Below are 113,451 nucleotides of genomic sequence, written 5' to 3'. Positions count from 1 at the left end.
CATCGCCCGCGCCACCCGCGACGAGGCCCGCCGCCTCGCGCAGATCGCCGCCGGAGCCTGACGGCTTCCCGTCCCCGGCACCCCCCGATACCGGCCGGCCGAGGGGGACGGCCCTCGGCCGGCCGCCGTGGACCCGAGCGGGGTCCACGGCAACGGTAGGGGAGGCGCGTGCCCAGACGTACGCGCCTCCCGTACCGGTGACACCACCTCCCGTACCAGTGAAACCAGCTGCCCGCACCAGCTGCACGACCTGCCCCACCTGCATCAACGCACCACACGGGGTCCGGTCCTCCCGACCGGCTCCGGCACCACCTCCCTGACACCCACGTCGCCGCAGACGTGTACCCGACCGGAGGAACCGCCGTGGCAGCTACGCCCAGGTTTCGCAACGACGCAAGTGCAGCCCCCGACCCGGAATCGCTTCGCTCCGACCGGAAGCATCCGGTCGACGAGACGCTTCCCCCGCTGAAGATGTTCACCAGCGGCCTCCAGCACGTGGCCGCGATGTACGCGGGCGTGGTGGCCCCGCCCATGATCGTGGGACCCGCCGTGGGCCTCACCCCCAAGGAGACCGCCTTCCTGATGGGGGCGAGCCTGTTCACCGCGGGCATAGCCACCCTGCTCCAGACGCTCGGCTTCTGGCGCATAGGCGCCCGGCTCCCGTTCGTCAACGGCGTCTCGTTCGCCGGCGTGACGCCGATGGTGGCGATCGGCAAGGACCGGGGACACGACGGGATCGCCGTCATCTTCGGCGCGATCATCGTCGCCAGCCTCCTCGGCTTCGTCCTCGCCCCCTACTTCTGCAAACTGGTCCGCTTCTTCCCGCCCGTCGTCACCGGCACGGTCATCACCCTGATCGGCGTCTCCCTGCTGCCGGTCGCCTTCAACTGGTCCCAGGGCGGCAACGCCACGGCCGACGACTACGGATCGACCACCAACATCACGATGGCGGCGGTCACCCTGGTGATCGTCCTCGCCCTGCGGAAACTGCTGCGCGGCTTCCTCCAGCAGATCGCGATCCTGCTCGGACTCGTCGTCGGCACACTCATCGCGATTCCGGTCGGCATCACGGACTTCGGCGCGATCAAGGACGCCGATGTCGTCGGCTTCCCCACCCCGTTCCACTTCGGGGCGCCACAGTTCGAGATCGCCGCGATCGTTTCCATGTGCATCGTCATGCTGGTCTGCATGACCGAGTCGACCGCGGACATGCTGGCCCTCGGCAAGATCGTCGACCGGCCGGCCGACGAACGGACCATCGAGGGCGGTCTGCGCGCCGACACCCTGGGCAGCGCCATCAGCCCGCTGTTCAACGGCTTCATGTGCAGCGCGTTCGCACAGAACATCGGCCTGGTCGCGATGACGAAGGTCCGCAGCCGCTTCGTCGTCGCCGCCGGCGGCGGCATCCTCATCCTGCTCGGCCTGTGTCCGGTGGCCGCCTCCGTCATCGCGCTCGTGCCGCTTCCGGTGCTGGGCGGCGCGGGCATCGTGCTCTTCGGCTCGGTCGCGGCGAGCGGCATCCAGACGCTGGCCACCGCCGCGCTGGAGAAGGGCGAGAACGCGCTGATCGTGGCGGCCGCCGTGGGGGTCGGGCTGATCCCCATCGCCGCGCCCGAGTTCTACCACGCCTTCCCGAAGGACCTGCTCGTCGTCCTCGACTCGGGGATCTCGACCGGGTGCGTCGTGGCGATCGTGCTCAACCTGGCCTTCAACCACCTGGGCCGGAAGCCGGACGCCGAAACGGAGACAGCGGACCACGAGCCGGTCAAGCCGCCGCCGGTAGCCGTCCACTGACGTGCCGGCGGGGAAGCTGTGGCGCGTACGACTCGTACGCGCCACAGCTCTCTCCTGTCCGGAGAGTGTCAGCCGATGTGGTAGCTGTCCCCGTACACCTTCCAGTCGAGCGGCGGGTCCAGGTTCAGATTGCCCGCGTCCAGGAAGACCCGCTGGGCGGTGTCCACGCGGCTGGTGTCCGAGTGCGCCTCCTCCTGCCTCATGGCCCACACCCGCGCGTCCAGGAAGGCGTTGAGGTAGACGACCTCGTCGCCGCCCCGGGCCGGCGGCTCCGCCCTCGCGAGCGCCCGCTCGCGGATGGCGCCGAAGCTCGCGCTGTCGTCACCGCCGCCGTGCATCACGAGGGCGTCGTAGTACGCGAACTGGCCGAGTGTGCCCAGCCCGTCGCCCTTGCCCGCGTCGACCGCCGGATCGAAGTACACCCGGTCGCGCTCGTCGTCCTGGGCCCGCTGGAACGCCGGATCGCGGGCGGCCTCCTGCCAGGCATCGCCGAAACCGGGGTCGAGGCCGTCGTGCGAGTCGGTGCCGTCAACGTCGCGCAGGGCCGGCAGGTACGCCGCGAGGACGTTGTCCGGCTTCCGCTCGCTGTACAGCTCCACCAGGTCGAGCATGTCGCCGGTGCCGGAGCAGAACCCGATGATGCCCGCCGTGTACCCGCGGCCGTCACCGATGTCCTCGATGTAGCCGTACTGGCCCCGCCAGTCCAGTGAGGAGTTCTCCGCACTGCAGACCAGTCGCATGGCGATGTCCTTCTTCGCCGGTTCGTCGAGCCCGGTCACAGCTGCCTCCTGCTGGTGAACCGCCGTGGTGGCGGTGGGTGGTCCCGGCCAAGGGCGTGGTGGACGAGAAGTGCCACCTATTGGTCTACCCGCCTTCCGGACCCTTGATCACGTAGCTGTCGTCATACACCCTCCACCGCAGCGGTGTCTCCAGACCGAGCTTCCCCTCGCGCAGGAAGACGCGCTGCTCGGTCTCGACCCGGCCGGTGTCGGTGTGCGAGGGCTCCTTGCGGATCGCCGCGACCCGGGCGTCGAGGAACGCGTCGAGGTAGACCGCCTCGTCGCCGCCCTGCGCCGGGGAGCGCTCCGCGTCGAGCGCCTGGCGGCGCATCGTACGGAAACCGACGTTCCCGTCCGCGTCGCCCGCCCCGTGCATCACATAGGCGTCGTAGTAGATGAACTGGCCCAGGGCGCCCAGCCCGTCCTTCTTCCCCTGCCCGACCGCGGGATCGAAGTACGACCGGTCCCGCTCGGTGTCCTGGGCGCGCCGGAACGCCGCGTCATCCTCCGCCTTCCGCCACGCCTCGGTGAACGGGCGGCCGAGTCCGGTGTGCGCGTCGGTCCCCTTCACCGCGCGCAGCGCGGGCAGGAACCGCTCCAGAGCGTTGCCGGGCCGGGCCTTCGCGTACCGCTCGACCACACGCAGCATGTCGCCGGTGCCGGAGCAGAATCCGATGATGCCCGCCGTGTAGCCGCGGCCGTCACCGATGTCCTCGATGTAGTCGTACTGGCCCTTCCAGTCGAGGGTCGAGTTCTCCGCGCTGGAGACCAGTTGCATGGCGATGTCCTTCTTCACCGGATCATCCAGCCCGGCACCGGCGCCGCCCTTGCCGGCGGAGCCGCCGCCCGCCCCCGCACAGCCGGACAGCACGGCGAGGGCCAGGGCGAGGGCGGCGAGAGCGGCGGCCGGGGAGCGCGGGGTGGGCTTCACCCCGCCAGCCTGCCAGGCGGTGGGAGTGATCTTCGTTCATTCGGCTGTAGCGTCTGGGGTATGGATGATCAGTCTGTTGTGGATGTCGGCGACGTACGTCTGGCGTACCGGACCTGGGGCGACCCGTTCGGCTCGCCCGTCGTGCTGCTGCACGGCCTCGGCGATTCCGCCACGAGCTGGGAGGCGGCCGGGAGCCTGCTCGGTCAGGAGTGGCGGGTGTACGCGCTCGATCTGCGGGGTCACGGCGAGAGCGACTGGCCCGACGAGTACGACTTCGAGCTGATGCGGGACGACGTCCTCGGCTTCCTGGACGCGTGCGAGCTCGACCGCGTCGGCCTGGTCGGCCACGGCATGGGCGGCGTCGTCGCCCACCTCCTGGCGCAGGAGCACGCGGACCGGGTGGAGCGGCTGGTGCTGGTGGAGACCCCGCCGCCGTTCCCCGGCGCGGCGGGCCCCGCCGTACCGCCCGAAGGGCCGGTCGACTACGACGAGGCCGTGCTCGCGGCCGTACGCACCCAGCTCGACGACCCCGACCCGGCGTGGGCGGAGGGCCTCGGCGAGATCGTCGCCCCGACACTGATGCTGACCGGCGGTCCGGCCAGCACCATGCCCCAGGGGCGGCTCCAGGACATGGCGTCCCTGATCCCGGACTGCCACCTCATGACGATCGGCGGCGGTCACCGGCCGCACCAGGTCCACGCCGACCAGGTCGCGCACCAGATCACGGAGTTCTTCACCAGCTGACCGGAGCGGCGGCCGGCGGGCTCACCCCTCCGGCTTCCAGTCCGGGCGCCGCCCGCCGCGGGCGACCGCCCGGTCCAGCAGCGGCGCGTCGTCCGGGACCGGGACGGGCGGTCCGAACGGGGAGCCCGGCGGCGGGTTGTCGCCCAGGCCGGCCAGCAGCGCCATCGTGGAGCGCAGATGGGCGTCCTCGGCCCGGTACGGCTGCCCGGTCGCCCTCGCCAGGTCCCAGCCGTGCAGCACCAACTCGTTGAGCGCGACCATGCCTGCCACCTTGCCCGGCAGCTCCACGCTCCCCGCCCGGGTCATGCCCTGCCACGCCTCGGGGGAGCGCCAGGCGGCCGCCATCTCGTCGAGCGCCACGGGCAGCGTGCTGCGCCACCCGTCCGTCAGCACCGCCGACTCCACCGAGGGCGCGGCGTCGGTCGTCGCCCCCAGGTCCTTGCGCGCGGCATCCCGGAAGGCCACGGCCAGCCCCTGGACGTGGGCCAGCATCGCGGCCACCGTGACATCGGGGCACGGTGTCGGCCCGGCCAGCCGGGAATCGTCGATGGCATCGAGCATCCCGGCGATCTGCCGGGCGGCGGGTCCGAGGTCGAGGAGAGGGGCGGAATCGGAGTTCGTCTGTGTATCCATACCTGTGCAGACTGCCCGGCTCCCCGGAAATCATCGCTCAGCGCACCACGTGTCCCCGCAGAACGATCCTGCCGGGCCGCACAGGCGGTGGTCGTCGCCTCGGTCCGCAGAGTGAGCGGAGCGCGGGCTTGTCCGCGCTCAGTCGGCGACCGCAGTCCGCGACGCACACCGGCACATTGCGGATGGTTCCTCTCCGCCCCTTGTCGGCGGCCCCCGCACCATGCGATACAGGTCTGGACCATTGCTGTCGGACGGAAGGCACCACCGTGCAACGCCCCCACGCAACCGCCGCGTTGGCCTGCGCCGCCGCTCTGCTCCTCGCCACGCTCACCGCCTGCGGCTCCGACGCCGAGGCGGACACCCGGGAACCGGCCGCGCCCCGCGGGGTGACCGCCCAGGCGAGCAGCGCCACCTCCGCGCACGTCATGTGGGAACCCGCCACCGACGACACGGCCGTCACCGGGTACGAGGTCTACCGGCAGGGCAGGAAGGTCAAGTCCGTCCCCGCGGCCAAGGTGATGACCGACATCGACGGGCTCACCGCCTCGACCGCGTACACCTTCACCGTGCGGGCGCTGGACGCCGCCGGCAACCTCTCCGCACCGAGCGCCACCGCGGCCGTCACCACTCCCGCGCCCACCCCCGCCGACCACGAGGCCCCCACCCGGCCGGTGAAGCTGCGCGGCAAAGCGGACGGCGGCCGGGCCGCGACACTGTCCTGGGGCGGCTCCACGGACGACGTCGGCGTCACCTCGTACGACATCTACCAGGAGGGCAACCGCATCCACAGCGTGCCCGGCACGCGGACCACGGCCCGCCTGACCGGGCTGCGCCCCGGCACCGTCTACACCTTCACCGTCCGCGCCCGGGACGCGGCCGACACCTCGTCACCCGACAGCAACGCCGTCGACCTCACGACCGCGTCCGCCCCCGGCGCACCCGCCAGTACCGCCCCCACCGATCTGCGGATCACGAGCAGCGCCCAGGGCAAGGAGTACGTCGTCGACCTGGACTGGAAGCAGCCGGAGACCGGCGGGAAGATTCCGGCGTACGAGCTGTACGTGGACGGCCGGCCGACCACCACGATCGTCTGGGGCGGCGAGCCGCCCGTCGGCCGGGCGAGCTACCGGCTCACCATGAGCGAGCCGCGCGGCACCAGCCACTCGATGAAGATCCGCGCCAAGCTCCCGGACGGGAAGTGGGGCGACTTCTCGGCGGCGCGCATGGTCGTGCTCGGCCGCTGAGCCGTTTCCCGGCAAGGGCCGCCGATCCGGAGGCGGGGAGGGGAGCCGCCGGCCTCACGGAAGGGTGAGCCGGAGGGGCGGCGATACCTCAATTGGTCTGTACCTATTGACGGCTTGGTCCAGACCAATTACTTTCCGCTGTGCTCCATGGAACGACATGCATCCGCACCTCCCGAGGGCCGCCTCACCGGCCCCAGCCGTAAGGGAGAACCATGTTCGAGCACATGCCCCTCAGACGGAGGACGGCGACCGCACTGCTCGCCGTCCTCGCCCTCCTTCTCGCCCTGGTGGCCCTCCAGGCCGGCCCCGCGCACGCGGCGGGCAAACTCACGGCGACCTTCACCTCGGCCGACAACGGCCCGTGGTGGAAGGGCACCTACATCCTGCGCAACGACTCCGACACGGCCGTCACCGGCTGGAGCCTGGAGTTCGACCTGCCCGCCGGGGTCGCGATCAGCTCCTCGTACAACGGCGCCGTCACCACCCAGGGTAGCCACATCACCGCGGTCAACGCCCACTACAACGGCACGGTCGCCGCGCACAGCACCACCGAGCCGTACAGCTTCTGGTTCGTCGCCACCGGCCCGATCACCGCGCCGACCGGCTGCCGGATCAACGGCGACAAGTGCGACGGATCCGCCGACGCGCCGCCCGGCGTGCCCGGCGGGCTCAAGCAGACCGACGTGACCGCCCGCACCGCCTCCCTGTCCTGGACCGCCGCCACCGCGGGGGACTTCCCCGTGGCTTCGTACGACATCCTGGCTGGCGGCAAGGTCCTGGGATCAGCCACGGCGACGACCTCCGCCACGGTCACCGGCCTCACCCCCGCCACCGCCTACTCCTTCACCGTCCGGGCCAAGGACACCCGGGGGAACACCTCCGCCGCGAGCGCCCCGCTGGCGGTCACCACCGTCGACCCGGCCACCGACACCTCTCCCCCGACGGCCCCGGCCGCCCTGCACGCCACGGCGACCGACTCCTCGTCCGTCACGCTGGCCTGGACCGCCGCGACGGACAACCAGCGAGTCGCCGCCTACGACGTCTACCGCGGCCCGACCCTGGCCACCACGGTGTCCGGCGCCACGAAACAGGCCACCATCGGCGGCCTCTCTCCCTCGACCTCGTACACCTTCACCGTCAAGGCGCGTGACGCGGCCGACAATGCCTCGCCCGCGAGCAACACCCTCACCGTGAAGACCGCCGACATCGTTGGCGCGGGCCACTACGCCAAGGTCGGCTACTTCGTCCAGTGGGGGATCTACGGCCGCCAGTACTTCGTCAAGAACCTCCACGACTCCGGTGCCGCCGGGAAGCTCGACATCGTCAACTACGCCTTCGCCAACATCGACCCGAACAACCTCACCTGCCTCAACGGCGTCACGAAGGGCACCACGGCCGACCCCCAGGACCCCGAGCAGGGCACCGGCGCCGGTGACGCGGACGCCGACTACGCCCGCCCGTTCAGCGCCGCCCAGTCCGTGGACGGCGTCGCGGACGACGGCTGGGGCAAACTGCGCGGCAACTTCAACCAGTTGAAGAAGCTGAAGAAACTCCACCCGAACCTCAAGATCGTGGTCTCGCTCGGCGGTTGGACCTACTCGAAGTACTTCTCCGACGTCGCCGCCACCGACGCCGCGCGCAAGAAGTTCGTCTCCTCCTGCGTCGACATGTACATCAAGGGCAACCTGCCCGCGTACAACGGAGCGGGCGGCCCCGGCACCGCGGCCGGCATCTTCGACGGCTTCGACCTCGACTGGGAGTGGCCGGGCACCGGCACCGGACACCCCGGCAACCACTACTCGCCGAACGACAAGAACAACCTCCCCCTGCTGCTCGCCGAGTTCCGCAGGCAGCTGGACGCGCTGGGCGGCGGCCACCGCCTCCTCACCGCGTTCACACCCGCCGACCCGCAGAAGATTGCCGAGGGCTGGGACCTGTCGAAGGTCTTCGACTCCCTCGACGTGGCCAACGTCCAGGGCTACGACTTCCACGGTTCCGGCAGCGACAACTCCTGGGAGCCGAACCGCACCGGTCACCAGGCCAACCTCTACACCGATGCCCAGGACCCGTACGGCTTCCACTTCAGCGCGGACGCCGCGATCAAGGCGTACACCGACGCGGGCGTCGAACCGCGCAAACTGACCCTGGGCATCCCGTTCTACGGCCGTGGCTGGCAGAACGTCACCGACGGGGGAGCGGCGGGCGAATGGCAGCCCGCGGGCGGCGCGGCCCCCGGTCAGTTCGCCGAGGAGGCCGGCACCCGAGGCTACTCCAACCTCATCGGCGCGTACCCCTCGATGACGGTCCGTCACGACGAACAGTCCATATCGACTTACGGATATACCGGCAATCAGTGGTGGTCGTTCGACGACACCTGGTCCCTCGGCAAGAAGACGGCCTACGTGAAGGACAAGGGCCTGCTGGGCGTCATGGTCTGGGAGATGTCCGGCGACACCCCGCAGGGCACGCTGATGAACGCGCTCGACACCGGGCTCCGGTAGGCGGCGCGCACGGCACCCGTCCGGCCCGCGGAGTTCCGGCGGACTCCGCGGGCCGGTCACCCGCCGTCGGCCGGCGGGCGGTTCCGGACCCCGGGCGATCGGCCGAACGCGTCGGGGGCGGGTCTCGCCCGGACTTCGTCACGCCGAGGCAGTCGGTTCGTGCGAGGGCGGTAACAAAGCCCGGCCGCCGGTGACTTGAAGACACGCCCACGGTCAGAATCGGCAGTGACGCCAGTCGGCAGCCGGCCCCGGGGCCGGTCACGGGGGAAGAGGAACGCAGCATGAAGACGAAGACTGTGGGATCCGGTTCAGTACGCCAGGCCGTGCGCGGCACCCTCCTGGGGGCGGTGGTGGTCGCGGCCCTGCTGGCGACCACGGCCTGCCAGCCCGCCGGGGAGGACGACAACGCCGCCGCCCCGACGGGTACCGCCTCGGCGGGAAAGAACCCGGCGAAGAGCACCGCGCCGTCCAGCGACACCGGCACCGGCGCGAGCAGCACGCCCGGCGACGCCACCGGGGACAGTGGCGAAACCGGCGGCGGCAACGGCACCGACCAGCCCGACTGCGAGGCCGCCGACCTCACCACCGCCGTCGAGCTCCAGGACGCGTCCGGGGAGACCCCCCGCCACTTCCTGCTGACGGTCACCAACGGCGGCAAGTCGCCGTGCGTCCTCAACGAGGCACCGCAGGTGCGGCTCGGAGCGGGCGACGACGCCCCGACCGTCGAGTCGCTCGAAGAGCCGGACACCGAGCCCGTCGTCGTCGAAGGAGGCGGTAAGGGGTACGCCGGCCTGTACGTCTTCGGCAACGACGAGGGGGGAGAGGCGGAGTACGACCAGGCCGACCGGTTCACCGCCACCCTGGTCGCCGGCGAGGGCACCGAGCTCAGCGGCACGCTCGTCTTCCACCTGCCCCGCGGTCTGCGCTCCGTCTCCTACGACGACGCGGCGCGGGTGAACGGCTGGGCCGGCACCGAGGGCCTGGCGATGCGACCGGTCAATCAGCTCTGAGGGTCTCTCCTCGCGACATACGCCGCCCCCGGCGCCGAGCGGCACCGGGGGCGGTTTGCGTATCCCCGCCGGGTCAGCGCAGCTGCTCGTACGCCGGCAGGGTCAGGAAGTCCGCGTAGTCCTGGTCCAGGGAGACCTGGAGCAGGAGGTCGTGGGCCTGCTGCCACTTGCCGGTGGCGAAGGCCTCGTCGCCGATCTCGGCGCGGATCGCGGCCAGTTCCTCGGCCGCGACCTTGCGGGCCAGCTCCGCCGTGGCGTGCTCGCCGTTCTCGAAGACCACGTCCGCGTTGATCCACTGCCAGATCTGCGAGCGCGAGATCTCGGCGGTGGCCGCGTCCTCCATCAGGTTGAAGATGGCGACCGCGCCCATGCCGCGCAGCCACGCCTCGATGTAGCGGATGCCGACCGCGACCGCGTTGCGCAGACCGTCGTACGTGGGCTTGGCGTGCAGGGTGTCGATGGCGATCAGGTCGCCCGGGGCCACCGAGACGTCCTCGCGGAGGCGCTCCTTCTGGTTCGGCTTGTCGCCGAGGACCGCGTCGAAGGAGGCCATGGCGATCGGGACCAGGTCGGGGTGGGCGACCCACGAGCCGTCGAAGCCGTCGTGCGCCTCGCGGTCCTTGTCCGCCTTGACCTTCTCGAAGGCGACCTTGTTGACCTCGGCGTCCCGGCGGGACGGGATGAAGGCCGCCATGCCGCCGATCGCGTGGGCGCCGCGCTTGTGGCAGGTGCGGACGAGGAGTTCGGTGTACGCCCGCATGAACGGGGCGGTCATCGTCACCGCGTTGCGGTCCGGGAGGACGAACTTCGAGCCGCCGTCACGGAAGTTCTTCACGATGGAGAAGAGGTAGTCCCAGCGGCCGGCGTTCAGCCCGGAGGCGTGATCGCGGAGCTCGTAGAGGATCTCCTCCATCTCGTACGCGGCGGTGATCGTCTCGATCAGGACCGTGGCGCGGACCGTGCCCTGCGGGATGCCGGCGTAGTCCTGGGCGAAGACGAAGATGTCGTTCCAGAGGCGGGCCTCCAGGTGCGACTCCGTCTTGGGGAGGTAGAAGTAGGGACCCTTGCCCAGGTCGATCAAGCGCTGCGCGTTGTGGAAGAAGTAGAGGCCGAAGTCGACCAGCGCGCCGGGCACCGGGGTGCCGTCGAGCTGGAGGTGGCGCTCGTCCAGGTGCCAGCCGCGGGGGCGGGTGACGACGGTCGCGAGCTCGTCGGCCGGCTTCAGCGCGTACGACTTGCCGGACTTCGGGTCGGTGAAGTCGATGGCACGGGCGTATGCGTCCATCAGGTTGAGCTGGCCGGTGACGACGTTCTCCCACGTGGGGGCGGAGGCGTCCTCGAAGTCGGCGAGCCAGACCTTCGCGCCCGAGTTCAGGGCGTTGATGGTCATCTTGCGGTCGGTCGGACCGGTGATCTCCACCCGGCGGTCGTTCAGCGCGGCGGGTGCGGGTGCGACCTTCCAGGAGTCGTCCGCGCGGATCGCCGCCGTCCCCGGCAGGAAGTCCAGCGTGGAGGTGCGGGCGATCTCGGCGCGGCGCTCGCCGCGCCGGGCCAGCAGCTCGTTCCGCCGGGGCGTGAACCGGCGGTGCAGCTCGGCCACGAACGCGAGGGCCGCGGGGGTGAGGACCTCGTCCTGCCGGGGCAGGGGCTCGGCATCGACGATGGCCAGCGAGGACGGCGCTGGTGCGGACATGAGCTGTCACTCCTTCAGCGGGCGGTGCGGGGACGTCTCACGGCCGCCGGGTCGCCTGAAATGGCACGGCGTGCCAGGGCTCCGGGATACGGCCGTGGTCGCCGTCTGAGGTGCAGAGGGCTTCTGACCAGTGGATAGTAGTTTCCTCATGGTGGAAGTTCAATGGTTTGTTGATGTCGAGATTCTCCGGGTCGACAGAAGTGCGGCCATGTCGGCGCAGCGTGCCAGTGCGTTTACTCAAGGTGCGCCAGGTCCTCCGCCGTGTCGATGTCGTACGCCTCGGCCACATCCGAACACTCGACGAGCGTGATCGCATCGCGATGCGCCCGCAGATAGGCGCGGGCCCCCTGATCGCCCACCGCGCCCGCCGCGATGTCCCCCCACAGCGCGGCCCCGAAGAGCACCGGATGGCCGCGCTCCCCGCCGTACGAGGCCGCCGCCAGGCTCGTCCGGGAGCGGTACGCCGCCCGCAGCCGGGCCACGGCCTCGGCGCCGATGCCGGGCTGGTCGACCAGGAGTACGACGACCGCGTCCACGTCCGTACCGCTACCGGCGAGCGCGGCGAGGCCGGCCCGCAGCGAGGACCCCATCCCCGCGGTCCACTCCGGGTTGACGCTCACCGTGCAGCCGGAGAGCCCGGCGCGCGCCCGCACCTCGTCGGCCGCCGCACCGAGCACCACATGGACCGGGCCGCAGCCGCCCTCCCGCAAGGTGTCCACCGCATGGTCGGCCAGCAGGCGGCCGCGGTGTTCCAGCAGGGCCTTGGGGCGCCCGCCGAGCCTGCGCCCGCCGCCCGCCGCGAGCAGCAGCCCGGCAATGACGGGAGGGGTGGAGGGATGGAGGGGGGAGGGGGGCTGCGGTGTGCTTGTCATTCCGCCTGGATACACCGGACGGGCCGTTCCCGCACGGACCGGGCCGCCTCGCCGGACCGTGTCCATGTGCGGAACCTCCCGACTTCCGTCGGCGGAGTGGCGCCCGGCACCTGCCATGGCGTTAACTTGCCCGCACCCCCGGACACTTGACCACCGTGCGGGGCTTGGTCGACACACCGGCACAAAGACGTGCGAGGGGCAGTGCTTTGTTGAAGAGCGTGGGGCAGACGCGGGTGACCAGCAGGGGCGAGGACCCGAGAGTGACGGAGTTGCGTACGGCCGTCTCCCGGCTCCGCAGGGAGCTGGCCGCACATCCCGCGGAGTTCCCGGACCGCGCGATCGCCGAGGACGAACTGGCGGCGCTGGACGCGATAGCGGCCGGCGGCGCGCCCGGGATTCCCCGGCTCCGCCGGTCGCTGCTGCTGATCGCCGGGGCGGTCGGCTCGGTCAGCGCGCTGGCTTCGGCGCTCAGGGACGTCCGGATCGCCGTCGATCTGTTCGGCGAGCCCCCGCGGGGCTGAACCTCCGGCAGGCGTCTCAGCGGCGGATGAGCCTGCGGGCCGTAGCCGCCGCCACGGCAGCGGTGCGCGAGTCCACGCCCAGCTTGGCGTAGATGTGCACCAGGTGGGACTTCACCGTCGCCTGGCTGAGAAACAGCTTCTTGCTGATCTGCAGGTTCGACAGTCCCTCGCCGACCAGCTGCAGGACCTCCAGCTCGCGCTTGGTGAGGGCCTGGGCCGGCATCCGCATGCGGTCCATCAGCCGGTGCGCGACAGCCGGCGCCAGGGCGGAGCGGCCGGCCGCCGCCGTGCGGACCGCGGCGGCCAGCTCCTCCGGCGGGGCGTCCTTGAGCAGATAACCCGCCGCGCCCGCCTCCACCGCCGCCAGGATGTCGGCGTCGCTGTCGTACGTCGTCAGGATCAGCACCCGGGGCGCGCCGGGCGCCGCGGTGATCGCGGCGGTCGCCTCCGAACCGTGCAGCCCCGCACCGAACTGCAGGTCCATCAGGACGACATCGAACGCGCCGGTCGCGGCCAGGGCCACCGCTCGCTCGGCGGTGTCGGCCTCGGCGACGACGCGGAAGTCGGGCTCGGTGTCCAGGACGGCCCGCAGGCCCGCCCGTACCACCGGGTGGTCGTCGGCGAGCAGCAACCGGACCGGAGTGGTCACGTTCATGCGGCATCCTGTCCGGTCCGGCCGTCGGGGAGAGGCAGCGGCAGCGTCAGGGCGACGGCCGCGCCCTGGCCCGGCGCCGATTCGACGCTCAGGGTGCCGCCCAGCGAACGGGCCCGGGACCGCATGGCCGGCAGGCCGAAGCCGCCCGTACCGGTACCCGCGCCCGCGGCGGAACCGTCCGTGAAGCCGCGGCCGTCGTCGACCACGTCCAGCGCCACCGAGGTGTCCATGAAGCTCAGCGTGATCTCCGCCCGTCGTGCACTGGAATGCTGGACCGTGTTGGCCAGCGCCGACTGGGCGGTACGCAGCAGCGCCACCTCGTAAGGGGTGGGCAGCTTTACCGGGGACCCGCTCACGGCGAACTGGACCGTCAGCCCGGGCGTGGTGGTGCGGGCCGAGAGCCGCTCCAGGGCGGCCGCGAGGGAGCCGTTCTCCAGATCCGGCGGGGTCAGGGCGCGTACGAAGCGACGGGCCTCGGCGAGATTGTCCTGGGCGGCCTCGCGGGCCCGGCGGACATGGGCGGCGGCGGGAGCGTCCACGGGAAGGGTGCGTTCGGCGGCGCGGAGCAGCAGCTGGATGCTGGACAGGCCCTGCGCGAGGGTGTCGTGGATCTCGCGGGCCAGCCGTTCGCGTTCGGCGAGCGTCCCGGCGGTGCGTTCCGCCTCGGCCAGCTCCGCGCGGGTCGAGACGAGCTCCTCGATGAGCTCGCGGCGCCGCTCGCTCTCGCGGAACAGCGCGTCGTATCCGAGGACCGTGGCGACCGCGACCGCCGCCCCGAGGAGCGGGCCGATGAACGTGCCGGGGGTCACCTCCTCGCCGTGCAGCAGGAAGCCGGCGATGGCGGCTCCCGCCGTCACCACCACGGCGGGCAGGCTCCAGCGCGTCGGCAGCAGGTGCAGTTGGAGGAAGTACAGCGGGAAAGCGAGCCACAGCGCGTCCGGCGACAGGACCAGCAGCACCAGCCAGAGCACCCACAGCAGCGCGAGCCAGAGCGCTCCCGCCCGGGTCCGGGGCCGGACCGGCGGGGCCAGTGCGCCCGCCGCGTACACCGCGGCCAGCACCGCCGCGACCACGACGACGGCCCCGGAGTGCGGGGAATCGTGGCTGACGGCCTGGACGGCGGCGAGTGCCAGCAGCCCCAGCAGCAGGGCGTGCAGACACAGCCGCAGCGCGGCGGCGACCGGGGGATGGACACGCTTTTCCATGATTCGTCCAGCGTAGACGCGGGGTCCGCGGGGCCGGTCAATCGAAAGGTTGATGTCTCGACCGGCCCGCGGGCGATGTTTCAGCGGCCGGGGACGCCGAGGCTGGAGTCATGTTCGTCGCATGGAGAGATCTTCGGTTCGCCAAGGGCCGGTTCGCGCTCATGGGCACGGTCGTGGTGCTGATCACGCTGCTCGTGGGCCTGCTGTCCGGACTCACCGCCGGGCTGGCCCGGGAGAACACCTCGGCCGTCACGGGGCTGAACGCCGACCACATCGCGTTCGCCGCCCCGCCCGACGGTCAGTCGGTGTCCTTCACCGATTCGACCGTCCGGGACACCGCCTGGCACGTCTGGGGCAAGGAGCCCGGGATCACCTCGGCGCAGCCCCTCGGCATCCGCACGCTGAACGCCTCCGCGGTGGCGGGGGAGCGGACCGCGGCAGTCTCGGCGTTCGGCGTGGAGCCGGGGAGCGGCCTGGCACCGTCGGGCGCCCCGGTCGGCCCGGGCGAGGTCGTGCTCTCCGAGCAGGCCGCCGAGGACCTGGCGGCCGGCGCCCGCGACCGGTTGCGGCTCGGCGGCGAGGAGGTCACCGTCGCGGCGGTCGCCGGCGACGCCTCGTACAGCCATACGCCCGTCGTGTGGACGGCGCTCGCCGACTGGCAGCGGTTCGGGGCGGAGGGTGGCGGTACGGAGCACGCCACGGTGATCGCGCTCACCACCACCGACGGCGCCGATCTCGCGGCCGGCGACCGGGCGGCGGGCACCAGCACGCTCACGCTCGACGCCTCGCTCACCGCGATCGGCTCCTACCAGGCCGAGAACGGCTCCCTCCAGCTGATGCGCGGCTTCCTCTTCGCCATCTCCGCCCTGGTCATCGGCGCCTTCTTCACCGTCTGGACGATCCAGCGCAGCGGTGATGTCGCCGTCCTCAAGGCACTGGGCGCCTCCACGCCGTATCTGCTGCGGGACGCACTCGGACAGGCCGTGGTGATGCTCGCGATCGGTACGGGAGTGGGCACCGCGCTCGCCTCCGGCATCGGCGCGCTGGTCAGCGGCGGGGCCGTGCCCTTCGTTCTGGAGGCGTCCACCGTCCTGTTCCCGGCCGCCGTCATGATCGCCCTCGGCGCGGCCGGGGCGGCCCTGTCCATCCGGCGGATCACCGCCGTCGACCCGCTCACCGCACTGGGGAGTGCCCGATGACCACCCTCACCCTCACCGATGTCACGCTCACCTACCCGGACGGCGACGGCCGGCTCACCGCGCTGGACCGCGTCGCACTCGACGTGCCCGCGGGGACGCTCACCGCCGTCGTCGGCCCCTCGGGCTCCGGCAAGTCGAGCCTGCTCGCCGTGGCGGCCACGCTGGTCACTCCGGACGAGGGCGCCGTCGTCGTCGCCGGTACGGACACGGCCGGGCTCGGCCGCGCGGACAAGGCGGCGCTGCGCCGCGAGCGGATCGGCATCGTCTTCCAGCAGCCGAATCTGCTGCCGTCGCTGACCGCCGCCGAACAGCTCCAGGTCATGACCCGCCTGTCGGGCGGCGCGGCGCGGACCGCGCGGGCCCGCGCCCTGGAGCTCCTGGACGCGGTCGGTCTCGCGGACAAGGCGGACCGCCGGCCCCATCAGCTCTCGGGGGGCCAACGCCAGCGGATCAACATCGCACGGGCCCTGATGAACGACCCGGCGGTCCTGCTCGTCGACGAACCGACCAGCGCCCTGGACCACGAACGTGGGGCGGCGGTGCTCGATCTCCTCGTCTCGCTGACCCGGCAGCGGTCCACGGCAACCGTCATGGTCACGCACGACCGGACCCATCTGGACCGGATGGATCTGACGGTCACGATGCAGGACGGCAGATTGACCGCCCCGGCACTGGCCTGACCGCTCCGGCACTGGCCTGAGCGCCCTGGGGGCGGATACGCCGAAGGGGCGGCCGGAGCCGAGGGCCCCGGCCGCCCCTTCTCCCGCGTCTCAGCCGACCGACCCGCTGCTGGCCAGCGCCTCGGACAGCTCCTTCGCGGCCTGCTGGAGGATCGGCACGATCCGTTCGGTGGCCGCCTCGGTCACCCGGCCCGCCGGACCGGAGATCGAAATCGCCGCGGAGGTGGGGGAGTTGGGGACCGAGACCGCCAGGCAGCGGACCCCTATCTCCTGCTCGTTGTCGTCCACCGCGTAACCCACTCTGCGGACCTGCTCCAGGGCGTCCAGGAAGCCGTCCGCAGTGGTGATCGTCTTCTCGGTGGCGGCCGGCATTCCGGTGCGCGCGAGCAGGGCCCGTACCTCGTCCGCCGGGGTGTGGGCCAGCAGTGCCTTGCCGACGCCGGTGGAGTGCGGCAGCACGCGGCGGCCGACCTCGGTGAACATGCGCATCGAGTGCTTGGAGGGCACCTGCGCCACGTACACGATCTCGTCGCCGTCGAGGAGCGCCATGTTGGCCGTCTCGCCGGTCTCCTCGACCAGCCGGGCCAGATACGGGCGGGCCCAGGTGCCGAGCAGGCGCGCGGCGGATTCGCCGAGCCGGATCAGGCGCGGGCCCAGCGCGTAGCGCCGGTTGGGCTGCTGGCGTACATAGCCGCACACCACGAGCGTGCGCATCAGCCGGTGGATGGTGGGCAGCGGAAGACCGCTGCTCGCGGAGAGCTCGCTCAGGCCGACCTCGCCCCCCGCATCGGCCATCCGCTCCAGCAGATCGAAGGCGCGCTCAAGGGACTGCACACCGCCGCTGGAACCGGCGGGCTTGGAGTCGGAAGTGCTGGCGTGGGACGGCGGCACGTCAACGGTCCTTTCGAAGCGGAAGGGCAAGGCAGCAGCCTACCGGCCACTTCCTGATCGGCCCACTGTCGCAGGGGCGCCGTCCTGACCGGTCAGGGCTCGTTTGTCCGGGTCTCCGGGGGCGGTCGGGCGGTCCGTACGGTGCCGCCTGGGTCCATTCTACATTCCGTAATCCGAAATAAGCCTTTTACTTTGTGGAAACCTACAGCCGGGGGCGCGGCTGGTCGGCTGGGCGGCCCGAGCGGAGGATGAGGTCTTGACGGGTCGCACTCCCGAGTGAAGACTCCTTCAACAGTTCGTTGAATTCATGAGTGGGGAGCACGGGTGTCCGCTAGGGACGTGAAGCTGGTACTGCGCTCGACGCGCGTCGTCACCCCGGAGGGCACACGGCCCGCCGCGGTCCACGTCGCCGGCGGGACGATCGACGCCGTCCTGCCGTACGACGCCGAGGTGCCGGAGGGGGCCCGGCTCGAGGACTTCGGCGACGACGTCCTGCTGCCCGGGCTCGTGGACACGCACGTCCATGTGAACGACCCCGGCCGCACCGAGTGGGAGGGCTTCTACACGGCGACCCGCGCCGCCGCGGCAGGCGGGATCACCACGCTGCTCGACATGCCGCTCAACTCCCTCCCGCCGACCACCACCGTCGAGCACCTGCGCGTCAAGCAGCAGGTGGCGGCCCCCAAGGTGCACGTCGACACCGGTTTCTGGGGCGGCGCCATCCCCTCGAACGTCAAGGATCTGCGCCCGCTGTACGAGGCCGGGGTCTTTGGCTTCAAGTGCTTCCTCTCGCCCTCCGGAGTCGAGGAGTTCCCCGAACTCGACCAGGAGCAGCTGGCCCGCTCGATGGCCGAGATCGCGGGCTTCGGCGGCCTCCTGATCGTGCACGCCGAGGACCCGCACCACCTGGCGGCAGCCCCGCAGCACGGCGGCCCCGCCTACGCCGACTTCCTCGCCTCCCGGCCGCGCGACGCCGAGAACACCGCGATCGAAGGGCTCATCGCCCACGCCAAGCGGCTCAACGCCCGGGTGCACGTCCTGCACCTCTCCTCCAGCGACGCCCTGCCGCTGATCGCCGCCGCCAAGCGCGAGGGCGTCCGGGTCACCGTCGAGTCCTGCCCGCACTTCCTCACCCTCACCGCCGAGGAAGTCCCCGACGGGGCCACCGAGTTCAAGTGCTGCCCGCCCATCCGCGAGGCCGCCAACCAGGACGCGCTGTGGCAGGGTCTCGCCGACGGCACCATCGACTGCATCGTCTCCGACCACTCGCCCTGCACCACCGACCTCAAGACGCCGGACTTCGCCTCCGCCTGGGGCGGCATCTCCTCCCTCCAGCTCGGACTCCCCGCCATCTGGACCGAGGCCCGCAGGCGCGGCCACGGTCTGGACGACGTCGCCCGCTGGATGTCGGCCGCCCCCGCCGAACTCGCCGGACTGCACCACAAGGGTGCGATCGCGCCCGGGCGCGACGCCGACTTCGCGGTCCTCGCGCCCGACGCGACCTTCACCGTCGACCCGGCCGAACTCTTCCACCGCAACCAGGTCACCGCCTACGCCGGCCGGACCCTGCACGGCGTCGTGCGGTCGACCTGGCTGCGCGGCGTGCGCATCGCCGCCGAAGGCATCCTCGCCGAGCCCACCGGCCGCCTCCAGACAAGGAACAACTGACCATGACGGCGACACCGCACTTCACCGGCGACGCGAACCCGTACGGCGGCGGCGACCCGTACGCCGACTACCGCACCGCCGACTTCCCCTTCACCCACCTCGTCGACCTCGCCGACCGGCGGCTCGGCGCGGGCGTGATCGCCGCCAACGACGAGTTCTTCGCGGAGCGCGAGAACCTCCTGAAGCCGGAGCCCGCCCACTTCGACCCCGAGCACTTCGGGCACAAGGGCAAGATCATGGACGGCTGGGAGACCCGCCGCCGCCGTGGCGTGAGCGCCGCACAGCCCCACCCGGCGGACGAGGACCACGACTGGGCGCTGGTCCGCCTCGGCGCACCCGGCATCGTGCGCGGGATCGTCGTCGACACCGCCCACTTCCGCGGCAACTACCCGCAGGCGGTCTCCGTCGAAGCCGTCTCCCTGCCCGGATCGCCGTCCCCCGAGGACCTCTGCGCGCCCGACGTGAAGTGGACCACCCTCGTGCCCCGTACGGCAGTCGGCGGCCACGCCGCCAACGGGTTCACCGTCGACGCGGCGCAGCGCTTCACCCACCTGCGGGTCGGCCAGCACCCCGACGGGGGCATAGCCCGGCTCCGGGTGTACGGCGAAGTGGCCCCGGACCCCGCCTGGCTGACGGCGCTCGGCACCTTCGACCTGGTCGCTCTGGAGAACGGCGGCCGCGTCGAGGACGCGTCCGACCGCTTCTACTCCCCGGCGACGAACACCATCCAGCCCGGCCGCTCCCACAAGATGGACGACGGCTGGGAGACCCGGCGCCGGCGCGACCGGGGCAACGACTGGATCCACTACCACCTGGTCGAGGAGGCGGAGATCCGCGCCGTCGAGATCGACACCGCGTATCTGAAGGGCAACTCGGCGGGCTGGGCGAGTCTTTCGGCCCGTGGCGCGGGGAGCGGCGACTGGGCCGAGATGCTGCCCAGGACCCGGCTGCAACCCGACACCAACCACCGCTTCGTCCTGCCGGAGGCCGTACGGGCCGCCGAGGTCCGCATCGACATCTACCCGGACGGCGGCATCTCGCGGCTGCGCCTCTTCGGCTCGCTGACCGGCGAGGGCGCCGCGCGGCTGGCTGCCCGCCACGTCGAGCTGGGCGGCTGAGCCGCACCCTGCCGGAGACTGTCCGTATTCGGGCGATACCGTAGGGATACGGGGACTGTCCGGGTTCCCGCATCCCCCCGCAGGAGTCGCCATGATCTTCATCGCCGTCAGGTTCACCGTGCGCACCGCCGAGCGCGACAACTGGCTGCCCGCCGTCGAGGACTTCACCCTCGCCACCCGGCAGGAGCCCGGCAACGTGTTCTTCGACTGGTCGTACAGCGTCGAGAACCCGGACCAGTTCGTCCTGCTGGAGGCGTTCGCGTCGCCCGAGGCCGGTGCGGCCCACGTACAGTCGGCGCACTTCGCCGCGGCGATGGAGACGATGGCGGACCTGGTGGCGGAGGTGCCCGAGATCATCAACGTCGAGGTGCCGGGCGAGGGCTGGTCCCGCATGGCGGAACTGCAGCCGCGCTCGTAAGGCGCGAGGGGCGGCTTGCCGCTCGCTCAGAACTCCTCGTGCACCTCGGGATCCCCGCCGAACCGCTCCTGCGGACCGGCCGAGATGCGGGCCAGCTCGTCCCGCGTCAGCTCGAAGCCGAACACGTCGAGGTTCTCGCGCTGCCGCCCCGGATCGGCCGACTTCGGGATCGGGACGGCGCCCAACTGGGTGTGCCAGCGCAGCACGGCCTGGCCCGGCGTCACCCCGTGGGCCCGGGCGACGGCGGCCAGGTCCGGGTCGTCCAGCAGATCGCGGCCACGCCCCAGCGGGCTCCAGCTCTCCGTGAGGATGCCCTTCGCGGCGTGCACGGCCCGCAGATCCTCCTGCGGCAGCCGCGGGTGCATCTCGATCTGGTTGACGGCCGGCAGCACCCCCGTCTCCTCCTCGAGGCGCGTCAGATGCTCCGCCGTGAAGTTGGAGACCCCGATCGACCGCACGAGCCCGTCCTCGCGCAGCCGGATCAGCGCCCGCCAGGTGTCCACGTACAGACCGACGCGGGGCAGCGGCCAGTGGATGAGATAGAGGTCCACGTAGTCCAGGCCGAGGTTGCGGCGGGATTCCTCGAACGACGCCAGGGTCTTGTCGTATCCGTGGTGCCGGCCCGGCACCTTGGTGGTGACGAAGACGTCCTCGCGCGGTACGCCGCTGCGGGCGATGCCGCGCCCCGTGCCGGTCTCGTTGCCGTAGTTCAGCGCTGTGTCGACGAGCCGGTAGCCGAGGCCGAGCGCCCCGGCCACCGCTTCCCCGGCCGCGTCGTCGTCCAGTGGCCAGGTGCCGAGTCCGACCGCGGGGATCGCGCGGCCGTCGTTGAGGGTGTGCGCCGGGGTGGCGGGCATGGTCGTCCCTTCTCGCTGGATCGTTGCCCGCCACCCTAAGACCGACCGGCACGTGGGGGGCGGCGTCGCGGGGCCGGGTACGCCCATCTGCGGCGTTGTCGTCAATGCGGCGCACCCGGCCGATGCCCCCGTCAGGCCGCGTGGCCGCCGTCCACGACCAGCTCCGCACCGGTGACGTACGCCGCCTCGTCACTGGCCAAGTACGCGATCAGCGCGGCCACTTCGCCCGTCGTCCCGAACCGGTCCAGCGCGTTCGCCGCCCGCTGCCCGGCGGCGTACGGGCCGTCGGCCGGGTTCATGTCGGTGTCGACCGCACCGGGCTGGACCAGGTTGACCGTGATGCCGCGCGGGCCGAGCTCGCGGGCGAGCGGCTTGGTCAGTCCGGACAGCGCCGACTTGCTCATCGCGTAGAGCGTGGCGCCGGGCCCTCCCGCGTACCGGCTCAGGGCCGTACCGACCGAGATGATCCGGCCGCCCTGCTCCAGGACGCCGGCCGCCGCCCGGCAGGCGAGGAACACCGCCCGCACGTTGACGGCGAGCACCCGGTCGACATCGGCGTCCGTGAGATCGCCGATCGGGCCGAGGACGCCGATGCCCGCGTTGTTGACCAGGATGTCGAGCCGGCCGAAGGTCTCCGCCGCCCGGTGGACCGCCGCGGGGAGGGCCCCGGGGTCGGCCGAGTCCGCGCGCAGGGCGATCGCGCGGCGGCCGCCCGCCTCGATCTTCCGTACGACCTCCTGCGCGGCCTCCTCGTCCCGCACGTAGGTCAGGGCCACATCGGCGCCGTCCTGGGCGAGCCGCAGGGCGGTCGCGGCGCCGATGCCGCGGCTGCCGCCGGTGACGAGCGCGGTGCGGTTCGTGCTGCTGGTGCTGCTGTTCATGAGGGGATCCTGTCCGTCGCCGTTCGTGCTGACAGGTCCCAGATAAGTTCTTCGGCGCGCGGGACACCGGCGGGAAACGGACGCCCACTCCGCTACGGTGGTGGCGCCGGGAGCAGCACGTCGTCCGTACGTTGTCCCCGACCCGCCCGCCCGGTAGCGTGACCGTTCCGCGTGCGAGCCAGTGAGGTCTCCGCATCACCCCTGTGGAGAACCAGGAGATCCCGGTGTCCTCTGTCGCCGTGCCCGCCCTCGCCCCGCCGCGCCGGGCCTGGCTGACCGATCTGCCCGTCCTGCTCGTCGCGGTGGTGTGGGGATCCAGCTATCTGGCCGCCAAGGGCATCACCACGACGCAGACCGTCATCGCCGTCCTCGTGCTGCGGTTCGCCGTCGTGCTGCCCGTCCTGGTGATCGCCGGATGGTCCCGGCTGCGGACGCTGACCGCCGCCCAGTGGCGGGGCGCGGGGCTGCTGGGACTCGTACTCAGCGGGATCTTCCTGGTGGAGACGTACGGCATCGTGCACACCTCGGCGACCAACGCCGGGCTCATCATCAGCCTCACCATGATCTTCACTCCGCTCGCCGAGGCCGCCGTGACCCGGACCCGGCCGACCGGTGCGTTTCTCTCCGCCGCCGGGCTCTCCGTCGCGGGCGTCGTGCTCCTCACCCAGGGCGGCGGATTCACCAGCCCCTCGGCGGGCGATCTCCTGATGCTGGCCGCCGCACTCGCCCGTACCCTCCACGTGCTCCTGATGGCGCGCATCAAGTCCGTGCAGTCGGCGGACTCGCTCTCGCTCACGACGGTTCAGCTCGGCAGCTCCGTCGCCGTCTTCGCCCTGCTGGCCGCCGCCCCCGGGACCGGGCAGTCGCCGTGGACGGTCGCCGCCGGGTTCGGCGCGCGGGAGTGGGGCGGGCTGCTGTTCCTCTCGGTCTTCTGCACGCTCTTCGCGTTCTTCGTGCAGATGTGGTCCGTACGCCGCACCTCGCCGTCCCGGGTCAGCCTGCTGCTCGGTACGGAACCGCTGTGGGCCGCCGCTGCCGGCATCGCGATCGGAGGCGAACGCCTGGGCGTCCTCGGAGTCGCGGGCGCGGTGCTGGTGCTGGCCGGAACGGCATGGGGCCGGCGCAGCGCGGACCCCGTCACTCCTTGACGCCGGTCACTTCCCGACCTCTCCCTGCCCTGCCTCCTTTCCCTCCTTGACCGAGTCCGAGGCGATCATGACCGCGATCCCCGCCACCACAAGCACGATGTTGGCGAACAACGCGTAGTCACGGATGAACGGCAGCCGCCGCACCACGCCGAGAAACCGGAACCAGTCGAACCACTCGTGGAGCAGTCCGGCGGTCCCCTGGACGAAGAGCAGGAAGCCGACCGTCTCGCAGAGTTTCTTCATGGCAGTGAGCCTGGCGGGCCGCGCTCGGATGCCGCGTCGGCCGGTGGTCTGCCCGGCCGGTCCGAAAGTCTCCGCTTCCGCGACTTTGGTCGCTTCGCCGCCCGGAACGCCCGGAAGCCCCGCCCCGGCTGCGTAGCTTTGTCGATATGACGCGCACCGAATACCCGTGGCTGCTGCCCTCGGCGATGGCCGACCCCGAGCTGCCGGGCGACCGGGGCGGCCGGCAGCGCCGCACCGTGCGGGACTGGGCCGTCGACATCACGGCGTTCCTCTGCGCGGCGGGCATCGGGATGGCGGTCCTCGCCGCGATCGACGCGGACCGGACCACCCCCGACGCCTTCGTCTTCATCGACTCGCTCGTCGGGGGCGCGGCCTGCTGCGCGCTGTGGGTGAGGCGGCGGTGGCCGGTCGGCCTCGCCGTGGTCCTCATCCTCCTGTCCATGGTGGAGCCGGTCGCGGCCGGAGCCCTGCTGGTGGCGCTGTTCAGCGTCGCGGTCCACCGGCCGTTCCGCCCCGTCGCCCTGGTCGGCGCGGGGGCCCTGATCTCCGCCCCCGTACAGCCGTATCTGCGCCCGGACCCGTCCACCTCGTTCCTCGCGTCCACCGTCATCGGGGTGCTGCTGGTCCTGCTCGTGCTGAGCTGGGGCATGGTCGTACGGTCCCGGCGCCAGCTCGTCGTCACGCTGCGCGAGCGCGCCCGGCGGGCCGAGACCGAGGCGGGTCTGCGGGCCGAGCAGGCGCAGCGGCTGGCCCGCGAGGACATCGCCCGCGAGATGCACGACGTCCTCGCTCACCGGCTGACCCTGCTCAGTGTCCACGCCGGAGCCCTCGAATTCCGCCCCGACGCACCCCCGGCCGAGGTCGCCCGCGCCGCCGGGGTCATCCGGGAGAGCGCGCACGAGGCGCTCCAGGACCTCCGCGAGATCATCGGCGTCCTGCGGAGCCCCCGCGACGGCGACGGCAACCGCCCGCAGCCCACCCTCGCCACCCTCGACGCACTCGTCGCCGAATCCCGGTCGGCCGGCATGAAAGTCACCCTCGACAACGCGATCGACGACCCGGCCGCCGCCCCCGCCGCCGTCGGCCGCACCGTCTACCGCATCGCCCAGGAGGGCCTGACCAACGCCCGCAAGCACGCGCCGGGCGCCGAGGTCACCGTCACGGTCACCGGCGGACCCGGCCGGGGGATCACCGTCGAGGTGCGCAACCCGGCCCCCGGCGAACCCTTCGAGCGGGTACCCGGATCCGGCCAGGGCCTCATCGGCCTGACCGAGCGGGCCACCCTCGCCGGGGGCCGCCTCGACCACGGACCGGAACCGGCCGGCGGGTTCGGTGTACGGGCCTGGCTACCGTGGTCCGCATGACGACCCCCGCCACCTCCCCGCCCCGCCCCGTCCGGCTGCTGATCGTCGACGACGACCCGCTCGTCCGGGCCGGGCTCACCCTCATGCTCGGGGGTGCCGACGACATCGAGATCGTGGGGGAGGCGGCGGACGGCAGCGAGGCGGTCGAACTCGTCGACCGGCTGCGGCCGGACGTCGTCCTGATGGACATCCGGATGCCCGTCATGGACGGGCTGGCCGCCACCGAGGCGCTCCGCGGCCGCCCGGACGCACCCGAGATCGTCGTCCTGACGACGTTCCACGCCGACGAGCAGGTGCTCCGTGCCATCCGTGCCGGGGCCGCCGGCTTCGTCCTCAAGGACACCCCGCCCGCGCAGATCGTCGACTCCGTGCGCCGCGTGGCCGCCGGCGACCCCGTCCTGTCGCCCGCCGTCACCCGTCAGCTGATGGCCCGCGCCACGGGCTCGGGCCAGGAGGAGCGCGCCGGCCGGGCCGAACGGGCGCGGCAGCGGATCGCGTTGCTGGCCGACCGCGAGCGCGAGGTGGCGGTCGCCGTCGGACACGGCCGCTCCAACGCGGAGATCGCCGCCGCCCTCTATCTGAGCGTGGCCACGGTGAAGACCCAGGTGTCACGGATTCTCGCCAAGTTCGGCTTCAACAACCGCGTCCAGATCGCGCTGCTGGTCCACGACGCGGGTCTCCTCGACGAGGAGGGCGACACGGGCCTGTCCTGAACCCGTCGTCCCCGCCGGAGGGCTCCGCTTAGTCTGACCGGACCGACCGGGAGGGTGGGCCCATGTCCGATGTCGACGCGGATCTGCGCGGAGCAGCCGGCTTCACCGCGCATCCGTACCCGTACTACGCCAAGCTGCGCGCCGAGGGTCCGGTGCACACCGTCCGTACCGACGAATTCGACCGGGTCTGGCTCGTCGTCGGCTACGACGAGGCACGCACCGTCCTCGCCGACCAGCGATTCGGCAAGGACTGGCGGACGCTTCCCGGCCAGACGGGCGTCGGTGACCCGATCAACGCCAACATGCTGGAGATGGACGCACCGGACCACACCCGCCTGCGCAAGCTGGTGTCCCGGGAGTTCACCCCGCGCCGGATCGAGGCGCTGCGCCCCCGCGTCCAGCAGATCACCGACGGACTGCTCGACACGATGCTGCCCGCCGGGCGGGCGGACCTTCTCGACGTGCTCGCCTTCCCTTTGCCGATGACCGTCATCTGCGAACTCATCGGCGTGCCCGACCTGGACCGGGCGGCCTTCCGCGTGATGTCCAACGCCGTGGTCTCCCCGGCCGGCGCGCAGGAGGAGGGCGACGCGGTCCGGGAGATGGGCACCTACCTCGCCGAACTGATCGAGGACAAACGCTGTTCGCCCGGCGAGGACCTGCTGAGCGCGCTGATCGCCGCGCGGTACGACGACGAGGACACGCTGTCGCCCGACGAACTGGTGGGCATGGCCTTCCTGTTGCTCGTCGCCGGTCACGAGACGACGGTGAACCTGATCTCCAACGGTGTACGGGCGCTGCTGACCCACCCGCATGAACTGGCGGCCCTGCGCGCCGACTTCGGGCTGCTCGACGGGGCCGTGGAGGAGATGCTCCGCTACGAGGGACCGGTGGAGACCGCCACCTTCCGGTTCGCCCGGGAGAGCGTCACCATCGGCTCGCGGACCATCGCGGCAGGCGACCCGGTCCTCGTCTCCCTGGCCGGCGCCGACCGCGATCCCGGACGGTATCCCGGTCCCGACCGCTTCGACATCCGCCGCGAGGCGCAGGGGCACCTCGCCTTCGGCCACGGGATCCACTTCTGCCTGGGCGCCCCGCTGGCCCGGATGGAGGGCCGCATCGCGATCCGTACACTGCTGGAACGCTGCCCGGAGCTCGTACTCGACCCGGACGCCGGGGAGCCGGACTGGCTGCCGGGCATGCTGATCCGCGGGGTGCGCCGGCTCCCCGTGCGCTGGTGACACGGAAGGGACCCGCCATGACCGGACTCGACCTGCGGATGGCGCAGAAGGTGCTGGACAGCCAGCCGTTCAGCGCCCTCGTGGGCGCGCGGATCACCGCCTTCGGCGAGGGTGCGGCCACGCTGGAGATCGACAGCCGCGAGGAACTGAGGCAGCAGAACGGATTCCTGCACGGCGGGGTGCTCGCCTACGCCGCCGACAACGCCCTCACCTTCGCCGCCGGAACGACGCTCGGCCCGGCCGTGCTGACGGGCGGCTTCTCTATCCAGTACCTCCGCCCCGCCACCGGCACCACGCTCGTCGCGCGCGCGGAGGTCGTGCACACCGGCCGCCGGCAGGCCGTGGCGCGCTGCGATCTGTCCGTCGTGGGCCAGGACGGAGCCGAGACGCTCTGCGCCGTCGCCCAGGGAACCGTGCTGAGCGCCACCTCGTCCTGAAGGAGTCCCGTATGACGACCGAAGCGATATTCGACCTCGGGGCGCTCGGCGAGCGGTTCACCCGCGATCCGTTCCCCGTGTACGCCGACTTACGCGCCCGGGGCCCCGTGCACCGGGTCCGCATCCCGGAGGGCACCGACGCCTGGCTCGTCGTCGGGTACGAGGAGGGCAGGGCGGCCCTCGCGGATCAGCGGTTCTCCAAGTCATGGCGCAATGCCTCGCCCGCCCTCGGCGTCAGCCAGATCTCCGCCGGGACCTCCATGCTCAGCTCGGACGCACCGGCGCACACCCGGTTGCGCAAACTCGTGACCCGGGAGTTCACCGCCCGCCGGATGCAGCAACTCGTGCCGCGCGTCCAGCAGATGACGGATGAACTGCTCGACACCATGCTGGCGCGGCCGGACCGCAGGACCGACCTCGTCGAGTCCCTCTCCTTCCCGCTGCCCATGTCCGTCATCTGTGAACTGCTCGGAGTGCCGTTCCTGGACCGCCGGGCCTTTCGCGACTGGTCCAACACCGTGGTGTCCTCCATCGACGGTGAGGCGCGGCGCGTCGCGACCGCCGAGATGTCCGGCTATCTCGCCGGACTGCTCGACGACAAGCGCAAACAGCCCGGCGACGACCTGATGAGCGCGCTCATCCACACCGCCGACGAGGACGGCGACCGGCTCTCCGCCGGTGAACTGATGGGAATGGCCTGGCTGCTGCTCGTCGCCGGTCACGAGACCACGGTCAACCTGATCACCGGCGGCGTGCTGGCCCTGCTGACGCACCCTGAGCAACTGGCTGCCCTGCGCGCGGACTCCGGTCTCGTCGACAACGCCGTGGAGGAGATGCTCCGCTACGCGGGCCCGGTCGAGACGCCCACATACCGGTTCACCACCGAAGCGGTCGACATCGGCGGCACGGTGATCCCGGGCGGCGGCGAGCTCGTCCTGGTCGCGATGTCCGACGCCAACCGCGACCCGGACCGCTACCCGGACGCGGACCGTTTCGACATCACCCGGGACGCCCGCGGGCACCTGGCCTTCGGTCACGGCATCCACTACTGCCTGGGTGCGCCGCTGGCCCGCATCGAGGCGGCGGTGGCCGTGAGATCGTTGCTGGAGCGCTGCCCGGAGCTGGCGCTGGACGGGGACCCGGCCGGGCTGTGCTGGCGTACGGGCATGCTGATCCGGGGGCCGGAGGGGCTGCCGGTCAGGTGGTGAGCCGGCGGTGGAGCGCCCGGGGTTCACGGGACCGGAGTCAGGCCGACGGGATCTCCGTCAGTTCCACCGGGCGCCCTTCCCGCCGCGAGACCTCGCACGCCTCCGCGATCCGCAGCGCGCGCAGGGCCTCCCGGCCGTCGCACGGATTGGCCGCCTCGCCGCGCACCAGGCGGACGAACGCGTCCAGTTCGGCCTCGTACGCGGGGGCGAAACGCTCCAGGAACCCGGGCCAGGGCCTGTCCGGGGCGCCGGGGCCGTCCGGTTCGGCGGAGGTCAGCGGGGTGCGGTCGTCGAGCCCGGCCGTGATCTGGCCGAGCTCGCCCGCGAGCTCCATCCGCACGTCGTACCCGGCGCCGTTGCAGCGGGTCGACGTAGCGGTGACCAGGGTGCCGTCGTCGAGCGTCAGCAATGCCGCCGCCGTGTCCACGTCCCCGGCCGCGCGGAACATCGGGTCCCCGGCGTCCGACCCGGTGGCGTACACCCGCGCCACCTCACGGCCCGTCACCCAGCGCACCATGTCGAAGTCGTGGATCAGGCAGTCCCGGAACAGCCCGCCGGAGAGCGGCAGATACGCGGCGGGCGGCGGCGCCGGATCGGAGGTCACCGTGCGCACGGTGTGCAGCCGGCCGAGCGCCCCCGCGCGCACCGCGGCGCGCGCCGCCGCGTATCCGGCGTCGAACCGGCGCATGAAGCCGAGCTGGAGGACGCTGTGCGCGCGCTCCGCCTCCCGCAGCGCGCCCAGGGTTCCCGCCAGATCCAGTGCGACGGGCTTCTCGCAGAAGGCGGGCAGCCCGGCGCGGGCGGCCCGGCCGATCAGCTCGGCGTGGGAGGAGGTGGCGGACGCGATCACCACGGCGTCCACCCCGGCGTCGAACACCTCCGCCGCCGTGGCCACCGCGCGCGCCCCGGTCCGGCCGGCGACCGCGGCCGCGCGGGCCGGGTCGGCGTCCGCCACCACCAGCGCCCGGACCGCGGGATGGCGGGCGAGGACGCCCGCGTGGAAGGAGCCGATCCGGCCGGTGCCGAGGAGTCCGATGCGCATGGTCCCAACGTGCCGTCCACCCGTAACGGTGTCAATCGAATGTCCTGACAAACTGGGGCTGGTATTCACCGGATCGGCAGGTACGGGGGATGGCGCTGTCCGGACAACAGGACGATCGGACTACCGGCGATGCGGACGCGGGGGTTACGCTTCCGGCGTGCCGAAATCCGCCGCCGACGCCACGGCCCTCGACCTGAACGTGGACCGCTCCAGCCCTGTCCCGCTGTACTACCAGCTCGCCCAGCAGCTGGAGGCGGCGATCGCGGACGGCAGGCTCGCCGCCGGCGGACTCCTCGGCAACGAGATCGAGCTCGCGGCCCGGCTGGGCCTGTCCCGGCCCACCGTCCGCCAGGCCATCCAGTCACTCGTCGACAAGGGCCTGCTGGTCCGACGCCGCGGCGTCGGCACCCAGGTCCTGCACACCAAGGTCAGGCGTCCCCTCGAACTCAGCAGCCTGTACGAGGACCTGGAGACGGCGGGCCGGCGCCCCTCGACCCTCGTCCTGACCAACGCCCTGCGGCCCGCGACGGCTGCCGTCGCCGAGGCGCTGGGCGTCCCGGAGGGCGCCGAGGTGCAGTACATCGAGCGGCTGCGGGAGGCGGACGGCGAGCCCCTCGCCCTCCTGCGCAACCACCTGCCCGCCGGACTCGTCGACCTCTCCGGCGACCGGGCGGCCTCCACAGGCCTCTACCGGATGTTGCGCGGTGCGGGAATCACCCTGCACAGCGCCCGCCAGACCGTCGGCGCCCGCCTCGCCACCGCCGAGGAGGCCGTCCCGCTCGGGGAGAGCGAGGGCGCCGCCCTGCTCACGATGGAGCGCCTCACCTTCGACGAGACCGGCCGGGCGGTCGAATTCGGCTCCCACCTCTACCGCGCCTCGCGCTACGCCTTCGATTTCCAGCTCCTCGTACGGTGACACGGGCTCCAGGCTCTCGTACGGTGTCACAGGCTTCCCGGCTACCCGTACGGTGACGACGGCCGCACCCGGCCGCCCCGGCGCCGTACACGTCCCTGTCCGGCACACGCGCCGCGCCCCTGCCGGGCGGGCGCGATCCGGGCTCGGGGATACTTGCCCAGCCGGGCCGGGACCGTATGGCCCCGGCTCCACCAGCAGCACAGCGAGCAGCACAAGAAGGGCACGGCGTCGTGGCAAGGGTTCGGACAGGGGTACGTGCGATGGGCGCGGTGCTTGCGGCGGTGCTGGGGGTGTCCCTCATGGGATGCAGCAGCACCGGCGGCAAGCGGGCGGAGGAGCGTGCGGCCGAGGCCGCGGCCGAGGGCCGGTCCGCGGTGAACACGCCCCGCTGGACCTTCGCCATGGTCACCCACTCGGGCGACGGCGACACCTTCTGGGACATCGTCCAGAAGGGCGCCAAGATGGCGGCCGACAAGGACAACATCAACTTCCTGTACTCGCACAACGACGAGGGGCAGCAGCAGGCCCAGCTCGTCCAGGCGGCGATCGACAAGAAGGTCGACGGGCTGATCGTCTCGCTCGCCAAGCCCGACGCCATGAAGGCCGTCGTCGCCAAGGCGGTCAAGGCCGGCATCCCGGTGATCACGGTGAACTCGGGCTCCGCCGAGTCCAAGAGCTACGGCGCGCTCACCCACATCGGCCAGGACGAGTCGATCGCGGGCGAGGCCGTCGGCGACGAGCTCAACGCGCGCGGCCGCAAGAAGGCCCTGTGCATCCTGCACGAGCAGGGCAACGTCGGCCATGAGCAGCGCTGCGCCGGGGCGAAGAAGACCTTCGACGGCCAGATGCAGAACCTGTACGTCGAAGGCACCAACATGCCGGACGTCCAGGCGTCCATCGAGGCGAAGCTCCAGGCGGACAAGGACATCGACGCGGTCGTCACCCTCGGGGCGCCGTTCGCGGACGCCGCAGTCAAGGCGAAGGAGACCGCGGGCAGCAAGGCCGAGATCGACACCTTCGACCTGAACGCCAAGGTCGCCGCCGGGCTCCAGGACAAGAGCCTCGGCTTCGCCGTCGACCAGCAGCCCTACCTCCAGGGGTACGAGGCCGTCGACCTGCTCTGGCTCTACCGCTACAACCGCAACGTCCTCGGCGGCGGCCTGCCGGTCCTGACCGGTCCGCAGGTCATCACCTCCGACGACGCCGCGCAGCTCGCCGAGTACGCGACCCGGGGAACCCGATGACGGCGGGGCCCGGTACATCCTCGGCCGTGGTGGACGAGCGACTGCTGCGCACCTCGCCGCTGCGGAGGCTCCTCGGCCGCCCCGAGCTGGGCTCGGTCGTCGGCGCCCTGGCGGTCTTCCTGTTCTTCGCGGTCGTCGCCGACAGCTTCCTGCGCGCCACCAGCTTCGGCACGGTGCTGTACGCGGCCTCCACCATCGGGATCATGGCGGCGCCGGTGGCGCTGCTGATGATCGGCGGGGAGTTCGACCTCTCCGCCGGCGTGATGGTCACCAGCTCCGCGCTGATCTCGTCGATGTTCAGCTACCAGATGACGGCCAACGTCTGGGTCGGCGTCTTCGTGTCCCTGCTGGTCACGCTCGCCATCGGCGCGTTCAACGGCTTCATGCTCACCCGCACCAAACTGCCGAGCTTCATCATCACGCTCGGCACGTTCCTGATGCTGACCGGTCTCAATCTGGGCTTCACGAAGCTGATCAGCGGGACCGTCTCGACGAAGACCATCGGCAACATGGAGGGCTTCGACTCGGCCCGCGCACTGTTCGCCTCGCACTGGACGGTCGGCGGCGTCGAGCTGAAGGTGACCATCCTGTGGTGGGCCGTCCTCGTCGCGGTCGCCACCTGGATCCTGCTCCGCACCCGCTTCGGCAACTGGATCTTCGCCGTCGGCGGCGGGGCCGACGCGGCCCGCGCGGTCGGCGTCCCCGTGATCCGGACCAAGATCGGTCTCTATCTCGGGGTGGCGTTCGCGGCCTGGGTCTCCGGACAGCACCTGCTGTTCAGCTACGACGTGGTGCAGTCCGGCGAGGGTGTCGGCAACGAGCTGATCTACATCATCGCGGCCGTCATCGGCGGCTGCCTGATCACCGGCGGGTACGGCTCCGCGATCGGCTCGGCGGTCGGCGCCTTCATCTTCGGCATGACCAGCAAGGGCATCGTGTACGCGGAGTGGAACCCCGACTGGTTCAAGTTCTTCCTCGGAGCGATGCTGCTCCTGGCCACCCTGCTCAACGCATGGGTACGCAAGCGCGCGGAGGCGACGAAGTGACGGCTCCCCAGGAATCGAGCGGGCCGGCGCACACCGGCCGGCAGGCGCTGATCGTGCTGGACCACGTCAGCAAGTACTACGGCAACATCAAGGCGCTCCAGGACGTCTCGCTGGAGGTCCACGCGGGGGAGATCTCCTGCGTCCTCGGCGACAACGGCGCCGGCAAGTCCACCCTGATCAAGATCATCGCCGGGCTGCACCGGCACGACGGGGGGAGCTTCCTCGTCGACGGCGAGGAGACCACCCTCGCCAACCCGCGCGACGCCCTGGACCGGGGCATCGCCACGGTGTACCAGGACCTCGCCGTCGTCCCGCTGATGCCGGTCTGGCGCAACTTCTTCCTCGGCTCCGAGCCGACGACCGGTGCCGGGCCCTTCAAGCGGCTCGACGTCGCTCTGATGCGCGAGACGACCCGCTCCGCGCTGCTGCGGATGGGCATCGACCTGCGCGACGTCGACCAGCCCATCGGCACCCTGTCCGGCGGCGAGCGCCAGTGCGTCGCCATCGCCCGGGCCGTCCACTTCGGCGCCAAGGTCCTCGTCCTGGACGAGCCGACCGCGGCGCTCGGCGTGAAGCAGTCCGGGGTGGTGCTCAAGTACGTCGCCGCCGCCCGTGACGCGGGACTCGGCGTGGTCCTCATCACGCACAACCCGCACCACGCCTACCTCGTCGGTGACCGCTTCGTGCTGCTCAAGCGGGGTGCCATGGCGGGCAGCCACACCAAGGCCGACGTGACGCTGGACGAGCTGACGCGCCAGATGGCGGGCGGCAGCGAGCTGGAGGAGCTCAGCCACGAGCTGGAGCGGACCCCCGGTCCGGACCCGCTGGGCGGCCGCCGGGACGAGGACGGCCCCACCGGGTGACCGCGCCCGCAGCCGTTCCCGTCCGCCCCGCGCGCCCGGTCACCGGGACCGCGGGGCGGACCGCGGCAGGCCCGTTGCGGCACGCGCTCCGTCCGGCAATGGCAGAATCGTCACCGGTGGGCACCGTCCGCCGCCGGAAGCGCTTCCAACCGGCCCCCCAGACCCCTCAGGGACGATGAGCACGTACCGCGACTTCACCCACCGCGGCTCCGCCCGCGCCACCGTCCTGCGGACCGTCGGCACCAGGGAGCGGCGCTCGCACCTCACCGCGCCGCGGGTGCCCACGGTCGGCATCGACATCGGGGGGACGAAGGTGATGGCCGGCGTCGTCGACGCCGACGGCAACATCCTGGAGACCCTGCGCACCGAGACGCCCGACAAGTCCAAGAGCCCCAAGGTCGTCGAGGACACCATCGTCGAGCTGGTGCTGGACCTCTCGGACCGCCACGACGTCCACGCGGTGGGCATCGGGGCGGCGGGCTGGGTCGACGCGGACCGCTCCAAGGTGCTGTTCGCCCCGCACCTGGCCTGGCGCGACGAGCCCCTGCGCGACGCCCTCGCCTCCCGGCTCGTCGTCCCGGTCATGGTGGACAACGACGCCAACACCGCCGCCTGGGCCGAATGGCGCTTCGGCGCCGGCCGCGGCGAGGACCACCTCGTCATGATCACCCTCGGCACCGGCATCGGCGGCGCGATCCTGGAGGACGGTCAGGTCAAGCGCGGCAAGTACGGCGTCGCCGGTGAGTTCGGCCACATGCAGGTGGTGCCCGGCGGCCACCGCTGCCCCTGCGGCAACCGCGGCTGCTGGGAGCAGTACAGCTCCGGTAACGCACTCGTCCGGGAGGCCAGGGAACTGGCCGCCGCCGACTCCCCGGTCGCCCACGGAATCATCGAGCGGGTCAAGGGCAACGTCTCCGACATCACCGGGCCCCTCATCACCGAACTGGCCCGCGAGGGCGATGCGATGTGCATCGAGCTCCTCCAGGACATCGGCCAGTGGCTCGGCGTAGGCATCGCCAATCTCGCCGCCGCGCTCGACCCCTCCTGCTTCGTCATCGGAGGCGGTGTCAGCGCCGCCGACGACCTGCTGATCGGACCGGCCAGGGACGCCTTCAAACGGCAGCTCACCGGCCGCGGCTACCGCCCCGAGGCCCGCATCGCGAAGGCGCAGCTCGGCCCCGAGGCAGGTATGGTCGGCGCGGCCGACCTCGCCCGGCTGGTGGCCCGCCGCTTCCGGCGTGCCAACCGCCGGCGCGTGGAGCGGTACGAGCGGTACGCCCAGATCTACGACCAGGCCGCCAGCACCATCCGTAACACCCGCAACACCCGCACTTCCTAGGGACCCCACGCCCATGACCACAGCCGAGCACCCCGTCGTGCCGCGCCAGGCCCCGCCGCCCGGCGAGGGCCCGACGCCCGAGGAGCGGCGCCGGACGATCCGCCGGCGCCTGATCACGGCGACCATCATCGTGCTGCTCATCGGTGTCCCGGCCGGCTATCTGCTGATCTCGGCGGGCCAGAGCCGCCGCTCCGGCCAGGACAAGGCCGCCGAGGCGGCAGCGCAGGGACTCCGTGAGGGCTGGCCGTCCCGGATGCTCCGCCGGATCTTCGAGGTGCCGATCCCCGGGGACGCCGAAGAGGTCCAGTACTACGAGACCAACAACTGGAAGGCCAGCCGGATGTACGTGCAGTTCCGCACGACGTCCAACGGCCTCGACCGGTTCCTGACCCAGGTGGGCACGGGCCGGGCCGCCCTGGAGACCGGCGAGGTCACCGTCGGCGAGCGCGACACGAAGATCGCGGACTGGCACTTCGGCGACGGCGTCTCCTGGGCGGGCACCACCCACACCAACGAGGACCCGCGCCCCACGCAGGACATCACGGTCGACATGACAGACCCGATGTCCCCTGTGGTGTACGTCGTCTCCGCGTCGACTCCCTGACCGGCTAGCCGGGACGCGTGTGCCGGGACGCGCGCTGCGAGTCCGCCGGATGGCGCGGGCCACGGCAGGAGATGCTCTTGGCGCCCGGGAGAGCCGCCCGCCTCCATCCGTGATCGGCGCCGGCCCGGCAGGGCGCCTGTCCGACACACGGTTTCCGCAGTGGGCCGGGCTGCCTCTCGGACTGCTCGACCCGGGCCGACGGCTGGAGACTGTGGCGGCGGGCGACGGGACCTCCGCCCGGGTCAGGCCCTCCCGAGCCCTGCCCCCGCACGGATCGCCGCCACCGGTTCGAGCCGCAGCCGCCGGGCCGGCCACGGTGGCGGCTGCGCCGGGCCGAACCAGACCCGGACGTCCTCCCCGGTGCGGACGGGCAGGAGGGGATAGTCGTTCTCGGCGTGCTCGGTGCGGTGCAGCGCATGGGCCGGGCCCAGGTGCCGGGCGGCGTAGGCCTCGAAGGACGCCGCGTCGGGAGCGTGGCAGACGGTCGCGACCACCTCACGGGCGCCCGGCTCCACCGTGAAGCCAGGGCCGCGCAGCAGCAGGACGTCGTTACTGTCGATCATGGTGGCGTTGGCCGCGTCGCGGTGCTTCCGCCAGACCGGGCCGGTGTAGAAGGCCTCCAGCGAGCGCCGGCGGTGCGTCATGTCGGGGAACGCGCGCACCCAGACGAAGCGGTCCGGGTCGTCCAGGTCGCGGAACCGGCCGCCGACGGTGATGCCTGCGGACTGCTGGCCGGTCACGAACTCGCGCTCGAACAGCTCGATCAGCGTCTCCCGGGCTCCGGGACGCAAGGTGTACTGCCGGAGTTCCACGATGCTCATACGCCGGCATCCCCGGTGCGGGAGAGGTCCATCGTCCAGTTGAGCTCCCAGGTGCGGCCGTCGTCGGCGGAGAACTCCTGCTCCCAGCGGGCGGTGTCCGGGCCGAGGCGGTACCAGGTGAAGTGCACCCGGATCGGGCGGCCGTCGTAGGTGTCCTCGCCGTGGAAGTCACCGCGCTCGCCGGTGAATCCGCCGAGCACCGGCGGATCCAGCCGGCCCGTCCGGCTGTCGGACCAGTAGATCGACCAGCGTTCCGTCTCGCGGTCGTACAGGCGCAGGGTCGCTCCCCGGCGGCCGAGTGTGGGGAACGTGATCTCGTCGATGTTGCCGGCCCCCTCGAACAGCGGCCGGACCACCGAGTGGCCCGGGAATTCCGTCCAGGTGCCGGGGCCCGGTGCGAGCGGTGCGGTGAGACGTCGGTTGGCCACGTCCCAGGAGCCGTGCAGGAAGTCGAAGTCGTTCATGCGCCCAAGCTATGGGTGCTTCACTGACATCCAGTGTCAGTGAATACTGAGCGGCATGCGCGCGAGCCGGCTGGTCACCCTGCTTCTCCTGCTCCAGAACCGGGGCCGGATGACGGCCCAGCAGCTAGCCGGGGAACTGGAGGTCTCGGTACGGACGGTCTACCGGGACACCGAGGCGCTCGCCGCCGCCGGTATCCCGCTGTACGGTGCCGCGGGACACGCGGGTGGCTACCGGCTGGTCGACGGCTACCGGACCCGGCTCACCGGACTGACCACGGACGAGGCGCAGGCGGCGTTCCTCGCCGCGCTCCCCGGCGCCGCCGCAGAGCTCGGCCTCGGCGAGGCGCTCGCCACCGCCCAGCTCAAGTTGCGGGCCGCCCTTCCGGCGGAGCTGCGCGAGCACGCCGGGCGCGTCCAGGAACGTTTCCTGCTCGACGCCCCCGGCTGGTACGGCGACGCGGACCTCACGCCCCACCTGGCCCCGGTCGCCGCCGCCGTGTGGGGGCGGCGGGCGGCGGTGCTGACGTATCGGCGCTGGCGGGCGCCGGAGGAGATCGAGCGGCGGGTGGAGCCGTACGGCCTCGTACTCAAGGCCGGCCGCTGGTACCTGGTCGCGCACGGGCAGTCCGGGATCCGCACCTACCGGGTCGACCAGATCCTCGGCTTCCGGCCGCTGGAGGAGTTCGTCATGCCGGACGGGTTCGACCTGGCCGCGTACTGGAACGGCTATCTGACCGAATTCCGGGCCCGGCTCCACAGCGGCGAGGCCCTGGTGCGGCTCACTCCGGAGGGTGCACGCCGTCTCGGTGTGAGGCCCGCGAGTGACGGATGGACGCAGGCCCGGGTGCCCATCGAGTCGCTCGACCACGCCCACGGGGAGTTCCTGCGACTGGGCGCCGACATCGAGGTCCTGGAGCCGGCCGGACTCCGCGACCGCATCGCCGCGACCGCACGCACCCTGGCCGCACGCTACGGGGCCTGACTCCCGGCCGCAGCGCGCTCCGTTGCCGTTCGAGGGCGTCGGCAGTCGCTCCGCACAGGGCGAAACGCCCGGTAATCATGCCTGTCGTCGTGTTTACCGGAGGCCGCGAAGGGCACCCGGGACGGGTCAGGGAACGCGGCAGGGCCGGGAACGGGCGGGGGCGGCCCTTGATCGGACCCAAGGAGTGCCATGCGCGCCGAACAACTCACCGAGCTTGCCCAGCAGCTGAGGGTCGACTCCGTCCGGGCCACCGACACGGCGGGGTCGGGGCACGCGACCTCGTCGATGTCCGCCGCCGACCTCGTCGCGGTCCTGTTCGCCCAGCACCTGCGCTACGACTTCGACGAACCGGACCACCCGGGCAACGACCACCTCATCCTGTCCAAGGGACACGCCTCCCCGGTGCTGTACGCCGCCTATCTCATGGCCGGTGCCATCACCGACGACGAGCTGATGACCTTCCGCGAGAAGGACAGCAGGCTGGAGGGCCACCCCACGCCCCGGCTGCCCTGGGTGGACTCCGCGACCGGCTCGCTGGGCCAGGGGCTCCCCGTCGGCGTGGGCATGGCCCTGGCCGGCAAGCGGCTGGAACACGGGCCGTCCCGTGTCTGGGTGATCAGCGGGGACAGCGAGATGGCCGAGGGTTCCGTCTGGGAGGCCGCCGAGGCGGCGGGCGCCGAGCACCTCGACAACCTCACCCTGATCGTCGACGTCAACCGGCTCGGCCAGCGCGGCCCGACCCGGCACGGCCGTGACCTGGCCGCCTACCGCCGCCGGCTGCGCGCCTTCGACTGGCACACCGTCGAGGTCGACGGCCACGACCCGCACGCCATCGACCTGGCCTACGACGAGGCCCGCTCCACCATCAACAAACCGACCGCGATCCTGGCGGCCACCGTCAAGGGCCGGGGAGTGGCAGCCGTCGCCGACAAGGAGGGCTTCCACGGCAAGCCCCTCAAGGACGCGGACGAGGCCGTCGAGGAGCTCGGTGGCCGGCGGTTCCTGCGCATCAAGGTCCACAAGCCCGAGGCGGTCCCCGCGGCACAGCCCCCGCGCACGGCACGGCCCGAACTTCCGGTGTTCGACGAGGGCGACGAGGTCGCCACCCGTGACGCGTTCGGCAAGGCGCTCGCGGCCCTCGGCGACGCCCGCGGCGACATCGTGGCCCTCGACGGCGAGGTCGGCGACTCCACGCGGGCCGAGCTGTTCTCCGAGCACCATCCCGAGCGCTACTTCGAGTGCTACATCGCCGAGCAGCAGCTCGTCGCCGGCGCGGTCGGCATGCAGGCACGCGGGTACGTCCCCTTCGCCACCACCTTCGCGGCGTTCCTGACCCGCGCGCACGACTTCATCCGGATGGCGGCGATCAGCCGCGCCGGCATCAACCTCGTCGGCTCCCACGCCGGTGTGGCCATCGGCCAGGACGGGCCGTCCCAGATGGGCGTCGAGGACTTCGCCATGATGCGCGCCATCCACGGCAGCACCGTGCTGTGCCCGTGCGACGCGAACCAGACCGCCAAACTGGTCGCGGCCATGGCCGGCCTCAAGGGCATCCGCTACCTGCGCACCAACCGGGGCGGCACCGAGGTGATCTACGGACCGGACGAGGAATTCCCGGTCGGCGGGAGCAAGACCCTGCGCGCCGGTGACAACGACCGGCTGACCCTCGTCGCGGCGGGCACCACCGTGCCCGAGGCACTGGGGGCCGCCGATCTGCTGGCCGAGGAGGGCATCGGCGTCCGGGTGATCGACCTGTACTCGGTGAAGCCGGTGGACGCCGAGACGCTCCAGCAGGCCGCCGAGGAGACCCGCTGCCTGATGACCGTCGAGGACCACCACCCCGAGGGCGGACTGGGCGACGCGGTCGCCGAGGCGTTCGCCGACGGCCGGCCCGTTCCCCGTCTGGTGCGCCTCGCCGTGCGCGACATGCCCGGCTCCGCGAGCCCCGCGGAGCAGCTGCACGCCTCCGGCATCGATGCCGAGAGCATCGCGGCCGGCGCGCGCCTGCTGGTCGAGGAAGGCGTCGTGCGGTGACGGCCGAGGGACCGCATCCCTTACGGTCCCGTGACGTGCCGACGCGGAAGCGGAAGACTCAGCTCGTGGCGGCCTACCGTGGGCGCCATGCGTGTACTGGTCACCGGCGGCGCCGGGTTCATCGGTTCGGAGATCGTACGGACCCTCGGGTCGGCCGGGCACGAAGCGGTGGTGTTCGACGCCCTGCTGCCCTCGGCGCACGGCGGTTCCCCGGCCCCGCACGGCCGTCCCCCGGCCCCGCCCGGCGGAAGCGGCCCACTCGTCGTGGCGGACGTGCGCGACCGGGAGGCCGTGGACCGTGCGCTGCGCGGCATCGACGTGGTGTGTCACCAGGCGGCGATGGTCGGCCTCGGCAAGGACTTCGCGGACGCCCCGGACTACGTCGGATGCAACGACCTCGGGACGGCCGTCCTGCTCGCGGCGATGGCCGGGGCGGGGGTGCGGAGTCTGGTGCTCGCCGGATCGATGGTCGTGTACGGGGAGGGCCGGTACGACTGCCTGCGGCACGGCCGGGTCCGGCCGGGACCGCGCGCCGAGGCCGATCTTTCCGCGGGCAGGTTCGAGCCCCGCTGCCCCGCCTGCGGTACGGAACTGGTCCCCGGGCTCGTCGGCGAGGACGCGCCGGTGGACCCGCGCAATGTGTACGCGACGACCAAGCTCACCCAGGAACACCTCGCCGCCTCCTGGGCGCGGGCGACGGGCGGGCGCGCGGTGGCGCTGCGCTACCACAACGTGTACGGACCGGGGATGCCGCGCGACACTCCGTACGCCGGTGTCGCCTCCTTCTTCCGTTCGGCCCTGGCCCGGGGCGAGTCGCCCCGTGTCTTCGAGGACGGAGGCCAGCGCCGCGACTTCATCCACGTACGGGACGTCGCCGCCGCGAACGCCGTGGCGCTGGAGGCGGTCGCGGAACGTGCGCCGGGCAGCTTCGCCGCGTACAACACCGGGAGCGGGCAGCCGCACACGATCGGCGAGATGGCCGAGGCCCTGGCCCTCGCCCATGGCGGCCCGGCCCCGGTGGTCACCGGTGAGTACCGGCTCGGGGACGTACGCCATGTCACGGCGGACTCGCGGCGGCTGCGCGACGAACTGGGCTGGCGGCCGGAGGTGGGCTTCGCCGACGGCATGGCGCGGTTCGCGGCGGCACCGCTTCGGGCGGCGCCGGCCGTTTGACGACACTGCCGAGGCTCACGCCACCGGCAGGATCACCTCGAAGCAGCAGCCGCCGGTGACGTTGCGGACCTCCGCCCGCCCGGCGTGTGCCTCGACGATCCCGCGCACGATGGCGAGACCGAGGCCCGCTCCGGCCGGGGGCGTACGGGCATGGGTGCCCCGCCAGCCGGTGTCGAAGACCCGGGGCAGGTCCTCTTCCGGGATGCCGCCGCAGCCGTCCGTCACCGAGAGCACCACCCCGTCGTCCGCGCGGTGCGCGGCGACGGCGACGGTGCCGTCGGCGGGAGTGCGGCGGATGGCGTTGATCAGGAGGTTGCCCAGGACCCGGCTCATCTCCTTGCCGTCGACCTCGACGGGGACCGCCTCGATCCGGTCGCCGACCAGCCGCACCCCATGCTCGCGGGCCAGCGGGTCCGCGCCGGCGAGGGCGTCGCCCACCAGGTCGTAGACGGAGATCCGGGTGGGGGACAGGGTGAGCGAGCCCGCATGGATGCGGGACAGCTCGAAGAGGTCGCCGACCATGTCGTTCATCCGCTCCACCTCGGTGCGTATCTGCCGCAGATAACGCCGGGAGTCGACGGCCATGCCGTCCTCAAGCGCCTCGGACATGGCACGCAGTCCCGCGAGCGGGGTGCGCAGGTCGTGCGAGATCCAGGCGACGAGCTCACGCCGCGAGGTCTCCAGGGCGCGCTCCCGCGCGCGGGAGTCGTCGAGCTTGGCGCTGGTGGCGGCCAGTTCCCGGCTGAGCGCGGCGAGTTCGGCGGTGGCCGGGGCCTCGGGGGCCGCGAAGACACCGCCGTCGCCGAAGGACCGGGCGGCCAGGGTCAGGTCGCGGCTCCTGGCCGCCACCCAGCGGCCGAGCAGCATCGCGGTGACGAGCGACACGACGGCGGCCATGGCGACCACGGTGGTGACCACGGTGAGGTCGTGCGGGGACAGGAACATCGCCCAGGCGACGGCAAGGGTGCCGGCGAGCATCGCGGTGACGGCCACGGCGGCCACGACCGTCAGCGAGACGACGAGGGAGCGGCGGCGGGAGAACCGCAGCACGAGTGCGCCGAGCAGCCCGGCCGCCGCGGCGCCGAGGAAGGCGAAGAGCGCGATGAGGAGGATGTCGGTCACGACCGCGGTCCGGTGTCGGAGGAGGTGTCGGGGGAGGTCCCGACCGTGGGCAGGTCCAGTCGGTAGCCGACGCCCCAGACCGTACGGATCAGCTCCGGGCGGGCCGGATCGGCCTCCACCTTCCCCCGCAGGCGGCGGACGTGGACGGTCACGGTCGACAGATCACCGAAGTCCCAGCCCCAGACGCCACGCATCAGCTCCTCCCGGGTGAAGGCCCGGGCGGGGTGGCGCAGCAGGAAGGCGAGCAGGTCGAACTCCCGCAGGGTGAGGGCCAGCGGACGGCCCTTCGACGTCGCGCTCCTGGCCGCGGGGTCGAGCACCAGGCCCGCGCCTTCGAGCAGGGCCGAGGGGGCTGAGGGCGTCGCCGCCGCCCGGGCGCGGCGCAGTACGGAGTCGACGCGCAGGACGAGTTCGCGGGGACTGAACGGCTTGGTGACGTAGTCGTCCGCACCCGTCTCCAGGCCGAGGATGCGGTCCTCCTCGTCACCGCGCGCGGTGAGCATGATGACCGGCACCGGTCCGTGTGCCCGCATGCGGCGGCAGACCTCGAACCCGTCCATGCCCGGCAGCATCAGGTCCAGGACGGCCAGATCCGGGCGTCCGGCGGCGAACTGCTCCAGCGCCGCCGGGCCGTTCGACGCGCGGGCCACCTCGTAGCCGGCCCCCGCCAGGTATCCCTCGACCACTTCGGCGACCGTGGGGTCGTCGTCCACGACGAGTACCCGGCCGCGGGCGGGGGCGCAGGAGGCCGGCCCGCCGCCCCGCGTCGCCGGGGCCACCGCTGATGACAGGACTCCACCCACCGGGCGCGTGGAAGGCTCCCTGCCGGCGGGGCAGGGCGGTGACGGATCGGGGATCGGCTGCATGCCACCACCTTGGCACCCGCCGTCGTGGCGCGCGGACCCTCCTGCGCCACCGGGCGGCGACGTCCGGATTCCGTAAGACTTCGGAACCCGATTTGTCGCTTTCCGCTCCGTAGGGTGAGCCGCGTGATCCCTTCCCCCGATACTTCCGGTCCCCGTGCCGACCTCGTCCTGCCCTGTCTCGACGAGGCCGCCGCCCTGCCCGCGGTGCTGGCCCGGGTCCCTCGCGGCTGGCGGGCGATCGTCGTGGACAACGGCTCGGCCGACGGCTCGGCGGAGCTGGCCCGGTCCCTCGGCGCGACGGTCGTGCGTGAACCGCGGCGCGGTTTTGGTGCGGCCTGTCACGCCGGACTTCTCGCCTCCGACGCGGAGTTCGTCTGCTTCTGCGACTGCGACGGTTCGCTGGATCCCGGACTGCTGCCCGACTTCGTCCGCCGGGTCGCCGACGGCGAGAGCGATCTGGTGCTCGGCCGTCGCCGTCCCCAGGGGCGCGGAGCGTGGCCGCTGCACGCGCGGGCGGGCAACGCGGCCCTCGCCCGGATGCTGCGCCGCCGCACCGGGCTGCGCCTGCACGACCTCGGGCCGATGCGGGCCGCGCGCCGGGCCGATCTGCTGGGACTCGGCCTCACCGACCGGCGCAGCGGCTACCCGCTCCAGATGGTGGTGCGGGCGGCCGACGCGGGACTGCGCGTCACCGAGACGGACGTCCCCTACCTCGCCCGGACCGGGAAGTCGAAGGTCACCGGCACCTGGCTGGGCACCTGGCACGCGGTGCGCGACATGCGCGCCGTGCTGGGCGAGCCCCCGGTCCGGGTCGGGGCCTCCCGATGAGCGCGCCGGCCCCCGGCCCCGTTCGTACGGCTCCGACCGGGCCGACGACCCTGCTCGTCATCGCGAAGGAGCCGCTGCCCGGCCGGGTCAAAACGCGGCTCACCCCGCCCTTCTCTCCAACCGAGGCGGCGCGTCTGGCCGAAGCGGCGCTCGCCGACACCCTGCACACCATCCGCGCGCTGCCCGCCGCGCGGCGGGTCGTCGTCCTGGAGGGAAGGCCCGGACCGTGGCTGCCGCCCGGCATCGAGGTGGTGGCGCAGGGCGCGGGAGGGCTCGACGAACGGCTCGCCGCAGCGTTCGCGGCCTGCACCGGCCCGGCCCTGCTGATCGGGATGGACACACCGCAGGTCGGGGCGGCCGATCTGGCCCCCGCCCTCTCACCGACCGCGTGGGACGGCTGCGACGCCTGGTTCGGCCCGGCGGTCGACGGTGGGTTCTGGGCGCTGGGCCTGGCCGAACCCGACCCCGGCCTCCTGCGCGGCGTACCGATGTCCGTCCCCGAGACCGGTGCCGTGCAGCGACGCCGGCTGGTCGACGCCGGACTGTGCGTCCGCGATCTTCCCCGGCTGCGGGACGTGGACACGGCAGCCGATGCCGCGCACGTCGCCTCCCTCGCACCGCACGGGCGCTTCGCCGCCGCATTCTGCGGGCTGACCCGGGCGGCGGCCCGATGAACCCCACGGGCCGGGAACGCGGCGTGATGAGCCCACCGCAGCCGGACGTCCCCCCGAGGGCCACCGGCTCATGGAGCGCCGGCGCCTACGCCACCGCGCTGCGCAACGGCCACGGCCCGCTCTTCCTCCGCCGTACGGACGGCTGGCTGCTGCCGCTGGACGTCGAGCGCTGGTGCGCCGGGGCGGACGCGGCGGACCTGTCGGCGCTGCGCCGCTGCGAGGGTCCCGTCCTGGACATCGGGTGCGGGCCCGGGAGGCTGGTCGCCGCCCTGGCGGCCCGCGGCCACCGCGCACTCGGGATCGACGTCAGCGACGTCGCGGTCGACCGCACGCTGCGGCTGGGCGGAACCGCGCTGCGCCGCTCCGTCTTCGAACCGCTGCCGGGGGAAGGGCGCTGGGGCACCGTCCTCCTCGTCGACGGCAACATCGGCATCGGTGGCGACCCCTCGCGCCTTCTGCGACGCACCACGGACCTGCTCGCCCCGGGCGGGCTCCTCATCGTCGAGACCGCACCGCAGGACATCGACGAACGGGTCCAGGTGCAGCTGGACGACGGACGAGCCCCCACCACCGGACCGGCACCCGCCGACCCCTTTCCGTGGGCCCGGCTCGGCACATCGGCGCTGCTGGGATACGCCTGCCCGCACGGCCTGGACTCCGTCGATCAGTGGGACTCCGACGGCCGTGCCTTCGTCGCCCTGCGACGCAGCAGGGCCGTCCGGACCACCAGCCACACGCCCGACACCAGGAACAGCGCGGCCGTGATCAGCAGCCAGTTCCCCAGGAACACCTCGGGGGACAGCCCGCTCGCCGGCTCGTAGCGCCGGGTCTGCCGGGTGATCAGCGGGAACCACACGAGGAGCAGCAGCCCGGAGAGGAGGGCCGGCACCCGGACGAAGTTCACCAGGCCCGAGCGCCGTCCGGCCGACCGGCACAGCAGCCGGTCCGCGGCCGCGTAGACCGGAACCAGCACCAGGTCGTGCACGAGGGCGGCGCCGACGAACCACACGGCCACCCCGAAGGCGTCCCCGGCCAGCAGCCGTACCCCCGCGTAGCCCGCCAGGGCGAAGGAGGCGGCCATCAGCAGGAGATGCAACGGCCCCTCCCCGTACAGGCGCCGCACGACGGCCCGCGGATTCACCCTGTTCACAGCGATCCAAAGGTCAGCCGGGACACCCATTTGGTGTTGAGCACGCCGGGGGCGGCCGGCACGATGATCCGTGCCGGATAGCCGTGATCGGGTGTCAGAGGCTCGCCGTTGACCGACAGGGCCAGGAGGGAGCGCGGGTCGCGCACCTGGTTGTCGCGCAGCGCGGCCCTGCGGAACGGCCCGCTGCGCTGGACGGACTCCACCAGTACCCCCGGTGGGCTGTGCGGGTATCCGGCGAGCGCTGCCAGGTCCTCGAGCCGCACCCCGCGCCACCACTGGTCCGAGGTCGACCAGCCCTCCACACACGCGATCGGGAGCGCCGCGCTGTGCTGGTCCATGGCCAGCAACTGTTCCCGGGTGAAGCGGAGATCCCCGTCCGGCCCGCTGACGGTGAGCCACCAGCCCTCACCCGTATCGGCCGGGGTGATCCCCACAGCGGCGGCCGTCTTGTTGATCTGGAAGCCGTTCGGCCCGGAGCCCGGCTCGGCGGCGCCGTGCGGAGTGAGCGCGGCCAGTCGCCGCAGCGGTCCGTCGAAGCTCCGTCCGCCCGAGGTGATCAGCAGGACCAGGGAACCGGCGCCCACCATGGCCAGCGCCCCCCGGCGGGACAGCGTCGGCGGCAATGGTGCCGGTGACTCCAGCGGGTCGCCCCGCACGCTCCCGCGCAGCCCTCCCGACCGCAGCACCCGTGCGGCCTGCGGCACGCGGAGCCCCGCATGGGCGAGGAACGCGGCGAAGAACACCCAGCCTCCGTAGAAGTGCAACGGGTAGAAGGAGCCCGGGAACAGGTACTCCAGCTGGATGTTGAGAAGCCCTGTGACGAACTCGAACAGCGCCCCGCCCACCAGGAGAAGCAGCGAGATCCGCTCCAGCGCGTGCCCGACGGAGCGGGCCGGCGGCAGCGCGAACAGCCGGGGCACGACCGACCAGAGCTTGGCCAGCAGGACCGGGACGAGCACGATGCCCAGAGTGACGTGGAGCCCCTGCGTCAGCCGGTACAGCCAGTGCGGGCCGGTCGGCCAGGCGAAGAGGTAGAAGCCCAGCAGCCCTTTGTCCGGCGTCTTGTCGTTGACCGGATTCAGGTCTGGGTTGTAGGCGGCGTACGACAACAGACCCGTCACGAACAGCACCGTGATCCCGACGAGCAGGACGAGGCCGAGCACGGCGGTGAACGGCACTCCGCGCACCGGGCTGCGCCAGAAGGCCGGCGCGGAGGGAAGGCGTCCGAGGATCGTCGTCGCACGTCCGCCGAGGAGACGGGAGAGGAACGCGGGTGGGGTCGGACTCTGCCGACGGCTGTCGCCCATGGCCCGACGCTATCCCCGGAGTGGAGGGGTGAGGCGGTTGCGACTCCTGACGAAACCATGACGTCCCCCGCCCCCCGACGCCTATGGGACCGGTGGACGACCGGCGAATCTGACGGTTCGGTGACGCGCCCCGCCGCCGGACGTCTCCAGCGTCCGGCCGTGCGTACGGTGCCTGGGTGAAGACCGTGGACCGCACCGAACAGGCCGCCGAACCGATCTCCGTGCAGCGCCCAGGACGCCTACGCGACCTGGCAGCCGTCGGTGCCGGCGTCGTGCTGGTCGCCGCCGCCGTGCTCGTCGGCCGCGCCTTCGACGACTCCGCCCGCGTCCTCGTGGTCCACTGGCCACCGCTGCTCGCGCACTGGTACCCGCATACCGGGCCCGGCACCTGGGCCGCGCCCGTGGTCGCCGCGGCCGTCATCGCCTACGGCCCCGCCCTCGCCGACCGGCTGCGCTGGCGAGCCCTCCTCCTCGGCTGCTACCTCACCGCACTCGCCTGGGTCTTCTCGCTCGCGCTGATCGACGGCTGGGACCGCGGGATCGCCGAGCGGCTCACCACCAAACACGAGTACCTGAGGGTCATCGGACGCTTCGACGACATCGGCGCGGCCCTGCGCGGCTTCAACGACCACATCCTGATCGGCCCGCCCGGCAACTGGCCCGCTCACGTCGCCGGACACCCGCCGGGCTCCACCCTCACCTTCGTCCTGCTGGACCGCATCGGACTCGGCGGCGGCGCCTGGGCCGGCGTGTGGTGCATCCTGACCGGGGCCCTCGCCGCGGTAGCCGTCCTGATCACCGTCCGCGCCCTGGCGGACGAGGACACCGCCCGCCGCGCGGCGCCGTTCGTCGTCCTCGCCCCGGTCGCTGTCTGGGCCGGCACCTCGGCCGACGGCTACTTCACCGCGGTCGCCGCCTGGTCCGTGGCGCTGCTGGCCCTGGCCGCGACACGCACGGTCCGCAGCCCCGCAGCCGCCGCACTGGGCGCCGGCCTCCTCTACGGGCTGACCTGCTACCTCAGTTACGGACTGACGCTCATCGCGCTCCCGCTGCTGGCCGTTCTCCTGCTCACCCGGACCACCCGGCCGCTCCCCCTCTTCCTACTGGGAGCTCTGGTGGTGCCGGTGGCCTTCACCCTCGCGGGCTTCAACTGGTGGGAGGCGTACCGTCTGCTCGTCGACCGCTACTACCAGGGGGCCGGCGGTGTCCGCCCGTACTCCTACTGGGTCTGGGCCAACCTCGCCTGCACCGCGATCGCCGTCGGACCGGCCGTGCTCGCGGGCCTGGGCCGGACGCTTGCGGGCGCCCTGGGAACGGCACGCGCCCTGCGGACCGGGCCGGCGGCTCCGCCGCAGCGCCTGATCCTGCTCGTGTCGGCGGCACTCCTGGCATTGCTGGCGGCGGACCTGTCGGGGATGAGCAAGGCGGAGACGGAACGCATCTGGCAGCCCTTCATGCTCTGGCTGCTTCCCGCGGCCGCACTCCTGCCCTCGAAGGGCCGACGCGGCTGGGTGGCCGCTCAGGCGGTCGTGGCTCTCGCGGTCAACCATCTGCTCTGGACCGGGTGGTAGCCGCAGACGGAAGAACGGCCCCGCGCCGGCGATGCCGGTGCGGGGCCGTTCTTCCGTCCTGTACGCCGGATCAGAAGCCGAGCGCCAGCCGGTGGTAGGCCTGGTTCCACCGGAGGTCGCGCCGGAACTGCCTCGGCGTGGTGCTCTGCTCGATGAGAGCCAGCTCCATCTGCAGCATCTCCGCCAGATCGTCCAGGTGCTCCGAAGTGAGAGCGGTGCTCAGGACGGTGTGGTGCGGTCCTCCGGCCGTGAGCCAGGACTCCGTCGACGTACGCAGGTCGGGGTGCGGACGCCACACGGCACGGGCGACCGGCAGGGCGGGCAGCGGCTCCACCGGGGGCACCACGTCGATGTCGTTGGCGACCAGGCGGAACCGGTCGCCGAGGTCGGCGAGGCCGACGACGACGGCGGGGCCCGGGGCGGCGTCGAACACGAGGCGCACCGGGTCTTCGCGGTTGCCGATGCCGAGCGGGTGGATCTGGCAGCTCGGCGTCTGGGACGCGATGGTCGGGCAGACCTCCAGCATGTGCGCCCCGAGGATGAGTTCGCCGCCCGGCGTGAGGTCGTAGGTGTAGTCCTCCATGAAGGAGGTCCCGCCGGGCAGGCCGTCGGCGGCGACCTTGAGGGCGCGCAGCAGCACCGAGGTCTTCCAGTCGCCCTCGCCGCCGAACCCGTACCCCTGCGCCATCAGGCGCTGGACGGCGAGGCCCGGCAGCTGGCGCAGACCGCCCAGGTCCTCGAAGTTGGTGGTGAAGGCGCCGAATCCGCCCTCCGTGAGGAAGGTCCGCAGTCCGGCCTCGATCCGGGCCGCGTAGCGCAGCGAATCGTGCCGGTCGCCGCCGTTCCTGAGCTCGGGTGCGAGCCGGTAGACGTCCTCGTACTCCTTGACGAGGGTCCTCACCTCGGTCTCGTCGGCCGCGTCGACGTACGCGACCAGGTCGTTGACTCCGTACGTGTTGACGGAGGCGCCCAGGCGGAGCTGGGCTTCGACCTTGTCGCCCTCGGTGACGGCCACATCGCGCATGTTGTCGCCGAAGCGGGCGACCTTGAGGGTGGCGAGCTCGGCGCGCGCCGCCGCGGCACGGGCCCACGTCGCCACGCGCCCGACCGTCACCGGGTCGGTGACATGGCCGGCGACCGTCTTGCGGGCCACACCGAGGCGTGACTGGATGTGCCCGAACTCGCGGTCGCCGTGGGCGGCCTGGTTCAGGTTCATGAAGTCCATGTCGATGGTGGCCCAGGGCAGCGCCACGTTCGCCTGGGTGTGCAGGTGCAGCAGGGGCTTGCGCAGGGCGTCCAGGCCGGCGATCCACATCTTCGCGGGGGAGAAGGTGTGCATCCAGGCGATGAGACCGACGCACCGGTCGTCGCTGTTGGCTTCCAGACAGACGCGCCGGATGGCGGAGGCGTCGGTCAGCACCGGCTTCCAGACGACGCGCGCCGGGAGGCCGGGGGTGCCCGCGAGGACGGCGGCAATCTCCCCCGACTGTTCGGCGACCTGGCGCAGGGTGTCCTCGCCGTACAGGCCCTGGCTTCCGGTGAGGAACCAGATCTCGCGGTCGGAGGAATTCAAGCTGGACACATGGGCTCCTGGGATGACGTGATGACTTCGGTGGAGACGCGCGAGGCGACGGAGGCGGTCAGCCGGCGGTGACGGCTCGGTTGCGGATGTCCCGCAGCCGGTGAAGCAGTTCCCCGCCGCCGAAGTGGTCGTGCAGCGACCGGTACGCGGCGAACAGCTCGTCGTAGGCGTCCGCCCGTGCGGTGTCCGGGGTGTAGACATCGCGCTGCAGGCGTCCCATGGCGGCGGTCGCCGTGCGCACGTCCGGGTGGGCTCCGGCCGCGACCGCGGCGTGGATGGCCGAACCGAGAGCGGGGCCCTGCTGCGAAGCGGCCAGGGAGACCGGGCGGCGGAGCACGTCGGAGTAGATCTGCATGAGCAGTTCGTTCTTGGCCAGGCCGCCGGCGACGATGAACTCGTGCACCGGGACGCCTCCGAGCTCCAGGGCCTCGACGATGATCCTCGTACCGAAGGCCGTGGCTTCCAGCAGTGCCCGGTAGACGTCCTCGGGCCGGGTGGCGAGGGTGAGGCCGACCATGACGCCGGAGAGGTGGTGGTCCACCAGCACGGAGCGGTTGCCGTTCAGCCAGTCCAGCGCCACCAGTCCATGACCGCCGACCGGCTGGCCCGCGGCCTTGCGGGTCAGCAGGGTGTGCAGGTCCTCCCCGCGCTCGGCGGCCTCGTCGAAGTACTCCTGCGGAACGCCCTGGCTCAGAACCCAGGCGAAGATGTCGCCCACGGCGCTCTGTCCCGCCTCGTAGCCGTAGGTTCCCTCGACGATGCCGCCGTCGACGACCCCGCAGATGCCCGGGATGTCCGCGAGGACCGGGGAGTTGATGACATGACAGGTGGAGGTGCCCATGATGGCGAGCAGGCGGCCGTCCTCCACGGCCTGGGCGGCCGCGGCGGTGACGTGGGCGTCGACGTTGCCCGCCGCGACGGCCGTGCCCGCGTTCAGCCCGGTCCAGCGGGCGGCCGTCGCGGTCAGCGACCCGACCCGTGAACCGAGGTCGGACAGCGGGAATTCGAGCCGGGTCCGGGCGAAGTCGGTGAACCCCGGGTGCAGGGCCGTCAGATAGTCCTCAGTGGGGTAGGCGCCGTCCTGATGGATGCCCTTGTAGCCGGCGGTGCAGGCGTTGCGGGACTCCGTGCCGGTGAGCTGCCACACGATCCAGTCGGCCGCCTCGATCCAGCGCGCACAGGCGTCGTAGACCTCGGGGTCCTCCTCCAGCACCTGCAGGGCCTTCGCGAACTGCCACTCGGCGGAGATCTTGCCGCCGTACCGCTTGATCCACTTCTCGCCCCGGGCGTGCGCGAGTTCATTGATCCGGTCGGCCTGTCCCTGGGCCGCGTGGTGCTTCCAGAGCTTCGGCCAGGCGTGGGGCCGGTCGGCGAGCGACGTCTGGGCGAGGGCCGTCCCGTCGGCCAGCGTGGGCAGGACCGTGCAGGCCGTGAAGTCGGTCGCGATGCCGATGACGGATGCCGGATCGACGCCCGCGGCGGCGACGGCCTCCGGTACGGCGTGGCGCAGGACGTCCAGCCAGTCCTGGGGATGCTGGAGGGCCCAGTCCGGAGGCAGCGCGGCGCCCGTGCCGGGGAGGTGCCGGTCGATCACGCCGTGCGTGTAGGCGTGCACCGCCGATGCCAGCTCCTCTCCGTCCCGTACGCGTACGACGACGGCGCGGCCCGACAGAGTGCCGAAGTCCACGCCTACGGTGTACCGCTCGGAGTCGTCCGCGCGTTGAGGGGCTGAGGGGGTGTAGGGGTGGGCTGATGTCACCGGGCCGGCCTTTCGGGAAGTGATGTCGGAGAAGTGGACCGGGGGGCGGGCGCGGAGGCGCGGCGCTGGTGAGCGGGCCGGTCGACTTCCAGCAGTGTGAGCGCTAACAAACGGGGAATCAAGAGGTGCGGGCACTTGAGGTGAGGTGCGCGGTCGCATCCGGGCCGGGCGACGGGCCGCTCGCCCCCTTCCGCCGCCGTGTTCGCGCGCCCCCGGATTCGAGGCCTGGCGCGGCCCGGTGGACCGACGGGTGCCCGACGGTGGACGCGCCGTTCACCGCCCGGGCGGCGGTCGCGGCGAGGGCCCGCGTGACCGCACCGAGCGGATAACGGAAAAATAACGCACACCTGGGGATTGAGAACCAGTGGTGTTAGCGCTCACAATGCAGCGGCGCCCTTCTTCGGAAGGCCGTTCGCTCCTGTCGGACCCCGGCACCGGTTCCCCCGGTGATCGCGGGACCTCCGTGCAGGAAGAGCCTCACCCCGCCGGCCGGATGCTCCCTCATCGTGCCGGGGGCACCCTCCGTGTACTCCGAAAGGACACCCCACCATGGCCCGCATGGCCCGTAGAGCTGTCGTCTTCGCCGGCATCGCCCTCCTCGCGTCCACCACGCTGACCGCCTGTTCCACCGAGAACCCCGAAGCCGGCAGCGACGGGGGCTCCGGTTCGAAGCCCAAGGGCAAGATCGTGCTCGGCTTCGCCCAGGTCGGCGCGGAGAGCGGATGGCGCACCGCCAACACCAAGTCCGTCCAGGAAGCGGCGAAGAAGGCCGGCATCACCCTGAAGTTCTCCGATGCTCAGCAGAAGCAGGAGAACCAGATCAAGGCGATCCGCACCTTCATCCAGCAGAAGGTCGACGTCATCGCCTTCTCGCCGGTCGTGGAGTCCGGCTGGGACACGGTTCTCAAGGAGGCCAAGGACGCGGGCATCCCCGTGATCCTCACCGACCGTGCCGTGGACAGCAAGGACAAGTCGCTCTACAAGACCTTCCTCGGTTCGGACTTCGTCAAGGAGGGCACGTCCGCCGGTCAGTGGCTGACCGACGAGTACGCGAACTCCAAGGACACCGTCAACATCGTCGAGCTCCAGGGCACCACCGGCTCCGCCCCCGCCAACGACCGCAAGGCCGGCTTCGCCGAAGTCATCAAGGGTGACCACAAGTTCAAGATCATCGCCTCGCAGACGGGTGACTTCACCCGCGCCAAGGGCAAGGAGGTCATGCAGGCGTTCCTGAAGTCCCACAAGGACATCGACGTCCTGTACGCCCACAACGACGACATGGCCCTCGGTGCGATCCAGGCGATCGAGGAAGCCGGCAAGCAGCCGGGCAAGGACATCAAGGTCATCTCGGTCGACGGGATCAAGGACGCCTTCGTGGCGATGACCGAGGGCAAGATCAACGTCGTCGTGGAGTGCAACCCGCTGCTCGGTGACCAGCTGATGGAGCTGACCAAGAGCGTCGCCGCCGGAGAGGTCGTCCCGGAGCGCGTGGAGACCGAGGAAGGCGTCTTCCCGCAGGACAAGGCGAAGGCCGCGCTGCCGAGCCGCAAGTACTGACGCCGGCCGCTCGACGCGGGAGGAGGCACGCCCACGTGCCTCCTCCGCCCACTCAGGAAGGAGGGCGGATGACAGCCCCATCCGACCCCCACAACCGGACCGCCGACGAGCGGCGGCCGGTGCTGGAAGCGCAGGACATTCGCAAGGAGTTCCCGGGTGTGCTCGCCCTGGACGGGGTCGGCCTCCGGCTCTTTCCCGGTGAGGTGCACGCCCTCATGGGGGAGAACGGCGCGGGGAAATCCACCCTGATCAAGGTGCTCACCGGCGCTCACCCCGCCGACGGCGGCACCATCCTGGTCGACGGCAGGCCGCACGCGTTCGGTGACCCCCTCCAGGCTCAGCAGGCGGGCATCAGCACCGTCTACCAGGAGGTCAACCTCTGCCAGAACATCTCGGTCGCCGAGAACATCCTCATCGGGCGCGAGCCCCGGCGGTTCGGTCTCATCCACTGGTCCGCGCTGCGCAAGCGGGCCGCGGACCTGCTGAAGGAACTGGACCTCGGCCTGGACGTCACCAGCCCGCTCGGCGCGCACTCCCTGGCCGTGCAGCAGCTGATCGCCATCGTCCGCGCCGTGGACGTGTCGGCCAAGGTCCTCGTCCTGGACGAGCCCACCTCCAGCCTGGACCGCGACGAGGTCGCCGAGCTGTTCACCCTGGTGCGCCGGCTCCGCGACCGCGGTGTGGCCATCCTGTTCGTCACCCACTTCCTGGACCAGGTCTTCGAGATCTGCGACCGCGTGACGGTCCTTCGCAACGGCCGCCTGGAGGGTGAGTACACGATCGGGGAGCTCACCCCCGTCTCCCTCGTACAGCGCATGATCGGCGGAGAGCTCGCCACCCTCGACCAGCTCTCGGACCGTGCCCAGCGCGAGGCGAGCGAGCGATCCGAGGGCGAACCCTTCCTCAGCGCACGGCAGTTGACCCGGACGGGATACATCGAGCCGTACGACCTGGACATCCACCCCGGAGAGGTCATCGGCCTGGCCGGCCTCCTCGGATCGGGCCGCACCGAAGCCGCACGTCTGCTGTTCGGCGCGGACAGTGCGGACTCCGGCGAGGTCCGTGTGGCGGGCGAGGCGGTGTCCCTGCGCACCCCGCGGCACGCCATCGCCCACCGCATCGCCTTCTGCTCGGAGAACCGCAAGGCCGAGGGCCTCGTCGGCGAGCTGACCATCCGCGAGAACATCGTGCTCGCCCTGCAGGCCTCCCGCGGCTGGACCCGGCCGCTCCCGCGCGCCAAGCAGGACGAGCTGACCCGGCACTGGATCGAGGCGCTGGACATCCGTCCCGCGAACCCCGAGGCCCAGGTGCGCCACCTCAGCGGCGGCAACCAGCAGAAGGTCCTGCTGGCACGCTGGCTGCTCACGGACCCCCGCCTCCTGATCCTCGACGAACCCACCCGGGGCATCGACATCGGGGCCAAGGCCGAGATCCAGAAGCTCGTCGCACGACTCGCGGCGGACGGCACCTCGGTGCTGTTCATCTCCGCGGAGCTCGAAGAGGTCCTGCGGCTGAGCCACCGCATCGGCGTGCTCAGGGACCACCGGATGGTCGCCACCCTCACCAACGACGACACCGTCACCCCCGAACGCATACTCGCCACCATCGCCACCGGAGCGAACTCATGAACTCCCAGCCTGCCCGGGTCGCCCCGGTGGGCGGCCTCGGGAAGCGTCTGGCCCGCCACCGGCTGCTGTGGCCGTCGCTCATCCTGCTCGCCCTGCTGCTCGGCAACCTGGCCTTCACCCACGACTTCTTCTCGGTGCGGGTCCGCAACGGCCATCTGTACGGCAGCCTCATCGACATCATGCAGTTCGGCGCCCCGCTCATCCTGGTGGCGCTCGGCATGACGCTCGTCATCGCCACCCGCGGCATCGACCTGTCGGTGGGTTCGACCGTCGCGATCGCGGGAGCGCTGGCCTGCCAGCACATAGCGAGCTCGTCGAGTCCCGGCAGCGTCGGCACCATGCTCACGGCCGTCGTCATCGCCCTGTGCGTGGCCCTGGTCCTCGGCCTCGCCAACGGTCTGCTGGTCTCCCGGCTGGGCGTCCAGCCCATCGTGGCGACCCTGATCCTGATGGTGGCGGGCCGCGGCGTCGCGCAGCTGATCACCGACGGCCAGATCATCACCGTGACCAGCGCCCCGTACAAGATGATCGGCGGCGGCTACTGGCTGATGTTCCCCTTCGCCGTGATCCTGGCGGCCGTCGTGGTGGCGCTCACCTCCCTCGTCACCCGTCGCAGCGCGCTGGGCATGCTGATCGAGGCCGTCGGCGGCAACCCGACGGCCAGCCGCCTGGTCGGCATCCGCGCGGCCGGCCTGCTGACCCTCGTCTACGTGTTCAGCGCGGTGTGCGCCACCGTCGCCGGACTGATGATCAGCTCCAACGTCTCCAGCGCCGACGGCAACAACGCCGGACTCTGGATCGAGCTCGACGCGATCCTCGCGGTCGTCATCGGAGGCACCGCCCTGACCGGCGGACGCTTCTCCCTGGGCGGCACCGTCCTGGGCGCGCTCATCATCCAGACGCTCTCGACGACGGTCTACACCCTCGGGGTGCCGCCGGAGACCACGCTCGTCTTCAAGGCCGTGGTCGTCATCGTGGTCTGCCTCGTGCAGTCCCCGGTCTTCCGGGCCAAGGCGCTGCAGCGGCGCAGAACCACCCCACCCCGCCCCACCACCACGGCGGGCGAGGCTCCGCTGAAGCAGGAGGCCCGCGCATGAGCACCGGCATCGCGAACACCGCCGCGACCCTCGCGCGGCCCTTCCGGGCGGCGTCGCCGCACAGCCGCACCCGTATCCCCCTGATGGTCACCGCCGTCCTGCTGGTGGCCATGTTCACCGTAGGATCGGTGCGCTACGAGGGCTTCTTCTCCACCCAGGTGCTGCTGAACCTCCTCATCGACAACGGCTTCCTCCTCGTCGTCGCCGTCGGCGTCACCTTCGTCATCCTCACGGGCGGCATCGACCTGTCGGTCGGCTCCATGGTGGCCCTGTCCACCATGCTCACCGCATGGCTGGTGGAACAGCACAACTGGCCGCTCGCCACCGTCATCCCGCTGGTCCTCGTCGTCGGTGGCGCCGGCGGGGCGCTGATGGGCTGGATCATCCACACTTTCGAGATCCAGCCGTTCATCGTGACGCTCGCCGGGATGTTCCTGGCCCGGGGACTCTGCTACTCCATCAGCACCGAGTCCATCTCGATCAACGACCCGACGACGGTCAAGATGGCGCAGACGCGGCTGTACGGCCCCGAGGGCCTCTTCGTCTCCATCTCCGTGGTGATCGCCCTGGTCGCCGTGGCGATCGCCTTCGTCGTCCTGCACCACACCCGGTTCGGCCGGAACGTGTACGCGCTGGGCGGCAACGAGACCTCGGCACGGCTGATGGGCCTCCCGGTGGGAAGGACGAAGATCGCCGTCTACGCGATCAGCGGCCTGTGTTCGGCACTCGGAGGGGTGCTGCTCACCTTCTACATGCTCTCCGGGTACGCGCTGCACGCCATGGGCATGGAACTCGACGCGATCGCGGCCACCGTCATCGGCGGCACCCTGCTGACCGGCGGATCCGGCTTCGTGCTGGGCACCGCTCTGGGCGTCCTGGTGCTCGGCATGATCCAGACCGTCATCAACTTCCAGGGAACGCTGAGTTCCTGGTGGACCCGCATCGTCATCGGGGCCCTCCTGCTGGTCTTCATCGTCCTGCAGCGCGTGATGGGCGGCCGCCGGCCCGTCGGCGAATGACCACGGCCACACGACCGGCATCCGGCACGGACACCGTACGTGTCCGGGCCTCCTGCGCCCGGCGCGGTTTCCGGGCGGCGCGACAGCCAAGGAACACAGAACATGCGACATACACAGAATCCGGCCGCTGACCCGGCCGGGCCCGGGCCGGCCTCGCACCAGCGGACCAGCCCCCCGGTGTGCCTGCCGGACACGGGGACGGGGGAGCGGTGGGTGTTCGGCTTCGCCGGCCAGGCGCGCGCGGAGGTGCACACTCTCGGCGCCCGCCTGCACTCCCTGCTGCTGCCCGACCGGCGGGGTCACTTCGCCGACGTGGTCCTGGGGGCGCGGGACGCGGCCCAGGTCCGGGGACCGGCGGGCTACTTCGGCGCGACGGTGGGCCGCTACGCGAACCGCATCGCCGGCGGCCGGATCGCGGTGGACGGCGCCGTCCACCAGCTGGCCGCACAGTCCACCGGCCACACACTCCATGGCGGACCCGACGGATTCGACCAGCGGCTCTGGAGGTGCGAACCGTTCCACTCCGCCGACCGCACCGGTGTCCATCTCCATCTCCACAGCCCCGACGGCGATCAGGGCTTCCCCGGAGCGCTGAACGTGCGCGTCACCTACACGCTCGACCGCGACGGCGATCTCACCCTGGACTACCACGCCGTGTCCGACGCCCCCACCGTCGTCAACCTCACCAACCACGCGTACTGGAACCTGGAGGGGGAGGGGCGCGGCAATGTGCTCGCCCACCAGCTGCAGGTCGACGCGTCGCTCTACACGCCGGTCGACGCCGAACTCATCCCGCGGGGCGAACACCGGTCCGTCGGCGATTCCCCGTTCGACCTGCGCAGTCCGCGGCGCCTGTCGGATGTCCTCACGCACCCGGACCCGCAACTCGCCGTAGCCGGCGGAGGGTTCGACCACAACTGGGTGCTGGACGGCGGCTGGCCGGAGCTGCCGCGAAGAGCGGCCGTTCTCTACGCCCCCGATTCGGGCCGGCGCCTCGAAGTGCACACCACCGAGCCGGGCATCCAGGTCTACACGGGGAACGGCTTCTCCGGCGAGGTCACCGGCAAGAGCGGGCGCGCCTACGGTGCCTACGCCGGCGTGGCCCTGGAGACGCAGCACTTCCCCGACTCCCCGAACCGCGCGGACTTTCCCTCCGTCCGCCTGCGTCCGGGCACGGCGTACCGGTCCACCACCATCCTGAGGTTCAGCACCGACTGAGCCCTCGTCTCCCCGAAGCCGACCGGTCCCGCTGTCGCGGGGCCGGCTCTTCGGCATGGCCGGGGAGGCGCGGGCCGGGAGGAGTCCGGAACATGAAGACCCACACGCCTCGCAACGACCACCGTGCCTGCAGCCCGGCGGCCGACGGGCCCCTCGGACAGGACGGGGGCGGCCGATGAGCACCGCGGTGCTGGTCACCCGGCCGGGAGTCCATGAACTCGTCACCCTGCGGCCCGTCGGCCCGGGTCCGGACGAGGCGCTGGTCCGCGTCCACAGCAACGGCCTCTGCGGCAGTGACGCGGACGTCCTGAGCGGCGCACGGCCGGACGGGTACGTGAGGTATCCGCTCACGCCGGGCCACGAGTGGTCGGGCGTCGTGGAGCGGGTCGGTGCGGGGGTGAGCGGCGGGCTGGTCGGCCGGAAGGTGGTCGGCGAGGGAGTCCGGGGCTGCGAGGTCTGCGAGCGATGCCGTACGGGCGAGAACACCCTGTGCCTCTCGGGATACGAGGAGACCGGCTTCACCCGGCCGGGAGGCATGGCGCAGAACCTGGTGGTTCCGGCGCGGTCCCTGTACGTGCTCCCCGACGAGGCCGACCTGGCGGCCGCCGCCCTGCTGGAGCCCGCCGCCTGCGCGATGGCGGCTGTCCTCGCGGCGAGGGCACGCCCCGACGAGAGCGTGGCGGTGCTCGGGGACGGCGTTCCCGGCCTGCTGGTCGCTCAGCTCCTGGCCGCATCGGGCGCGCGCGGGGTGACGGTGGCGGGGTCGGGCGGCGGCGGCCGCGAGGAGCTGGCCCTGGCGCAGGGGGCGGCCGGTTATGTCGCCCCCGGCGAGGCCCTGCCCAGCCGGTGCGACGTCGTCATCCACACCGCCGGCGCCCCCCGGACCGCGGCCCGGCCGGCCGGCCTGCTCGGCAGCGGCGGCCGGCTGGTCTGCACGAACCCGGCACTGGACCCGCTGGATCCCCGGGAGATCGTGAAGCGGCAACTGACCGTCCACTCCGTGTCCGGAGCGCCGTCGAGGGCGTGGGCGCTCGCCGTGGGCGCCTTCGTGTCCGGCAGGATCACGCCCGGCCGCCTGATCACGCACACCTTCACTCTGGAGGCCTACGGCCGGGCGGTCGAGCTCCTGAAGGCGGACGACCCGGCCGTGGGCAAGGTCCTGCTCCGGCCGACGGGTGCCTGACAGCAGGTCGGTCGCGGGCATGGCTCCAGGGAGGCGGCCACGCCCGAGGGGTCAGCCCGGGCGCCGGCGCGCGGTGCTCGCGCGGACGATGAGTTCGGGGGCGACCGTCAGCTGCCGCGGCTCGTCGGCGCGGCCCTCGATGAGGTCCAGGAGCAGCGCGATGCTGGTCTGGCCGAGCTTGGTGAAGTCCTGGCGGATCGTGGTGAGCGGCGGTGGGAAGAACTCCGCCTCCGGAATGTCGTCGAAGCCGGCGACCGCCACGTCCTCGGGCGTCCGCACACCGACCTCGCGAAAGGCCCGCAGCACCCCGAGCGCCATCTGGTCGTTGGCGACGAACACGGCCGTGAGGCCGGAGCCCCGGCCGGAGGACGCCAGGACGCGGCCCGCCAGCTGCTGACCCGCCTGGTACCCGGACATCGGGCTCCAGTCACCCCGCACCGGGGGAGGCACCTCGGCCCCCGCCTCGCGCAGAGAACTCTCCCAACCGGCGACGCGGGCCTCGCTCTCCAGCCAGTTCTCGGGTCCGGCGACGTGCCACACGGTGGAGTGCCCGGCGGCGAGGAGGTGTTCCGTGATCATGCGGGCCCCGAGATTCTGGTCCAGGGAGACTCCGGGGAGGCCGAGCGTGTCACCGCCTTCGACGGTGACGATCGGGCACGGGGCGTCGAGGGCCGCGAGCGCTCTGACCGTGTCGCGCTGCGAGGTGACGACGATGACGCCCTCGACGCCCCAGGTGGCGAGATGCTGCATCGCTTCGGAGAGCGCCGCATGGGTGGGCGTCCGCAGGGTGACGGCCGACACCAGATAGCCGCGGTCCCGTGCCGCCTCCTGGACGCCGGTCAGGGTGCTCGCCGGCCCGTGGAACGTGGTGTTCGCCGCGATGACGCCCAGCGTGTGGGTGCGCCGGGTCGCGAGGGCGCGCGCGGCGGAGTTGCGCCGGTAGCCGAGCCGCTCGACGACCTCCATCACGGCGGCCCGGGTCGCGGGACTCACATTGGGGTGCTGACTGAGGACGCGCGAGACGGTCTGGTGCGAGACGCCTGCCGCGCGCGCCACGTCCGTCATGGTGGGAGCTCTCACGGCATCGGGGACCTGGGACAACCCTTTTCCTTCCTGGGAGCAGCGGTTCCCCCAAGGTACCGCTCCGCCCCGGGCGCGCCCGGGGCGACCACGAGGTGAGGCTTTTGGGGTAGCTCGGCGCGGTTGCGCTCACATTTTTCCTGTGCACCCCTGCGGGATCGCCGACAAAAACCTCGCCAGGGGCTTGAGCGTGAGCCATGTTAGCGCTCACAATTCGATGAGCGATAGCTGTGCCGCGTGAGTTCCTCGCGCGGGGTCCGGGCCGGCAGTTCCCGTTCCGGCTCAGAATTGTCCTTTGCGTCCATGAATGGATGCCTTGTGCGGAAAAATGGTGAGAGCGTAGTGAGCGATACGAGCCTCAAGAGCCTTCGGCGAGAGGTGCTGGCCGCCAATCTGCGCATCCCGGAGGCCGGCCTGGCCACGCTCACCTGGGGAAACGTGAGCGGGGTGGACCGGGAGGCGGGCGTCTTCGTCATCAAGCCCTCCGGGGTCTCCTACGCCGACCTCACCGAGGAGGATCTGGTCGTGGTGGCCCTCGACGACGGGCGTGTGGTCGAGGGGGCGCTCCGGCCGTCCACCGACACGGAGACCCACCGCTGCCTCTACCGGGCCTTCCCCTCCGTGGGCGGCGTCACCCACACCCACTCGGCCCACGCGGTCGCCTTCGCCCAGGCCCGCTGTGCCATCCCGGTGCTGGGCACGACGCACGCGGACACCTTCAACGGCCCCGTCCCGGTGACGGAGGACCTCACCGCCGAGCAGTGCGCGCGGGACTACGAGTACAACACCGGCCAGGTGATCGTGGCCATGCTGGAAGACGACCCGTCGCGGGCCGAGAGCGTGCCCGGGGCGCTCGTCTCCCGGCACGGGCCCTTCACCTGGGGAGCCACCGCGACCGCCTCCCTGGAGAACGCCATCATCTGCGAGGCGGTCGCGGAGATGGCGCTGCACACCCTGGCCCTCCGGTCGGCTGCCCTCGGGGACGCCTCGGCGCCTCCGCAGCACCTCCTGGACCGGCACTTCACCAGGAAGCACGGGCCGGACGCCTACTACGGCAACGGTGCGGTCGCCGGGGCGCACTGACCGGGAAAGCAGCCGCACACCGGAAGCAGCCGCACACCCGGAGCAGCCGCACGCCTCCCCTTCCTCCCGCCCACCGGCGCTCCACGGCGCCACGACCCTCGGAGTACCCATGCACCGCAGAAGCAGATCCCGTCTGCAGCTAGCCCTGACGGCCACCGCGGTCCTCGCGGCCACCGCCGTCGTGCCCACTCCGGCCCTCGCGGAGACGCCGGTCGCGGAGGCACCGGTCACCGACTACGCCCTCACCGTGGACCCCGCCAAGCAGGGGCCCGCGATCGACGACACCATGTACGGGATCTTCTTTGAGGACATCAACCGCGCCGCGGACGGTGGCCTGTACGCCGAACTCGTACAGAACAGGTCCTTCGAGTACTCCACTACGGACAACCGGTCCTACACCCCGCTGACCTCATGGGCCGTCGAAGGGTCCGCCGAGGTGGTGAACGACGACGGCCGCCTCAACGCGAACAACCGTAACTACGCCGAGCTGGCGCCCGGTTCGACGCTCACCAACTCCGGCTACAACACCGGCTTGTCGCTGCGGGCGGGTGAGACGTACGACTTCTCGGTCTGGGCCCGGGCGGACGCCCGCACCGACCTCACCGTCACGCTCAAGGACGCGGGCGGCGCGCTGGCCACGGCCCGGCAGAAGGCCGTGAAGGGAGGGTGGAAGCAGTACCGCGTCAGCTTCACCGCGACCCGCACGAGCACCAGCGGCAGGCTCGCCGTCGCCTCCTCCGGCGTGGTGGCCCTCGACATGGTGTCGCTGTTCCCGCGCGACACCTACAAGCACCAGAGCAACGGTCTGCGGAAGGACCTCGCCCAGAAGATCGCCGAACTGCGCCCCGGCTTCCTGCGCTTCCCCGGCGGCTGCCTGGTCAACACCGGGTCGATGGACGACTACAGCGAGAAGTCCGGCTGGCAGCGTGCCCGCTCCTACCAGTGGAAGGACACCATCGGGCCGGTCGAGCAGCGTGCCACCAACGCCAACTTCTGGGGATACAACCAGAGTTACGGCCTCGGCTACTACGAGTACTTCCGCTATGCGCAGGACGTCGGAGCGATGCCCCTGCCGGTCGTGCCCGCCCTGGTCACCGGCTGCGGGCAGGACCGTGCCGTCGTCGACGACGCCCTGCTCAAGCGCCACATCCAGGACACCCTGGACCTCATCGAGTTCGCCAACGGACCCGTGACGTCCACCTGGGGCCGCAAGCGCGCCGCGATGGGCCACCCGAAGCCGTTCCACCTCACCCACATCGAGGTCGGCAACGAGGAGAACCTGCCCCGGGAGTTCTTCGAGCGCTTCACTCAGTTCCGTACGGCCATCGAGGCCAAGTACCCCGGCGTCACCGTGATCTCCAACTCCGGACCGGCCGCCGCAGGCACCACCTTCGACACCGCGTGGCAGCTCAACCGGGACGCCGGCGTGGCCATGGTCGACGAGCACTACTACAACAGCCCGCAGTGGTTCCTGGAGAACAACGACCGCTACGACACGTACGACCGCTCCGGACCCAAGGTCTTCCTCGGGGAGTACGCCTCCCGGGGCAACACCTTCGGCAACGGCCTCGCCGAAGCCGCCTTCATGACCGGTCTGGAACGCAACGCGGACGTGGTCAAGCTCGCCTCCTACGCACCTCTCCTCGCCAACGAGGACTACGTGCAGTGGCAGCCCAACATGATCTGGTTCAACCACCACTCCGCCTGGGGCTCGGCCAACTACGAGGTCCAGAAGCTCTTCATGAACAATGTCGGTGACCGGGTCGTCCCCTCCACGGCCTCCGGCACACCCTCCGTCGCCGGCCCGATCTCCGGCGCCGTGGGCCTGTCCACCTGGGCGACGACCGCCGCCTACGACGACGTACGGGTCACCGCGGCGGACGGCACCCCTCTCCTCGCCGACGACTTCTCCGGTGAGCCCTCGGCGTGGAAGCACACCGGCGGCGGCAGCTGGACCGTGCAGGACGGCCAGTACACCCAGACCGATATCGCCGCCGAGGACACCACGGTCTCCGCCGGCGACCCGGGCTGGCACGACTACGACCTGCACGTGAAGGCCACCAAGAAGGACGGCAAGGAAGGGTTCCTGGTCGCCTTCGGCGTCAAGGACACCGGTAACTACTACTGGTGGAACCTCGGGGGCTGGGGCAACACCGCCCACGCCGTCGAGCGGGCGGACAACGGTGTGAAGTCGACCCTCGTCACCAAGCCCGGCACCATCGAGTCGGGACGCGCCTACGACATCGACGTCAAGGTCCGCGGCCGCCAGGTGACCCTCTACCTGGACGGCAAGGAGTGGGACTCCTTCACCGACGACAAGGTGGCCGAGCCCTTCCGCCAGGTCGTCACCCGGGACCAGAAGACCGGCGATCTGATCGTCAAGGTGGTCAACGCCCAGGCGGCCGATGCGCGCACCAGCGTCGACCTCGGCGGGGCACGGGTCGCCTCCCGGGCGCGGGTCACCACCCTGGCGGCGGCCCCGGCTGCCGTGAACAGTGAGACCGCCACGCCCGTCGCTCCGGTGACGACCACCCTGACCGGGGTGTCGGACAGCTTCACGTACACCTTCCCGGCCAACTCCGTCACGTTCCTGAGAATCCGGGAGAAGTGACGGCCACGGGCCGCAGTCACCGGTACCGGTAACCACCAAACGCCGAGGGGCCGGAGCGTCAGCAGACGCTCCGGCCCCTCGGCCAGTGGCTCACTGGGTGTAGAAGGTGGCGTCCGCCCGGTCGGTCGCCGTGCTGACCACCTGGACCTGCAGCAGGTAGTCGTAGTGACGGATGTAGCGGCCCGGCACGTTGGACGACTCGTACGAGACACCGGCGGAGTCGGCGAGTCCGCCGCGCGCGTTCCAGGAGGCGTCGCCGCGGAACAGGGTGGTCCCGTCGTTCCGCTCCAGCCAGACCTCATAGTTCTTGTGGCGCAGGAAGAAGCCGGGGAAATTGGCCGCCTCCAGGGAGACGGTGCCGCCGCCGGCGAGGCCGGTGACGACCCGGAACTGCGAGTCGGCCAGCGGAGAGACGTCCGGATCGATCCGGCCCCGGGAATCCCGGTGCCGGACGAAGTGGCCGGGGTAGTTGTACGAGGAGAGCCTGACCGGGGTCTGCCCGTCGGCGACCGGGATGCCGAAGTCGGGGGTGCCGTCGGCCTTCCAGTAGATCTTCTGGACGCGGGTGCGCCGGTTGGGATCTGCGAGAGGGTCGCCGGCGATGTTCTCGTAACCGCGGTCGTGGTAGACGAGGATGTCCGACCGGCCGTCCTCGGACACGGTGAACTGGTTGTGCCCGGGGCCGTACTGACTGGTGGCCGCATTGCTCGCGAAGACCGGGCCGGCGCTCTTCGTCCAGGAGGCCGCGCTCAGCAGGTTGGCGGAAGCCGGCGCGGTCAGCATGCCCATGCAGTAATGGGAGTCGGTGGCGCTGGCCGAGAAGGTCATGAACACCTTCCCGTTCCGCTGGATCACGGCCGGGCCCTCGTTGACGGTCTGGCCACCGGCGGTCTCCCACGAGGCGGTCGGCCGGCTGAGCATGACGGGGCTGCCGGTGATGGTCCACGGAGTGGACATCCGCGCGAGGTAGATGTTGGTGCCGGGTCCCACGGCCGGGTCGTTCTGCGCCCAGGCGAGGTAGCGGGTGCCGTTGACGACGAAGGTCGTCGCGTCCAGCGAGAAGGTGTCGAGCGGCAGCGCGATGCGGCCCTTCTCCGTCCAGGCGCCGGTGAGCGGATTGGCGGCGGTGCACTCCAGCACGTACGGCCGGATCTTCCAGATGTCGTTCACGTCACCGGCGGCGAAGTAGATGTACCACTTGCCGTCGATGTGATGGATTTCGGGGGCCCAGATGTGCGCGCCCATCGCCCCGCTGGTGTGCCTCGTCCAGATGGTCGTCTCGGTGGCCGCGGAAAGGCCCTGGATCGTGGTGGCGCGACGCAGCACGATCCGGTCGTACGAGGGAACGGTCGCGGTGAAGTAGTAGAAGCCGTCGGTGTGCTTCCAGATGTGAGGATCGGCCCGCTGCTCGGCGAGGGTGTTCATGTACGTCACTCCGGGTGATGCGGGCACGGCCGCGTGGGCGGTGGAGGCCCAGGCGCCGGTGAGGCCGACGGTGGCCGAGCCGGCGATCATGCCGAGCACGGTGCGACGGTTGAGTTCAGGTCTCATGGACTGCTCTTCCTCTGTCGGTGATTGGGGGTGTCCGGGGTCCGGGGCCTGTCCGGCCCCGGACCCCGGTCCATGGCTCTAGGCGATGGCCCACTGCTGGGCGTTGAGGTTGTTGCAGGTCCACTGCCGGACTTCGGACCCGGCCGTGGTCGCCCAGTTGTAGTTGTCGAGGCACAGACCGCTGTGCCGGTTGACCAGGGTGGAGTAGCCGCCGCCCACGTCGGTCTTCTTCCACTCCTGGACCGCCAGTTCGTTGCAGGTCCACTGGTGGACGACCGAACCGGGCGCGGTCGCGAAGTCCTTGTCGTCCAGGCAGAGGCCGCTGTGGCGGTTGCTGATCCGGTAGTAGCCGTCACCGGTCGGTGTCAGGTCCCACTGCTGGGCGGCAACGCCGTTGCAGGTCCACTGCCGCACCTCCGAGCCCGGCGCGGTCGCCCAGTTGTAGTCGTCGAGGCAGAGAGCGCTGTGGCGGTTGCGGATGGCCACCGGCGCCCCCGGGCCGCCCGTCTCCCCGGAGGGGCCTTGCAGAACGGTCGAGGTCGAGACCGGGACGCCGAGGTTGGGGGTGCCGTCCGCGTTCCAGGAGATCTTCTGCACCCGGGTCGTACGCGTGGTCCCGCAGCCGTCGGACGCCGAGGAGTTCGCGTGGTACGCGATCCAGGTCTCCGTCCCGTCAGGTGAGGAGAAGAACGAGTGGTGGCCGGGGCCGAAGACCCCGTTCGCGTCGCTGCGCTGGAAGACCGGGTTCGCGAACTTCGTCCACGACGCGGCCGCGAGCGGACTGCCGCCGCGGTACTCCAGCATGCCCAGCTTGTAGTTCGGGCCGTTGCAGTGGCTGGCCGAATAGGTCAGGAAGGTGCGGCCGCCCCGCTGCAGAGCGAACGGGCCCTCGTTGACCGCCCCCTCCTGCCGCTCCCACGCCAGCGTCGGAGCGGAGATCCGCGTCCCGAACGCACTGGCCGTGTACGGGTTGGACATGGGGGCGATGTAGAGCGACTGCAGCCCGTCCCCGGGATTGAACGCGGAGAACGTCATGTACAGGGCGCCATTGAGCTTCAGCAGGCTCGCGTCGATCGCCCAGCCGTCGCCCGGCAGCAGGTTGATGACGCCGCGGTCGGTGTACGAGCCCATGGGATCGGACCCGGCGCTCTCCAGGACGTGCGTGCGGCGGGCGGCGCAGCACTGTTCGACGGAGTAGTACAGGTACCAGCGGTCGCCGACCTTCTCCAGGTGCGGCGCCCACATCTGCGTACCGGTGCTGCGGTGGACCAGGTGCTCGGGGGCGCTGCGCAGCCCCGCGATGGTCGACGACTTGCGCATCACGACATCGGAGGACCAGGTGGTCGCGACGTAGTAGTAGAACCCGTTGTCGTACACCAGCGTCGGGTCGGCGCTGTTGGGCTCCCTGACCACGGGGTTGGTGAAGGAGGGACCGGGCGCGGCAGCCTCGGCCTCTTCGGGACCGAACAGATTCATGCCCATGGCGGTGATGAGGGCGAGGACGAGCAGAAGGGCTCGTCTCGCCGCACCTTGCCGTTGTGCGGACAGCACCATGTACTCCTTGAATGGGGGAAAGCGATACGACCGTGGCGGGTGGGCGCGATTACTCGTGTGCGCTACGAGCCCGGTGACCAGCCGCCCGCGATTGTTGTGAGCGCTAACAATTCAGGGGTTGTTCGGCCATGCGGGGTTGCCCTCCATGGGGTGGGAGGGTGTGGGTCGAGCGATGGCTATGACTATGGGTCAGCCGAAAAGGCCCGTCAAGGCTTCGCGCAGCACTTCCGGACGGGGTTTGTTAGCGCGCACACTCAGCCCGGTTCAGGCTCCCGGACCGGGGCGAGCGGCAGTTCGCCGCACCGGCGGCCGAAGACTGACCGTCCGCCCGGGGAACACCCGGTCCGGCCCGCACGGTTGTAGGGACCGGGGAACCGCACCGGCCCCGGACCAAGACGTTTCGCTGCAGGAGGACTCTTCATGACTGACCGGCCTTTGACGCTCATGGCAGTGCACGCCCACCCCGACGACGAGGCCACCGGAACCGGAGGCGTCCTCGCGCGATATGCGGCGGAAGGCATCCGCACCGTTCTCGTGACCTGTACCGACGGCGGCTGCGGTGACGGACCGGGGGGCGCCAAGCCCGGCGACCCCGGACACGATCCCGCGGCCGTCGCCCTGATGCGTCGTCAGGAGCTCAAGGCGAGCTGCGAAGCCCTTGAGATCAGCGACCTGGAGATGCTCGACTACGCCGACTCCGGAATGATGGGCTGGCCGAGCAACGACGCTCCCGCGGCCTTCTGGCAGACCCCCGTGGCGGAAGGCGCCGCCCGGCTCGCGGAACTCATGCGGCACTACCGGCCCGATGTGGTCGTCACCTATGACGAGAACGGCTTCTACGGCCACCCCGACCACATCCAGGCCCACCGCATCACCATGGCGGCGCTCGAACTGACCGAGCTGACACCGAAGGTGTACTGGACGACGATGCCGCACTCGGTGATGAAGCGGTTCGGGGAGACCATGCGCGAATTCAATGAGGACATGCCCGAGCCGGACCCTGCCGAGGCCGCCGCGATGGCCGAGATCGGCCTCCCCGACGACGAGATCACCACGTGGGTGGACACCAAGGCCTTCAGCGGCCAGAAGTACGACGCCCTGGCCGCGCACGCCAGTCAGGGCGACAACATCTTCTTCCTGAAGATGGGCAAGGAGAGGTTCGGTGAGCTGATGGGCGTGGAGACCTTCCTCCGGGTCAAGGACGCCACCGGCACGGCCGTACCCGAGAACGACCTCTTCGCCGGACTGCGCTGATCCGGCCGTCCGCCGAGGCCCGGGGCCCGGGCCGGACGCTCCCTGGCCCCGGGCGGGCTCCGGACCGTCGTGCGGGGCCGCGGCGGCCGGGGCCGTCCCCGAGCAGCGCTCAGCCCTCGTTGCGCCCCGGCGCGGAGCGGAGGACGAGCAGGGTGATCTCGCTGGGAGCGAAGACGCGGAACGGCGGGCCCCAGAAACCGGTGCCCCGGCTCGTGTAGAGCAGGGTGCGGTCGCCGTGGCGGCTGAGGCCGGCGAGGGCCGGCTGGTCGAGGCGGACGAGATGGTGGAAGGGCCAGATCTGGCCGCCGTGGGTGTGGCCCGAGAGCTGGAGGTCGACGCCGCCCGCAACGGCCCGGTCGATGAACTTGGGTTGATGGGCCAGGAGCAGGACGGGCAGGCCGGGGTCCGCGCCGTCCAGGGCTCCGGCGAGGTGGGCGCGGTGGCCGGCCAGGCCCGATGACTCGGCCGTGACGTCGTCCACACCGGCGACCACCAGGGTGTCGCCGCCGCGCTCCAGCAGCAGATGACGGTTGCGCAGTGGCTCCCAGCCCAGCTCGTCCATCAGGTCGACCCAGCCCTGGGCCTCGCTGTAGTACTCGTGGTTTCCGGTGACGTAGACCCGGGCCCGGGTGGCTTGCACGGTGCCGAGCGGAGCCGCCTGGGCGCGGCGCCGTTCGGCCGTGCCGTCCGCGATGTCGCCGGTGTGGCAGACCAGGTCGGCATCCAGGGCGTTGACCTTGTCGCAGACCCGCGCCGACCAGCGGGCGCGGTCGAGGGGGCCGTAGTGGGTGTCGGTGATGAGGACGACGCGCGTGCCGTCCAGTCCCGCTCCCAGCCGCGGGACTTCCACGTCCAGGCGTCGCACCCGTGGCACGCGGCGGGCCTCGGCGTACCCCCAGGCGAGCAGCACGGCGGTGACGCCGAGGACCGCCCAGGTGACGATCCGGGCCCTTTCCTGCCCGTCGCCCACGCCCGCCACGGTCAGGGCGAGGCGCAGCAGCACGCCGAGGAGGACGGACCAGGTGAACAGGACCCAGGCGGCCCCGAGGAGGGTGTCGCCGACGATCGCCGCCCGGTCCTGCTGGCGCCGGCCGTGGCCGCGCATCATCGCGAGCGGCATGACGACCAGCCCGAGGACGGAGAGAGCGGTGCCGCCCAGCGCCACGGGGAGCGGCCAGTGCTGGCCGGCGTACAGCAGCACCCCGCAGGGCACGGCCCACAGCAGGACGGGGGCGATCAACGGGAGGTAGCGCGTCAGGCGGCGCAGCCGGCTCTGCTCGTCCGCCGGAGCCGCGCCGTCCGCGGACCGGGCCTCGCTGGTGTCGGTCACGCTTGCCCTCCTCGAGTAACGGGACTGCCGGCGCGCACTTTACCCCGGTCGTTCCGGAGCCCGCGTGACGGACGGCGCCCTCCCCGCCGGGGGAGGGCGCCGTCCGGTGTACGGGCAGGTTTCGGGCTACGAGCCGACCTTGCGCTTGTTCCAGACGTCGAAGCCGACCGCGGCCAGCAGCACCGCGCCCTTGATGACCTGCTGGTAGTCGGTTCCGATGCCGACGAGGTTCATGCCGTTGTTCAGCACGCCCAGGACCAGACCACCGATGATCGCGCCGAGGACCGTGCCGACACCGCCGCTCATCGACGCGCCGCCGATGAACGAGGCCGCGATGGCCTCCAGTTCGAAGTTGAGGCCCGCCTTGGGCGAGGCGGCGTTGAAGCGGGCGGCGAAGACCAGACCCGCCAGGGCCGCCAGCATGCCCATGTTCAGGAAGACCAGGAAGGTGACCTTCTTGTCCTTCACACCCGACAGCTTGGCCGCGGGCAGGTTGCCGCCGATGGCGTAGATGTGGCGGCCGATGATCGCGTTGCGCATCAGGTAGCCGAACCCGACGACCAGCACGCCGAGGATCAGCAGCACGACCGGGGCGCCCTTGTAGCTGGCGAGCAGCAGCGTGACGACGAGGACGGCCGAGATCAGAGCGATCAGCTTCAGCACGAACATCTTGGCCGGCAGCACCTCAAGGGCGAACTCCTGCTGCCGCTTGCGGTCACGGGCCTCCTGGAGCACCACGAAGGCGATCAGGGCGAAGCCCAGCAGCAGGGTGAGGTTGTGGTAGTTGGTGTGGGGGCCGACCTCGGGCAGGAAGCCGTTGGCGATCTTCTGCAGGTCCTTCGGGAAGGGGCCGAGGGTCTGGCCCTTCAGGAAGATCTCCGTCATACCGCGGAAGACCAGCATGCCCGCGAGGGTCACGATGAACGACGGTATGCCGAGATAGGCGATGAGGAAGCCCTGCGCCGCGCCCGCGGCGGCGCCGATGGCCAGACACAGCACCACCGCGAGCGGCCAGGCCAGCTGGTGTTCGACCATCAGTACGGCGGCCATCCCGCCGATGAACGCGGTCAGCGAGCCGACCGAGAGGTCGATGTGGCCCGCGATGATGACCAGCATCATGCCGATCGCGAGGATCAGGATGTAGCTGTTCTGCAGCACCAGGTTGGAGACGTTGCGCGGCAGCAGCAGATCGCCGCCCGACCACACCGCGAACAGCACCACGATCAGGCCGAGAGCCATCAGCATGCCGTACTGGCGCATGTTGCGGCGCATGCCGCCGAGCATCAGCTGCAGCATGCTCTCGCCGGAGGCCGGCTTGATTTTGCCGGGCGGCGTGGGGGCCGGAGTCTTGGCGGTCACGTCCGTGCTCATCGCTTTACCTCTTTGTCCTTCGTCATCTGACGCATCAGCGCTTCCTGCGAGGCCTCGGCCCGCGAGAACTCACCCGTCAGCCGTCCCGCGGCCATCGTGTAGATCCGGTCGCACATGCCGAGCAGTTCCGGCAGTTCGGAGGATATGAAGACGACCGCCTTGCCCTCGGCGGCCAGTTGGTCGATGACCGTGTAGATCTCGTACTTGGCGCCCACATCGATGCCCCGGGTGGGCTCGTCCAGGATCAGCACCTCGGGACCCGCGAAGATCCACTTGCTGAGGACGACCTTCTGCTGGTTGCCGCCGGACAGCTTGCCCACCGGCTCGAAGACGGTCGGCGCCTTGATGTTCATGGACGTACGGAATCCCTCGGCGACCTGCCGTTCACCGTGCTCGTCGACCACCCCGCGCTTGGCCACCTTGCCCAGCGCGGTCAGCGAGATGTTCCGGTTGATGGTGTCGATGAGGTTCAGACCGTAGTGCTTGCGGTCCTCGGTGGCGTACGCGATGCCGTGCTTGACCGCCTCCGGGACGGACTTCGTACGGATCTCGGCGCCGTCCCTGAGGACGGTGCCGCCCGCGTACCGGCCGTAGGAGCGGCCGAAGACGCTCATCGCCAGCTCGGTGCGGCCGGCGCCCATGAGCCCGGCGATCCCGACGATCTCGCCGCGCCGCACCTCGACCGAGACGTCGTCGACGACCTTCCGCTGCTGGTCGATGGGGTGGTACACGGTCCAGTTGCGGATCTCCAGCGCGGGCGCCGCGCCCTTCTCCGGATGGTGCGCCGTCCGCTCCGGGAAGCGGTGCTCCAGGTCGCGGCCGACCATCCCGCTGATGATCCGGTCCTCGGTCGTCTCCCGCGCCTTCACGTCGAGCGTCTCGATGGAGCGCCCGTCGCGCAGGATCGTGACCGAGTCGGCGACCCGGCGGATCTCGTTCAGTTTGTGGGAGATGATGATCGAGGTCATGCCCTGTTCCTTCAACGAAAGGATCAGGTCGAGGAGTTTGCCGCTGTCCTCGTCGTTGAGCGCCGCCGTGGGCTCGTCCAGGATGAGCAGCTTCACCTTCTTGGAGAGCGCCTTGGCGATCTCCACCAACTGCTGCTTGCCCACGCCGATGTCGGCGACGCGGGTCTCCGGGTGCTCGTCGAGGCCGACCTGGCGCAGGAGTTCGCCGGCGTGCCGGAGGGTGTCGTTCCAGTTGATCAGCCCGCGCTTGGCGTGCTCGTTGCCGAGGAAGATGTTCTCCGCGATGGAGAGGTACGGCACGAGCGCGAGCTCCTGGTGGATGATCACGATGCCGTGCTGCTCACTCGCCCGGATGTCCTTGAACCGGCACGTCTCGCCCGCGAAGAGGATGTCCCCCTCGTAACTGCCGTGCGGATGGACGCCCGAGAGCACCTTCATCAGCGTCGACTTGCCGGCGCCGTTCTCTCCGCAGATGGCGTGGACCTCGCCCTGGCGGACGGTCAGTGTGACGTCCGACAGCGCTTTGACGCCGGGAAAGGTTTTGACGATCGAGCGCATTTCCAGGACGGGTCCCGCCATGGTTGTGCCTTCCAATCCTTGAGGGGCCCGGTTACTTGAGGTCGTCCGCGGAGTAGGTGCCGCCGCCGACGAGGACCTTCTCGTAGTTGGCCTTGTCGACGCTGACCGGCTGCAGCAGGAAGGCGGGGACGACCTTGGAGCCGTTGTCGTACGACTTGGCGTCGTTGATCTCGGGCTTCTTGTCGTTCAGGGACGCGTCGACCATGTTCGAGGCGACCTTGGCGAGCTCGCGGAGGTCCTTGAAGACGGTCTGCGTCTGCTCACCCGCGATGATCGACTTCACGGATGCGAGCTCCGCGTCCTGCCCTGTGACCACGGGCATCGGCTTGGCCTTGGAGCCGTAGCCGTCCGACTTCAGGGCGGAGAGGATGCCGATGGAGATGCCGTCGTACGGCGAGAGCACGGCGTCGACGCGGGAGCTGCGGTAGCTGGACGTCAGCAGGTCGTCCATGCGCTTCTGCGCGGTGCCGCCGTCCCAGCGCAGGGTGGTGACCTGGTTAAGGGCGGTCTGCTTGGACTTGACGACCAGTTCGCCCTTGTCCATGTAGGGCTTGAGGACGTTCATGGCGCCCTGGAAGAAGTACTTCGTGTTGTTGTCGTCGTTGGAACCGGCGAACAGCTCGATGCTGAACGGGCCCTTCTTGCCGTCCGTCAGGCCGAGCTTGTCCGCGATGTACGTGCCCTGCAGCTCGCCGACCTTCTCGTTGTCGAACGAGGCGTAGTAGTCGACGTTCGGCGTGCCGAGGATCAGCCGGTCGTAGGAGATCACCGGGATGTCGGCGTCCTTGGCCTGCTGCAGCACGTTGTTGAGGGACTTGTTGTCGATTGCGGCGATGACCAGGGCGTCCACGCCCTGCGTGATCATGTTCTCGATCTGCGAGACCTGCTGGTCCGGGTCGTCCTCGCCGTAGGCCAGCTTGGTCTTGTAACCCTTGGCCTTCAGCTCCTTCACGACGTTGGCGCCGTCGGAGATCCAGCGTTCGGAGGACTTGGTCGGCATCGCGATCCCGATCGTGCCACCGTCCGCGCCTCCCTTCTTCTCTTCGCTGCCGCCCTCACTGCTCTGGCCGCAGGCGGTGAGAGCAAGGGCGAGGGAGGCGGCCGAGGCGATGGCGGCGAGTGCGGCTCTGCGGTTGCGCATGGTCATCATCCTTGAGGTCGTCAGGGCTCGGTCCGGTGCTGTGGGCACGCCCAGAAGGTTGAGGGCGGAACGACCGAGAAACAGGTGTGTTGGATTGTGCGCGCGCGTGTCGTCTTTTGGGGAGACTGTTTCCGGAACGTTATGAGGAGATTCCGAATGGGCGGCCCCGGCCCGGCCCGCCCATGGGAAAGGTGGCCCCCGGCGTTTGCCGGGGGCCACCTCGGGCGGGGTCGGCCGCCCTCCCGGGGACGGCCGACCCCTGTCGCGTTCCGAAGCTGCGGCACAATCGGCCCTGCCGCGCGGCCGAGCTCTTGCGGGGTCTGGAGGCGCGCGGCAGGGTCGCCCGGGCGGACGGCAAGCCCGGCTGGTACGTGGCCGCGCCGCCGCAACTGGCTCCGGGCGGCCTGCTCGCCGCGCGCCGGTACGCCCTGGAGCAGGCCGAGGCGTCGATGGCCGCGCTCGTCGAGGACTTCCACCTCGCGGCCGCCCGGCACGCGCGGGCCGACCTCGTGGAGTTGCTCACCGGCATCGCTCCAATCGCCTTGCTGCCCCTCCTGTCGGCCGCCGAGGCGGACCGGGTCCACGTGCCGACCGCGCTGGTGGCCTTGTTCGAAGGGGTGTGGGCGGCGGCCGGACCTGTGCTGCTGTCACCCACGGGCGGAGTGGAGAGGGAGCCGCAGTCCGAGGGACCGGACGACACCGACCCGCTGATCCTGTCGCTCATGCTGACCGGGCTCACCGATCACGCCGTCGCCGGCTACCTGGGCCTGAGTCTGCGCACCATGCAGCGGCGGATACGGCGACTGATGCAACTGGCGGACGTCACCACCCGGATACAGATGGGCTGGCACGCCTACGAGTAGGGCTGGGTCCGACGCTGACCGCTCGGGGGCCGCTGACCTGGCGCACGCAGGGCAACAGCTCCATGGTGGACAAGAGTGCTCTGTGACCGACGCCTTCGGAGCGCGATGCCGAGGAAGGAAGACGCTCGATGACGATCACCGGAAAGCGGCTCCAGGATGTCGCGCACAGTACCGCGGGGAACCTGCCCGGTGTCAGCAGTGGTCGCCCGTTCACGCCCAAGCTGGACGTCTACAAGGTGGCGGGGAAGGTGTTCCTGATCGTCACGGACGATCCCGACGACCAGATCATCACCGTCAAGGCCGAGCCCGATCGCGCATGGTCCCTGCGGCAGGAGTACGAGAGCGTCGCTCCCGGGCGGTACCTCGACAAGCGGCACTGGATCTCCGTCAGTGCGGGCCGGGACATCGCTACGGGGACGGTGAAGGAACTCGTCGGCCATTCCTACGACCTCGTCCTCGACTCGATACCGCGCAAGCACCGGTCCCGGGAAGCGGGACGGTAGCCGGAGGGCGATGGAGGAGGCCAAACCCCTGGAAGGCCGCTCTCGCGGTGCGAGAGCGGCCTTCCAGGGGTGACGACGGGGTCTTGGGTCAGCCGCCGGTCGCCGTCCGGTGGGCGCGGACGATGTCCGCGTATCGCCGGCCGCTGGTCTTCACGGTCCTGCGCTGCGTGGCGTAGTCGACGTGGACGAGACCGAAGCGCTTGTCGTAGCCGTAGGCCCACTCGAAGTTGTCGAGCAGGGACCAGGCGTAGTACCCGGCGAGCGGGGCGCCCTTGCGGACGGCGCGGGCGCAGGCCGCGATGTGCTGATCCAGGTAGCGGGTGCGGTCCGGGTCGTGGACCTCGCCGTCGGGGCCGACGGTGTCGGGGAAGGCCGAGCCGTTCTCGGTGACGTAGAGCTTCCGTATGCCGTAGTCCTCGGTGAGCCGGAGCAGGAAGGACTCCAGGCCGTCGGCGTCGATCTGCCAGTCCATGCCGGTGCGGGGCACGTCGGCGAGGCGTACCTCGCGGGTGTACGGGACGGGTGCCGCCGGGTCGTCGGCGACGGTGACCGGGAAGTAGTAGTTGAGGCCGTGCCAGTCCAGCGGGGCGGCGATGGTGTCCAGGTCACCGGGGCGTTCGGGCAGTTCGACCCCGTACAGCTCGCGCATGTCGGTGGGGAAGCCGCGCCCGTACACCGGGTCGAGCCACCAGCGGTTGGTGTGGCCGTCCGCGCGCCTTGCCGCGGCGACGTCCTCGGGCCGGGTGGAGGCGGCCGCGACGGTGGAGTGGTTGGTGACCAGGCCGATCTGAGCCCCGGGCGCGGCGGCGCGTATCGCCTGGGTGGCGAGCCCGTGTCCGAGGAGGAGATGGTACGAGGCCCGGACGGCGGCCGTGATGTCGGTCAGGCCCGGGGCCATACGCCCCTCCAGATGACCGATCCAGCCGGAGCAGAGCGGCTCGTTGAGCGTGGCCCACTGGGTGACGCGGTCGCCGAGACGCTCCGCGACGACGGAGGCGTACCCGGCGAGATGCTCGGCGGTCGCCCGCTCGGTCCAGCCGCCGTGGCTGTCCTGGACACGGTCCTGGAGGGCCTGCGGCAGGTCCCAGTGGTACAGGGTGACGGACGGGGTGATGCCGGCGTCGAGGAGTCCGTCGACGAGCCGGTCGTAGAAGTCGAGCCCGGCGGCGTTGACGGGCCCGTCGCCGCCGGGGATGATCCGGGGCCAGGCGATCGACATCCGGTAGGCGTCGGTGCCGAGCTCCTTCATGAGGGCGATGTCCTCGGGCCAGCGGTGGTAGTGGTCGCAGGCCGTGTCGCCGTTGTCGCCGTTGTCGACAGCGCCCGGGACGCGGGAGAAGGTGTCCCAGATGGAGGGGGCCCGGCCGTCCTCTGCGGCGGCTCCCTCGATCTGGTAGGCGGCGGTGGCCGTGCCCCAGGTGAAGTGGGAGGGAAAGGCCTCCAGGTCGAGCGGGATGCGGGAGCCGTTGGACTCGGACACGGGAAACCTCTTCGTGTGCGGTGTGGAGAAGGGTGTCATTTGACGGCACCAGCGGTGAGGCCGGCGACGAGGTAGCGCTGGAGCAGGAGGAACCCGACGACGACGGGGACGCTCACCACCAGGGAGGCGGCCATCACCTGGTTCCAGTAGACGTCGTTGAGGGTGGAGTAGCCCTGGAGTCCCACGGAGAGCGTGCGGGTCTCGTCGTTGGTCATGACCGAGGCGAAGAGCACCTCGCCCCAGGCGGTCATGAAGGCGTATATCCCGACGGCTACGATGCCGGGCCGGGCAGCCGGGATGATGACGCGGAACAGCGCGCTGACCGGGCCGCACCCGTCGACCTTCGCCGCCTCGTCCAGCTCGCGCGGGATGGAGTCGAAGTACCCGGTGAGCATCCAGATGGAAAAGGGCAGGGAGAAGGTCAGATAGGTGAGGATCAGGCCTTCGCGGGAGCCGAACAGGGCGATGCCGGTGGCGTTGCCGATGTTGACGTAGATGAGGAACAGCGGCAGCAGGAAAAGGATGCCGGGGAACATCTGCGTCGACAGGACGGTGACCGTGAAGGCCCGCTTGCCGCGGAAGTCGTAGCGGCTGACCGCGTACGCGGCGAAGATCGCGATGGTCACCGAGAAGACGGTGGCGGCACCCGCGACGATGATCGAGTTCCCGAAGTAGTGGGCGAGCGGGACCGTCTCCCAGATGTCGGAGTACGGACTCAGGGTGAAGTGGGACGGGATCCACTCGAACTTCCCCGAGACGTCCTCCAGCGGCTTCATCGAGCTGGACACCATCACGTACACCGGCAGCACCACGAACGTGGTGAGCAGGGTGAGGAATATCCGCCGGGTCCACAGGAAGGAGCTGGGCGCGGCCATCGGGGAGCGCCGCGGGGCCGTGCGCGCGTGGGTGGCCTCAGGCATCGGTGGCCTTCTTTCCCCGGCTGGTGAGCAGGAGGTAGACGCCCGTGACGACGAGGAGGAAGAGCAGCAGGAGCACGGACATGGCCGAGCCGGTGCCGAAGTTCCACGTCTGGAAGGACGACTGGTAGATGTGGAGCGAGATGAGGTCCGCGGCCTCGGGTGCCGACTTGCCGAAGAGTACGAACGGCGTGTTGAAGTCGTTGAACGTCCACAGGAACAGGACGAGCACCAGGACCTGGTTGACGGAGCGAAGCGACGGCAGGGTGATGTGCCGGATCTGCTTCCACACGCCGGCCCCGTCGAGTGCTGCCGCTTCGTACATGTCCCGGGGGATGTTCTGCAGTGCCGCCATGACGGTGAGGAAGGCGAAGGGCCATCCCTTCCACACGGAGACGATCAGCAGGGCCCAGAAGCTGTTGTCGCCGATGAGCCAGAAGGCGGGGCTGTCGCCGATGCCGAGCTGGTCGTGGAGGACGTGGTTGATGATGCCGTTGTCCCGCTGGAACATGAACGCCCACGTGATGACCGCGGCGTAGACGGGCAGAGCGTACGGGACGAGGAAGAGGGTGCGCAGGATGCCCCGGCCTCGGAAGTTCTCCTGGAGGAAGACCGCGGCCGCGGTACCGAGGAGCCAGCACAGGCCGACGGACAGCACGGTGAACTCGCACGTCGTCAGGAAGGACTTCAGGAGTGCCTTACCGACAGGGGCGTCGAAGTCGATCGCGACGGAGAAGTTGTCGAACCCGGACCACGGGGCTCCGGACCAGTTGCCGATGTAGAACTGGGTGAGCTCGCGGAAGCTCATGGTGATGCCCATGAGCATGGGGATGAGGTGGACGAGCAGTTCGAGGAGCAGAGCGGGCAGGAGCAGGAGGTAGGGCAGTGCGATGCGGCGACGCCCGGAGCGGCGCGGTGCGGGCGCCTCTCCGGGTGCGGCCTTGCGCACCGCCGACTCCCGCGAAGGAGTGACGACGGTATGGGTCATGGTGCAGGCGCCTACTTCTTCGGCATCTGCTGCTGGGCCTTGTCGAGCTCGGCCTTGACGGACTCGGTGGTGACCGGCTTGCCGGCCGCGGCGTCGGCGAACAGATTCTTGACCGCGGTTCCGACGACCGTCTCGAACTGGGACTCCTCGGGGACCTGCGGCAGCGCGGCGGCGCTGGTGGCGAGGGTGTCACGCAGGACGGTCAGCGCGGGGGCGTTGAACGCGGAGTCCTGCTGTGCGCTCTTGACCGGCGGGATGGAGCCGTAGGTCTTGTTGAGGAGGACCTGCTCCCTGTCGCTGGTCATGAACTTCACGAACTTCAGCGCGCCGTCACGGTTCTTGGTGTTCTTGAAGACGGCCATGTTGATGCCGGCGACCATGGAGTTGGTCTGGGCGTCCGCACCGGGCTTGCCCGAGGGGACCGGGGCCGGCGCCACGCCCCATTCGTCGTCGTTCATGCCCTGTGCCTTGAAGGTGGCGGAGGCGGTCTGCCACAGGACCATCGCCGTCTTGTCCTTGGCGAAGTCGCTGAGGGACTGGTTCTGGGCGTACTCGGCGTTACCGGGGGCGACGATCTTCTGCGCGGCCATGAGGTCGACGTACTGCTTGACGGCGGCGACGGCCCCGTCGGACGTGAAGTCCGCCTTGCCGTCGGCGGTGAAGAAGTCGGCGCCGTGCTGCTTGGCGAGGACGAAGACCTGGTGGATGTTGTTGGAGAGGTTGGAACCCTCCACGCCGATGGCGGCCTTGCCGTCCTTGGTCAGCTTCTTGCCGGTGGCGGTCAGCTCGTCCCAGGTTGCCGGCGGCTTGGCGATGCCCGCGTCCTTGAACATCTGCTTGTTGTAGTAGAGCGCGTACGCCATGGAGTAGAGCGGGACGGCGGCCGGGTCCTGCGCAGGCATTCCGGTGGAGCCGAGCGCGGAGTCGACGAAGCGGTCCTTGCCGCCGATCGCCTCGAAGGTCTTCGCGTCGAAGGGCAGGAGTGCGCCGGTGGACTGGAGCGAGGCGCTCCAGGTGTTGCCGATGTTGAGGACGTCGGGGCCCTGGCCGGACGTGGTCGCGGTGAGGATCCGGTTGAGCAGGTCGGCCCAGGGCACGACCTCGAGCTTCACCTTGATGCCCGTCTCCTTCTCGAACTTGTCGAGCTCGGGCCGGAGGACCTTCTTGTCCACCTCGATGCTGGCGCCCTGGTTGGAGGCCCAGTACGTGAGGGTCTTGGGCTGCTCGTTCGAACCCGATCCGGAGCCCCCGGTGGTGCCGCCGCCGCAGGCGGCCGCGGTGAGGACGAGGGAGAGCGTGAGGGCGCCAGCGGCCGCGACTCTGATTCTGCGCATGGTCCGGGAGTCCTTTTCAGGGTGTGTCGGAAGCGGAGAGGGGGAGGGGCACTGTCCCGCGTGGGCCCACTCGCCTTGCCTCTCGACTTAATTTATGCCGTGAGTTAAACGCGCGGAGAAGGTCGCGTCAAGGGGCGTCGCAGCGGTATGTTGCGCTGAGGGCCTACGGAGAGGGTGTGTGGTGAGAGAGCGCAACGGTCGTACCGTGCATGACCTGCGGAGGGAGAGCCGCACGGCGGTATTGCAACGGTTGTATTTCGACGGGCCGATGAGCCGCTTCTCGCTGGGCCCGGTCACAGGTCTGAGCTCCGGATCCGTCAGCAACGTGGTGGCGGAACTGGTGGCAGAAGGCCTGGTGGAGGAGGCCGGCAGCGTGGACTCCGCGGGCGGCCGCCCCCGCACGCTCCTGCGTATCCGGCAGGACAGTGCCTGCATGATCGGCGTCGACGTCGGTGAGACACGGATCCGGATCGAGCTCTTCGACCTGGGCCTCACCGAACTCGCGCGCGTGGAGAAGCCGCTGACCGCCGGCGGACCGCGCCGGGAGGACCGTTACGACGTCAACGTCGTGATCGGGCATGTGCGCGACGGCATCGACGAGGTCATCCGCACCGCGGGGGTCGATCCCGGACAGCTCCTCGGCGTGGGGGTGGGTGTTCCGGGCATCGTGTCCAGAAATCCGGAGGACGGCGCGGTGGTGCACGGACAGACGATCAGCTGGGACGCCGTGCCCCTGGAACGCCTGTTGCGGGAGTCGGTGCCGCTTCCGCAGTCGGTGCCGTACTTCATCGACAACGGGGCCAAGACGCTCGGCCAGGCGGAGATGTGGTTCGGTGCCGGACGCGGGGCGGGCAACGCCGTCGTCGTGCTCTTCGGCTCCGGGGTCGGCGCGTGCGTCGTCAGCGACGACCTGCGCTCCGGCCGGGCCATCGAGTGGGGTCATCTGAAGGTGCAGGTCCGAGGGCGCCGCTGCCGCTGCGGCGCGCAGGGCTGTCTGGAGGCGTACGCGGGAGCGGAGGCCCTCCTGGAACGCTGGCGCGAAGCGGGCGGCTCCCCGCTGGCCGGAGCGGACGAGGAGTCGGCGTTGACCGCCATACTCGCCGCCGCCTACCCGTCCGACCCTCAGACGCAGGCCGATACGACCGCGCTCGCCGTCCTGGAGGAGACCGCCGAGTATCTGGGCGCCGGATTCGCCGACCTGATCAACCTTTTCCAGCCCGAGCGGATCCTCGTCGGAGGCTGGGCGGGCCTCCAGCTCGGCACCCGGTTTCTCGAGAGCGTCCGCACATACGCCACCTCCAACGCCCTGGCCTACCCGTCCTCGCTCGTACGCATCGAGCTCGGCACCCTCGGGCCCGACGCCGTCACGGTGGGAGCGGCCATCCTGCCGCTGGCCGAGTTCTTCGCCCTGGGAGGCCGCCGGGCGCCTGAGAAGGTCAAGGAGAACTCGCCGGCCTGGAAAGCCTCGCTGCGCGAGAGGGCGGCACACTGAGCGTTCCGCGGGGTCGTTGCGGCGCAACGGCCCGGCCGCCCCGCGGTGAGCGCGGGCGACCGGGCCGTACGGCGGAGCTCGGCGGTGATCAGGGCATGCGGTAGTCCGCGTTCAGGACCGCGCCGCGGCCCGGGTTGTTCTGGTCGTAGCCGCGCGGATCGCACTGGAGACCGCCGACGATGCAGTGATCGACCATGGCCTTCAGGGTGCGTTCCTCCCACGCGTTGAAGAAGTCGTAGTGGAAGGAGTAGCCCCGGCCGCTGGCCAGACGGACCTGGCTCATGTCGCCGTTGACCGGCCATGCCATCTTGAACTCGATCATCGGCAGGGCGACCGGGTGGGAAGCCGGGCACATGTTGTCATTGGTGCCGGGCTTGACGACCGGGTACGCCATGTGGCTCTTGTGGTCGGGCGTGTCCAGGTGGAGGCCGTCCCAGCAACTGGGAGCCTGCATACGCAGGTTGAGCTGTACGTCGGGCCGGCTCGGGCAGCTTGCCGGGAAGTCGGTGTTGAAGAAGCTGTCACCGCATTCCCAGCCCTCGACGAAGCCCTTGTGCGCGCGGAACTCCTGGGCGGTCTGCATCGGGTTGCCGACGACGAACCGCAGTCCCTTGGGGAACGGACGGACACTCCGGTAGTCCGTCACGCCCGCCTTGTAGTAGATGACCTGCGGACCCACCGGCAGGATCTTCTGCTCGCCCTTGTACAGCGAGGGCATCCAGTACGCGGAGGCGTCCGCCGGCGCCTTGCAGGTGGTGCTCCCGCCGTAGAGCGAAGCGGTGGTGCTGGCCGCGTTCGTGGAACGGTTGCCCATGAACGTGTGGTCGTGGGACTTGCCGAACTGGCCCGGGTAGACGATCGGGTCGTCCGGGGCGGTGTGCGTGGCGTCGCAGTTGGCCTGGAACTCGTGGAAGTAGGCCTGCGGCGGGGTGTCGCCGGACGGGACGACACCGGTGACCGGCGGCACGGCGGGAATGTAACCGTCGCCGTCGGCGTCGTCGCCCGACGCCTGGGTGGACGCGGCCATCTGATGCCCGGTGTGGTTGACCGCCGCGGCGACGGCGGGCGGGATGCCGTCGGCGGGGTCCGTGGCCGAGGCCATGGTGCCGACGCCGAGGACACTGGCGATGAGAGCTGTGCCGACGAGGAGTACGGAGAGCCGCTTCGGACTCGATCTCATGGGGATCTCCTGCCCATGGGGGGTGGTTTCGCGCGGACGCGGAGACGTCGCACGACTGGTGAGGTGGACCTGTGCGGTGGTTCGGGTGGCGGAGCCTCGCTGCGGGCTCCGCCACCGTTCACGGGGTTCGGCCGTGTCAGCTGTAGATGCCGAACTCGTGCAGGGAGTAGCCGTATCCGGTGCCCCGGGCGGTCAGCTGGAGGCGGACGTGACGGGCGGTCACGGAAACGTCGATGGTGTCGATGTCCCCATTGCCCGCGGTCGTGTTGTGGACCGGACGCCAGGTGGTGCCGTCGTCGGACACCTGCACCTCGTAGGACTTGGCGTAGGCGGGATCCCAGACGAGCTGCAGCGTGCGGATGGCCTTGGCGGCGCCGAGGTCCACCTGGATCCACTGCGGGTCGCTCCAGTCGCTGGCCCAGCGCGTGGTGGTGTTGCCGTCCGTGGCCAGACCCGGGGCGCAGGGGCAGTCGCCGTACGAGGCCTGGAAGGAGGACGCGGTGGTGGGCCTGCCCAGGGCGATGTTCGTGCCCACCACGGGCGGGGCCACGACCTTGACCGACTTGGTCTCGATGCCGGCGTTCCCGTGCCCGTCCTCGGCCTGGATGTACACCTTCCAGACGCCCAGCTTGTCGGGGGCGGTGACGGCGAAGGTGCCGTTGCCCGTGGAGCGGTACTGGGCGTCGACGAGCCGCTTGTCGCCGTTGGCGTAGTTCCCGCTGAGGTAGATCCTGGATCTGACCGGGTCTCCCTCGGGGTCACGGATGTCCGCGCGCACCGTGAACTCTCGGCCCGCCGGGGCCGCGGAAGCAGGGGTGACGGTCATGTTCGTGATGACCGGCGGGGTGTTGTCGCCCGCCGTGGAGCCGGTGTACGCCTTCTTCACGGCGTAGTAGGACAGCCGCTTGAGGCCGTCGGGCACGAGGTTGAACCAGATGCCGCCGAAGTCGTGCTCCAGGCCGTAGTGGAAGAGGGTCGCGCCGAGCGCGACGCCCCGGTGGCCGGTGACGCAGTTCCAGGCCTTGGTGTAGCCGTCCGCCTTCTGTACGTCGGTGGGCTCGTCGGGGATCCCGTTGGCGTCGTCGGGCACCTCCCACTCACCGGCCGGGCCCGACTCGGTGATGATGTAGGGCTTGGTGTAGCCGCCGTCCTGCCAGTCCTTCTGGACGCCGCAGATGTTGCCGTAGGAGTTCATGGAGTACAGGTCGAGGTCCGGGGCGTTGCGCTTGTAGTACGGCCAGGCGCCGGTCCAGGCGTCGGTCGAGGTGACGGGGTGGTCGGGGTCGATGGTGTGGATCTTCTTCGCGACGTCGTTCACGAAGGAGGTGTAGGCGTTGCGCTGCGCCTCCAGCTCGGCTCCGCCGTAGCAGTTCTGCAGTCCGAGGACGGACTCGTTGCCCACGTTCCACATGAGGGTGGCCGGGTGGCTCTTGTAGGTGTCGACCCACTTGGCGAACTCGGTGAGCATGTTGGTCTTGTACGTCGCGTCGGTGACGTAGTTGACGCAGCCGCCGGCGCCGGGGCCGCCGCCGGGCTGGAGCCAGAAGCCGTTGACGATCTTGAGCCCGTTGGCGGCGGCGGCGTCGAGGAGCGGCTTGGTGGAGGCGTCGGTGCCCCAGGTGCGGATGGTGTTCACACCCATGGACCTGATGTCGGGCAGGTACGTGGGGGCGTCGGCGACGGACGGGCCCCAGGTGAGGCCCTTGACGGTGTACGGCTGGCCTCCGACGGTCAGCTGCCAGTTGCCCTGGGTGCCGGTCACCTTGACCGCTCCACCGGGGGGCGGGTCGGTGGTGCCGTCGCTGCCGTAGACCTGGAACTCCCACAGGGAGTACCCGTAACCGTTCGCCCGTGTGACGCCCTGCATGCGGACGTAGCGGCCCGACCCGGAGACGGCGAGGTCGTCGGTGCCCCCGTCGCTGTTGGTGACGGCCTTCAGGGTGTGCCAGTTCGTGCCGTTGTCGGACGCCTGGATCTCGTAGTTCTTGCCGTAGGCGGCCTCCCAGTGCAGGACGACGCGGCTCAGGTTCTTGCTCGCCCCGAGGTCGACCTGCATCCACTCGGCGTCCCGCCGGTCGCTCGACCAGCGGGTGCCGGTCAGATTGCCGTCGACGGCTGCGCCCGGGGTGTAGGCCTCGCCTTCCTGGGAAGAGGCCGTGGCCGGCTTGCCCTGGGACAGGAGTGCGTCGGCGGCCTGTGCCTGCGGGGCCAGGCTCAGGGTCAGCGATGAGGTAAGGAGGGCGCCGAGCGTGGCGAGGGACATGCCGCGGCGCCGGCGCGAGGCGGCGGGCATGGAGGGGGGTCTGGGGGACACGAGTGCTCCTGGCTGATTGAGGTCGCCCGGGCCGGAGAACCGCCTCGTGGGGTTTCCGGAGTGCGGCGTTCTTCGTGGAGGGGTGCACGGTGCTGTGGTGCGCGGCCCTTCCGGGCCGGGCCGCGGGGCAGTCGAGGCCCGGCCCGGAAGGGAATCGGAGTCGTCAACGCCTGGTGGCGTGGGACGGGGGCGGCTCAGGGGTAGGAGACGACCGTCGAAGGCACGGTGGAGGTGCCGGCGGGGACCGTCGAGGCACCCGTGTTGTTGATGACGTGCTCGTAGTGGCCGTTGCCGCCCAAGGAGACGGTGAGCAGGCTGTGGAACTTCACACCGGGCTTCACCGGGGCCTTGAAGCCGTGGTCCTGGCGGATGTTCGGATCCACGTTGTAGTTGCAGTAGCTGCCCAGGCCCCACGCCTCGTGCGTGTTCACCGAGTCGTCGACGCGGTAGGCCGCGTACCCCTTGGTGGTGCCGTTCTGGATGGCGGCCTGGTTGGGTGCGTCGTACGCCTTCTCGTTCTGGTAGAAGATCGTCCGGCCGCGATCGCCGTACCACTCGACGTCGTACTTGTTGAAGTGCTCGACGAACAGACCGGTAGCCAGGACGTCGTCGCCGTTCACCCGGATCCCGTAGTCCGCGCGGTTGGTCTCCCAGCCGACGCCCTCGCCGTGGTCGGCGCGCCAGACCCAGGTGTGGTCGATGATGGCGTCGTCGCTGTTGACGACGATCGACGTGGTGGCCTTGCCCGCTCCCGCGCCGCCGACGCGGACGTAGACGTCCTGGACGGTGGTGGGGTTGGCGCCGTGGTCCGCGGAGGAGTTCTGCGGCCCGAGTTCCAGCAGGGTCGGCGAGTTGACGGGGCCGGCGTCGATGAGGAAGCCGGCGAGCTTGACGCCGTCGACGTCCGCGACCTTCATCGCGGTGACGCCGTTGTCCGGAATGATCGTGGCGAGGCCGAGGCCGAGCACGATCGTGTTGGCACGGTTGACGTTGATGGTCTGGTCGACGTGGTAGATGCCGGGGGTGAACAGCAGGTTCAGGCCCTGGGTGAGGGCCTGGTTGATCGTGGCGGCCTTCGTGCCCGGCTTGACCACGTAGAACCTGCTCAGCGGAATCGACTCACCCTGCGGGGTGCCGCTCGCCCACGAGGTGCCCCTGGCATTGGTCCGCTTGGCCGGCGCGAACACCTTGTACTCGTTGCCGTCCAGGTACAGGAAGGGCTTCTCGCGCGAGATGGGGGTGGTGTCGAGCGTGGTGTAGCGGGGCTCGGGGAAACCGGTGGCGGGAGCACCCTCGACACCGGAGAACGTCTGGTTCCAGACGGAGTTGGACCAGCCGCCGATCGAGCTGTCGCGTGTGTACCACTGCTGCTGCGAGTAGTTGCCGACCTGGCCGTCGATCTTGGAGTCGGCGATGTAGCCGCCCGAGGCCCAGCCGTAACCGTTCGGCGCGAGGTTGAGGCCGCCCTTGACGTGCATGCGCCGGAAGGACGAGGCCTGCGAAACGGCCCAGCGGTCGGTGCCGTTGACCGGGGCGAGGGCCAGGTTCTCCGCGCCGCGCCAGAAGTTCTGTGTGGCGTTGCCGTTGAACCAGCCGGCGTCGACGGTCACGTCACCGTTGATGGTGGTGTCGTCGGGCTTGAGGCCGAGACCGGCGATCTGGGTGTAGAAGCCGATCTGGGCGTTCAGGTTGTTGTAGGTGCCGGGCTTGAAGAGGAAGGCGTGCCGGCCGCTGCCGAACTGGGCCGACTCCTGCTCCCTGAAGACCTGGTCCAGCTTGTCCTGGATGCCGGGCGTGGACGGGTCGATGATGTGGACGTTCGGCCCGAGGTCACCGCCGCCGGGGAGAGCCGGGCCGTCGCCGCCGCCCCCGTACACCTGGAACTCCCAGAGCGAATAGCCGTAGCCGGTCGCTCGCGTCACGCCCTGCATGCGCACGTACCGGGCCGTGCCGGAAACGGCGACGGTCTCATTCCCGCCTGCTCCGGTGGTGGTCGAGTAGGCCGTCGACCAGTTCGTACCGTCCGTCGACAGCTCGATCCGGTACGCCTTGGCGTACGCCGCCTCCCATCGCAGCACCACCTGGCTGAGCGCGACGGAGCTGCCCAGGTCGACCTGGAGCCACTGGGCGTCGGACGCCGCGCTCGACCAGCGAGTACCGAGGTCCCCATCGACCGCGCCGGCCGGCGCGGTCCCGTAGTGCTCCTGGCTCGACGCCGTCACCGGCTTGCCCTGGGACAGGAGCGAAGGAGCGGCCTGTGCCGCCGTGGTCGGAAGGACCGTGAGAAGCGTGGCGGCCAGCGCGGTGACGACAGCGCCCGCGAGAGCACGCCGCACCCGCCCACGAGCTGGTGGCGGGGCGGTCAGGGGCATGCCAAACAGAGACGACATAGGGAGTTCTCCTTGAAGGGGAAGAGGCGCATCGGAGAGCGCCCTGCCACACCATGCCGCCCCTCTGACACCCGGTCAACAACTCTGACACCACTTTTCTTCTGTCTTGAGTTAACCCTTGAGTTACGTGGTGAGGTCCGCACCTGAATGAGCGATTCGCCGCGTTTCGGCAGAGAATCGAGAGGTGCTGCGGTGCCCGGCACCGAGGCCGCACATCCCGCGGGGCCGTACCCGACAGGTAAGGAACCGGCATGGACAAGCGCGACGCATCCGGAAGTGCCCCCACTGCGACGATGCGGGCGATCGTCGTCACCCGGCCCGGCGGCCTGGACGCCCTCCAGGTCACCACGGTGCCGAAGCCCGAGCCGCAGCCCGGATGGGTGCGGATCAAGGTGAAGGCGTTCGGCGTCAACGAATCCGAGGTCACCACTCGAAAGGGCGAGGCGGACTCGGATGTCACCTATCCGCGGATCCCCGGCATCGAGGGCGTCGGTGTGATCGACCAGCCGGGTCGGGACAGCGGACTGCGCCAGGGGCAGCAGGTGGCGACCATGATGGGCGGCATGGGCCGGTCCTTCGACGGCTCGTACGCGCAGTACGTCACCGCCCCCGCGGGGCAGCTCATCCCGTTCGAGACGGATCTGCCGTGGGAGGTGGTCGGTGCGCTGCCGGAGATGTTCCAGACCGCCTACGGCTCCCTCGCCGCCGGCCTCGCTCTCCGGGCCGGACAGTCCCTGCTGATCCGGGGCGGCACCTCCACGGTCGGGCTGAGCGCGGCCGCGATCGCGAAGGACCTCGGAGCCACCGTGGTGTCCACGACCCGCAACCCGGAACGGGTCGCGGAGCTGCGGGCCGTGGGCGTGGACCATCCTCTGGTCGACGACGGCACCATCGCCGGCCAGGTGCGCGAGCTGATGCCGGACGGCGTCGACGCAGCCCTGGAACTGGTGGGCTGCTCGGTGCTCCAAGACACCCTCCGCTCCGTCCGCCGCCACGGCACGGTCTGCTTCACCGGAGCCCTGGCGGGTCAGTGGACGATCCCGGACTTCAGCCCGTTCATGATTCCGGGACGAGTGCGGCTGACCTCCTACGCGGGCGAGGCCGGCGACCTGCCCGCCGAAGTGCTCCAGCACCAGCTGCGGGCCATCGCCGACGGGCGGCTCAAGCTCCCGCTCGCGAAGGTCCACCACGGCCTGGAGCAGATTCACGCCGCCCAGGCCGACGTCGAGGCCGGCACAACGCCGGGCAAGCACGTCGTGCTGCTCGACGACTGAGAAGCACGCATCCCGCGCCGGTCAGCAGCAGCCGGCCCACACTGACGTACTCGGAGAACGGCAAAGGAGCAGCAGTTGCGCGCCGGAGATCAGCCAGTGGGCAAGCGCAAGTCTGTGAAGGGGGCGAAGGGCTCGGTGCCAGCTGCCGTGCCGGACATGATCACGGTGCGCGGGGCGCGCGTGCACAACCTGAAGGACATCGACGTCACGGTGCCGCTGGGCAAGCTCGTCGCGATCGCCGGCGTCTCCGGCTCGGGCAAGTCCTCGCCCGCCCTCGGTGTGCTGTACGCGGAGGGATCGCGCCGCTACCTGGAGGCGCTGTCCACCTACACCCGGCGGCGCCTCACCCAGGCGGCGCACGCGGCCGTGGACAGCGTCGAGCACGTGCCCGCCGCGCTCGCGCTGCGCCAGCGGCCCGGCAGTCCCGGAGTGCGCAGCACCCTCGGCACCTCCACCGAACTCCTGAACAGCCTGCGCCTGATCTTCTCCCGGCTCGGCCGCCACCAGTGCCCCAACGGCACCGCCTGGAGCCGACCATGGACGTCGCCCTCGACCTGCCCCTGACCTGCCCCGAGTGCCAGGCGGTGTTCGGGCCGCCGAGCGCCGAGTCGTTCGCGTTCGACAGCGAGGGCGCCCGCCCGCGCTGCGCCGGCACCGGCACCGTGCGGGAGGTCGACGAGGACGCCCTCGTACCCGACCCCTCGCGCACCATCGACGAGGGCGCGGTCGTGCCGTGGTCGATGTTCGGCCTCGCAGCCGTGCCGAAAGTGGCCGCCGAGCTGGGCGTACGTACCGACGTGCCGTTCTCGCGTGCCGCGCGGCGGAGACGAGGACGACGGGCCGACCCTGCCGCACTTGCCGGCCGGCACCGTCACCCAGGCCATCGAGCACACCGGCGACCTCGACAAGGTCCGCTCCCGCCTGCAGACCCTCGTCGACCTGGGCCTGGGCTACCTCACTCTCGGCGAAGCCACCCCCGCGCTGTCCGGCGGCGAGGCCCAGCGGCTCAAGCTCACCACCGAACCCGGCCCCGGCGGCGGCGTGCGCGGCGGACGCATCACCGCCACCGGCACCCCCGGCGAGATCGCCGACCACCCCGACAGCGTCACCGGCCGCTACGTGCGCGAGGTACTGGCTCCCTCATGAGAGAGCGGGGGAGGGCCGAGATCCTGGTCGTCACCGGTTCAGCCCTCCGTCCGCGACAGCGCCCTCAGGTGCGGGTCCAGCGCTGGTTGCTGCCGTTCGAGCAGGAGTAGAGCTGGATCAGCGTGCCGTTGGCGGTGCCGGTCCCGACCGCGTCGAGGCAGAGGCCCGACTGGACACCGACGACGGACCCGTCGGAGTTGAGGCGCCATTTCTGGTTGTCGCCGCCCCAGCAGCTGTAGATCTGGACCTTGGCGCCGTTGCCCGTGCCGGCGGCGTCCAGGCACTTGTTGCCGTAGACCCTGAACTCGCCTGCCTCCGTGTACGTCCACTGCTGGTTCGTGCCGTTGTTGCAGTCCCAGAGCTGGACCTGGGCGCCGTCGGCCGTGCTGCCGCTGGACACGTCCAGGCAACGGCCGGAACCGACACCCTTGATCGCTCCGCCATCCGAGGGGGGCGTGGTGGAACCGCCGCCGTTGAGTGCGTTGAGGACGGCGGAGTAGGCGGCCTTCTTGCTGCCGTCGCCGTTGAACAGCAGCGGTGTGTCCCCCGACCGCCAGGAGTCGGTGTCGCGCACGCCCCAGACGGTGATGCCGAGGCAGCGCGAGACGGCCAGGCAGTCCTTGGTCACGTCGGCGTAGGTCGTGGCCGAGGCGCCCTGGATGTCGAGTTCGGTGATGGCCACGTCGACGCCGAGGGCGGCGAAGTTCTGAAGGGTCGTGCGGAAGTTGCTGTTGTACGGGCTGCCGCTGTTGAAGTGCGACTGGAAGCCGACGCAGTCGATGGGCACGCCGCGCTGCTTGAAGTCCTTGACCATGGCGTACATGGCCTGGGTCTTGGCCCAGGTCCAGTTCTCGACGTTGTAGTCGTTGTAGCAGAGCTTGGCGGCCGGGTCGGCGGCGCGCGCGGCGCGGAACGCGGCCTCGATCCAGTCGTTGCCGGAGCGCTGAAGGTTGGAGTCGCGGCGGGCGCCCGAACTGCCGTCGGCGAACGCCTCGTTCACGACGTCCCACTGGGCGATCTTGCCCTTGTAGTGACCCATCACGCCGTTGATGTGGTCGATCATCGCCTGGCGCAGGGTGCTGCCGCTCAGGTTCTGCATCCAGCTGGGCTGCTGGGAGTGCCAGGCCAGGGTGTGGCCGCGTACCTGCTTGCCGTTCTGCACCGCCCAGTTGTAGACGCGGTCGGCGGCGGTGAAGCTGAACTGGCCCCGCTGTGGCTCGGTCGCGTCGATCTTCATCTCGTTCTCGGCCGTCACCATGTTGAACTCACGGCCGGCGATCGTCGTGTACGCCGAGTCGCCGAGCCTGCCGGAGGCGATGGCGGTGCCGAAGTAGCGGCCGCTCTGCGCCGCCGCGGCGCCGAGCGTGTTCTCGGCGGCGTGCGCGTTCGACGGTGCGACCAGTGCGGCCGACGCACCCAGGACGCCGACGACGAGCATCGGCAGCAGAGCGCGGAGTGGTCGGCTGAGAGCGGATCCCGCAAGGGCGTAGGAACCCATGACTGCACCTCCAAAGTAGACATAACGGAAGGCGACCGCATCACGGCAGGGTGTGTCGTCCGCCCTCGTTCGGTCGACGGGCGAGCGGGCCGGTGCGTGCCTGGATCTGTCGTGCGGTGTGCGTGGGTCTGCCGGGCAGTACAGAGCGTTCGGTGCCCGACGTGGTCGGACACCTCGGACCGGTGCCCGGTGTCCCAGACATGGATGATCGAGGCCTTGACGATGCATCGTCAATAGCTCGCGCATAAACTGTTTCCGCTCATTTTCCGAAATGTTTCGGCACAGGGCCAAGCCCATCGGTGGACTCTCGATGCGCTCGTCGATAACCCACCCGGATCTAATAACGGGAGAAAAGCCAATGAGAACGACACATCGCCGGCCCGACCGCGAGGTGCTGATTGCAGATGGATCCGCAACGCACCTTGACTGAGAGCGCTAACATTTCTAGCTTGTGACATCCGAATCCGAAGTGTCCTCGAAATATTTCGAGCACGCTTCGCCTTCCTGCACCCCCACTCCGGCCGTCGGGTCACCTCACGCCACCCCCTTCCAGGAGGCTCTCTGATGTGGTTTCACCACCCGTTCTCCGTCCGTCCAGGACGCTTACTCGCTGCTCTCGCGCCCCTGTTGCTCGTGGCCACCTTCCTCGGTGCCCAGCCCGCTGCCGCTGCGACCATCGATCCCAACGCCTCGTACGTGCTGCTGAACCGCAACAGCGGCAAGGCCCTGGACGTCTACAACATGGCGACCGGTGACGGCGCCCGGATCACCCAGTGGACCCGGAACGATCAGAACCAGCAGCAGTGGCAGTTCGTCGATGCCGGGGACGGCTACTACCGCATCAAGTCCCGCCTCTCCAACAAGGTGTTGGACGTCCACAACTGGTCCACCGCGAACGGCGGCTCGATCGTCCAGTGGACCGATCTGAACGCCACCAACCAGCAGTGGCGGCTGATGGAGAGCACCGACGGCTATGTGCGGCTCGTCTCGCGCCACAGCGGCAAGGCCCTCGAAGTGCAGGGCGCCTCCACCGCCGACAACGCCAACATCGTCCAGTACGACGACTGGGGTGGCACCAACCAGCAGTGGAAGCTGGTCAAGGCCGGTGGCGAAACCCCCGGCACGTGCGATCTTCCGTCGGCATACCGCTGGTCGTCGACGGGTGCGCTGGCGCAGCCCAAACCGGGGTGGGCCTCGCTGAAGGACTTCACCGTCGTTCCCTACAACGGCAAGCAGCTCGTCTATGCGACGACTCACGACAACGGGACGAGTTGGGGGTCCATGAACTTCAGCCTGTTCACCGACTGGCCGGAGATGGCATCGGCCGGCCAGAACACGATGTCGTCCGCAACCGTCGCGCCCACGCTCTTCTACTTCGCACCGAGGAACATCTGGGTTCTCACCTACCAGTGGGGCGGGACGGCCTTCTCCTACCGGACGTCGAGCGACCCCGCCAACCCGAATGGGTGGTCCGCCCCGCAGGTGCTCTTCTCCGGGAGCATCAGCGGCTCCGGAACGGGACCGATCGACCAGACACTCATCGGTGACGGGACGAACATGTACCTGTTCTTCGCCGGTGACAACGGCAAGATCTACCGGGCCAGTATGCCGATCGGGAACTTCCCGGGCAGCTTCGGAACGTCCTCGACCGTGGTCATGAGCGATACGACGAACAACCTGTTCGAAGCCCCGCAGGTCTACAAGCTGCAGGGACAGAACCGCTACCTCATGATCGTCGAGGCGATCGGTTCGCAGGGCCGCTACTTCCGCTCGTTCACGGCCACCGGTCTGAACGGTTCGTGGACACCCCAGGCCGCGACCGAGAGCAGTCCCTTCGCCGGCAAGGCCAACAGCGGCGCCACCTGGACCAACGACATCAGCCATGGCGAACTGATCCGCACCGGCCCCGATCAGACCATGACCGTTGATCCCTGCAATCTGCAGTTGCTCTACCAGGGCCGCAGCCCCAACTCCGGAGGCGACTACGGGCTGCTGCCCTACCGTCCCGGTCTGCTGACACTGCAGCGCTGACGGTGTGACACCGGCTCCGGCAGGGAGCCGGCGCGGCGGGCTCGGCGGAGGCCGAGCCCGGCCGCGTCACACGACGCCTGCCGAGTCGCCTGGCGCCCGTCCCTCGACAGATGGGAGCGCTCCCGCTCTCGATTCGCATGAGACTCCAAGAGGCCCCCCTGTTCCTGACGAGGGGGCCGCGCACCAAGCCGTCGACGACGTTTCGAAGGCAGCAGGTCACGTGTCGAGTCCGATCTCTCTTCGCGCACGGGCTCAAGTGGCACTCTCGAAGCTGTTTCAGGCCATCGGCCACTCAGCTTGCCGCATCTCTGTACGCGTTCCGGGACGCCGTGTACCGTCTCGGCCCGACGGCTCCCAGTCGCGAGTGGGAGCGCTCCCAGTACTGTTCGGGCTTTTTGAGGACACGACACCCGTATTCAGGAGCATCCGGGCTCCCCGCCCGGCGCAGGCACCACTCGTTCCGTGCCACGCCGCACCGGACGTGCGGTGCGGCAAAGCGTTCGGCACGCACATCTGTGTCATGCCCATGCCCTCCCGGACGGACGCTCCTCGTCCGGGCCCACGCGAGAGTGAGGAAACCCATGAATCTGCTCGACAAGTACCGTGACCATGTACTCGGCCTGTTCCGCGTCGTCTTCGGGTTACTGTTCGCCTGCCACGGGGCGGCCACCCTCTTCGACGTGCTCGGCGGTTCCCACGGCGAGTCCCCGAGCCCGGGGGAGTGGCCCGGGTGGTGGGCCGCGGTCATCCAGCTCGCCGGCGGCGTCCTGGTGCTGCTGGGTTGCGGCACCCGGGCAGTCGCGGTGATCTGCTCCGGCTCCATGGCGTACGCCTACTTCCGCGTCCACCAGGGGAACGCGCTGCTGCCCATCGAGAACGGCGGCGAGGCATCCGCGATGTTCTGCTGGGCGTTCCTCCTCATCGCGGCCATGGGGCCGGGCCGTTGGGCTCTGGACCAGGTCCTGACACGGCGCGGCGACGCACGGGCAGAGGCTCCGCTCGCACGGCACTGAAGACGTCCGAGTGGTGCCGCACCGGTGGCACCGGAACTGGAGGCTGTGCATATGAGAAAGACCCACCTGCTCACCGCTCTTGCGGCGCTGCTGTCGGCGACGACCGCGGCGGCACCCGCCTCGTGGAGCTCGACGTCAGGCCCGGACAACGGTTCCGGGCAGCGCGAGGCGCGCACATGCGCCGCCCGCGCGCTGATGTTCTGCGAGGACTTCGCCACCCTGCCACCGGGAGAGGCCCACGGACGCGGCTGGACCACCGACGCCGCGAACGGCACACTCACCATCGAGCGGGACGCCACCCGCCGCAGCAAGCACCTGCGCATACGTACCGAAGGTAACGGGCGGGCGTTCCTACAGGTCAACGATGTGCGACCGCCCGCCAACAGCTTCTGGGGCCGTGTCCGTCTGCGCGTCGACGCTTTCCCGTCCGCCCCGGACTGGGCGCACTGGACGCTGGTCGAGGCCGCCGGCGAGGGGCCCGGTTACGTGAGGCCGCTCGGCGGACAGTACGTGCCCACGGCGGGAAAGAACCTGTGGGGCGTCGGCTCCGACGGTGGGCCTACCGGAGACTGGACGGCCTGGCGCGAGTCGGCCCCGGCCCGCGCGGGCGTCTGGAGTTGCGTGGAGTGGCGGATGGACGCCCGCGACAACACGGTCTCCGTCTGGATCGACGGCGAGGCCAAGCCGGAGCTCACCGTCTCCACCCGTCGGCACGGCGGCGCCGACGCCGACTTCGTCTTCCCCCGGTTCCGTACGGTGAAGATCGGCTGGCAGCTCTACCAGGGCAGCCCGAGCCCGTCTTCGTACGACGTGCGCATGGACGACATCGCGCTGGACGGCAGGCGGATCGGCTGCTGAGCGCCGGGCGCGGGACGGCCGCCGGCCCGGGGCGGGCCGTGTGGTCCGTCCCGGGCCGGAGGCGGCTACGGCCGGCGGCGTCGCCCGGTCGCGCGTACTGCGTGAACCCTCTCGCAAGGGCGTGCCCAACTGCCTTGCACGGTACGCCGGTTGCCCGGCCCCGCCGAACCGGGGGGCAGCCGCCGCGATGTGCTCATCCGGGGGTGCAGCGTGGCACCGGGGCACCCGCGGTGCCGTTCGCCGTGTAGCCGAAGGAGGTCGCGGAGTTGACGGACAGCGTGCCGTTGGAGGAGGTGTTGCGCACGGTGGCGCGGCCACCTGCGACGGTGAGGGCACCGTTCCAGAGGCTGGTGACCGTCGTGCCGCCCAGGTCCCAGTCGACCGTCCAGCCCGTCAGCGCGACGGTGCCGGTGTTCTTGACGGTGACCTCCGCCTGATGGCCGCCCGGCCAGGAGTTGACGACCCGCGGGGTGGCGGTGCACACCTTGCCCGTGGGCGTGGGCGTGGGCGTGGGCGTGGGCGTGGGCGTGGGCGTGGGCGTGGGCGTGGGCGTGGGCGTCGGGTCGGTGCCCGGCTCGGTGCCGGGGTCCGGATTCGCGGTGAACGTCAGACCGTGGCCGTACGGGAAGAGCGCGCTCTTGCCGTCACCGTCGTTGATCGGCTGCTGAGAGGCGCTGCGCATCCAGCTCATGGGCAGCTTGCCGGTCGGGGCGTGGTCGCCGAAGAGCACGTCGGCGACGCCGCCGCCCTCGGTGCCCGGCAGCCAGGCGGCCAGCAGAGCCTTCCAGTCCGGCAGCTGGGCGGCGATGTCGAGGGGACGCCCGGAGACCAGCACCACCACGACGGGCACGCCGCTCGCCTTCAAGCGGGCCAGCGTCTGCAGATCCTCCTGGTCCAGTCCCATTCCGCCGGGCCGGTCACCGCGCATCTCGGCGTACGGGGTCTCGCCGACGACGGCGACCGCCGCCGTGTAGCTGCTGTCGATGCCGTTGCCGTAGCGGTCGTAGGTCACCCGGGACGGGTCGGCGGCGGTGGCGCGGATGCCCTGGAGGACGGTGGTGCCCTCGGTGACGGGCCCGCTGCGGCCCTGCCAGCCCAGGGTCCAGCCGCCGCTCTGGTTACCGATGTCGTCCGCGGACTTCCCCGCCACGAACAGCTTTCCGGTCTTCGCCAGGGGCAGCACTCCGCCGTCGTTCTTCAGCAGCACCTGCGAATCACGCACTGCCTCCCGGGCCAGTGACCGGTGCTCGGCGGAACCGACGCCGGGCGTGAGGGAGCGGTTGGTCAGGGGCCGTTCGAAGAGCCCGAGCTCGAACTTCTTGGTGAGAATGCGGCGATTGGCGTCGTTGACGCGTTCCGTGGCGATCCGGCCGGCGTTCACCTCGCCGCGCAGCAGGGTCAGGAACTTCTTGTAGTCGTACGGGACCATCACCATGTCCACGCCGGCGTTGACGGACGTGGTGATCTCGGCCCCGCTGAAGCCGGTCTGGCCGTCGAGCTGATCGATCGCCGCCCAGTCCGAGACGACGAACCCGGTGAATCCCAGCTCGCCCTTCAACACGTCGGTGACGAGGTATCTGTTGGCGTGCGAACGGACGCCGTTGAAGCTGCTGTAGGAGAGCATGACCGACCCGACACCGCGCCGGACCGCCTCCTTGAAGGGCGGCAGGTGGACCGCGCGGAGCTCGGCCTCCGACACCACCGTGTTGCCCTGGTCGATGCCGCCCGTGGTGCCGCCGTCGCCGATGTAGTGCTTGGCTGTGGCGAGTACGGAGGCCGGGGCGCCGCCCAGGGTGGAGCCCTGCATGCCGGTGATCAACGACGCCATGGCGGTGGGGAGTTCGGGCGTCTCACCGAATGACTCGTAGGTGCGGCCCCAGCGGTCGTCGCGGGCGACGCACAGACAGGGGGCGAAGCTCCAGTCGATGCCGGTGCCCGCCACCTCCTCGGCCACCGCGTGCCCGACGCGTTCCACCAACGCGGGGTTCCGAGTGGCACCCAGACCGATGTTGTGCGGGAAGACAGTGGCGCCGCGTACCGCGTTGTGGCCGTGCACCGCGTCGATGCCGTAGATCATCGGGATGGAGAGCGGGGTGCCGAGGGCGGTGCGTTGCAGGGAGTCGTAGGTGTCGGCCCAGGTCTGGGCGTTGTTGGGGCTGACCGTGGAGTCGCCGCCGGAGAGCACCGAGCCGATGCGGTAGGCGGCGAGGTCGGACTGCGGGACGAGCATGTCCTTCTCGATCTGCGTCATCTGCCCGAGCTTGTCGTCGAGCGTCATCCGGGACAGCAGATCGGCGACCCGGTCCTGCACCGGCAGGGCCGGGTCCTGGTACGGGAGCGCTGCAGTGGGCGGCGGGCCGGCCGGCGGAGCGGCACCGGCCGGCACGGTCACGGCGAGAGCCGCGGCGCACAGGACGGCGATCATTCCGGGGCGACGGGTGGAGGGCGTGAGAATCGGGATCATGAGGGCCTTCCCGGGTGTGGCCGGACGGGGCAGGGGAGCGAGCGGCACGGAGCATCGGAAGCACGGGACGCCGGGAGCGCGAAGCGTCGGGGGCACGGGGCGTGGGGCGTGGGGAACACGGAGCCGGCCGGGTCGTGACCCCGGCAACCGGATTCGCGTACGGAACCGAGGGGCGCTCCTGAACCTCGGGTCATGGGAGCGCTCCCAAGTCACGGTCAGGACTGTAGGAGCCGCGTCGTGTTCCCGACAACCGGGCGAACGGAGATTGTTGACGGCGCCGGCGGCGTCGGCGGCAGTCGAAGACCGGCGATCGAGCCACCTTTGCGCCATCTGCGGCGCGGAATTGGCGGAAACCGACATTGCCGCCGCGTTACGTCACGAGCAACCTGGGTCGCGGGAGCGCTCCCACAGCGGTTGATCACCCGCAGAGATCCTGGATTCCCCCCACGGAAAGAAGGAGATCATGGATTATCATCTGCACGCTCACCGTGTCCCACGCCGCCGTCTGACGCTCGTCCTGAGCGCTCTCGTCGCGGTCCTGTTCAGCCTGATCACCGGGAGTGGCACCGCCGCGGCCCACGGATCGGTGGTGGACCCGGCATCGCGCAACTACGGCTGCTGGCAACGCTGGGGCAGCGACTTCCAGAACCCGGCCATGGCGCAGCAGGACCCCATGTGCTGGCAGGCCTGGCAGGCCAACCCCAACGCCATGTGGAACTGGAACGGCCTGTACCGCAACGGCTCCGGCGGCAACTTCCAGTCGGTCGTCCCGGACGGGCAGCTGTGCAGCGGCGGCCGGACCGAGAGCGGCCGCTACGACGCGATGGACGCCGTGGGCCCATGGAAGACGACGGACGTCGGCGCCGACTTCACCGTCAAGCTGGACGACCAGGCCAGCCACGGCGCGGACTACTTCCTGGTCTACGTGACCAGGCAGGGCTTCGACCCCGCCACCCAGCCGCTGCGCTGGAGCGACCTCCAACTGGTGGCCCGCACCGGCAGGTACGGGCCCAGCCAGCACTACTCGATCCCCGTGAGTACATCCGGTTTCAGCGGTCGCCACGTCGTCTACACGATCTGGCAGGCCTCGCACATGGACCAGACGTACTTCCTCTGCAGCGACGTGAACTTCAGCTGACCGCGAGGGCCATCGGGTGGCGTCCTTTGCGGGCGCATCATTTCGAGGGCGGGCCGCCGGTACACCCGGCGGCCCGCCTGGGCACACAACGTCAGGACACGGAGAGGTGGTACGTCAAGCCGGGCGTTGCTCCAGGCAGTGCACGCAAGGGAACGGAGCCCGGGCTGACGGCCGTTGAGACTCACCCCGTACGCTCGTGATCATGGCAATCGGATTCAGCGACCAGTTCCTGCTCGAGGCGGAACGGCACTCCGTCTGGGGCGCAGCTCAGCTCGAGGCGCTCATGGAGTTCCTGCCCGAGGCTCCGTGGAGCGCGGACCTGCCGACGTGTTCGTACCAGCAGGGGGAAGTGCGGCTCCGGGTCGGTGTCCTTGGGACGTACGACATGGAGCAGGCGTCCTGGCTGTGGGGCTGGGCACATCCGGGGCTCGGCAGAAGCGACGTCGTGGCGTTGTCCGCTGCCGTGGCGCGGTACGGGCGGGCGCACGGGATTCCCGAGTTCACCGCTGAGAAACTCGATCTGTCCGGGTTCGACGATCCCCGGCGGGCCGCCGAGTTGCTGGCCTTCGCGGGGATGGGGGTGGCCAACACCCCCGGATACATCGGGCAGCCGGCCGGGCCCGGCACCCAGGTGTACTTCCTGCCCGACGACCCGAAGGTACCGGGCGCCGAGCTCGACCCGGTCGCCCTGCCGCGCGTGCTCATGGCCGGAGCCTCACTCATCGGGCGCTCGCCGCGGCAGGCCGTCACGGGGTACTTCGAGCACCACGGTGTGCCGCAGCGCGTGGAGGGCGACCGGCTGATCGCCGATTTGCCGACCGGGAACGCCGTCGTTGTCTCCTTCGACCGGATAGGGCGGATCAGCAACATCCGGCTCACGGTCAGCGGCTGACCCAGACCATCTGGCTGGTTGTACCGGGCTCCGTCTGCGATCTGCACGCGCAGGCGGCGGAGGCGGGCGAGATCCTGACCGAGGGGTTCGAAGACAAGCCGGCTGACCTACTGGACGCGGGAGCGAAGGTCCTGCCGTGGGCATTCGCGGAGGGCACAAGAGGCGTTCCCGTACTGGCTCGCGCGGCCCGGTCAGCATCCCGACGAGTGGACCGTGCTCTACAACGAGGAGCGCGTCTCCTTGTCGGAGCATCACGACATGGGGTGCCTGGCCTTTCTGTCGGCTGGGCTCAGCGGAACGGCGAAACGGAGTACTTCAGCCACCTCTACGAAGCGCTGAAGCCGACGGAGTACCGATTCCCGGCGGCCGACTGGGGCAACCGGGCAATGACGCCGCCACCGCTCTTGAGCCCTTCTCGCCAGTGGCACATCAACATGAGCGTTGTACTGGGCCCTGCTGAGCGTGACGGTTGGCCCGGGTGTTTCGCGGGTGGCGTTCCGACGATCTGATCGGCTACAGCGTCAAGGTCCTTTTTCTCGTCACTCCACAGCGCGCCGATTAGTTTGCGGCGCCCGGCCGGTCAAACTGGTGGCACCCAGGAAAGGACACCGCTATGCCGGAGCTTCTCGTCGACTTCATCACCTCCCTCGACGGCCACGCATCAGGAGAGGGGTGGCCCGGGTTCTGGGGGCTCGAGGGCCCGGAGTACCTCGCATGGCTCGGCGGGCAGCCCGAGGCCACGTACCTGATGGGAGCGAACACGTACCGCCTTATGTCGGGCTTCGCCGCAGGCGCGGTCCCGAACGGCCAGGATGAGTTCAGGCCCGAAGAGGAGGCATCCGTCGACGAGCTCACGCAAGCGTCCAAGGTGGTGTTCTCCTCCTCGCTCGAGGAGCCGCTGACGTGGGCCAACTCCGCGCTCGTCCGCGGCGACGCCGTCGAGGCGGTCCGTGCCATGAAGTCGAAGGGCTCGGGGCTCCTCAGCACGATTGGCAGCCTCAGTCTGTGCCGGTCCCTGCTACGAGCCGGGCTCGTCGACCGCTTCCGGGTCGTGATGTTCCCGGTGATCACCGGGGCCACGGGCGAAGAACGCATCTATGACGGCTATCCGGACGTTGCCCTTGAGATGATCGAGCACCGTACCTTCGACGGCCGCATCCAGCTGGTCGAGTACAAGCCCCGTGTGCTCGAGCACCCGCCGCTCGACGTCCCCGCGTGACGTCGCCTCGTCGGTCTGAACAGCCCTTGGGCGCCGGCGGGCGCGGAGCAAGACCTGATCGGCGCTGACGGCCAACGTCAGGACGCCCGCTCCACCTGTCCCCGAGCCGTCACAAGTCAGCCCGCGTACGCCCCCCCCAGGACCGCAGTCTCCGCAGAGATCCACCTGTCGGATACGGATGCGCCGCTGGACGCTTCCCTGGACAGAGCCTCGCGAGCCGAGCGCTTCGGCTGATCCGTCAGCGCTGTGTGTGCTGTTGCGCGGCCCGCTGGTGTGATCCTCCGCCCTGGTTCAGGCGTCGGTCGCTCGGGTAGAGCGGGACTGGGCGCGCAGCGCAGGCAGCCGGGCGCGGTCGTCCGCTTCGGCGAGGCTCTCGCCCAGGGAGAGGAGGGAGAGGAGCCGCACCGGCCGGCCGGCCGCCGCGGCAGCCTCCAGCTTGTGGTGGCCGTCGAGGAGGAAGTGGGTCAGGCCCCAGTGCGCGGACGGGTCATCTGCCAGGCCGGTGGAGGACTGGCACACATCCAGCGTGGAGACCGCCACCGCTGTGGGGACCGTTCCCTGCTCCATGAGCGCGACGTAGTCCTCGACACGCTCTCGTTCGTTCCAGGTCGGGGGAACCATGGGAACGACGAATTCGTAGAGGTGGGCATTCGTGTCGACCGTGGTCTCGAAGGTCCGGTAGTACGGGGTGTGCGGGTACTCCGGGAGGCCCCAGAACTGGTTGACCCCCCAGGACGTGACCTGCTCATGGCTGAAGTAGTCACCTTCCTTGCCGGGGATGACCAGCCGCGGTTCCACGCTCAGGAGCAGCGGAAGGTACTCGCCCTCCGGCAGCAACGCAGCGAACGCATCGATCACGCCGCCGTCATCCGGATCGTCCAGTGGCCCGCTGAGCCGTTCCTGCATGTCCTCGAGGGACAACTTCTCTTTGGCGGTTTCCAGCCGGCGAAACAGGAGCGGGCACGTTCCGCAATAGAAGCTCAGCTCGAAAGCAGGCTCGTTGTCGACCATGAGCAAGCGGCGCCGCGGCCCGCCACTGCGCTCGTGCAGTTCCACATCGAAGCGCAACCGTGCCTCGGAGGACGGGACGCCGAGCGTGCGGGGGTCGCCCGGTTTGATCATCACCCACCGACTGTACGGGAGGCCGTGTAGCCGATCCACCGAGTACTGAGCGCCTATCTGACCGGACGGCGGCGAAGTCGGGATCGTCGATGCCGGACCCGGTGATCTTCACGGTGGAGGCGGGCCCATGGCGTCCAGGTCAACTGCGGCGGTTAGCCCTTCATGATCGCGAGATGTCCGTCCTCAGATCCTGAGGATCCAGTGTCCCGTGCGTCCCAAAATCAAGGATCAAGAACCGTCGTCCCGGTCGTCGTTGGTGTGGACGGCGCGGAGTTCGAGGGCCGCTTCGGCGTCGGCCAGGCCCGGCGGGCGCCGGTGATGTCGAGGCGGTCGCCGATCGAGTGCCTGCAGGGGCCTTCGACGGAGCCCGTGGCGATCGGCCATCCCTTGTTCAGGTGGTGAGCCGCTTCGGCTTGCCCCGCGTCCACTCGATCTTCGCGGTCATCTGAAGTTCAACACGCGTTCGACGAGTGATTGCCAGCTGTCGGCGAGTGCGGCTTCTTGGCGTGCCGTTTCCGGGTCGGTGTTCTCCGCGGGCGCCAGGTACATCACGAAGGGGCCCTCGAGGGCTGCGGCGAGCTGCATTGCCAGGCTGTCGATATCGGCGGTGTGCAGGAGGCCTTCGCGCCGGGCTTGCCCGAGGAGCATCCGGATGTGGGTGGTCGACATCCCTCCGGCGGCGATGGCCACTTTCTGGTTGCGATCGAGTGCGGCGCGCTCGATCGCATGGTGCTCGAGCAGGAATCCGGTGCGCGCGCGGCCGTAGGCGACCAGCCGGGCGATCACGTCGGCGCCGGGACCCAGTGGCGGCGGACCGTAGAGCACCTGCTGCTGGAATTTGCGGTCGGCGTCGTCGAGCAACGCGGCGAAGATGCCCGCCCGGCTGCCGAAACGCCGAAAGACGGTTCCCTTGCCCAGTTGGGCCCGCTCGGCCAGGGCGTCCATGGTGACCCGCCTCGCGCCGCTTTCGGAGATCATCTCGCGGGCGACGTTGAGCAGGTGTTCGCGATTGCGCGCAGCGTCGGCGCGCTCGGCGGGAGGAGGCCCGATGGGCAGCAGGGGGGTGTCCACGGTCATACGGTAGCCGAGGGAATATAAGCGGGGTAAAGTCCGGTTACGGATACGCGAGGCACCGAGCCCGCATTACCGCCCCCGCCGCCCACGTGCGCGCCAAGACCGGCCAAGGAGTTCAACCATGACCCTGTTCCGACTCGATGCCAGCATCCTGCCCGCGGCTTCCGCCAGCGCGGAGATCGCCGACGTAGTCGAGGCCAAGTGGACGGCAGCGCATCCCGGCGAAGCGGTGGTGCGCCGCCACCTGGGCACCGACCCGCTGCCGCCCCACATCTGGGCGAGCGCCACCGTCGCCGGCTTCACCCCCGCATCGGAGCGCACCCCCGCCCAGCGTGAGGCGCTCGCGAACGCCCAGGACCTCGTCGAGGAGCTGACGTCCGCGGATGTCGTCGTCCTGGCCGTGCCGTTCTACAACTTCGGCGTCTCCCAGCACTTCAAGACGTGGGTCGACCTGGTGATCGCCGCCGCAGGACCGACTACGCCCGTCCTGAAGGGCAAGCCGACAGTGCTGGTCACCGTGCGCGGCGGCGGCTACGGCCCGGGCACCCCGCGCGAGGGCTGGGACCACTCCACCCCCTACCTCAGGCGCATCCTCGCCGATGTCTGGGAGGCCGACCTGACCGTCATCGAGCGTGAACTCACCCTCGCGGCCACCACCCCCGGCATGGAAAGCCTGCGCGATCTTGCCGGCGAGCTGCGCACCAGGGCTCTCGAGGAAGCCGACAGGGCCGGCACCGGCATCGCTGCCACCTGAACCGAGCTGCGGCACCAGGACCCCCGCCTCCACCCCGCCCCTGATTGAACTCTCAACCCGCTCGTCCTTACCAGCCGTCAAGCGCGGCGGCGATCGAGGAATCAGAAGACCAACACCGAGCGCGGCGTCGGACTGTGGCGCCCGACCGAACGGAATCCAGATGTCCACCACCCAGATCACATCCGGCCACTACACACTCGACCCGGTACGCAGCGCGGTCGGCTTCCAGCGAAAGACGTTCTGGGGCCTGACGGCCGTCAACGGCGTCTTCGCTTCGGTACAGGGCAGGGGCACCGTCGATGAGGACGGCACCGCCGAGGGCGGCCTCGTCATCGACGTCGCCTCGCTCGACTCGAAGCACGCGAAGCGCGATAACCACCTGCGCAGCAAGGAGATGCTCGACGCCGAGGCATTCCCGACGATCACCTTCGACGCCGAACGCATCACGCCCACAGGCTCGAGTACGGCCGATGTCGAGGGCAAGCTCACCGTTCGCGGGACCAGCAGGAGGCTGAGTTACCCGGTGAGTTTCAAGAAGCAGGGCACCGATGCGGTTGTGGTGAGCGGCGCCGTCACGATCGATCCGGCGCAGTTCGGGCTCAAGAACCCTCTCGGCATGATGAAGGGCCCGGCCGTCATCAACCTCGACCTGCGCTTCACCGCGTGAACTGAACGCGGCCCACACCCTCGACCGTGCGCCGGACCCGGCGCCGGCGAGGAAATCCGATAGATCGAGAAGAATGAGAGCGCACACCATGAGCAGGATCAGCATCATCGGGACGGGGAACATGGCCCGCGCCCTGGGCAGCCGTGCAGTCGCGGGCGGCAACGCGGTCGAGGTCATCGGCCGCGATGCTTCCAAGGCCGACGCTCTGGCCAGGGTGATCGGCGGCGCCACGGCGGGGACGATCGGCGCAGCCCCGGCCGGCGACATAGTCATCCTCGCCGTGCCCTACGCCCACGCCGTACCGCTCGTGCGTCAGTTCGGCAACGCGCTGTCGGGCAAGGTGATCGTCGATATCACCAACCCGTTCAATCCCGACTTCACGGGACTGGTTACGCCGGAGGGCAGTTCCGCCGCGCAGGAGATCACCAAGTGCGCTCCCGCGGGAGCGCACGTCGTCAAGGCGTTCAACACCGTCTTCGGCCACGTGCTTGCCGCCTACACGCCCGAGGATCCCCGCCCGCTGGACGTGTTCATCGCCGGCGACGACGCCGGGGCCAAGGCGGGCGTGTCATCGTTCGTCGAGAGCCTCGCGCTGCGCCCGCTCGACGTCGGCGACCTGACGAGCGCTCGTTGGCTCGAAGGAACGAGCGTGCTGTTGATGCGCGCCATGTTCGGCAAAGCCGTCAGCAGCAGCAGCTTCTCCATCGGCCTCACCGTCCGCGGCTGACCATACGTACCGTCTCCATCAGTACTGAGACGCCGAAAATCGGCCACCCGGCCGCGATCCGTGGCGCTTGCGGCGAAGAAGAACCCCTACACCCAAGCTCATTTCACTCCCATCGGGTCATCGTGGATCAACCAGATAGAGACCTGGTTCGGCATCATCACCCGGCAGTCCATCCGCCGTGGCTCCTTCTCCAGCGTGCACGTCCTGATCAAGCAGATCCGCGACTGCAACGACTCCTGGAACGAGAACGCGAAACCTTTCAACTGGACCGCGACCACCGGCGAGATCCTCCTCAAGGTCCGCCTCGTCCAGACCAGCATCAAGAAGCTCGCCGACAACAACACGACGTAATACAAAGGGATCACGAGCTCGTTAGTACTCCAGCTGTAGATCGTGATCTTCATGTCTGCTTGCCGTCGGCATAGAGCAAGTCACGTCGGGCGGGCAGGGCCGAGGCACTGTCAGGTGTTGGCCCTGAAGTATGCAGCGGCAGCGTCGATGAAGCGGTCGTGTGCGGCCCGTGCGGCGTCCTGCGCTGCGGTGAGCTCCTCGATGCTCGTGGCGGCATCGACCATGTTGTATGTGGCGACGACCATCGCCTGGGCGGTGGCGTGGACAGCCGGGTCAGGCACGAGGAGCCGCAGCGCAACCAGGGGTCGGGTGATGGCGGCGCGGGTGACATGAGACTTGGCTCGTAGTTCTTCGAGCTCATCGTTGCCGGCGCCGCGCAGCCGAGCCTCTCCGCGCATCCACAGGGCCCGGCGGTGGTCGGAGCCGGCGGAGGCGAGTGTGGTCACCGCGTCGAGCCGGTCGCGGCGCAACTGCTCAGCGGCGGCTGCGCGCTCGGCGCGGCCGGCCGCGAGGTGTTGGAACGTGCCGGTGACGATCGATCCGAGGAGCGTCCCGATGACGGCAAGGACAGTGGCGATCATGATCTGCTTCCTGGTCGGGTCCCGGCCCGGTGCGGAGACGGGCGCACCACCGTTGATCATCGTGACTTGTGTGGAGTAACGATGAGACGGTGGCCGCAGGTCACAGCATAGATCCCGACCGTTGGCGTGAGGCGTTCGAGATGGCCATGGGCCGGATCGCGGGCCGGTTCACCCGGGTCGAACCACGGCTGCGGGCCGGGCGGTTGGTGCTGGGTCTGCTGTCGGACCTGCCGCGGAAGAACTGCTGGACGATCGCGGAGTGGGCCGGGGAGGCCAGCCCGCACGGCATGCAGCATCTGCTGTGCCGGGCCGTATGGGATGCCGACGGCGTCCGTGATGACGTGCGTGAATACGTCGTCGAGCACCTCTATGACGATGCCGCGGTCCTGGTGGTCGACGAGACCGGCGACGTGAAGAAGTGCACCCACACGCTCGGGGTCCAGCGCCAGTACACCGGAACGGCCGGCAGGATCGAGAACTCCCAGGTCGCGGTCTACCTCGTCTACGCCGGGATGCGCGGGCACGCGGCAGTGGACCGGGAGCTGTACATCCCGCGTTCCTGGACGTGCGACCCGGACCGCTGCCGGGCCGCAGGACTCGGCCAGGACACCGTCTTCGCGACCAAGCCGGACCTGGCCCGCACGATGATCGAACGGTTTTTGGACGCCGGACACCACGTCGGCTGGGTCACCGGGGACGAGGTCTACGGCGGCAACCCAAGACTCCGTACGGCTCTGGAGGAACGCGGCATCGGCTATGTCCTCGCGGTGGCCTGCTCGGCCGAACTGCCCACCCGGGCAGGCAAGTTCCGCGCCGATGCCTTGGCGCGGAAGGTGCCGAAGCGGGCCTGGCAGAAGCTCTCGGCCGGGCCTGGCGCGAAGGGGCAGCGGTTCTACGACTGGGCCGTCATCGACCTCGCCGAGGCAGCCCCGGGCTGCCACCAGCTGCTGATCCGCCGTAACCGCAGCACCGGCGAACTCGCCTACTACCGCTGTCACTCCACCACGCCGGCATCCCTGGCCACCCTGGTCAGGGTCGCAGGTTCCAGATGGCGGGTGGAGGAGACCTTCCAGACCGAGAAGGGACTGGCCGGGCTGGATGAGCACCAGGTCCGCCGCTACCCCTCGTGGGCCCGCTGGGTCACTGTCGCGATGCTGGCCCACGCCTTCCTTGCCGTCGTCCGCGCCGACGAACACGCACACCGACCCACGCCGGACGATCTGATCCCGCTGTCCTGCAGCGAGATCTGCCGCCTGTTCATCGCGCTCGCCGTCCGGCCCGTCCGCGACGCGGCCCACCGGCTTGCCTGGTCCGACTGGCGCCGCCGTCACCAGGCACGATCACGCACCAGTCACTACCGGCGGCAAGCCGCATCCCAGACATGAAGATCACGATCTACAGCTGGAGTATTAGGCGAACCCTGATACCGCACTGGAAATGAAGTCTTTCCGCAGCCGCCCGAAGCGGCTGCGGAAAGACCCGGCTTGGGGCGCACGCCACGGCCAGATGATCTGGTCACCTGGAAGCCGTCAGCAGTCGAGACCATCCGCAAAGCCGGAGCTCATGCCGACGCAGGGGACAGGCGGATCGAACATATCGTCAGCTAATCCTCCAAAGCTCACCTTGCGGAGACAAAATAAGCGGGGTATAGTCCGTTTATGCTTGCACGCAAAGTCCGCTTCCGTGTTCAGAAGGGAACCTCGTGAGCTATCTGCCAAATGGGGCGATCGTCCTCCCGGCCGGCGAGGGCCTGCCGATCCCCGGCGACGGCCTGCTGATCCCCAACTTGCTCGGCAAGGTGACCGCCGACCAGGGCTCAGGCTCCATCGCCGTGATGGAGGGGACGGCGGAGCCCGGCTTCGGGCCCCCTCTTCATATCCATCACAGCAGCGAGGAGCTTTTCTATGTCCTCCAGGGCCAGATGGACTTCCAGATCGGCGACCAGCGGGTAAGCGCGACGTCCGGCACGCTCGTCATGGTGCCGCGCGGAACGGTCCACGCACCCCGGGTGGTCGGACGCGAGCGGGCCAGATTCCTGGTCATGTTCGCGCCCGCCGGCCCGGACGGGCTGTTCTACGAGATCGCCGCACTCGCTCAGGAAAATGGCGGGGTCATCAATGACAATGACTCGCGCATCGAGGCGCTCGCGGTCAAGTACGATACCGAGCATGTCGGGCCCCCGTTGCAGTAAATCAACGAGAGCGCCCCACCCACAAAATCAACTTGGGCTCGCGCCCGCAACTTAGGCCCTGCTCGTGGCCGCGGCGTTCCTGACAGCGTCCAGAGCGGCGGTGTGCGAGACAATGGGCTTGTACCCGAGTTCGGCTACCGCCTTGTCGGTCCGCAGGGTGCACGTCTGCCCGAGGAACCATCGAACGGGCACGGGGATCGCACGGGCGGCGGTTTCGGCGTCCAGTTCGTCGGTCGGCTTGTTGACGCCATGGATTTCGAACATGGTCTCCCAGAAGTCGCGGAAGGTGACGCGGTGTTGGTCGGTGACGAAATACGCCTGGCCCGGCCGGCCGCGCTGCCACCCGAGCATGAGGCCCTCGACGCAGTTGTCGACGAACGTGATCTCAGTGGTGTGGCGACCGCCCTCGATCCAGGCGAACTGCCCAGCCTTCGCCAAGTCGATCAGCATGTTGATGAGGATGCTGTCTGGGCCCCAGACCATCCTGGGCCGGATCGACACCGTGGCGAATTCCGGCGCGTTCGCGTCGAGCACGATTGCCTCGGCCTCGGCCTTCACCGCAGAATAGGTGGCTTCTGAGTCCGGCCGCAGGGGCGCGGTTTCGTCGACGTCCACGAGCGGATCGCCGGCAAGGAGCGCGGCTTCGGTTCCGCAGTGAACGAACCGGGGAACTTCGGCATGGCGGGCCGCGTCTACTGCCGCCTGGGTGCCGCGGACCGTCACCGCCTCTTGACGCGCACGGTCGGCGGAGACATCGGTTTCGGCAGCGAGGTGAAACACCACTGCGCTGCCCTTCACCGCGTCCCGCCACGTGGCCGGGTCGGTCAGCTCGCCGCGCACGGGTTCCGCGCCCAGCGCTGCCACCTTGGCGGCCGACGCCTCGCTTCGGACCAGGGCCCTGACCGTATGCCCCTCACTGACAAGCCGACGGACCAGCACTTGGCCGATGAACCCCGAACCGCCCGTGACGAATGCCTGGGCCATGAAACTCTCCTTCATCGGTACCTGCCTCTCGCCTGCCTCGGGGCGAGAAGGTCTCATAGGGGTGAAGCAGCCTCCGGCCACGAGCCATTCCCTCGAAAAGATTCATACTCCGGTGGTGTGCGATAGCTTCTCTGCATGGCTTCTCTTCGGGCGCTGGAGTGCCTCGTCGCGGTCGCGGACTCCGGGTCGGTCACACAGGCGGCACGGCTCCTGCACTCGTCGCAGCCCGCTGTCTCTCACCAACTCGCCGCGCTGGAACGCGAGACAGGGACGATGCTGCTTCGCCGCGAAGCCAGGGGAGTCAAGCTCACTCCTGCCGGCCGTGCCGCCGTCGCGGATGCCAGACGAGCGATCGAAGCGGCCGCCTCCGCGGTCCGGTCGGCTCGCGCCGTCGGCGAAGCAACCGGTGGATCACTGCGGTTGGCCTGTGCGCAGAGCCTGATCTCCGTGCTCGCCCCCGTCATTCGCGAGTGGCACCACCGTCACCCCGAGGTGACGATCACCTTGCGTGAATCCACGTCGGCAGAAGAGCTTCACGGCTTCATCGACGCCGACGAAGCCGACGTAGTGCTGATGCCTTCTCCTGTGCCCGACCGCTTCACGGCGACCGTGGTCGCCGACGAGGAGATCGTGCTGGCCGCACCGACGGACCATCCCATCGCCCGGCAGCCTGCCGTGTCCGTGCAGGATCTGGACGGCGTGGGCCTCGTTCACTTCGCCCCGGAGAACGGCCTCAGCACGTGGCTCGACCGGTCCCTCACCAAGGCCGGAGTCCGGCCGGAGCTCGTGATGAGGACAGCGGTCACTGTGGTGGCCCCGCAACTCGCGGCTGCCGGCCTAGGGGTCGCGGTATGCCCGGTAAGCGCGATCAGCGCCGGTTTCCCGGGCGCGGTCCGATCGTTCTCACCACACTGGGTCAGGCAACTGGTGGCGGTCACCCCCAGCACACTCGACCCGCTCGCCGCGCTGTTCATCGGCAACATGCGCAGGCACGGCGTGCACGTGCCCCGCGACGTGCGAACTCAACTCGCAGGGGACGCCCCGAAGCCCGCGAAGGCGCGACCGTCCTCCTGAGGATCTCCCCGCCGACGCGGCCGGCCCCGGCTTCGCCCTCAGCTTGATCATTAACCTGTGCGGCCGTAATGCTGGTCGAGTGTCTCGGCGCGCTTGACGGTCTTACCCGGCGTGTGGCGGGGTGCTCTCGTACGGTTGACCGATCCGCGAGGGCGTCCTGGGCCGGGGCGGGAGGGTTTCGGTGCAGCCGCTGGACGGGCCGGAGTGCCTACGCCGACCGGACCGCCTCCTTCTCCTGGACTGCCCCTGCGGACCGCTCGGGAGTCGCCGGCTACGTGGTGACCATGGACCGTACCGCCGACACCCTGCCGCCGGCGACGGGTGCGGTGCAGACGGCCACCTCCTTCACCGCGACTGCCACCGCTGACGGCACCTGGTACCTCCACGTCCGGGCCGAGGACAAGGCCGGCAACTGGTCAGCGACCGCCGCGCATCTGCCGTTCAAGGTCGACATGACCCTGCCGGCGGCACCTGTGATCAGTTCTTCTTCTCATCCCGACCAGACGCGCGCCTATCGCGGCAAGGACCTGACGGCCTCCTGGAAGGCCCCCTCGGGCTTCTCCGCGGGCTACAGCGTGGCCCTTGACAAGATCTCCGCCACGGTGCCGGACGCTGTCGTCGAGACCACCGCTACCACCTACGGCGCGCAGCTCACGGAAGGTGTCTGGTACCTGCACGTGCGGGGTGTCGACGCCAACGGGACCGCCGGCGCGACCTCGCACTTCCGTGTCACCGTCGACACCACCGCCCCCGGGGCCCCGGCCGTCACCTCGACGGACTTCCCCGAGGACGCCTGGGCCGGGTCCGCCGGCACCCCCGGCACGTTCCAGGTCGCCACGGCCGGCACCGACGTCGCCGGGCTCACCTACAAGGTGGACGGCGGAACGTCCACCGGTGTCCCGGTCACCGGCAGTCCGGTGGATCTACAAGGGCGGACAGGAATCCACCTCCTCCCGGGTGGCTGACTACTGGCGGCGCTGGGCGCAGAGCGGCGACCAGGTGTGCAGCGGAGGAATGCAGACCGGCGAGAGGTGCGGATGGAAGGTCAAGTCGACGCAGGCCACGGTCAAGTACACCAGCGGAACCACCGCCCGGAACATGGTCGTCGCCCGAAAGACCTCCGGAGCATGCTTGATCGGGGGTGACTCCGGCGGCCCCGTCTACACTGTGGACAGCTCCGGCCGCGCCTACGCCAAGTGCATCGTCTCGGGCGGAGGTGGGGGTGGCGGCGACCACAGCGGCGGCCTGTTCGATCCGTGCGAGATGATCTTTACCGACATCGGGCTGGCCAACAGCGCGCTCCCCGGACTGGTGGCGAGGTACTGAGATGAAGAGAATCACCTTCTCCGCCCTGCTCACGGTGTCGCTTCTGACCGGCTGTTCGCTGAGCGAGGACGAGCCCTGCACCCTCCTCGACGCGAAGTCCGAGGTCTCCTTGCTCTGGCGCGCCGCTGACTTCGGCGCGGCGGACGCGGCCACCTTGCGTCTTTGCGTGGGCGAGGTCTGTGAGCAGCGCCGGTCCGGAGACCTGGACCGGCCGTTCAGCTCTTTGTCGGTCCCGCTCCCCGACGCGGACGGGCCCGGGCCGGTCCCCGTCCGGCTCACCGTCACCACCACCGCCGACGGCAAGGAGATCGTCACCGACTCGGCCGAGGCGACCCTGCAGGAACAGAACCCCAACGGCAAGCGCTGCGACCCCACCGCCTGGACCGCCACCTTCCGTGCCGAGCCCACCGGCCTGACCGACCCGAAGGGGTTGTCTCTCAAGTAGCCGGCCTGGACACCCAGGTACACGGGCCCCTCCGGAACTCCTGGAGGGGCCCGTTCCGTGTCGTGGGGGTCAGTTCGTCCACGACCGGGGAGCAGAGGCGGGTGGCGCCGCGGGAGACGGTCAGGGGCGTCCCAGCCGTCGCCCCGGCGTGGCAGGAGGTCCGGGTCGGCCAGGACCCGGCCTGCGTGGATCTCGGGCAGGAGGCGGCGCCCCAGGATCTGTCCGGCGCAGATGATGCCGTGCCGGACGACGACGGAGACAGCCGCTGCCACCTCCCCGTCTGCGGTCGTGACGGGGGCTGCGACCGACAGCGTGTCCGCGGACAGTTGCCGGTCACTCACTGCGTATCCGCACACGCGTATCTGGGCGAGAACTCTTCTGAGCTGGACATGGTCGGTCAGGGTGTACGGGGTATGCCGCTGGACCGGCCGGGCCAGCGCCTCGTCCTGCACATGGCCCGGGGCGTGGGCGAGCAGTACGAGTCCTGCGCCTGTGGCAGTGATGGCGAGCCGTCCTCCCACCCGTGTCGGAGTGGGCACGGCGCCGTCGGCGCCGATGCGCTCCACGAAGACGATCTCCGAGCTGTCGCGGATTGCGAGTTGTACGTTTTCGCGGGTGAGAGAAGAGAGGTCATGCAGGTGGGGGAGCGCCAGTTCGCGGATTCCTTGGCTGCGGGGTGGGAGGGACCCAACTTCCCACAGTCGTAGTCCGACGCGGTAGCGTCCCTGTGCATCGCGCTCCAGCGCTCCCCAGGTGAGAAGTTCACCGAGCATGCGGTGAACGGTCGACACGGGCAGACCCGCTCGGCGGGACAGCCCTTAGACGCTGTTGTCTTTCCGAGTCTGACGACTGTGTTTTCGCTGGTCAGGGGTAGGGGCGGCGTCGGTATGGGAGTGATGGGG

General features: G+C 70.4%; 101 protein-coding genes and 3 pseudogenes (1 of these 104 only partly in view). 63 read left to right on the top strand and 41 right to left on the bottom strand.

The annotated features are described in order from the left end of the window. Both ABTX18_RS26765 and ABTX18_RS26760 read left to right on the top strand, forming a co-directional pair. Nucleotides 1-61 carry the 3' portion of an 8-oxoguanine deaminase gene (locus ABTX18_RS26765; protein WP_352125305.1) on the top strand. The gene continues 1,337 nt to the left of window position 1, outside the view, so 61 of the gene's 1,398 nt are visible here — the last part of the coding sequence; its start codon lies beyond the left edge, outside the window; its stop codon occupies nt 59-61. 302 nt (nt 62-363) lie between these two features. Then, a complete protein-coding gene (locus tag ABTX18_RS26760) occupies nt 364-1,794 on the top strand; it encodes a nucleobase:cation symporter-2 family protein (protein ID WP_352125304.1) in 1,431 nt (476 codons plus the stop codon). Nucleotides 1,795-1,862: 68 nt separating this feature from the next. Here the strand turns inward: ABTX18_RS26760 and ABTX18_RS26755 are convergent, their stop codons facing one another. Together ABTX18_RS26755 and ABTX18_RS26750 are read right to left on the bottom strand one after the other, a co-directional pair. Continuing rightward, nucleotides 1,863-2,654 carry a chitosanase gene (locus ABTX18_RS26755; protein WP_352125558.1) on the bottom strand — a complete coding sequence of 264 codons (792 nt, stop codon included), beginning with the start codon at nt 2,652-2,654 and terminating at the stop codon, nt 1,863-1,865. Nucleotides 2,655-2,658: 4 nt separating this feature from the next. After that, nucleotides 2,659-3,504, bottom strand: coding sequence for a chitosanase (locus ABTX18_RS26750; protein WP_352125303.1), 846 nt, complete (start codon nt 3,502-3,504; stop codon nt 2,659-2,661). A gap of 60 nt (nt 3,505-3,564) precedes the next feature. On the opposite strand from ABTX18_RS26750, the gene ABTX18_RS26745 reads away from it, so the two are divergent. After that, nucleotides 3,565-4,248, top strand: coding sequence for an alpha/beta fold hydrolase (locus tag ABTX18_RS26745; RefSeq protein WP_352125302.1), 684 nt, complete (start codon nt 3,565-3,567; stop codon nt 4,246-4,248). 21 nt (nt 4,249-4,269) lie between these two features. On the opposite strand, the gene ABTX18_RS26740 is transcribed toward ABTX18_RS26745, so the two are convergent. Beyond that, entirely contained in the window at nt 4,270-4,881 is a 612-nt protein-coding gene (locus ABTX18_RS26740) for a TIGR03086 family metal-binding protein (protein WP_352125301.1), read from the bottom strand. Between the two features lie 266 nt (nt 4,882-5,147). On the opposite strand from ABTX18_RS26740, the gene ABTX18_RS26735 reads away from it, so the two are divergent. The 3 genes from ABTX18_RS26735 (at nt 5,148) to ABTX18_RS26725 (ending at nt 9,636) form a co-directional block, all read left to right on the top strand. Next, nucleotides 5,148-6,125, top strand: a complete 978-nt coding sequence (locus ABTX18_RS26735) for a fibronectin type III domain-containing protein (protein ID WP_352125300.1) — start codon at nt 5,148-5,150, stop codon at nt 6,123-6,125. A 212-nt stretch (nt 6,126-6,337) separates the two neighbouring features. Continuing rightward, entirely contained in the window at nt 6,338-8,626 is a 2,289-nt protein-coding gene (locus ABTX18_RS26730) for a glycosyl hydrolase family 18 protein (protein ID WP_352125299.1), read from the top strand. Nucleotides 8,627-8,907: 281 nt separating this feature from the next. Next, nucleotides 8,908-9,636, top strand: coding sequence for a DUF4232 domain-containing protein (locus ABTX18_RS26725; protein WP_352125298.1), 729 nt, complete (start codon nt 8,908-8,910; stop codon nt 9,634-9,636). Nucleotides 9,637-9,709: 73 nt separating this feature from the next. Here the strand turns inward: ABTX18_RS26725 and aceB are convergent, their stop codons facing one another. Both aceB and ABTX18_RS26715 read right to left on the bottom strand, forming a co-directional pair. Further along, on the bottom strand, nt 9,710-11,329 hold the full coding sequence (aceB, locus tag ABTX18_RS26720) for a malate synthase A (RefSeq protein WP_352125297.1): 1,620 nt from the start codon (nt 11,327-11,329) through the stop codon (nt 9,710-9,712). Between the two features lie 233 nt (nt 11,330-11,562). After that, nucleotides 11,563-12,201 carry a nucleotidyltransferase family protein gene (locus ABTX18_RS26715; protein WP_352125296.1) on the bottom strand — a complete coding sequence of 213 codons (639 nt, stop codon included), beginning with the start codon at nt 12,199-12,201 and terminating at the stop codon, nt 11,563-11,565. A gap of 206 nt (nt 12,202-12,407) precedes the next feature. On the opposite strand from ABTX18_RS26715, the gene ABTX18_RS26710 reads away from it, so the two are divergent. Continuing rightward, complete coding sequence (locus tag ABTX18_RS26710; protein WP_352125295.1) at nt 12,408-12,722, top strand: DUF5955 family protein; 315 nt, start codon at nt 12,408-12,410, stop codon at nt 12,720-12,722. 16 nt (nt 12,723-12,738) lie between these two features. Here the strand turns inward: ABTX18_RS26710 and ABTX18_RS26705 are convergent, their stop codons facing one another. Together ABTX18_RS26705 and ABTX18_RS26700 are read right to left on the bottom strand one after the other, a co-directional pair. Beyond that, a complete protein-coding gene (locus ABTX18_RS26705) occupies nt 12,739-13,377 on the bottom strand; it encodes a response regulator (protein ID WP_352125294.1) in 639 nt (212 codons plus the stop codon). Continuing rightward, the gene (locus tag ABTX18_RS26700; RefSeq protein WP_352125293.1) at nt 13,374-14,582 is read right to left on the bottom strand and encodes a sensor histidine kinase; all 1,209 of its coding nucleotides are present in this window, start codon (nt 14,580-14,582) and stop codon (nt 13,374-13,376) included. The genes ABTX18_RS26705 and ABTX18_RS26700 overlap by 4 nt, the downstream gene beginning before the upstream one ends. A 110-nt stretch (nt 14,583-14,692) precedes the next feature. Here ABTX18_RS26700 and ABTX18_RS26695 point away from each other — a divergent pair, with 110 nt between their 5' ends. After that, nucleotides 14,693-15,781: an ABC transporter permease gene (locus ABTX18_RS26695; protein ID WP_352125292.1), complete on the top strand. Its 1,089-nt coding sequence runs from the start codon at nt 14,693-14,695 to the stop codon at nt 15,779-15,781. Next, entirely contained in the window at nt 15,778-16,461 is a 684-nt protein-coding gene (locus ABTX18_RS26690) for an ABC transporter ATP-binding protein (protein WP_352125291.1), read from the top strand. Before ABTX18_RS26695 ends, ABTX18_RS26690 begins: the two co-directional genes overlap by 4 nt. A 90-nt stretch (nt 16,462-16,551) precedes the next feature. Here ABTX18_RS26690 and ABTX18_RS26685 read toward each other — a convergent pair whose 3' ends face one another. After that, nucleotides 16,552-17,352 carry an IclR family transcriptional regulator gene (locus tag ABTX18_RS26685; RefSeq protein ID WP_352125290.1) on the bottom strand — a complete coding sequence of 267 codons (801 nt, stop codon included), beginning with the start codon at nt 17,350-17,352 and terminating at the stop codon, nt 16,552-16,554. A 324-nt stretch (nt 17,353-17,676) separates the two neighbouring features. On the opposite strand from ABTX18_RS26685, the gene allB reads away from it, so the two are divergent. The 3 genes from allB to ABTX18_RS26670 all read left to right on the top strand — a co-directional run bounded on the left by allB (nt 17,677) and on the right by ABTX18_RS26670 (nt 20,556). After that, complete coding sequence (allB, locus tag ABTX18_RS26680) at nt 17,677-19,020, top strand: allantoinase AllB (RefSeq protein WP_352125289.1); 1,344 nt, start codon at nt 17,677-17,679, stop codon at nt 19,018-19,020. 2 nt (nt 19,021-19,022) lie between these two features. Beyond that, nucleotides 19,023-20,138 carry an allantoicase gene (alc, locus tag ABTX18_RS26675; protein ID WP_352125288.1) on the top strand — a complete coding sequence of 372 codons (1,116 nt, stop codon included), beginning with the start codon at nt 19,023-19,025 and terminating at the stop codon, nt 20,136-20,138. A gap of 91 nt (nt 20,139-20,229) precedes the next feature. Beyond that, a complete protein-coding gene (locus tag ABTX18_RS26670) occupies nt 20,230-20,556 on the top strand; it encodes a putative quinol monooxygenase (RefSeq protein ID WP_352125287.1) in 327 nt (108 codons plus the stop codon). 26 nt (nt 20,557-20,582) lie between these two features. On the opposite strand, the gene ABTX18_RS26665 is transcribed toward ABTX18_RS26670, so the two are convergent. Then, nucleotides 20,583-21,413 (bottom strand): aldo/keto reductase, encoded by an 831-nt coding sequence (locus ABTX18_RS26665; protein WP_352125286.1) that lies wholly within the window; start codon nt 21,411-21,413, stop codon nt 20,583-20,585. A 131-nt stretch (nt 21,414-21,544) separates the two neighbouring features. Continuing rightward, nucleotides 21,545-22,294, bottom strand: a complete 750-nt coding sequence (locus ABTX18_RS26660) for an SDR family NAD(P)-dependent oxidoreductase (protein WP_352125285.1) — start codon at nt 22,292-22,294, stop codon at nt 21,545-21,547. Between the two features lie 224 nt (nt 22,295-22,518). Between ABTX18_RS26660 and ABTX18_RS26655 the strand changes: the two genes are divergently transcribed. Continuing rightward, entirely contained in the window at nt 22,519-23,442 is a 924-nt protein-coding gene (locus ABTX18_RS26655) for a DMT family transporter (protein ID WP_352125284.1), read from the top strand. 6 nt (nt 23,443-23,448) lie between these two features. Here the strand turns inward: ABTX18_RS26655 and ABTX18_RS26650 are convergent, their stop codons facing one another. Beyond that, complete coding sequence (locus tag ABTX18_RS26650) at nt 23,449-23,685, bottom strand: hypothetical protein (RefSeq protein WP_352125283.1); 237 nt, start codon at nt 23,683-23,685, stop codon at nt 23,449-23,451. A 146-nt stretch (nt 23,686-23,831) separates the two neighbouring features. On the opposite strand from ABTX18_RS26650, the gene ABTX18_RS26645 reads away from it, so the two are divergent. The 5 genes from ABTX18_RS26645 to ABTX18_RS26625 all read left to right on the top strand — a co-directional run bounded on the left by ABTX18_RS26645 (nt 23,832) and on the right by ABTX18_RS26625 (nt 28,648). Beyond that, nucleotides 23,832-25,049: a sensor histidine kinase gene (locus ABTX18_RS26645; RefSeq protein WP_352125282.1), complete on the top strand. Its 1,218-nt coding sequence runs from the start codon at nt 23,832-23,834 to the stop codon at nt 25,047-25,049. Beyond that, on the top strand, nt 25,046-25,762 hold the full coding sequence (locus ABTX18_RS26640; protein WP_352125281.1) for a response regulator: 717 nt from the start codon (nt 25,046-25,048) through the stop codon (nt 25,760-25,762). The genes ABTX18_RS26645 and ABTX18_RS26640 overlap by 4 nt, the downstream gene beginning before the upstream one ends. A gap of 62 nt (nt 25,763-25,824) precedes the next feature. After that, nucleotides 25,825-27,003 (top strand): cytochrome P450 family protein, encoded by a 1,179-nt coding sequence (locus tag ABTX18_RS26635; protein ID WP_352125280.1) that lies wholly within the window; start codon nt 25,825-25,827, stop codon nt 27,001-27,003. Between the two features lie 17 nt (nt 27,004-27,020). Next, on the top strand, nt 27,021-27,440 hold the full coding sequence (locus ABTX18_RS26630; protein ID WP_352125279.1) for a PaaI family thioesterase: 420 nt from the start codon (nt 27,021-27,023) through the stop codon (nt 27,438-27,440). 11 nt (nt 27,441-27,451) lie between these two features. Further along, nucleotides 27,452-28,648, top strand: a complete 1,197-nt coding sequence (locus ABTX18_RS26625; RefSeq protein WP_352125278.1) for a cytochrome P450 family protein — start codon at nt 27,452-27,454, stop codon at nt 28,646-28,648. Between the two features lie 37 nt (nt 28,649-28,685). On the opposite strand, the gene ABTX18_RS26620 is transcribed toward ABTX18_RS26625, so the two are convergent. Then, nucleotides 28,686-29,690, bottom strand: coding sequence for a Gfo/Idh/MocA family protein (locus tag ABTX18_RS26620; RefSeq protein WP_352125277.1), 1,005 nt, complete (start codon nt 29,688-29,690; stop codon nt 28,686-28,688). A 157-nt stretch (nt 29,691-29,847) separates the two neighbouring features. On the opposite strand from ABTX18_RS26620, the gene ABTX18_RS26615 reads away from it, so the two are divergent. The 6 genes from ABTX18_RS26615 (at nt 29,848) to ABTX18_RS26590 (ending at nt 35,702) form a co-directional block, all read left to right on the top strand. Further along, nucleotides 29,848-30,606 carry a GntR family transcriptional regulator gene (locus ABTX18_RS26615; RefSeq protein ID WP_352125276.1) on the top strand — a complete coding sequence of 253 codons (759 nt, stop codon included), beginning with the start codon at nt 29,848-29,850 and terminating at the stop codon, nt 30,604-30,606. Nucleotides 30,607-30,836: 230 nt separating this feature from the next. Next, nucleotides 30,837-31,850: a substrate-binding domain-containing protein gene (locus ABTX18_RS26610; protein WP_503061213.1), complete on the top strand. Its 1,014-nt coding sequence runs from the start codon at nt 30,837-30,839 to the stop codon at nt 31,848-31,850. Beyond that, nucleotides 31,847-32,896, top strand: coding sequence for an ABC transporter permease (locus ABTX18_RS26605; RefSeq protein ID WP_352125274.1), 1,050 nt, complete (start codon nt 31,847-31,849; stop codon nt 32,894-32,896). The genes ABTX18_RS26610 and ABTX18_RS26605 overlap by 4 nt, the downstream gene beginning before the upstream one ends. After that, entirely contained in the window at nt 32,893-33,759 is an 867-nt protein-coding gene (locus tag ABTX18_RS26600; protein ID WP_352125273.1) for an ATP-binding cassette domain-containing protein, read from the top strand. Before ABTX18_RS26605 ends, ABTX18_RS26600 begins: the two co-directional genes overlap by 4 nt. Nucleotides 33,760-33,934: 175 nt before the next feature. Then, nucleotides 33,935-35,098 carry an ROK family glucokinase gene (locus tag ABTX18_RS26595; RefSeq protein ID WP_352125272.1) on the top strand — a complete coding sequence of 388 codons (1,164 nt, stop codon included), beginning with the start codon at nt 33,935-33,937 and terminating at the stop codon, nt 35,096-35,098. A gap of 13 nt (nt 35,099-35,111) precedes the next feature. Beyond that, nucleotides 35,112-35,702: a hypothetical protein gene (locus ABTX18_RS26590; protein WP_352125271.1), complete on the top strand. Its 591-nt coding sequence runs from the start codon at nt 35,112-35,114 to the stop codon at nt 35,700-35,702. A gap of 242 nt (nt 35,703-35,944) precedes the next feature. On the opposite strand, the gene ABTX18_RS26585 is transcribed toward ABTX18_RS26590, so the two are convergent. Further along, a complete protein-coding gene (locus ABTX18_RS26585; protein ID WP_352125270.1) occupies nt 35,945-36,523 on the bottom strand; it encodes an NIPSNAP family protein in 579 nt (192 codons plus the stop codon). Then, a complete protein-coding gene (locus tag ABTX18_RS26580) occupies nt 36,520-36,987 on the bottom strand; it encodes a hypothetical protein (protein ID WP_352125269.1) in 468 nt (155 codons plus the stop codon). The genes ABTX18_RS26585 and ABTX18_RS26580 overlap by 4 nt, the downstream gene beginning before the upstream one ends. Nucleotides 36,988-37,042: 55 nt before the next feature. On the opposite strand from ABTX18_RS26580, the gene ABTX18_RS26575 reads away from it, so the two are divergent. The 3 genes from ABTX18_RS26575 to ABTX18_RS26565 all read left to right on the top strand — a co-directional run bounded on the left by ABTX18_RS26575 (nt 37,043) and on the right by ABTX18_RS26565 (nt 41,176). Beyond that, entirely contained in the window at nt 37,043-37,969 is a 927-nt protein-coding gene (locus tag ABTX18_RS26575) for a helix-turn-helix transcriptional regulator (RefSeq protein WP_352125268.1), read from the top strand. A 189-nt stretch (nt 37,970-38,158) separates the two neighbouring features. Then, nucleotides 38,159-40,003, top strand: coding sequence for a transketolase (locus ABTX18_RS26570; RefSeq protein WP_352125267.1), 1,845 nt, complete (start codon nt 38,159-38,161; stop codon nt 40,001-40,003). 87 nt (nt 40,004-40,090) lie between these two features. Continuing rightward, nucleotides 40,091-41,176: an NAD-dependent epimerase/dehydratase family protein gene (locus ABTX18_RS26565; RefSeq protein WP_352125266.1), complete on the top strand. Its 1,086-nt coding sequence runs from the start codon at nt 40,091-40,093 to the stop codon at nt 41,174-41,176. A gap of 15 nt (nt 41,177-41,191) precedes the next feature. Here the strand turns inward: ABTX18_RS26565 and ABTX18_RS26560 are convergent, their stop codons facing one another. Both ABTX18_RS26560 and ABTX18_RS26555 read right to left on the bottom strand, forming a co-directional pair. Further along, nucleotides 41,192-42,298 carry a sensor histidine kinase gene (locus tag ABTX18_RS26560; RefSeq protein WP_352125265.1) on the bottom strand — a complete coding sequence of 369 codons (1,107 nt, stop codon included), beginning with the start codon at nt 42,296-42,298 and terminating at the stop codon, nt 41,192-41,194. Continuing rightward, complete coding sequence (locus tag ABTX18_RS26555; protein WP_352125264.1) at nt 42,295-43,164, bottom strand: response regulator transcription factor; 870 nt, start codon at nt 43,162-43,164, stop codon at nt 42,295-42,297. Before ABTX18_RS26555 ends, ABTX18_RS26560 begins: the two co-directional genes overlap by 4 nt. Before the next feature lie 123 nt (nt 43,165-43,287). On the opposite strand from ABTX18_RS26555, the gene ABTX18_RS26550 reads away from it, so the two are divergent. The 3 genes from ABTX18_RS26550 to ABTX18_RS26540 are packed head-to-tail and all read left to right on the top strand — an operon-like array spanning nt 43,288 to nt 45,487. Next, on the top strand, nt 43,288-43,992 hold the full coding sequence (locus tag ABTX18_RS26550) for a glycosyltransferase family 2 protein (RefSeq protein ID WP_352125263.1): 705 nt from the start codon (nt 43,288-43,290) through the stop codon (nt 43,990-43,992). Continuing rightward, the gene (locus ABTX18_RS26545) at nt 43,989-44,666 is read left to right on the top strand and encodes a TIGR04282 family arsenosugar biosynthesis glycosyltransferase (RefSeq protein ID WP_352125262.1); all 678 of its coding nucleotides are present in this window, start codon (nt 43,989-43,991) and stop codon (nt 44,664-44,666) included. The genes ABTX18_RS26550 and ABTX18_RS26545 overlap by 4 nt, the downstream gene beginning before the upstream one ends. A gap of 26 nt (nt 44,667-44,692) precedes the next feature. Then, nucleotides 44,693-45,487 (top strand): class I SAM-dependent methyltransferase, encoded by a 795-nt coding sequence (locus ABTX18_RS26540; protein ID WP_352125261.1) that lies wholly within the window; start codon nt 44,693-44,695, stop codon nt 45,485-45,487. Nucleotides 45,488-45,812: 325 nt separating this feature from the next. On the opposite strand, the gene ABTX18_RS26535 is transcribed toward ABTX18_RS26540, so the two are convergent. Then, nucleotides 45,813-47,123, bottom strand: a complete 1,311-nt coding sequence (locus ABTX18_RS26535; RefSeq protein WP_352125260.1) for a molybdopterin-dependent oxidoreductase — start codon at nt 47,121-47,123, stop codon at nt 45,813-45,815. A 176-nt stretch (nt 47,124-47,299) separates the two neighbouring features. Here ABTX18_RS26535 and ABTX18_RS26530 point away from each other — a divergent pair, with 176 nt between their 5' ends. Then, nucleotides 47,300-48,694: a hypothetical protein gene (locus tag ABTX18_RS26530; protein WP_503061212.1), complete on the top strand. Its 1,395-nt coding sequence runs from the start codon at nt 47,300-47,302 to the stop codon at nt 48,692-48,694. Nucleotides 48,695-48,764: 70 nt separating this feature from the next. Here ABTX18_RS26530 and araA read toward each other — a convergent pair whose 3' ends face one another. Both araA and araB read right to left on the bottom strand, forming a co-directional pair. Next, complete coding sequence (araA, locus tag ABTX18_RS26525; RefSeq protein WP_352125259.1) at nt 48,765-50,276, bottom strand: L-arabinose isomerase; 1,512 nt, start codon at nt 50,274-50,276, stop codon at nt 48,765-48,767. A gap of 58 nt (nt 50,277-50,334) precedes the next feature. Beyond that, complete coding sequence (araB, locus tag ABTX18_RS26520; protein WP_352125258.1) at nt 50,335-52,035, bottom strand: ribulokinase; 1,701 nt, start codon at nt 52,033-52,035, stop codon at nt 50,335-50,337. A gap of 558 nt (nt 52,036-52,593) precedes the next feature. Between araB and ABTX18_RS26515 the strand changes: the two genes are divergently transcribed. The 6 genes from ABTX18_RS26515 (at nt 52,594) to ABTX18_RS26490 (ending at nt 59,737) form a co-directional block, all read left to right on the top strand. Then, entirely contained in the window at nt 52,594-53,592 is a 999-nt protein-coding gene (locus ABTX18_RS26515; protein WP_352125257.1) for an ABC transporter substrate-binding protein, read from the top strand. Nucleotides 53,593-53,660: 68 nt separating this feature from the next. Beyond that, the gene (locus tag ABTX18_RS26510; protein ID WP_352125256.1) at nt 53,661-55,220 is read left to right on the top strand and encodes a sugar ABC transporter ATP-binding protein; all 1,560 of its coding nucleotides are present in this window, start codon (nt 53,661-53,663) and stop codon (nt 55,218-55,220) included. Next, nucleotides 55,217-56,317 carry an ABC transporter permease gene (locus ABTX18_RS26505; protein ID WP_352125255.1) on the top strand — a complete coding sequence of 367 codons (1,101 nt, stop codon included), beginning with the start codon at nt 55,217-55,219 and terminating at the stop codon, nt 56,315-56,317. The genes ABTX18_RS26510 and ABTX18_RS26505 overlap by 4 nt, the downstream gene beginning before the upstream one ends. Next, on the top strand, nt 56,314-57,336 hold the full coding sequence (gene yjfF / locus ABTX18_RS26500; protein ID WP_352125254.1) for a galactofuranose ABC transporter, permease protein YjfF: 1,023 nt from the start codon (nt 56,314-56,316) through the stop codon (nt 57,334-57,336). Before ABTX18_RS26505 ends, yjfF begins: the two co-directional genes overlap by 4 nt. Nucleotides 57,337-57,438: 102 nt before the next feature. After that, complete coding sequence (locus ABTX18_RS26495; RefSeq protein WP_352125253.1) at nt 57,439-58,554, top strand: aldose epimerase family protein; 1,116 nt, start codon at nt 57,439-57,441, stop codon at nt 58,552-58,554. Between the two features lie 175 nt (nt 58,555-58,729). Then, nucleotides 58,730-59,737, top strand: coding sequence for a zinc-dependent alcohol dehydrogenase (locus ABTX18_RS26490; RefSeq protein ID WP_352125252.1), 1,008 nt, complete (start codon nt 58,730-58,732; stop codon nt 59,735-59,737). A 51-nt stretch (nt 59,738-59,788) separates the two neighbouring features. On the opposite strand, the gene ABTX18_RS26485 is transcribed toward ABTX18_RS26490, so the two are convergent. Continuing rightward, complete coding sequence (locus ABTX18_RS26485) at nt 59,789-60,802, bottom strand: LacI family DNA-binding transcriptional regulator (protein ID WP_503061219.1); 1,014 nt, start codon at nt 60,800-60,802, stop codon at nt 59,789-59,791. 318 nt (nt 60,803-61,120) lie between these two features. Between ABTX18_RS26485 and araD the strand changes: the two genes are divergently transcribed. Together araD and ABTX18_RS26475 are read left to right on the top strand one after the other, a co-directional pair. After that, nucleotides 61,121-61,900 (top strand): L-ribulose-5-phosphate 4-epimerase AraD, encoded by a 780-nt coding sequence (gene araD, locus ABTX18_RS26480; protein ID WP_503061211.1) that lies wholly within the window; start codon nt 61,121-61,123, stop codon nt 61,898-61,900. A 109-nt stretch (nt 61,901-62,009) separates the two neighbouring features. Further along, nucleotides 62,010-64,511: an alpha-L-arabinofuranosidase family protein gene (locus ABTX18_RS26475; protein ID WP_352125249.1), complete on the top strand. Its 2,502-nt coding sequence runs from the start codon at nt 62,010-62,012 to the stop codon at nt 64,509-64,511. Nucleotides 64,512-64,601: 90 nt separating this feature from the next. On the opposite strand, the gene ABTX18_RS26470 is transcribed toward ABTX18_RS26475, so the two are convergent. Beyond that, nucleotides 64,602-66,026, bottom strand: coding sequence for a family 43 glycosylhydrolase (locus ABTX18_RS26470; RefSeq protein WP_352125556.1), 1,425 nt, complete (start codon nt 66,024-66,026; stop codon nt 64,602-64,604). A 114-nt stretch (nt 66,027-66,140) separates the two neighbouring features. Then, entirely contained in the window at nt 66,141-67,616 is a 1,476-nt protein-coding gene (locus tag ABTX18_RS26465) for a family 43 glycosylhydrolase (RefSeq protein WP_352125248.1), read from the bottom strand. Nucleotides 67,617-68,036: 420 nt separating this feature from the next. Between ABTX18_RS26465 and ABTX18_RS26460 the strand changes: the two genes are divergently transcribed. Further along, the gene (locus tag ABTX18_RS26460; protein WP_352125247.1) at nt 68,037-68,870 is read left to right on the top strand and encodes a PIG-L family deacetylase; all 834 of its coding nucleotides are present in this window, start codon (nt 68,037-68,039) and stop codon (nt 68,868-68,870) included. A 109-nt stretch (nt 68,871-68,979) separates the two neighbouring features. Here ABTX18_RS26460 and ABTX18_RS26455 read toward each other — a convergent pair whose 3' ends face one another. The 4 genes from ABTX18_RS26455 to chvE form a co-directional block, all read right to left on the bottom strand. After that, nucleotides 68,980-70,200: a metallophosphoesterase gene (locus tag ABTX18_RS26455; RefSeq protein WP_352125246.1), complete on the bottom strand. Its 1,221-nt coding sequence runs from the start codon at nt 70,198-70,200 to the stop codon at nt 68,980-68,982. Nucleotides 70,201-70,326: 126 nt separating this feature from the next. Then, a complete protein-coding gene (mmsB, locus tag ABTX18_RS26450; RefSeq protein ID WP_352125245.1) occupies nt 70,327-71,571 on the bottom strand; it encodes a multiple monosaccharide ABC transporter permease in 1,245 nt (414 codons plus the stop codon). Beyond that, nucleotides 71,568-73,118 (bottom strand): multiple monosaccharide ABC transporter ATP-binding protein, encoded by a 1,551-nt coding sequence (mmsA, locus tag ABTX18_RS26445; protein WP_352125244.1) that lies wholly within the window; start codon nt 73,116-73,118, stop codon nt 71,568-71,570. The genes mmsB and mmsA overlap by 4 nt, the downstream gene beginning before the upstream one ends. Before the next feature lie 31 nt (nt 73,119-73,149). Then, nucleotides 73,150-74,259, bottom strand: a complete 1,110-nt coding sequence (chvE, locus tag ABTX18_RS26440; RefSeq protein WP_352125243.1) for a multiple monosaccharide ABC transporter substrate-binding protein — start codon at nt 74,257-74,259, stop codon at nt 73,150-73,152. 311 nt (nt 74,260-74,570) lie between these two features. On the opposite strand from chvE, the gene ABTX18_RS26435 reads away from it, so the two are divergent. Further along, a complete protein-coding gene (locus ABTX18_RS26435; protein WP_352125242.1) occupies nt 74,571-75,122 on the top strand; it encodes a hypothetical protein in 552 nt (183 codons plus the stop codon). 128 nt (nt 75,123-75,250) lie between these two features. Next, nucleotides 75,251-75,625: an MmcQ/YjbR family DNA-binding protein gene (locus tag ABTX18_RS26430; RefSeq protein ID WP_352125241.1), complete on the top strand. Its 375-nt coding sequence runs from the start codon at nt 75,251-75,253 to the stop codon at nt 75,623-75,625. 88 nt (nt 75,626-75,713) lie between these two features. On the opposite strand, the gene ABTX18_RS26425 is transcribed toward ABTX18_RS26430, so the two are convergent. From ABTX18_RS26425 to ABTX18_RS26410, 4 genes are read right to left on the bottom strand one after another with little or no spacing between them, the layout of a single operon-like run. Then, a complete protein-coding gene (locus ABTX18_RS26425; RefSeq protein ID WP_352125240.1) occupies nt 75,714-77,144 on the bottom strand; it encodes a GH1 family beta-glucosidase in 1,431 nt (476 codons plus the stop codon). Then, on the bottom strand, nt 77,141-77,980 hold the full coding sequence (locus tag ABTX18_RS26420; protein ID WP_352125555.1) for a carbohydrate ABC transporter permease: 840 nt from the start codon (nt 77,978-77,980) through the stop codon (nt 77,141-77,143). The genes ABTX18_RS26425 and ABTX18_RS26420 overlap by 4 nt, the downstream gene beginning before the upstream one ends. A 37-nt stretch (nt 77,981-78,017) precedes the next feature. After that, a complete protein-coding gene (locus ABTX18_RS26415) occupies nt 78,018-79,010 on the bottom strand; it encodes a carbohydrate ABC transporter permease (RefSeq protein ID WP_352125239.1) in 993 nt (330 codons plus the stop codon). Nucleotides 79,011-79,021: 11 nt separating this feature from the next. Further along, complete coding sequence (locus ABTX18_RS26410) at nt 79,022-80,344, bottom strand: extracellular solute-binding protein (RefSeq protein ID WP_352125238.1); 1,323 nt, start codon at nt 80,342-80,344, stop codon at nt 79,022-79,024. Between the two features lie 181 nt (nt 80,345-80,525). Here ABTX18_RS26410 and ABTX18_RS26405 point away from each other — a divergent pair, with 181 nt between their 5' ends. Further along, a complete protein-coding gene (locus ABTX18_RS26405) occupies nt 80,526-81,836 on the top strand; it encodes an ROK family protein (protein WP_352125237.1) in 1,311 nt (436 codons plus the stop codon). Nucleotides 81,837-81,924: 88 nt separating this feature from the next. Here ABTX18_RS26405 and ABTX18_RS26400 read toward each other — a convergent pair whose 3' ends face one another. From ABTX18_RS26400 to ABTX18_RS26390, 3 genes are all read right to left on the bottom strand, one after another. After that, nucleotides 81,925-83,016 carry a DUF1996 domain-containing protein gene (locus ABTX18_RS26400; RefSeq protein ID WP_352125236.1) on the bottom strand — a complete coding sequence of 364 codons (1,092 nt, stop codon included), beginning with the start codon at nt 83,014-83,016 and terminating at the stop codon, nt 81,925-81,927. A 136-nt stretch (nt 83,017-83,152) separates the two neighbouring features. After that, on the bottom strand, nt 83,153-85,309 hold the full coding sequence (locus ABTX18_RS26395; protein WP_352125554.1) for a discoidin domain-containing protein: 2,157 nt from the start codon (nt 85,307-85,309) through the stop codon (nt 83,153-83,155). A gap of 215 nt (nt 85,310-85,524) precedes the next feature. Beyond that, nucleotides 85,525-87,702, bottom strand: a complete 2,178-nt coding sequence (locus tag ABTX18_RS26390; RefSeq protein WP_503061217.1) for a pectate lyase-like domain-containing protein — start codon at nt 87,700-87,702, stop codon at nt 85,525-85,527. Between the two features lie 311 nt (nt 87,703-88,013). Between ABTX18_RS26390 and ABTX18_RS26385 the strand changes: the two genes are divergently transcribed. The 4 genes and pseudogenes from ABTX18_RS26385 (at nt 88,014) to ABTX18_RS26370 (ending at nt 90,140) form a co-directional block, all read left to right on the top strand. After that, the gene (locus ABTX18_RS26385) at nt 88,014-88,994 is read left to right on the top strand and encodes a zinc-binding dehydrogenase (protein WP_352125553.1); all 981 of its coding nucleotides are present in this window, start codon (nt 88,014-88,016) and stop codon (nt 88,992-88,994) included. Between the two features lie 156 nt (nt 88,995-89,150). Next, nucleotides 89,151-89,558, top strand: coding sequence for a P-loop NTPase family protein (locus tag ABTX18_RS26380; protein WP_352125234.1), 408 nt, complete (start codon nt 89,151-89,153; stop codon nt 89,556-89,558). Then, nucleotides 89,531-89,749: pseudogene (locus ABTX18_RS26375) on the top strand (hypothetical protein); the annotation flags it as partial. The gene ABTX18_RS26380 and the pseudogene ABTX18_RS26375, both read left to right, overlap by 28 nt. Before the next feature lie 55 nt (nt 89,750-89,804). Continuing rightward, nucleotides 89,805-90,140, top strand: coding sequence for a hypothetical protein (locus ABTX18_RS26370; RefSeq protein ID WP_352125571.1), 336 nt, complete (start codon nt 89,805-89,807; stop codon nt 90,138-90,140). 64 nt (nt 90,141-90,204) lie between these two features. Here the strand turns inward: ABTX18_RS26370 and ABTX18_RS26365 are convergent, their stop codons facing one another. Next, a complete protein-coding gene (locus ABTX18_RS26365; protein WP_352125233.1) occupies nt 90,205-91,638 on the bottom strand; it encodes an endo-1,4-beta-xylanase in 1,434 nt (477 codons plus the stop codon). Between the two features lie 564 nt (nt 91,639-92,202). Here ABTX18_RS26365 and ABTX18_RS26360 point away from each other — a divergent pair. From ABTX18_RS26360 to ABTX18_RS26350, 3 genes are all read left to right on the top strand, one after another. Next, nucleotides 92,203-93,669: a non-reducing end alpha-L-arabinofuranosidase family hydrolase gene (locus tag ABTX18_RS26360; protein ID WP_352125232.1), complete on the top strand. Its 1,467-nt coding sequence runs from the start codon at nt 92,203-92,205 to the stop codon at nt 93,667-93,669. Nucleotides 93,670-94,250: 581 nt separating this feature from the next. Then, nucleotides 94,251-94,682 (top strand): DoxX family protein, encoded by a 432-nt coding sequence (locus ABTX18_RS26355; RefSeq protein WP_352125231.1) that lies wholly within the window; start codon nt 94,251-94,253, stop codon nt 94,680-94,682. A 51-nt stretch (nt 94,683-94,733) separates the two neighbouring features. Then, on the top strand, nt 94,734-95,540 hold the full coding sequence (locus ABTX18_RS26350) for a hypothetical protein (RefSeq protein WP_352125230.1): 807 nt from the start codon (nt 94,734-94,736) through the stop codon (nt 95,538-95,540). Between the two features lie 193 nt (nt 95,541-95,733). On the opposite strand, the gene ABTX18_RS26345 is transcribed toward ABTX18_RS26350, so the two are convergent. Then, a complete protein-coding gene (locus ABTX18_RS26345; protein ID WP_352125229.1) occupies nt 95,734-98,004 on the bottom strand; it encodes a glycoside hydrolase family 3 N-terminal domain-containing protein in 2,271 nt (756 codons plus the stop codon). A 463-nt stretch (nt 98,005-98,467) separates the two neighbouring features. Here ABTX18_RS26345 and ABTX18_RS26340 point away from each other — a divergent pair, with 463 nt between their 5' ends. The 3 genes from ABTX18_RS26340 (at nt 98,468) to ABTX18_RS26330 (ending at nt 101,253) form a co-directional block, all read left to right on the top strand. Continuing rightward, on the top strand, nt 98,468-99,142 hold the full coding sequence (locus tag ABTX18_RS26340; RefSeq protein WP_352125228.1) for a lytic polysaccharide monooxygenase auxiliary activity family 9 protein: 675 nt from the start codon (nt 98,468-98,470) through the stop codon (nt 99,140-99,142). Nucleotides 99,143-99,344: 202 nt separating this feature from the next. Continuing rightward, entirely contained in the window at nt 99,345-100,034 is a 690-nt protein-coding gene (locus tag ABTX18_RS26335; protein WP_352125227.1) for a DUF6882 domain-containing protein, read from the top strand. A 613-nt stretch (nt 100,035-100,647) separates the two neighbouring features. Continuing rightward, a complete protein-coding gene (locus ABTX18_RS26330) occupies nt 100,648-101,253 on the top strand; it encodes a dihydrofolate reductase family protein (protein WP_352125226.1) in 606 nt (201 codons plus the stop codon). A gap of 291 nt (nt 101,254-101,544) precedes the next feature. On the opposite strand, the gene ABTX18_RS26325 is transcribed toward ABTX18_RS26330, so the two are convergent. From ABTX18_RS26325 to ABTX18_RS26320, 3 genes and pseudogenes are all read right to left on the bottom strand, one after another. Continuing rightward, the gene (locus ABTX18_RS26325; RefSeq protein ID WP_352125552.1) at nt 101,545-102,375 is read right to left on the bottom strand and encodes a hypothetical protein; all 831 of its coding nucleotides are present in this window, start codon (nt 102,373-102,375) and stop codon (nt 101,545-101,547) included. Nucleotides 102,376-102,612: 237 nt separating this feature from the next. Next, nucleotides 102,613-102,770 (bottom strand): annotated as a pseudogene (locus tag ABTX18_RS35885) (ISKra4 family transposase); the annotation flags it as partial. 46 nt (nt 102,771-102,816) lie between these two features. Next, nucleotides 102,817-103,452 carry a TetR/AcrR family transcriptional regulator gene (locus ABTX18_RS26320; RefSeq protein WP_352125225.1) on the bottom strand — a complete coding sequence of 212 codons (636 nt, stop codon included), beginning with the start codon at nt 103,450-103,452 and terminating at the stop codon, nt 102,817-102,819. Nucleotides 103,453-103,570: 118 nt separating this feature from the next. Between ABTX18_RS26320 and ABTX18_RS26315 the strand changes: the two genes are divergently transcribed. The 4 genes from ABTX18_RS26315 (at nt 103,571) to ABTX18_RS26300 (ending at nt 105,948) form a co-directional block, all read left to right on the top strand. Then, on the top strand, nt 103,571-104,203 hold the full coding sequence (locus ABTX18_RS26315; protein WP_352125224.1) for an FMN-dependent NADH-azoreductase: 633 nt from the start codon (nt 103,571-103,573) through the stop codon (nt 104,201-104,203). Nucleotides 104,204-104,363: 160 nt separating this feature from the next. After that, entirely contained in the window at nt 104,364-104,870 is a 507-nt protein-coding gene (locus tag ABTX18_RS26310; RefSeq protein WP_352125223.1) for a YceI family protein, read from the top strand. An 88-nt stretch (nt 104,871-104,958) separates the two neighbouring features. Further along, entirely contained in the window at nt 104,959-105,597 is a 639-nt protein-coding gene (locus ABTX18_RS26305) for an NADPH-dependent F420 reductase (protein WP_352125222.1), read from the top strand. 60 nt (nt 105,598-105,657) lie between these two features. Next, complete coding sequence (locus ABTX18_RS26300; protein WP_352125221.1) at nt 105,658-105,948, top strand: hypothetical protein; 291 nt, start codon at nt 105,658-105,660, stop codon at nt 105,946-105,948. 110 nt (nt 105,949-106,058) lie between these two features. On the opposite strand, the gene kilB is transcribed toward ABTX18_RS26300, so the two are convergent. Continuing rightward, nucleotides 106,059-106,529: a plasmid transfer protein KilB gene (gene kilB / locus ABTX18_RS26295; protein WP_328864199.1), complete on the bottom strand. Its 471-nt coding sequence runs from the start codon at nt 106,527-106,529 to the stop codon at nt 106,059-106,061. Nucleotides 106,530-106,675: 146 nt separating this feature from the next. Between kilB and ABTX18_RS26290 the strand changes: the two genes are divergently transcribed. Together ABTX18_RS26290 and ABTX18_RS26285 are read left to right on the top strand one after the other, a co-directional pair. Continuing rightward, nucleotides 106,676-107,914: an IS701 family transposase gene (locus ABTX18_RS26290; RefSeq protein ID WP_352125551.1), complete on the top strand. Its 1,239-nt coding sequence runs from the start codon at nt 106,676-106,678 to the stop codon at nt 107,912-107,914. A 317-nt stretch (nt 107,915-108,231) separates the two neighbouring features. Next, complete coding sequence (locus ABTX18_RS26285) at nt 108,232-108,720, top strand: cupin domain-containing protein (RefSeq protein WP_352125220.1); 489 nt, start codon at nt 108,232-108,234, stop codon at nt 108,718-108,720. Between the two features lie 51 nt (nt 108,721-108,771). Here the strand turns inward: ABTX18_RS26285 and ABTX18_RS26280 are convergent, their stop codons facing one another. After that, entirely contained in the window at nt 108,772-109,704 is a 933-nt protein-coding gene (locus ABTX18_RS26280) for an NAD-dependent epimerase/dehydratase family protein (protein ID WP_352125219.1), read from the bottom strand. A 135-nt stretch (nt 109,705-109,839) separates the two neighbouring features. On the opposite strand from ABTX18_RS26280, the gene ABTX18_RS26275 reads away from it, so the two are divergent. The 4 genes from ABTX18_RS26275 (at nt 109,840) to ABTX18_RS26255 (ending at nt 112,549) form a co-directional block, all read left to right on the top strand. Continuing rightward, nucleotides 109,840-110,778: a LysR family transcriptional regulator gene (locus ABTX18_RS26275; RefSeq protein WP_352125218.1), complete on the top strand. Its 939-nt coding sequence runs from the start codon at nt 109,840-109,842 to the stop codon at nt 110,776-110,778. A 284-nt stretch (nt 110,779-111,062) separates the two neighbouring features. Then, on the top strand, nt 111,063-111,743 hold the full coding sequence (locus ABTX18_RS26265; protein WP_352125217.1) for an Ig-like domain-containing protein: 681 nt from the start codon (nt 111,063-111,065) through the stop codon (nt 111,741-111,743). Continuing rightward, the gene (locus ABTX18_RS26260) at nt 111,736-112,104 is read left to right on the top strand and encodes a chymotrypsin family serine protease (RefSeq protein ID WP_352125216.1); all 369 of its coding nucleotides are present in this window, start codon (nt 111,736-111,738) and stop codon (nt 112,102-112,104) included. The genes ABTX18_RS26265 and ABTX18_RS26260 overlap by 8 nt, the downstream gene beginning before the upstream one ends. A 1-nt stretch (nt 112,105) precedes the next feature. Continuing rightward, a complete protein-coding gene (locus ABTX18_RS26255; protein WP_352125215.1) occupies nt 112,106-112,549 on the top strand; it encodes a hypothetical protein in 444 nt (147 codons plus the stop codon). Nucleotides 112,550-112,800: 251 nt separating this feature from the next. Here ABTX18_RS26255 and ABTX18_RS26250 read toward each other — a convergent pair. Further along, a pseudogene (locus ABTX18_RS26250) lies at nt 112,801-113,364 on the bottom strand (IclR family transcriptional regulator); the annotation flags it as partial. Nucleotides 113,365-113,451: the final 87 nt, after the last annotated feature.

The sequence above is a fragment of the Streptomyces sp. NPDC096323 genome, from assembly GCF_040302845.1.
Lineage (GTDB): Bacteria > Actinomycetota > Actinomycetes > Streptomycetales > Streptomycetaceae > Streptomyces.
Note: the sequence above shows the minus strand (reverse complement) of the source record. Positions and strands in the feature narration are given on the sequence as shown.

Bases quoted from the DNA above. Each gene is read 5' to 3' on its own strand.
- ABTX18_RS26745 (WP_352125302.1), top strand. From the start codon at position 3,565: ATGGATGATCAGTCTGTTGTGGATGTCGGCGACGTACGTCTGGCGTAC.
- ABTX18_RS26740 (WP_352125301.1), bottom strand. From the start codon at position 4,881: ATGGATACACAGACGAACTCCGATTCCGCCCCTCTCCTCGACCTCGGA.
- ABTX18_RS26730 (WP_352125299.1), top strand. From the start codon at position 6,338: ATGTTCGAGCACATGCCCCTCAGACGGAGGACGGCGACCGCACTGCTC.
- ABTX18_RS26725 (WP_352125298.1), top strand. From the start codon at position 8,908: ATGAAGACGAAGACTGTGGGATCCGGTTCAGTACGCCAGGCCGTGCGC.
- aceB (WP_352125297.1), bottom strand. From the start codon at position 11,329: ATGTCCGCACCAGCGCCGTCCTCGCTGGCCATCGTCGATGCCGAGCCC.
- ABTX18_RS26715 (WP_352125296.1), bottom strand. From the start codon at position 12,201: ATGACAAGCACACCGCAGCCCCCCTCCCCCCTCCATCCCTCCACCCCT.
- ABTX18_RS26705 (WP_352125294.1), bottom strand. From the start codon at position 13,377: ATGAACGTGACCACTCCGGTCCGGTTGCTGCTCGCCGACGACCACCCG.
- ABTX18_RS26700 (WP_352125293.1), bottom strand. From the start codon at position 14,582: ATGGAAAAGCGTGTCCATCCCCCGGTCGCCGCCGCGCTGCGGCTGTGT.
- ABTX18_RS26695 (WP_352125292.1), top strand. From the start codon at position 14,693: ATGTTCGTCGCATGGAGAGATCTTCGGTTCGCCAAGGGCCGGTTCGCG.
- ABTX18_RS26690 (WP_352125291.1), top strand. From the start codon at position 15,778: ATGACCACCCTCACCCTCACCGATGTCACGCTCACCTACCCGGACGGC.
- alc (WP_352125288.1), top strand. From the start codon at position 19,023: ATGACGGCGACACCGCACTTCACCGGCGACGCGAACCCGTACGGCGGC.
- ABTX18_RS26670 (WP_352125287.1), top strand. From the start codon at position 20,230: ATGATCTTCATCGCCGTCAGGTTCACCGTGCGCACCGCCGAGCGCGAC.
- ABTX18_RS26665 (WP_352125286.1), bottom strand. From the start codon at position 21,413: ATGCCCGCCACCCCGGCGCACACCCTCAACGACGGCCGCGCGATCCCC.
- ABTX18_RS26660 (WP_352125285.1), bottom strand. From the start codon at position 22,294: ATGAACAGCAGCACCAGCAGCACGAACCGCACCGCGCTCGTCACCGGC.
- ABTX18_RS26650 (WP_352125283.1), bottom strand. From the start codon at position 23,685: ATGAAGAAACTCTGCGAGACGGTCGGCTTCCTGCTCTTCGTCCAGGGG.
- ABTX18_RS26645 (WP_352125282.1), top strand. From the start codon at position 23,832: ATGACGCGCACCGAATACCCGTGGCTGCTGCCCTCGGCGATGGCCGAC.
- ABTX18_RS26640 (WP_352125281.1), top strand. From the start codon at position 25,046: ATGACGACCCCCGCCACCTCCCCGCCCCGCCCCGTCCGGCTGCTGATC.
- ABTX18_RS26635 (WP_352125280.1), top strand. From the start codon at position 25,825: ATGTCCGATGTCGACGCGGATCTGCGCGGAGCAGCCGGCTTCACCGCG.
- ABTX18_RS26630 (WP_352125279.1), top strand. From the start codon at position 27,021: ATGACCGGACTCGACCTGCGGATGGCGCAGAAGGTGCTGGACAGCCAG.
- ABTX18_RS26625 (WP_352125278.1), top strand. From the start codon at position 27,452: ATGACGACCGAAGCGATATTCGACCTCGGGGCGCTCGGCGAGCGGTTC.
- ABTX18_RS26620 (WP_352125277.1), bottom strand. From the start codon at position 29,690: ATGCGCATCGGACTCCTCGGCACCGGCCGGATCGGCTCCTTCCACGCG.
- ABTX18_RS26605 (WP_352125274.1), top strand. From the start codon at position 31,847: ATGACGGCGGGGCCCGGTACATCCTCGGCCGTGGTGGACGAGCGACTG.
- ABTX18_RS26595 (WP_352125272.1), top strand. From the start codon at position 33,935: ATGAGCACGTACCGCGACTTCACCCACCGCGGCTCCGCCCGCGCCACC.
- ABTX18_RS26590 (WP_352125271.1), top strand. From the start codon at position 35,112: ATGACCACAGCCGAGCACCCCGTCGTGCCGCGCCAGGCCCCGCCGCCC.
- ABTX18_RS26585 (WP_352125270.1), bottom strand. From the start codon at position 36,523: ATGAGCATCGTGGAACTCCGGCAGTACACCTTGCGTCCCGGAGCCCGG.
- ABTX18_RS26580 (WP_352125269.1), bottom strand. From the start codon at position 36,987: ATGAACGACTTCGACTTCCTGCACGGCTCCTGGGACGTGGCCAACCGA.
- ABTX18_RS26575 (WP_352125268.1), top strand. From the start codon at position 37,043: ATGCGCGCGAGCCGGCTGGTCACCCTGCTTCTCCTGCTCCAGAACCGG.
- ABTX18_RS26570 (WP_352125267.1), top strand. From the start codon at position 38,159: ATGCGCGCCGAACAACTCACCGAGCTTGCCCAGCAGCTGAGGGTCGAC.
- ABTX18_RS26565 (WP_352125266.1), top strand. From the start codon at position 40,091: ATGCGTGTACTGGTCACCGGCGGCGCCGGGTTCATCGGTTCGGAGATC.
- ABTX18_RS26555 (WP_352125264.1), bottom strand. From the start codon at position 43,164: ATGCAGCCGATCCCCGATCCGTCACCGCCCTGCCCCGCCGGCAGGGAG.
- ABTX18_RS26545 (WP_352125262.1), top strand. From the start codon at position 43,989: ATGAGCGCGCCGGCCCCCGGCCCCGTTCGTACGGCTCCGACCGGGCCG.
- ABTX18_RS26540 (WP_352125261.1), top strand. From the start codon at position 44,693: ATGAGCCCACCGCAGCCGGACGTCCCCCCGAGGGCCACCGGCTCATGG.
- ABTX18_RS26535 (WP_352125260.1), bottom strand. From the start codon at position 47,123: ATGGGCGACAGCCGTCGGCAGAGTCCGACCCCACCCGCGTTCCTCTCC.
- ABTX18_RS26515 (WP_352125257.1), top strand. From the start codon at position 52,594: ATGGCCCGTAGAGCTGTCGTCTTCGCCGGCATCGCCCTCCTCGCGTCC.
- ABTX18_RS26510 (WP_352125256.1), top strand. From the start codon at position 53,661: ATGACAGCCCCATCCGACCCCCACAACCGGACCGCCGACGAGCGGCGG.
- ABTX18_RS26505 (WP_352125255.1), top strand. From the start codon at position 55,217: ATGAACTCCCAGCCTGCCCGGGTCGCCCCGGTGGGCGGCCTCGGGAAG.
- yjfF (WP_352125254.1), top strand. From the start codon at position 56,314: ATGAGCACCGGCATCGCGAACACCGCCGCGACCCTCGCGCGGCCCTTC.
- ABTX18_RS26495 (WP_352125253.1), top strand. From the start codon at position 57,439: ATGCGACATACACAGAATCCGGCCGCTGACCCGGCCGGGCCCGGGCCG.
- ABTX18_RS26490 (WP_352125252.1), top strand. From the start codon at position 58,730: ATGAGCACCGCGGTGCTGGTCACCCGGCCGGGAGTCCATGAACTCGTC.
- ABTX18_RS26485 (WP_503061219.1), bottom strand. From the start codon at position 60,802: ATGACGGACGTGGCGCGCGCGGCAGGCGTCTCGCACCAGACCGTCTCG.
- araD (WP_503061211.1), top strand. From the start codon at position 61,121: ATGAATGGATGCCTTGTGCGGAAAAATGGTGAGAGCGTAGTGAGCGAT.
- ABTX18_RS26475 (WP_352125249.1), top strand. From the start codon at position 62,010: ATGCACCGCAGAAGCAGATCCCGTCTGCAGCTAGCCCTGACGGCCACC.
- ABTX18_RS26470 (WP_352125556.1), bottom strand. From the start codon at position 66,026: ATGATCGCCGGCTCGGCCACCGTCGGCCTCACCGGCGCCTGGGCCTCC.
- ABTX18_RS26465 (WP_352125248.1), bottom strand. From the start codon at position 67,616: ATGGTGCTGTCCGCACAACGGCAAGGTGCGGCGAGACGAGCCCTTCTG.
- ABTX18_RS26460 (WP_352125247.1), top strand. From the start codon at position 68,037: ATGACTGACCGGCCTTTGACGCTCATGGCAGTGCACGCCCACCCCGAC.
- mmsB (WP_352125245.1), bottom strand. From the start codon at position 71,571: ATGAGCACGGACGTGACCGCCAAGACTCCGGCCCCCACGCCGCCCGGC.
- mmsA (WP_352125244.1), bottom strand. From the start codon at position 73,118: ATGGCGGGACCCGTCCTGGAAATGCGCTCGATCGTCAAAACCTTTCCC.
- chvE (WP_352125243.1), bottom strand. From the start codon at position 74,259: ATGCGCAACCGCAGAGCCGCACTCGCCGCCATCGCCTCGGCCGCCTCC.
- ABTX18_RS26430 (WP_352125241.1), top strand. From the start codon at position 75,251: ATGACGATCACCGGAAAGCGGCTCCAGGATGTCGCGCACAGTACCGCG.
- ABTX18_RS26425 (WP_352125240.1), bottom strand. From the start codon at position 77,144: ATGACACCCTTCTCCACACCGCACACGAAGAGGTTTCCCGTGTCCGAG.
- ABTX18_RS26420 (WP_352125555.1), bottom strand. From the start codon at position 77,980: ATGGCCGCGCCCAGCTCCTTCCTGTGGACCCGGCGGATATTCCTCACC.
- ABTX18_RS26415 (WP_352125239.1), bottom strand. From the start codon at position 79,010: ATGACCCATACCGTCGTCACTCCTTCGCGGGAGTCGGCGGTGCGCAAG.
- ABTX18_RS26410 (WP_352125238.1), bottom strand. From the start codon at position 80,344: ATGCGCAGAATCAGAGTCGCGGCCGCTGGCGCCCTCACGCTCTCCCTC.
- ABTX18_RS26400 (WP_352125236.1), bottom strand. From the start codon at position 83,016: ATGAGATCGAGTCCGAAGCGGCTCTCCGTACTCCTCGTCGGCACAGCT.
- ABTX18_RS26395 (WP_352125554.1), bottom strand. From the start codon at position 85,309: ATGCCCGCCGCCTCGCGCCGGCGCCGCGGCATGTCCCTCGCCACGCTC.
- ABTX18_RS26390 (WP_503061217.1), bottom strand. From the start codon at position 87,702: ATGCCCCTGACCGCCCCGCCACCAGCTCGTGGGCGGGTGCGGCGTGCT.
- ABTX18_RS26385 (WP_352125553.1), top strand. From the start codon at position 88,014: ATGCGGGCGATCGTCGTCACCCGGCCCGGCGGCCTGGACGCCCTCCAG.
- ABTX18_RS26380 (WP_352125234.1), top strand. From the start codon at position 89,151: ATGATCACGGTGCGCGGGGCGCGCGTGCACAACCTGAAGGACATCGAC.
- ABTX18_RS26365 (WP_352125233.1), bottom strand. From the start codon at position 91,638: ATGGGTTCCTACGCCCTTGCGGGATCCGCTCTCAGCCGACCACTCCGC.
- ABTX18_RS26360 (WP_352125232.1), top strand. From the start codon at position 92,203: ATGTGGTTTCACCACCCGTTCTCCGTCCGTCCAGGACGCTTACTCGCT.
- ABTX18_RS26355 (WP_352125231.1), top strand. From the start codon at position 94,251: ATGAATCTGCTCGACAAGTACCGTGACCATGTACTCGGCCTGTTCCGC.
- ABTX18_RS26350 (WP_352125230.1), top strand. From the start codon at position 94,734: ATGAGAAAGACCCACCTGCTCACCGCTCTTGCGGCGCTGCTGTCGGCG.
- ABTX18_RS26345 (WP_352125229.1), bottom strand. From the start codon at position 98,004: ATGATCCCGATTCTCACGCCCTCCACCCGTCGCCCCGGAATGATCGCC.
- ABTX18_RS26340 (WP_352125228.1), top strand. From the start codon at position 98,468: ATGGATTATCATCTGCACGCTCACCGTGTCCCACGCCGCCGTCTGACG.
- ABTX18_RS26335 (WP_352125227.1), top strand. From the start codon at position 99,345: ATGGCAATCGGATTCAGCGACCAGTTCCTGCTCGAGGCGGAACGGCAC.
- ABTX18_RS26330 (WP_352125226.1), top strand. From the start codon at position 100,648: ATGCCGGAGCTTCTCGTCGACTTCATCACCTCCCTCGACGGCCACGCA.
- ABTX18_RS26325 (WP_352125552.1), bottom strand. From the start codon at position 102,375: ATGATCAAACCGGGCGACCCCCGCACGCTCGGCGTCCCGTCCTCCGAG.
- ABTX18_RS26320 (WP_352125225.1), bottom strand. From the start codon at position 103,452: ATGACCGTGGACACCCCCCTGCTGCCCATCGGGCCTCCTCCCGCCGAG.
- ABTX18_RS26315 (WP_352125224.1), top strand. From the start codon at position 103,571: ATGACCCTGTTCCGACTCGATGCCAGCATCCTGCCCGCGGCTTCCGCC.
- ABTX18_RS26310 (WP_352125223.1), top strand. From the start codon at position 104,364: ATGTCCACCACCCAGATCACATCCGGCCACTACACACTCGACCCGGTA.
- ABTX18_RS26305 (WP_352125222.1), top strand. From the start codon at position 104,959: ATGAGCAGGATCAGCATCATCGGGACGGGGAACATGGCCCGCGCCCTG.
- kilB (WP_328864199.1), bottom strand. From the start codon at position 106,529: ATGATCGCCACTGTCCTTGCCGTCATCGGGACGCTCCTCGGATCGATC.
- ABTX18_RS26290 (WP_352125551.1), top strand. From the start codon at position 106,676: ATGGGCCGGATCGCGGGCCGGTTCACCCGGGTCGAACCACGGCTGCGG.
- ABTX18_RS26280 (WP_352125219.1), bottom strand. From the start codon at position 109,704: ATGGCCCAGGCATTCGTCACGGGCGGTTCGGGGTTCATCGGCCAAGTG.
- ABTX18_RS26275 (WP_352125218.1), top strand. From the start codon at position 109,840: ATGGCTTCTCTTCGGGCGCTGGAGTGCCTCGTCGCGGTCGCGGACTCC.
- ABTX18_RS26265 (WP_352125217.1), top strand. From the start codon at position 111,063: ATGGACCGTACCGCCGACACCCTGCCGCCGGCGACGGGTGCGGTGCAG.
- ABTX18_RS26255 (WP_352125215.1), top strand. From the start codon at position 112,106: ATGAAGAGAATCACCTTCTCCGCCCTGCTCACGGTGTCGCTTCTGACC.